The 115,343-nt window shown below is 62.3% G+C and carries 97 protein-coding genes (2 of these 97 only partly in view); 50 read left to right on the plus strand and 47 right to left on the minus strand.

Annotation, left to right across the window (positions count from 1 at the left end; genetic code table 11):
- The 6 genes from QM996_RS21010 to QM996_RS21035 form a co-directional block, all read right to left on the minus strand.
- Positions 1–793, minus strand: partial view of an ABC transporter ATP-binding protein gene (locus QM996_RS21010; protein WP_334197997.1) — the 5' portion only. The gene continues 293 nt to the left of window position 1, outside the view; only the first 793 of its 1,086 coding nucleotides appear in the window; its start codon is at positions 791–793; its stop codon lies off the left edge, out of view.
- Positions 790–1,725 carry a PfkB family carbohydrate kinase gene (locus QM996_RS21015; protein WP_334197998.1) on the minus strand — a complete coding sequence of 312 codons (936 nt, stop codon included), beginning with the start codon at positions 1,723–1,725 and terminating at the stop codon, positions 790–792. The genes QM996_RS21010 and QM996_RS21015 overlap by 4 nt, the downstream gene beginning before the upstream one ends.
- 3 nt (positions 1,726–1,728) lie before the next feature.
- A complete protein-coding gene (locus QM996_RS21020; RefSeq protein ID WP_334197999.1) occupies positions 1,729–2,754 on the minus strand; it encodes an SIS domain-containing protein in 1,026 nt (341 codons plus the stop codon).
- On the minus strand, positions 2,751–3,596 hold the full coding sequence (locus QM996_RS21025) for a carbohydrate ABC transporter permease (protein WP_334198000.1): 846 nt from the start codon (positions 3,594–3,596) through the stop codon (positions 2,751–2,753). The genes QM996_RS21020 and QM996_RS21025 overlap by 4 nt, the downstream gene beginning before the upstream one ends.
- The gene (locus QM996_RS21030; RefSeq protein ID WP_334198001.1) at positions 3,596–4,477 is read right to left on the minus strand and encodes a carbohydrate ABC transporter permease; all 882 of its coding nucleotides are present in this window, start codon (positions 4,475–4,477) and stop codon (positions 3,596–3,598) included. Before QM996_RS21030 ends, QM996_RS21025 begins: the two co-directional genes overlap by 1 nt.
- 188 nt (positions 4,478–4,665) lie before the next feature.
- Entirely contained in the window at positions 4,666–5,904 is a 1,239-nt protein-coding gene (locus QM996_RS21035) for an extracellular solute-binding protein (protein ID WP_334198002.1), read from the minus strand.
- A gap of 231 nt (positions 5,905–6,135) precedes the next feature.
- Here QM996_RS21035 and QM996_RS21040 point away from each other — a divergent pair, with 231 nt between their 5' ends.
- Complete coding sequence (locus QM996_RS21040; protein WP_334198003.1) at positions 6,136–7,365, plus strand: ROK family transcriptional regulator; 1,230 nt, start codon at positions 6,136–6,138, stop codon at positions 7,363–7,365.
- A gap of 17 nt (positions 7,366–7,382) precedes the next feature.
- On the opposite strand, the gene QM996_RS21045 is transcribed toward QM996_RS21040, so the two are convergent.
- The gene (locus tag QM996_RS21045) at positions 7,383–8,303 is read right to left on the minus strand and encodes a LysR substrate-binding domain-containing protein (RefSeq protein WP_334198004.1); all 921 of its coding nucleotides are present in this window, start codon (positions 8,301–8,303) and stop codon (positions 7,383–7,385) included.
- Positions 8,304–8,424: 121 nt separating this feature from the next.
- Here QM996_RS21045 and QM996_RS21050 point away from each other — a divergent pair, with 121 nt between their 5' ends.
- Both QM996_RS21050 and QM996_RS21055 read left to right on the plus strand, forming a co-directional pair.
- The gene (locus tag QM996_RS21050; RefSeq protein ID WP_334198005.1) at positions 8,425–9,294 is read left to right on the plus strand and encodes a pirin family protein; all 870 of its coding nucleotides are present in this window, start codon (positions 8,425–8,427) and stop codon (positions 9,292–9,294) included.
- Between the two features lie 153 nt (positions 9,295–9,447).
- Complete coding sequence (locus QM996_RS21055) at positions 9,448–10,125, plus strand: isochorismatase family protein (RefSeq protein WP_334198006.1); 678 nt, start codon at positions 9,448–9,450, stop codon at positions 10,123–10,125.
- Between the two features lie 74 nt (positions 10,126–10,199).
- Here the strand turns inward: QM996_RS21055 and QM996_RS21060 are convergent, their stop codons facing one another.
- The 10 genes from QM996_RS21060 to QM996_RS21105 form a co-directional block, all read right to left on the minus strand.
- Entirely contained in the window at positions 10,200–11,453 is a 1,254-nt protein-coding gene (locus QM996_RS21060) for a Zn-dependent hydrolase (protein WP_334198007.1), read from the minus strand.
- Complete coding sequence (locus tag QM996_RS21065) at positions 11,450–11,986, minus strand: L-2-amino-thiazoline-4-carboxylic acid hydrolase (protein WP_334198008.1); 537 nt, start codon at positions 11,984–11,986, stop codon at positions 11,450–11,452. The genes QM996_RS21060 and QM996_RS21065 overlap by 4 nt, the downstream gene beginning before the upstream one ends.
- Before the next feature lie 218 nt (positions 11,987–12,204).
- Positions 12,205–14,757: a fused MFS/spermidine synthase gene (locus QM996_RS21070; RefSeq protein ID WP_334198009.1), complete on the minus strand. Its 2,553-nt coding sequence runs from the start codon at positions 14,755–14,757 to the stop codon at positions 12,205–12,207.
- A gap of 69 nt (positions 14,758–14,826) precedes the next feature.
- Entirely contained in the window at positions 14,827–16,347 is a 1,521-nt protein-coding gene (locus tag QM996_RS21075; RefSeq protein WP_334198741.1) for an arylsulfatase, read from the minus strand.
- A gap of 277 nt (positions 16,348–16,624) precedes the next feature.
- Positions 16,625–17,995 (minus strand): hypothetical protein, encoded by a 1,371-nt coding sequence (locus QM996_RS21080; RefSeq protein ID WP_334198010.1) that lies wholly within the window; start codon positions 17,993–17,995, stop codon positions 16,625–16,627.
- Positions 17,992–19,563, minus strand: coding sequence for a vWA domain-containing protein (locus QM996_RS21085; protein WP_334198011.1), 1,572 nt, complete (start codon positions 19,561–19,563; stop codon positions 17,992–17,994). Before QM996_RS21085 ends, QM996_RS21080 begins: the two co-directional genes overlap by 4 nt.
- Entirely contained in the window at positions 19,560–20,564 is a 1,005-nt protein-coding gene (locus QM996_RS21090; protein ID WP_334198012.1) for a vWA domain-containing protein, read from the minus strand. Before QM996_RS21090 ends, QM996_RS21085 begins: the two co-directional genes overlap by 4 nt.
- Positions 20,551–21,078 (minus strand): DUF4381 domain-containing protein, encoded by a 528-nt coding sequence (locus QM996_RS21095; protein ID WP_334198013.1) that lies wholly within the window; start codon positions 21,076–21,078, stop codon positions 20,551–20,553. The genes QM996_RS21090 and QM996_RS21095 overlap by 14 nt, the downstream gene beginning before the upstream one ends.
- A 2-nt stretch (positions 21,079–21,080) precedes the next feature.
- Positions 21,081–22,076: a DUF58 domain-containing protein gene (locus tag QM996_RS21100; RefSeq protein ID WP_334198014.1), complete on the minus strand. Its 996-nt coding sequence runs from the start codon at positions 22,074–22,076 to the stop codon at positions 21,081–21,083.
- Between the two features lie 16 nt (positions 22,077–22,092).
- Entirely contained in the window at positions 22,093–23,064 is a 972-nt protein-coding gene (locus tag QM996_RS21105; protein WP_334198015.1) for an AAA family ATPase, read from the minus strand.
- Between the two features lie 259 nt (positions 23,065–23,323).
- Here QM996_RS21105 and QM996_RS21110 point away from each other — a divergent pair, with 259 nt between their 5' ends.
- The 4 genes from QM996_RS21110 to QM996_RS21125 all read left to right on the plus strand — a co-directional run bounded on the left by QM996_RS21110 (position 23,324) and on the right by QM996_RS21125 (position 28,103).
- Positions 23,324–24,295, plus strand: a complete 972-nt coding sequence (locus QM996_RS21110; RefSeq protein WP_334198016.1) for a formylglycine-generating enzyme family protein — start codon at positions 23,324–23,326, stop codon at positions 24,293–24,295.
- A 43-nt stretch (positions 24,296–24,338) separates the two neighbouring features.
- Entirely contained in the window at positions 24,339–25,385 is a 1,047-nt protein-coding gene (locus tag QM996_RS21115) for an HAD family hydrolase (RefSeq protein WP_334198017.1), read from the plus strand.
- A 456-nt stretch (positions 25,386–25,841) separates the two neighbouring features.
- Positions 25,842–26,117 carry a hypothetical protein gene (locus QM996_RS21120; RefSeq protein ID WP_334198018.1) on the plus strand — a complete coding sequence of 92 codons (276 nt, stop codon included), beginning with the start codon at positions 25,842–25,844 and terminating at the stop codon, positions 26,115–26,117.
- 219 nt (positions 26,118–26,336) lie between these two features.
- Entirely contained in the window at positions 26,337–28,103 is a 1,767-nt protein-coding gene (locus QM996_RS21125) for a tetratricopeptide repeat protein (protein WP_334198019.1), read from the plus strand.
- Positions 28,104–28,127: 24 nt separating this feature from the next.
- Here QM996_RS21125 and curA read toward each other — a convergent pair whose 3' ends face one another.
- The 9 genes from curA to QM996_RS21170 all read right to left on the minus strand — a co-directional run bounded on the left by curA (position 28,128) and on the right by QM996_RS21170 (position 37,359).
- Positions 28,128–29,153: an NADPH-dependent curcumin/dihydrocurcumin reductase gene (curA, locus tag QM996_RS21130; RefSeq protein ID WP_334198020.1), complete on the minus strand. Its 1,026-nt coding sequence runs from the start codon at positions 29,151–29,153 to the stop codon at positions 28,128–28,130.
- 222 nt (positions 29,154–29,375) lie between these two features.
- Positions 29,376–30,737: an O-acetylhomoserine aminocarboxypropyltransferase/cysteine synthase family protein gene (locus tag QM996_RS21135; RefSeq protein ID WP_334198021.1), complete on the minus strand. Its 1,362-nt coding sequence runs from the start codon at positions 30,735–30,737 to the stop codon at positions 29,376–29,378.
- 27 nt (positions 30,738–30,764) lie between these two features.
- Positions 30,765–31,811 carry an isopenicillin N synthase family dioxygenase gene (locus QM996_RS21140; RefSeq protein WP_500270468.1) on the minus strand — a complete coding sequence of 349 codons (1,047 nt, stop codon included), beginning with the start codon at positions 31,809–31,811 and terminating at the stop codon, positions 30,765–30,767.
- Positions 31,812–32,415: 604 nt separating this feature from the next.
- A complete protein-coding gene (locus QM996_RS21145; RefSeq protein WP_429820128.1) occupies positions 32,416–32,706 on the minus strand; it encodes a hypothetical protein in 291 nt (96 codons plus the stop codon).
- A 65-nt stretch (positions 32,707–32,771) separates the two neighbouring features.
- Positions 32,772–33,497, minus strand: coding sequence for a TfuA-like protein (locus QM996_RS21150; RefSeq protein ID WP_334198024.1), 726 nt, complete (start codon positions 33,495–33,497; stop codon positions 32,772–32,774).
- Positions 33,494–34,681 carry a YcaO-like family protein gene (locus tag QM996_RS21155; RefSeq protein ID WP_500270525.1) on the minus strand — a complete coding sequence of 396 codons (1,188 nt, stop codon included), beginning with the start codon at positions 34,679–34,681 and terminating at the stop codon, positions 33,494–33,496. The genes QM996_RS21150 and QM996_RS21155 overlap by 4 nt, the downstream gene beginning before the upstream one ends.
- Before the next feature lie 72 nt (positions 34,682–34,753).
- Positions 34,754–34,975 (minus strand): hypothetical protein, encoded by a 222-nt coding sequence (locus QM996_RS21160; RefSeq protein ID WP_334198026.1) that lies wholly within the window; start codon positions 34,973–34,975, stop codon positions 34,754–34,756.
- Between the two features lie 32 nt (positions 34,976–35,007).
- Positions 35,008–36,879 carry an AfsR/SARP family transcriptional regulator gene (locus QM996_RS21165; protein ID WP_334198027.1) on the minus strand — a complete coding sequence of 624 codons (1,872 nt, stop codon included), beginning with the start codon at positions 36,877–36,879 and terminating at the stop codon, positions 35,008–35,010.
- Positions 36,880–36,906: 27 nt separating this feature from the next.
- Entirely contained in the window at positions 36,907–37,359 is a 453-nt protein-coding gene (locus tag QM996_RS21170) for a helix-turn-helix domain-containing protein (protein WP_334198028.1), read from the minus strand.
- A gap of 454 nt (positions 37,360–37,813) precedes the next feature.
- Between QM996_RS21170 and QM996_RS21175 the strand changes: the two genes are divergently transcribed.
- The 6 genes from QM996_RS21175 to QM996_RS21200 all read left to right on the plus strand — a co-directional run bounded on the left by QM996_RS21175 (position 37,814) and on the right by QM996_RS21200 (position 46,350).
- Positions 37,814–40,372 (plus strand): SH3 domain-containing protein, encoded by a 2,559-nt coding sequence (locus tag QM996_RS21175; RefSeq protein WP_334198029.1) that lies wholly within the window; start codon positions 37,814–37,816, stop codon positions 40,370–40,372.
- Between the two features lie 107 nt (positions 40,373–40,479).
- The gene (locus tag QM996_RS21180) at positions 40,480–42,597 is read left to right on the plus strand and encodes a mechanosensitive ion channel domain-containing protein (protein ID WP_334198030.1); all 2,118 of its coding nucleotides are present in this window, start codon (positions 40,480–40,482) and stop codon (positions 42,595–42,597) included.
- 41 nt (positions 42,598–42,638) lie between these two features.
- Complete coding sequence (locus tag QM996_RS21185; RefSeq protein WP_334198031.1) at positions 42,639–44,093, plus strand: MltF family protein; 1,455 nt, start codon at positions 42,639–42,641, stop codon at positions 44,091–44,093.
- A 38-nt stretch (positions 44,094–44,131) separates the two neighbouring features.
- Entirely contained in the window at positions 44,132–44,416 is a 285-nt protein-coding gene (locus QM996_RS21190) for a hypothetical protein (protein WP_334198032.1), read from the plus strand.
- A gap of 69 nt (positions 44,417–44,485) precedes the next feature.
- Positions 44,486–45,583 (plus strand): glycosyltransferase family 4 protein, encoded by a 1,098-nt coding sequence (locus QM996_RS21195; RefSeq protein WP_334198033.1) that lies wholly within the window; start codon positions 44,486–44,488, stop codon positions 45,581–45,583.
- Complete coding sequence (locus QM996_RS21200) at positions 45,580–46,350, plus strand: polysaccharide deacetylase family protein (protein ID WP_334198034.1); 771 nt, start codon at positions 45,580–45,582, stop codon at positions 46,348–46,350. Before QM996_RS21195 ends, QM996_RS21200 begins: the two co-directional genes overlap by 4 nt.
- Here the strand turns inward: QM996_RS21200 and QM996_RS21205 are convergent.
- A complete protein-coding gene (locus QM996_RS21205) occupies positions 46,337–47,167 on the minus strand; it encodes an MBL fold metallo-hydrolase (RefSeq protein WP_334198035.1) in 831 nt (276 codons plus the stop codon). The two genes, QM996_RS21200 and QM996_RS21205, sit on opposite strands and share 14 nt — an antisense overlap.
- A 278-nt stretch (positions 47,168–47,445) precedes the next feature.
- Between QM996_RS21205 and QM996_RS21210 the strand changes: the two genes are divergently transcribed.
- The gene (locus tag QM996_RS21210; protein ID WP_334198036.1) at positions 47,446–48,615 is read left to right on the plus strand and encodes a DUF3095 domain-containing protein; all 1,170 of its coding nucleotides are present in this window, start codon (positions 47,446–47,448) and stop codon (positions 48,613–48,615) included.
- Positions 48,616–48,654: 39 nt separating this feature from the next.
- On the opposite strand, the gene QM996_RS21215 is transcribed toward QM996_RS21210, so the two are convergent.
- Complete coding sequence (locus tag QM996_RS21215; RefSeq protein WP_334198037.1) at positions 48,655–49,992, minus strand: nucleotide sugar dehydrogenase; 1,338 nt, start codon at positions 49,990–49,992, stop codon at positions 48,655–48,657.
- A 374-nt stretch (positions 49,993–50,366) separates the two neighbouring features.
- Between QM996_RS21215 and QM996_RS21220 the strand changes: the two genes are divergently transcribed.
- The 9 genes from QM996_RS21220 (at position 50,367) to QM996_RS21260 (ending at position 62,432) form a co-directional block, all read left to right on the plus strand.
- Complete coding sequence (locus tag QM996_RS21220) at positions 50,367–51,716, plus strand: adenylate/guanylate cyclase domain-containing protein (protein ID WP_334198038.1); 1,350 nt, start codon at positions 50,367–50,369, stop codon at positions 51,714–51,716.
- 9 nt (positions 51,717–51,725) lie between these two features.
- Positions 51,726–52,676: a polysaccharide lyase family 20 protein gene (locus tag QM996_RS21225; protein ID WP_334198039.1), complete on the plus strand. Its 951-nt coding sequence runs from the start codon at positions 51,726–51,728 to the stop codon at positions 52,674–52,676.
- A 120-nt stretch (positions 52,677–52,796) separates the two neighbouring features.
- On the plus strand, positions 52,797–54,689 hold the full coding sequence (locus QM996_RS21230) for an ABC transporter ATP-binding protein (protein ID WP_334198040.1): 1,893 nt from the start codon (positions 52,797–52,799) through the stop codon (positions 54,687–54,689).
- Positions 54,686–56,587, plus strand: coding sequence for an ABC transporter substrate-binding protein (locus tag QM996_RS21235; RefSeq protein ID WP_334198041.1), 1,902 nt, complete (start codon positions 54,686–54,688; stop codon positions 56,585–56,587). The genes QM996_RS21230 and QM996_RS21235 overlap by 4 nt, the downstream gene beginning before the upstream one ends.
- A 1-nt stretch (position 56,588) precedes the next feature.
- Positions 56,589–57,587 (plus strand): ABC transporter permease, encoded by a 999-nt coding sequence (locus QM996_RS21240; protein ID WP_334198042.1) that lies wholly within the window; start codon positions 56,589–56,591, stop codon positions 57,585–57,587.
- Complete coding sequence (locus tag QM996_RS21245; RefSeq protein ID WP_334198043.1) at positions 57,584–58,759, plus strand: ABC transporter permease; 1,176 nt, start codon at positions 57,584–57,586, stop codon at positions 58,757–58,759. Before QM996_RS21240 ends, QM996_RS21245 begins: the two co-directional genes overlap by 4 nt.
- Before the next feature lie 70 nt (positions 58,760–58,829).
- The gene (locus QM996_RS21250; protein ID WP_334198044.1) at positions 58,830–60,047 is read left to right on the plus strand and encodes a glycosyltransferase family protein; all 1,218 of its coding nucleotides are present in this window, start codon (positions 58,830–58,832) and stop codon (positions 60,045–60,047) included.
- Positions 60,048–60,051: 4 nt separating this feature from the next.
- A complete protein-coding gene (locus QM996_RS21255; RefSeq protein WP_334198045.1) occupies positions 60,052–61,296 on the plus strand; it encodes a glycosyltransferase in 1,245 nt (414 codons plus the stop codon).
- A complete protein-coding gene (locus tag QM996_RS21260; protein ID WP_334198046.1) occupies positions 61,296–62,432 on the plus strand; it encodes a glycosyltransferase family protein in 1,137 nt (378 codons plus the stop codon). The genes QM996_RS21255 and QM996_RS21260 overlap by 1 nt, the downstream gene beginning before the upstream one ends.
- Positions 62,433–62,535: 103 nt before the next feature.
- Here the strand turns inward: QM996_RS21260 and QM996_RS21265 are convergent, their stop codons facing one another.
- Positions 62,536–63,210: a class I SAM-dependent methyltransferase gene (locus QM996_RS21265; protein WP_334198742.1), complete on the minus strand. Its 675-nt coding sequence runs from the start codon at positions 63,208–63,210 to the stop codon at positions 62,536–62,538.
- Positions 63,211–63,513: 303 nt separating this feature from the next.
- Between QM996_RS21265 and QM996_RS21270 the strand changes: the two genes are divergently transcribed.
- The 8 genes from QM996_RS21270 (at position 63,514) to nadE (ending at position 73,184) form a co-directional block, all read left to right on the plus strand.
- Complete coding sequence (locus QM996_RS21270) at positions 63,514–66,216, plus strand: ABC transporter transmembrane domain-containing protein (protein ID WP_334198047.1); 2,703 nt, start codon at positions 63,514–63,516, stop codon at positions 66,214–66,216.
- 91 nt (positions 66,217–66,307) lie between these two features.
- Positions 66,308–66,772, plus strand: a complete 465-nt coding sequence (locus tag QM996_RS21275; RefSeq protein WP_334198743.1) for a cyclic nucleotide-binding domain-containing protein — start codon at positions 66,308–66,310, stop codon at positions 66,770–66,772.
- A 113-nt stretch (positions 66,773–66,885) separates the two neighbouring features.
- Positions 66,886–67,647, plus strand: coding sequence for an FkbM family methyltransferase (locus tag QM996_RS21280; protein ID WP_334198048.1), 762 nt, complete (start codon positions 66,886–66,888; stop codon positions 67,645–67,647).
- Between the two features lie 385 nt (positions 67,648–68,032).
- Positions 68,033–68,236: a hypothetical protein gene (locus QM996_RS21285; protein WP_334198049.1), complete on the plus strand. Its 204-nt coding sequence runs from the start codon at positions 68,033–68,035 to the stop codon at positions 68,234–68,236.
- Between the two features lie 148 nt (positions 68,237–68,384).
- The gene (gene asnB / locus QM996_RS21290; protein WP_334198050.1) at positions 68,385–70,322 is read left to right on the plus strand and encodes an asparagine synthase (glutamine-hydrolyzing); all 1,938 of its coding nucleotides are present in this window, start codon (positions 68,385–68,387) and stop codon (positions 70,320–70,322) included.
- Positions 70,323–70,344: 22 nt separating this feature from the next.
- Positions 70,345–70,611 carry an acyl carrier protein gene (locus QM996_RS21295; RefSeq protein WP_334198051.1) on the plus strand — a complete coding sequence of 89 codons (267 nt, stop codon included), beginning with the start codon at positions 70,345–70,347 and terminating at the stop codon, positions 70,609–70,611.
- A gap of 21 nt (positions 70,612–70,632) precedes the next feature.
- Entirely contained in the window at positions 70,633–72,180 is a 1,548-nt protein-coding gene (locus QM996_RS21300; RefSeq protein ID WP_334198052.1) for a class I adenylate-forming enzyme family protein, read from the plus strand.
- A complete protein-coding gene (nadE, locus tag QM996_RS21305; RefSeq protein WP_334198053.1) occupies positions 72,177–73,184 on the plus strand; it encodes an NAD(+) synthase in 1,008 nt (335 codons plus the stop codon). The genes QM996_RS21300 and nadE overlap by 4 nt, the downstream gene beginning before the upstream one ends.
- Positions 73,185–73,313: 129 nt before the next feature.
- On the opposite strand, the gene QM996_RS21310 is transcribed toward nadE, so the two are convergent.
- Together QM996_RS21310 and QM996_RS21315 are read right to left on the minus strand one after the other, a co-directional pair.
- Positions 73,314–74,429: a hypothetical protein gene (locus tag QM996_RS21310; RefSeq protein ID WP_334198054.1), complete on the minus strand. Its 1,116-nt coding sequence runs from the start codon at positions 74,427–74,429 to the stop codon at positions 73,314–73,316.
- Positions 74,426–75,079, minus strand: a complete 654-nt coding sequence (locus QM996_RS21315; protein ID WP_334198744.1) for a N5-glutamine methyltransferase family protein — start codon at positions 75,077–75,079, stop codon at positions 74,426–74,428. Before QM996_RS21315 ends, QM996_RS21310 begins: the two co-directional genes overlap by 4 nt.
- 270 nt (positions 75,080–75,349) lie before the next feature.
- Here QM996_RS21315 and QM996_RS21320 point away from each other — a divergent pair, with 270 nt between their 5' ends.
- The 11 genes from QM996_RS21320 (at position 75,350) to QM996_RS21370 (ending at position 88,581) form a co-directional block, all read left to right on the plus strand.
- The gene (locus QM996_RS21320; protein ID WP_334198055.1) at positions 75,350–76,669 is read left to right on the plus strand and encodes a lipopolysaccharide biosynthesis protein; all 1,320 of its coding nucleotides are present in this window, start codon (positions 75,350–75,352) and stop codon (positions 76,667–76,669) included.
- Entirely contained in the window at positions 76,659–77,807 is a 1,149-nt protein-coding gene (locus QM996_RS21325) for a GNAT family N-acetyltransferase (protein ID WP_500270469.1), read from the plus strand. Before QM996_RS21320 ends, QM996_RS21325 begins: the two co-directional genes overlap by 11 nt.
- Positions 77,808–77,933: 126 nt before the next feature.
- A complete protein-coding gene (locus QM996_RS21330) occupies positions 77,934–79,547 on the plus strand; it encodes a GumC family protein (protein WP_334198746.1) in 1,614 nt (537 codons plus the stop codon).
- Positions 79,548–79,560: 13 nt separating this feature from the next.
- Positions 79,561–80,889 carry an O-antigen ligase family protein gene (locus QM996_RS21335; RefSeq protein WP_334198056.1) on the plus strand — a complete coding sequence of 443 codons (1,329 nt, stop codon included), beginning with the start codon at positions 79,561–79,563 and terminating at the stop codon, positions 80,887–80,889.
- Entirely contained in the window at positions 80,882–81,643 is a 762-nt protein-coding gene (locus QM996_RS21340) for a polysaccharide deacetylase family protein (protein ID WP_334198057.1), read from the plus strand. The genes QM996_RS21335 and QM996_RS21340 overlap by 8 nt, the downstream gene beginning before the upstream one ends.
- Before the next feature lie 9 nt (positions 81,644–81,652).
- Positions 81,653–82,912 carry a glycosyltransferase family 4 protein gene (locus QM996_RS21345; RefSeq protein ID WP_334198058.1) on the plus strand — a complete coding sequence of 420 codons (1,260 nt, stop codon included), beginning with the start codon at positions 81,653–81,655 and terminating at the stop codon, positions 82,910–82,912.
- A gap of 262 nt (positions 82,913–83,174) precedes the next feature.
- On the plus strand, positions 83,175–84,338 hold the full coding sequence (locus tag QM996_RS21350) for a glycosyltransferase family 4 protein (RefSeq protein ID WP_334198747.1): 1,164 nt from the start codon (positions 83,175–83,177) through the stop codon (positions 84,336–84,338).
- 136 nt (positions 84,339–84,474) lie between these two features.
- A complete protein-coding gene (locus tag QM996_RS21355; RefSeq protein WP_334198059.1) occupies positions 84,475–84,864 on the plus strand; it encodes a VanZ family protein in 390 nt (129 codons plus the stop codon).
- 54 nt (positions 84,865–84,918) lie between these two features.
- Positions 84,919–85,917, plus strand: a complete 999-nt coding sequence (locus QM996_RS21360; RefSeq protein ID WP_334198060.1) for a glycosyltransferase family 2 protein — start codon at positions 84,919–84,921, stop codon at positions 85,915–85,917.
- Positions 85,914–88,082 carry a glycoside hydrolase gene (locus tag QM996_RS21365; RefSeq protein WP_500270470.1) on the plus strand — a complete coding sequence of 723 codons (2,169 nt, stop codon included), beginning with the start codon at positions 85,914–85,916 and terminating at the stop codon, positions 88,080–88,082. The genes QM996_RS21360 and QM996_RS21365 overlap by 4 nt, the downstream gene beginning before the upstream one ends.
- Before the next feature lie 79 nt (positions 88,083–88,161).
- On the plus strand, positions 88,162–88,581 hold the full coding sequence (locus QM996_RS21370; RefSeq protein ID WP_334198061.1) for a CBS domain-containing protein: 420 nt from the start codon (positions 88,162–88,164) through the stop codon (positions 88,579–88,581).
- A gap of 69 nt (positions 88,582–88,650) precedes the next feature.
- Here the strand turns inward: QM996_RS21370 and QM996_RS21375 are convergent, their stop codons facing one another.
- From QM996_RS21375 to QM996_RS21400, 6 genes are all read right to left on the minus strand, one after another.
- Positions 88,651–89,358: an OmpW/AlkL family protein gene (locus tag QM996_RS21375; RefSeq protein WP_334198062.1), complete on the minus strand. Its 708-nt coding sequence runs from the start codon at positions 89,356–89,358 to the stop codon at positions 88,651–88,653.
- A gap of 192 nt (positions 89,359–89,550) precedes the next feature.
- Entirely contained in the window at positions 89,551–90,297 is a 747-nt protein-coding gene (locus tag QM996_RS21380; protein WP_334198749.1) for an ABC transporter ATP-binding protein, read from the minus strand.
- Positions 90,291–91,103 carry an ATP-binding cassette domain-containing protein gene (locus QM996_RS21385; RefSeq protein WP_334198063.1) on the minus strand — a complete coding sequence of 271 codons (813 nt, stop codon included), beginning with the start codon at positions 91,101–91,103 and terminating at the stop codon, positions 90,291–90,293. Before QM996_RS21385 ends, QM996_RS21380 begins: the two co-directional genes overlap by 7 nt.
- Complete coding sequence (locus QM996_RS21390) at positions 91,100–91,951, minus strand: ABC transporter permease (protein WP_334198064.1); 852 nt, start codon at positions 91,949–91,951, stop codon at positions 91,100–91,102. The genes QM996_RS21385 and QM996_RS21390 overlap by 4 nt, the downstream gene beginning before the upstream one ends.
- Positions 91,948–92,862 carry an ABC transporter permease gene (locus QM996_RS21395; RefSeq protein ID WP_500270526.1) on the minus strand — a complete coding sequence of 305 codons (915 nt, stop codon included), beginning with the start codon at positions 92,860–92,862 and terminating at the stop codon, positions 91,948–91,950. Before QM996_RS21395 ends, QM996_RS21390 begins: the two co-directional genes overlap by 4 nt.
- Before the next feature lie 269 nt (positions 92,863–93,131).
- Positions 93,132–94,676 (minus strand): ABC transporter substrate-binding protein, encoded by a 1,545-nt coding sequence (locus QM996_RS21400; RefSeq protein WP_334198065.1) that lies wholly within the window; start codon positions 94,674–94,676, stop codon positions 93,132–93,134.
- A gap of 483 nt (positions 94,677–95,159) precedes the next feature.
- On the opposite strand from QM996_RS21400, the gene QM996_RS21405 reads away from it, so the two are divergent.
- From QM996_RS21405 to QM996_RS21435, 7 genes are all read left to right on the plus strand, one after another.
- Positions 95,160–96,233, plus strand: a complete 1,074-nt coding sequence (locus tag QM996_RS21405) for a LacI family DNA-binding transcriptional regulator (RefSeq protein ID WP_334198066.1) — start codon at positions 95,160–95,162, stop codon at positions 96,231–96,233.
- Positions 96,230–97,252: an ABC transporter substrate-binding protein gene (locus QM996_RS21410; RefSeq protein ID WP_334198067.1), complete on the plus strand. Its 1,023-nt coding sequence runs from the start codon at positions 96,230–96,232 to the stop codon at positions 97,250–97,252. Before QM996_RS21405 ends, QM996_RS21410 begins: the two co-directional genes overlap by 4 nt.
- A gap of 104 nt (positions 97,253–97,356) precedes the next feature.
- Complete coding sequence (locus tag QM996_RS21415) at positions 97,357–98,184, plus strand: ABC transporter permease (RefSeq protein WP_334198068.1); 828 nt, start codon at positions 97,357–97,359, stop codon at positions 98,182–98,184.
- Positions 98,181–98,960, plus strand: a complete 780-nt coding sequence (locus QM996_RS21420) for an ABC transporter permease (protein ID WP_334198069.1) — start codon at positions 98,181–98,183, stop codon at positions 98,958–98,960. Before QM996_RS21415 ends, QM996_RS21420 begins: the two co-directional genes overlap by 4 nt.
- The gene (locus tag QM996_RS21425) at positions 98,953–99,981 is read left to right on the plus strand and encodes an ABC transporter ATP-binding protein (RefSeq protein ID WP_334198070.1); all 1,029 of its coding nucleotides are present in this window, start codon (positions 98,953–98,955) and stop codon (positions 99,979–99,981) included. Before QM996_RS21420 ends, QM996_RS21425 begins: the two co-directional genes overlap by 8 nt.
- Positions 99,982–99,986: 5 nt before the next feature.
- Positions 99,987–100,907: a nucleoside hydrolase gene (locus tag QM996_RS21430; RefSeq protein WP_334198751.1), complete on the plus strand. Its 921-nt coding sequence runs from the start codon at positions 99,987–99,989 to the stop codon at positions 100,905–100,907.
- Positions 100,904–102,691: an adenine deaminase gene (locus QM996_RS21435; protein ID WP_334198071.1), complete on the plus strand. Its 1,788-nt coding sequence runs from the start codon at positions 100,904–100,906 to the stop codon at positions 102,689–102,691. The genes QM996_RS21430 and QM996_RS21435 overlap by 4 nt, the downstream gene beginning before the upstream one ends.
- A gap of 144 nt (positions 102,692–102,835) precedes the next feature.
- Here the strand turns inward: QM996_RS21435 and QM996_RS21440 are convergent, their stop codons facing one another.
- The gene (locus QM996_RS21440) at positions 102,836–104,011 is read right to left on the minus strand and encodes a M20 aminoacylase family protein (RefSeq protein WP_334198072.1); all 1,176 of its coding nucleotides are present in this window, start codon (positions 104,009–104,011) and stop codon (positions 102,836–102,838) included.
- 194 nt (positions 104,012–104,205) lie between these two features.
- On the opposite strand from QM996_RS21440, the gene QM996_RS21445 reads away from it, so the two are divergent.
- Positions 104,206–104,886, plus strand: a complete 681-nt coding sequence (locus tag QM996_RS21445; RefSeq protein ID WP_334198073.1) for a phosphoribosyltransferase — start codon at positions 104,206–104,208, stop codon at positions 104,884–104,886.
- A 1-nt stretch (position 104,887) separates the two neighbouring features.
- Here QM996_RS21445 and QM996_RS21450 read toward each other — a convergent pair whose 3' ends face one another.
- The 9 genes from QM996_RS21450 to QM996_RS21490 all read right to left on the minus strand — a co-directional run.
- Positions 104,888–106,132 carry a sensor histidine kinase gene (locus QM996_RS21450; protein ID WP_334198074.1) on the minus strand — a complete coding sequence of 415 codons (1,245 nt, stop codon included), beginning with the start codon at positions 106,130–106,132 and terminating at the stop codon, positions 104,888–104,890.
- A gap of 3 nt (positions 106,133–106,135) precedes the next feature.
- The gene (locus QM996_RS21455; protein ID WP_334198075.1) at positions 106,136–106,834 is read right to left on the minus strand and encodes a response regulator; all 699 of its coding nucleotides are present in this window, start codon (positions 106,832–106,834) and stop codon (positions 106,136–106,138) included.
- A 131-nt stretch (positions 106,835–106,965) separates the two neighbouring features.
- Complete coding sequence (locus tag QM996_RS21460) at positions 106,966–107,499, minus strand: Spy/CpxP family protein refolding chaperone (RefSeq protein ID WP_334198752.1); 534 nt, start codon at positions 107,497–107,499, stop codon at positions 106,966–106,968.
- A 432-nt stretch (positions 107,500–107,931) separates the two neighbouring features.
- Complete coding sequence (locus tag QM996_RS21465) at positions 107,932–109,599, minus strand: GH32 C-terminal domain-containing protein (RefSeq protein ID WP_334198076.1); 1,668 nt, start codon at positions 109,597–109,599, stop codon at positions 107,932–107,934.
- Positions 109,600–109,713: 114 nt separating this feature from the next.
- Positions 109,714–111,069 (minus strand): NosD domain-containing protein, encoded by a 1,356-nt coding sequence (locus QM996_RS21470; RefSeq protein ID WP_334198753.1) that lies wholly within the window; start codon positions 111,067–111,069, stop codon positions 109,714–109,716.
- Between the two features lie 120 nt (positions 111,070–111,189).
- On the minus strand, positions 111,190–112,332 hold the full coding sequence (locus tag QM996_RS21475) for an ABC transporter ATP-binding protein (RefSeq protein WP_334198077.1): 1,143 nt from the start codon (positions 112,330–112,332) through the stop codon (positions 111,190–111,192).
- A gap of 13 nt (positions 112,333–112,345) precedes the next feature.
- Positions 112,346–113,179: a carbohydrate ABC transporter permease gene (locus QM996_RS21480; protein WP_334198078.1), complete on the minus strand. Its 834-nt coding sequence runs from the start codon at positions 113,177–113,179 to the stop codon at positions 112,346–112,348.
- Complete coding sequence (locus QM996_RS21485) at positions 113,172–114,053, minus strand: carbohydrate ABC transporter permease (protein WP_334198079.1); 882 nt, start codon at positions 114,051–114,053, stop codon at positions 113,172–113,174. Before QM996_RS21485 ends, QM996_RS21480 begins: the two co-directional genes overlap by 8 nt.
- 68 nt (positions 114,054–114,121) lie before the next feature.
- On the minus strand, positions 114,122–115,343 hold the 3' portion of the coding sequence (locus tag QM996_RS21490; RefSeq protein ID WP_334198754.1) for an ABC transporter substrate-binding protein. The gene runs 38 nt beyond the window's last position; 1,222 of the gene's 1,260 nt are visible here — the last part of the coding sequence; its start codon lies off the right edge, out of view; the stop codon is at positions 114,122–114,124.

Below are 115,343 nucleotides of genomic sequence, written 5' to 3' on the forward strand. Positions count from 1 at the left end.
GAGCCGGCAGGATGATTGCTTGCCCGTCGCCGGCGATCTGCAACTGACCTTGCGCAACGGTCGCATCAAGGATGTTCATCGGCGGCGAGCCGACGAAGCCGGCGACATACAGCGTCGCCGGCCGGTCATAGATCTCTTCCGGCGTTCCGAGCTGCTCGATCCGGCCGTCGCGCATCACCGCGATGCGGGTCGCGAGCGTCATCGCCTCGATCTGGTCGTGAGTGACGTAGACGACCGTGGTCTTCAGCATCTGGTGCAGGCGTTTGAGCTCGGTGCGCATCTCCATGCGCAGCTTTGCGTCGAGGTTGGAAAGCGGTTCGTCGAAGAGGAAGACCTGCGGATTGCGGACAAGCGCGCGGCCGATGGCGACGCGCTGGCGCTGACCGCCGGAAAGCTGGCTCGGCTTGCGGTCGAGCAGGTTCTCGATCTGCAGGAGCTTCGCCGTTTCCGTCACCGCCTTCGCACGCTCGGCGGCCGGAACCTTGCGCATCTCCAGCCCGAAGCCGATGTTCCGCGCGACGCTCATGTTCGGGTAGAGCGCATAGGACTGGAACACCATGGCGATGTCGCGGTCCTTGGGGTGGGCGCCGAGAATGGAGCGATCCCCGATCCGGATGTCGCCGCCGCTCGGCTCCGCAAGTCCGGCAATGATGTTGAGCAGGGTCGACTTGCCGCAGCCGGACGAACCGAGCAGCACCAGGAACTCGCCGCTCTCCAAGTCGATGTCGATGCCCTTCAGCGTCTCGATATCGCCATAGCGCTTGTGAATGTTCTGAATGGCGAGAGCGCTCATGCGCCGGTCTCCTGAAGGTAGGACGAAAGCGGTTTGCCGTAGCTGCGCGGCAAGGTGGAAATCGCCTCGGAGGCGATGGCGACGCCGGCGCGAAGACAGGCCTCCAAAGGCATCTCCGCGGCAAGTGCCGCCAGGAACCCGGCATTGAAGACGTCGCCGGCGCCGATCGTATCGACCACGGAAACCGCGGGTGCGGCGGTCGACGAAAAACGGCCTTCCGCATCGATGGCGATCGCGCCATGGGGTCCACGCTTGACGACGACGATCGCGCCCTCGGGCATGTTTTTCCGGAGCTCATGTGCCGCCGCGGTCGGGTCGGCAAGGCCCGTCAGCGTCGTCGTCTCGACCTCGTTGAACAGCGCCAGCCGGCAACGATTCAGCCAGCCGACGGTTGCCGTGCAGTTTGTCTGCGTCCAGCCGTCGAGCGGCCAGCCGGTGTCGAGGGCAACGGCTATGTCGTGCGCGTCGGTCCAGTCGAAGAAACGGTCATAGTCCGCGGTTAGCGCATCGGTCAGGAAGGCACCCGTAAGCAGCGCGTAGCCGCCGCGCAGCTTCTCCGCGTCAAGCATCGCTCGAACCTCCTCGAAACTCAAAAGCGGGAGATGTCCGCGCGTCGTGAAGAAGGTGCGTTCGCCATCGGGATGGGTGATGCCGACGGAGAGTGTGGTCCCGACATTTTCGACCGGCCAGGACTTGGATCGCTCGGGAAAAGCCTCCTTCAGCCAGGTTCCGAACTGGTCGTTGCCGACATTGGCGGCGATCACATAGTCGACACCGAGCGAATCCCAGGCGAGCGCGCTGTTGCCGGCACAGCCGCCGACGCGCAGTTCGTCATGATCGACGATGATTTCGGTGCCAGCCTTCGGCCAGGGGGCCGCCGGCCCGAGGATGAGATCGACATTGGCGTTGCCGACCACGGCAAGAGGACGCATCGGTTATTCGCTCCGGGTGATCTTGGTCGAGCGCACGGGAGTGCCGGCATTCTCGACCCGGGCCGCCGCAAAGGCGATCATGAAGGACTGGGCGACCGGCAGCATCGCGAAAATTGCCGCCATGCCGGCGGCCGGTGCAAAGGAAATGGTGGTGACGCCTTCGATCGGCGCTTGGCCGGAGGCGTCGAAGACGATGACCGGCGAGCCGGCCCCGGCGGCGGAAATAGCCATGGCTTCGACGAGACCGGCGGTCGGATCTTCCGCCCGGAAGAGCACGACGCCAACCGACGGGCCGAGCATTTCCATCGGTCCGTGGCGAAGCTGGCCGCCTTCGAGCGAGAAGCAGGGCAGGCGCGAAAGCTCGGTCAGGCCGAGGCCGATCGCTTCCGCCAGTCCCTGCAACCGGCGGCCCGACGTGACGACGGACCGGACGCCGCTCAACCCAGCAAGCGCTGCCGCCGTATCGGGCGATTGCGGATGTTCCAGTGCCTGAAACGCTGCGGCCGGGTCGTCGCCAAGGGCAGCGAGAACGGCAAGATGCAGGGCGAAGCTGATCGTCAGGCTGCGGGTGGCGGCAAAGGCTTTTTCCGTGCCTCCGACGCCGATGAGCGATGGTGCGTTCTTCGCGAGGAAGGAGCCGCCTTCCAAGGTGAGGCCGAAGGTGTGCGGCGTTGCGCCATTGGTTTCGCTAAACCAGCGCAGCACTTCGGCGCTTTCGCCCGACTGCGAGGTCACAAGGATTGTCTTGTTCTCGATTGGAAGCGGCTGGCCGAGCTGTTCCGAGAGCGGCAGGGCAATGGCGTCGATGCCATGGGTGCGGTAGAGCGGCTCGACGGCGCGGCCAACGGCATGCGAACCGCCCATGCCGAGCAGCAGCAGCTTGCCCGTCGCCTTCAGCGAGATGGCAATCTTTGTTGCAAGGGTTGTTGCCTGGTGGAAGGAGCCGATCGCATCCGAAGCCTGACGCGCCATTTCACGATCGATTGCGACGAGCCCGGCCGGGCGTTGCGTGGTGGTCATAGCCGTCATCCTTTGACGCCGCCGCTGGTCAGCCCGGAAATCAGGGCTCGCTGCATGAGGAGGCCGATCAACACCGGGGGCAGGGCGGCGAGCACCCCGGCGGTTGCGATCAGTCCGTAGTCGGAGACACGGCCACCGGCGAGATCGGCAATGGCAACCGTGAGCGTCTTGGCGCGCAGATCGGAGGTGAAGAGCAGCGCATAGAAGAATTCGTCCCAGGCGAGCAGGAAGGCGAAAAGCGCCGAAGTCGCCATGACCGGTGCCGCGAGCGGCAGGGTGATGAGCCGCAGGATCTGGTCGAGGCGGGCGCCATCGATCATGGCCGCGCTCTCGATCTCCCTGGGAATGGAATCGAAGCCGGATTTCAAGAGCCAGGTGGTGAAGGGGGCGAGAATGGTGAGGTAGACAAGCGCCAGGCCGAACACGGAGTTCAAAAGGCCGAGATAGGCAAGCCCCATGTAGAGCGGCACGGCCAGCGCCACCGGCGGCAGCATGTAGGTGGCGATCACGCCATAGAGCGACCAGGAAACACTGGGTGTGCGGGACACGGCCCAGGCGGATGGAATGGCGACAGCGATCGCCGCCAGTGTCGCCATGCCGGCGACCTTGATGCTGTTGAACAGCGAAGCGGTAAAGGCGGCGCCGGCGCTGTTCTCCAGCGTCGACAACAGCAGGCGGTAGCGCGACAGGTCGATTGCGTCCGGCCACCAGTTGAGCGGCTTTGCCGAAAGGTCGGCGGCCGACGAGATACTCATGACGAAGAGCCAGAGAATGGGAGCTAGGATGACCGCTGCCAGCAGGAGCGCCGAGGCGTAGACGAAGGCGGTGAACAGGGGGTTCTGGCGTTCCATTACGATGCTCCTGCGGCCTTGCGCACCAGTGCCGCATAGGCGACGGCCAGCACCGTCACGAGCAGCGTGACGATCAGCGCCAGCGAGGCGCCCGATCCGGCGCGCTGGAAGGAGAAGGCCTCCTGATAGACGAGGATCGACAGCGTGCGCGTGCTGTTGGCGGGGCCGCCGCGCGTCATCACCCAGATGATGTCGAACACTTTGAAGGCCTCGATCGTGCGCAGCACGAGGGCGACGAGCAGAGGCCCCGCCAGATAGGGCAGGATGACATAGCGGAAGCGGTTGAAGGGGCCAGCGCCATCGACGAGCGAGGCGGCGGTGATATCGCGCGGCACGGCCTGGAGGGCCGCAAGTGCGATCAGTGCCACCAGCGGAAAATTCTTCCAGCAATCGGCGATGATCAGCGCCGTCAGTGCGGAGCCGGGCTCGCCGAGCCAGGAGCGGTAGCTGTCGATCAGGCCGATCTGCGTCAAGGCGGCGTTGAGCGCGCCATATTCGGGATTGTAGATCAGTCGCCATAGCGTGGCGTTGACCACCGTCGGCAGCGCCCAGGGCAGGATCATCAGCGCACGCAGCGCGGTTCGGCCACGAAACTGTTGATTGAGCAGAAGGGCCGCCAGCACGCCGAGCACCATCTCGGCGGTGACCGATACGACGGCGAACCAGGTCGTCGTCATGAAGGCGCGCAGGAAGTTCGAGCCGCCGAGCATCTTGGCATAGTTGTCGAAGCCGACGAACGCGCCTTCGGTGCCGACGAGTTTGGCGTCGGTGAAGGACAGCCTGACCGTATCGACCAATGGCCAGCCGATGACCGCAATCATGACCACCAGCAGTGGCAGCATGAGCAGCCATGCGCGCGTCGTAATCCAGGTGCCGGACATGGAATGGAAACCTTCTCGGGCCCAGGGAGCCCGTCATGCTATCGCACATTGCCTCGGATCGTAACCGACCCAAGCGAATGATGCGCCAAATCAAAGTGTTAAAGTCCTTGGACGCAAGCGTTAAACCGCTAAAGCGTCGTTTCCCGCGGTCCCCGGGCGGTTGCCCGCCCGGGGCTTGGGAGGACGGCTCAAAGGCCGCTGTTTTCGGCCGCCGTCTTCAAGGCGTCCTCAGGTGAAGCCTGGCCGAGCAGCGCTTCCTGGATCGCCTGCTGAAGGGCAGTCGAAAGTTCCTGGTACTTCGGTGTCGTCGGGCGCGGATACATGGCCGCCAGGCCGCGCTTGGCGGCGCCGATCAGTTCTTCCTGACCTTTGGTGACATTGGCATCCTCATAGGACGAGGCCCAGATCGGCAGGCTGAGCTTGGCATAGGCATTCTGCGTCTGCTGCGAGGTCATGTAGACGATGTACTTCCAGGCCTCGTCCGGATTCTTGCTGGTCGAAGTGATGCCAAGACCCATCGAACCGTTGACGGCCGAAACTTCGCTCTTGCCGGCAACACCCGGGGCCGGCACGACGCCGACCTTGCCGGCAACCTTGCTTTCCTTCGGATCGTTGGCAAGGTTGTACATGTAAGTCCAGTTCAGCGCGAAAGCGGCTTCGCCGTTCTGGAACACCTTGCGCACGTCCTCCTCCAGGAACTCTTTGGAGTTCGGATTGGTGAGGCCAGAAGAATAGCTCGCCACCATGTAGTTGAGCGCGTCGAGGCCGCCGCCCGAAGTAAACGCCGGCTTGCCGCCGTCGATGAACTTGCCGCCATAGGCGCTGACGAGGGTGGTGTAGTCGCAGATCGCGGCTTCGGCCTGCGACCAGCTCCAGGCGATCGGTGTTGCGAGCAGGCCCTTGTCCTTGATCACCTTCGCCTGTTCGGCAAGTTCGTCCCAGGTCTTCGGCGGCGCCTTGATGCCGGCCTTCTCCAGGATTTCCTTGTTGTAGAACAGGTATTTGGTGTCGAGGATCCACGGCATGCCGTAGCGCTTGCCGTCATATTCGACAGTCGTCCAGGCACCGGGCAGCACGCCAGATTTCATCTCGTCGGTGATGCGGTCGGTGACATCGACGAGCACCTTGTTGGTGGCGTATTCGGCCGGCCAGATCACATCGAAGAGCACGACGTCGTAGCCGCCGCCGGACCCCTGCGCCAGCACGGTTTTGTCGTGCAGCCCCTCATAGGGCACGAATTCGAGGTTCACCTTCACGTCCGGGTTGGCCTTGGTGAAGGCCTCGGTCATCGCGCGCACATCCGCCTCGCTATAGGCCGCCTGGGCCATGAAGAGTGCGTTCAGCGTCGTTTCCGCATGCGCGTGACCGGCGAAGGAAACGCTGGCGAGGGCCGCACAAAGCAGCGTGGTTCTAATCGATTTCAACATCATTTCCTCCAGTAACTTGAGCGGTTCAGCTTCCTTCGACGCGTCTCAACGGCGCGCCGCATGCGAGAAGTCCGTCCGTTTCCGAGCGGCCGTCGACATATCCGTCGGAGCGCTCGCAGCGGCCCTTGCCGCTGCCTTCGTTCCCCCGGAGCTCATTTCGGCTCCTATTAAGTCAATTGTCTTGACTTATTTTTTGTTCAATATTCTAACAGTGTCAAGAGGGCTTTTTGGATGAACGATATGCGCCTGATCCGGGCGAAGAGCGGCACCAATCAGGAGGGAACGAGCGCACACAACCGGCGTGTGATGATCGACGCTCTGCGCCTGAACGGTCAATTGTCCCGGGCTGAGCTTGCGCGCGCGACGGCGCTCACGAAGCAGACGGTCTCCAACATCATCGAGGATCTGGAACGCGATGGGCTGGTCGAATCGCTCGAGGCGGTGCGTAACGGCCGCGGGCAACCCTCGACGCCCTATCGCCTGGTGCCGGAGGGTGCCTTTGCGATCGGACTGCAGATCGACCGGCATGTGACGCGGACCATTGCGGTCGATCTGGTCGGCCGGGTGCTTGCTCGCGGCGAGGCCAACCTGCCCGCCGGCGGACCGGCGACCGGCGTCCGGACGATCCTGGAACTGATCGAGAAGACCCGCCGCGATCTCACGGCGATCGCCCCGCAATCGGAAGATCGGCTCGTCGGCCTCGGGGCGGCAATGCCCGGTCCCTTCGGTATCGAAGCCGATGACGACGACACTTGGATGATGGCGGCCTGGCAGAATTTTCCGTTGCTCGAAACGCTTGCGGCCGGCACGGGACTCGATGTCGGCTTGCAGAACGATGCCGCTGCGGCTGCGACTGCCGAACGCATGGTCGGAGCTGCGCACGGCGTGGACCATGCCATCTGCATCTATCTCGGCTATGGCCTTGGCGCCGGGCTGATCCTCAACGGCGAGCTCTATCGCGGCGCCAATGGCAATGCCGGCGAGATCGGCATGATCCTCAGCCTGCCGCGTGGCGCGTCGCTGGACGAGCGCACGCCGCTCGAACACCGCGCCTCGATCGCTTCACTCTGCAGGCTGCTCGACCTCGACCCCGCCGATCCCGAGCTATACGCCCATATCGATGCGGTTGCCGCCGGCCCGGACGAGCGGGTGCGGCGCTGGCTCGACGCGGCCGTCTTCGAACTGCGCGCCGCCGTCCAGGCGCTCGAAACGATCTTCGATCCGCAGACGGTGATCCTGTGCGGCGGGCTTCCACCGGGGCTCGCGCGCCTGCTCGTCGAGGCGATGATGCCGTTGCTGCCTTCGATCGCCGACCGGCGCGACCGCAGCCTCCCCCGTCTGCAGATCGGTTTCACCGATCCCTGGGCGGTGGCGATCGGTGCTGCGGCAGAGCCGATCAGCCGCACTTTCGATCCGCGCTTCTCAGCAATTCTCAAGACCCGGGTCAGCGCCGCCCTATGATCCCGGACTTTCGGCGATCAGGTTCGTGGTTCGTCCAGACGCGCCAGTTCCGCAAACTCGGCGGCGAGGAAGTCGAGCAGGGCACGAACGGAGGGCAATAGGCCCCGGCGCGACGGGAACGCGGCGTGGATGATGCCGGCCTTTGGCGCCCAGTCCGGCAGCACATCGACCAGTGTGCCGTCTTTCAGGTCCTGCCGGACCACCATTGTTGGGAGCTGGCAGATGCCGACGCCATTGAGGGCCGCCAGTCGCAAGGCCACCATGTCCTCGGTGACGAGCCTTGGCCGGTGCCTGACGATTGCGGTTGTGCCGCCGGGACCGTCCAGCCGCCAGTCGTGACTTTGGCGATCGGGGTTCCAGGCGAGGCTCGGGAGAGCGCCGAGATCCGCCGGTGCGGGCGGCGCGATCATGTCGGCAAGCAGCCTGGGACTGGCGACCAGCCGTTGCTTGCTCTCGGCAAAGCGCTTGACGACGAGATCGCTTTCTTCAAGCGGCGGAAAGCGGACGCGGATCGCGACGTCGATGCCCTCACGCAACACGTCGACGCGGCGATTGGTGCTTTCGAGTACCACCTCCACCTTCGGACATTCGGCCATGAACCGGGCGATCATTTCGCCGACCTGGAAATAGACGACCGAAGACGGGCAACTGACATGGACCACACCCTGCGGTTCGGAACGCGTGCGGTCGATCATCTCCTGCGCCGCTTCGGCCTCCACCAGCATGGCGACACAATGGCGATAATATTCCCGGCCGATCTCGGTGATGACGAAATGACGGGTCGAGCGCTCCACGAGCCGCACGCCCAGCCGCTCTTCCAGGACGCCGATGCGGCGGCTCAAACGTGAGCGTGGCATATTCAGTTTGCGGGCGGCGGCCGCGAAGCCATTCTGCTCGACCACGTCGACGAAGAGCCTGAGATCGTTCAAATCCTGCATGGGTATTTGTCCTGTTTTTAGGACACTATAGCTCAAAACGCCCGTCTACCGCCAGATTTGGTGCAGCCGTATCTTGCCTCCAACGCTCTCGCTGAAACGGCGGGGCCAAGGAGAAACAGCCATGAGAAAGATACTCGGCATCTTCGGGAACGCGCATCCGCATTGGGTTGGCGATGGCTTCCCGGTTCGCTCGCTGCTGGCGCGCGACCGCGTCGGCGATCATGCCAGCCCGTTCCTCTTGCTCGACTACGCAGGGCCGATGAACTTTGCGCCGGGCGTGACACCGCGCGGCGTCGGCGTCCATCCGCACCGCGGCTTCGAGACGGTGACGATCGTCTACCAGGGCGAGGTCGACCATCGCGACTCCGCCGGCAATGGCGGTCATATCGGCCCGGGCGACGCGCAATGGATGACGGCCGCCGGCGGCATCCTGCATGAGGAATTCCATTCGGAGCGCTTCACCAAAGAGGGTGGTACCCTCGAAATGGTCCAGCTCTGGGTCAACCTGCCGGCAGTCAACAAGAATGTCGAACCCGGCTACCAGACCTTGCTCGATCGAGACATTCCGACGGTGAGCCTGCCGGATGGCGCCGGCGCGTTGCGGGTGATCGCCGGGAATTATGCCGGAGCGCAAGGACCCGCCCGCACCTTCACGCCCGTCAATCTATGGGACCTGCGCCTGAAACAGCAAGCTTCGCTGGCTCTCGATCTGCCGGAGGGCCATTCGGCTGGCCTGGCGGTCCTGCGCGGCAATGTCCTCGTCAATGGCAGCGATCTCGTCGGGGAGGCACAGTTCGTTCTCCTCGGTCGTCACGGCGGCGGCGCTACTCTGGACGCCAGCTCGGATGTGACGGCGCTCGTCCTCAGCGGCGAACCGATCAACGAACCGGTCGCCATGTACGGCCCATTCGTCATGAACACCGAACAGGAAATCAGACAGGCGATGACGGACTTTCAGTCTGGCCGCTTTGGCAAGATCGCGAGCGCCTAGCGCCGGCTGGTCGCGCACGTCGGGCCGAAGCTCGGACGGCCCAAGGGCGGATACACTTCGCCAAAGATATCGAGCCTCACAAGAAGCAACGGCCGCAATCGACCGGGCGTTGTCTCGATCCCAACAGAAGCCCATCAAACAAGGAGCAATGCCATGACACCTGCAAACTTCAACGGACAGCGCCCGGTTATCGATCCCGATGACGCCGTAATGTTGCTGATCGATCACCAGAGCGGCCTGTTCCAGACCGTCAACGACATGCCGATGCCGAAGCTGCGCGCCCATGCGGCAGCGCTTGCCAGCATGGCGACGCTGACCAAGATGCCCGTGATCACCACCGCTTCCGTGCCGCAGGGCCCGAACGGCCCACTGATCCCGGAAATCCATGCGAACGCGCCGCATGCCAAGTACGTTGCCCGTCGCGGCGAGATCAACGCCTGGGACAATCCGGATTTCGTCACCGCGGTGAAGGAAACCGGCCGCAAGACCCTGATCATCGCCGGCACGATCACCAGCGTCTGCATGGCTTTTCCGGCGATCAGCGCTGTCCATGACGGCTACAAGGTCTTCGTCGTCGTCGATGCTTCGGGCACCTACTCGAAGATGGCCGAGGAGATCACTCTTGCCCGTGTCGTCCAGGCCGGCGTGGTGCCGATGGATACGGCGGCGGTCGCCTCCGAACTGCAGCGCACCTGGCACCGCGACGACGCCCAGCAGTGGGCAGAGATCTACACCAAGATCTTCCCGGAATATCAGTTGCTGATCGAAAGCTATCTCAAGGCACAGCAGGTCGAAAAGGACCACGAGCAGCTCGACTCGCAACGCGGCTGAGAACGCTGAGAAATCGCGAAAACGGACTGCAAGCACCCACGGCTGATATCGGCCGTGGGTACTTCGCTTGTCGATCAGCGCCGGTCGAGTTCCAGGATGGTCTGGAACAGAACCTCCGCGCCGCGGGCGCACTCTTCGGGCGCGGTATATTCCGCCTCGTTGTGCGAAAGACCTTCCTTTGAGGGCACGAAGATCATAGCGGTCGGCGTAATCGTCGCGATATGCGCCGCATCGTGTCCGGCGCCGGATACGGCGTCCGTGGCCGAATAGCCGAGTGCTTCTGCGCTGGCGCGTACGGCATGCACGATCGACGGATCGAAGACGACCGGCGCCTTCGACCAGACGCGCATCAGCCCGGCGCGGGCGCCGGCCTTGCGAACGGCATCCTGCAAAGCGGTTTCCATCCGGTCGAGGCCGGCCTCGGAGGGATGGCGCATGTCGATCTGGAGCCGAACGGAACCCGGCACGACGTTGCGCGAATTGGGGCCGACCTCGACGAAGCCCACGGTACCGACACCAGGGGTATTTTCTCGGGCGATGTCGCGCACCGCGAGCACGATCTCTGCTGCGGCAACGAGCGCATCGTCGCGCTGCGCCATCGGCGTGCTGCCCGCATGTGCCTCGGTTCCGGTGATGACGACATCGAACCAGCGCAGGCCCTGGATGCCAGTGACGACACCGATCTCGGTTGCGGACGCTTCGAGCAACGGTCCCTGCTCGATATGGAGCTCGACATAGGCGGCTAAGGCGGTCGGTTCGACCGCCGCACTTCCGCGATAGCCGATCGCATCGAGGGCTGCGCCCACCGGGACGCCTTCGCGGTCGCTGAGGGCATGGGCTGCATCAAGCGAAAGCGCGCCGGCAAAGACGCCGGACCCCAGCATCGCCGGCGAGAAGCGCGAGCCTTCCTCGTTCGTCCAGTTAACGACCGTCAGCGGATGGCGGAGCCGCGTGGAGGTTTCCTTGAGGGTACGTAGGATCTCGACTCCGGCCAGCACGCCAAGGATGCCGTCGAACCGGCCGCCTTGCGGCTGGGTATCGAGATGACTGCCGACGGCGATCGTCGGCAGTGCCATGTCCTCGCCCGGATAGGTCGCGAAGATGTTGCCGATGCCGTCGACTTCGACCGAGCAACCGAGGGCCCGGCACTCGCCGACGAACCAGTCGCGGACCTGGCGATCCTCCTCGGTCAGCGTCAGGCGGGTGACCCCGCCCTTGTCGGTCCCGCCGAACCGGGCGGTCGTGACGAGATCGTTCCACAACCGGTCGCCGTTTGTTGCCGGTGTGTTGATACGCTTGGGCTCAGTGCGCGAGGCTTCGGTGCTCATTTCGGCTGCTCCGGAGCATCCTTGTTGAACCGGTAGCGGAAGTCGCAATGGGTGGCGCCCTGCATCACGGTCTGGGTGCGTTCAAGCGTGATGCGCGGATCGTAGCCGGTGCAGAAGACGCCGTCGCGGTTGCAGGAAAGCAGGTGCCCGATATGGCCGAGCCCCATCTCGCGATAGGTCTCGGCGTAGCGACAGCGCTTTACATTGTAGTGGAACTCTTCATCCGTCGCTTTCGTGACCTCGATCGTCAGCGCATCATCCTGGGTCCAGAGGGCCTGCAACTCCTGGAACGTGCGCAGATTGGTGCCGCCAGGCGTTTTTGCCGCAAACGTCCGGCCAGCTTCGATCGCGGCCTTTGTGATCGCCTTGTCGAGGATTGCCTGCGCGCGCTCTTCGCCGATTTCCTCGCGCATCGCCTCGTAGATCGGCGCGATGATGCCGGCCTCGATGCGGCGGCGTGCGAGAATGCCGATTTCGCCGTCCATCGCCGCTCTGGACGCGGTTTCGGTGGTTTCTTTGTCCGTCTTTTCCATGGAATGCCTCCCTGTCTGCCATAGGGCAGAACAACAGGGGCAGGATACTACGGCAGCGATGCCTTTGTGTTGCAAATCTGTGCCGGAAGGATCCGATGCTATGCAAATATTTTGCGCAGATTTGAGCTTGTGCCGGAATCAATCTCGCCGCTGCTGGCGCCGAACGAGTAGGAGTCGCGTGAAGTCTGTTCGTGACCGGCGAACACAGACCTGCGCGATCAACGCTCGCTGCTCGAAACAAACCAGCGGTAATAGGGATTGTCCGACTCGACACGCATCAGCAATTCCATGTCGCGCGCCCATTCGTCGCGATAACCGGCATAGGCGTTGAGCGATGCCTGATAGAACAGCATCAGCCGGTTGTGCGCATCGGCCACGGATTTTTCGAGCGCCGCGTCCGCTCCGACAAGCGGTGCCTTGCTGCGCAAGGCGACGAGGTTTGGCAGGGTCCGCTGCAACTCGTCGGGCCGAACCCAGCTCGCATATTCGATCCGCGGCTGGTCGTCGGTCACCGGCAGGATTTCACCGGCATAGCGCTCGAGCCCGTCGCGATCGGTCATCCAGGTTGCCAGTAAATCCGCGGCGCTGCCGATGCCGACCTCGCCAAGCGCAGAGACGAGGGCCGGGTCGGCCATCCGTGAAGCAATGCGACCGACGTCAAGTTCCTGCGGGTTCACGGAGCCGACCAGCAGCATCTCGTGCAGTTCGGTCGACCAGAGCGAGGCGTGCGGGAAACTGTCGAGGAAGCTGCGCACGAGCGCACGTGTGTCCTCGTCATTCTGGGTGGCGATCGGTAGCCATTGCGCCACGAGACCGTTCGGCGCCAGGCGCTCGCGTGCCAGTTGATAGAAGCCGGACGAATAAAGATTGACGACGCCGGCCGCCGATGGTGGCGGCGGTTCCAGCGTGATGAGATCGTAGCGCTCCGCACTTCGCATCAGTTCGCGACGCCCGTCAGCAACACGCACTTCGAGGCGGCTGTCCTTTGCTGCATTGAAATTGCCGGTAAAGAATGCCGAGGCGCGGGCGACGGACGGCAGCAACTCGGCGGCAACGCGCTGGTCGAGCCCGGGATAGGCCAGCAGCGAGCCCGCGGTAATCCCGGTGCCGAGCCCGATCACCAGTGCCGATCTCGGCTCACCCTTGTGGATGAGGAGGGGCAAGAACGCCTGCAGTCGCATGTAGCGTAGCGACGGCATGGCATCGCCGGTGTTGGAAACGCCCTGGATGTAGAGGCGGCGGAAACGCCTGCCCGGCTGGCCCTGTTCGATGACGGCGACAGTGGCGCCCAGGCCTTCTTCGTAAGAGATGATCGTACCGTTGCCGCGCGCGAGGTTCAACAGGTTCGCCAGGCGGTCCGACGGCACCGCGACGGCGATCAGCACCGTGACGATGGCGAGCGCCGGCGTCGCCATGCGCCAGCCCGTCCAACCGTTCTTTCCGCGACTGAGCGCGATGAGGCCGATGATGGCTGCGGTGACGGCGAGAATGGCGAAGCTTCTGATGATGCCGAAGGACGGAATCAGCACGAAGCCGGTCAGAAGCGTGCCGGCGATGCCGCCGAGCGTGTTCAAGGCGAGAACCCGCCCGGTGTCGCGCCCAACATTTTCGGGGTCGACGGCGAGCCGCAGCGCGACCGGGAAGGCGGCGCCGAGGATCAGCGTCGGGACGAAGACGATGGTGAGGCCCGCGGCGAGGAAACGTGCGCACCTTCCGGCAAAGATGCTGCTGGTGATAGCGGTCACGGCAGCTTCGGCGCTGGTCTGCAACACCGTCAGCCAGGGGCCGAGCAAGGCGAGCTCGGCGAGCGCCACGAGACCCGCCAGCGTGATGAGCAGGCCGAAGGTGCCCCAGGCATCCGACAGCCTATCGGTCCGGCGGGCAAAGAGTGCCGCGCCGAGCGCCAGACCAGCAAGATAGGTCGCCAGCACCACTGAGAAAGCAAATGAGCGGGTGGAGATGAACTGGACGATCGCCTGCGACCAGGCGACTTCGTAGCCAAGCGCGATGCCGCCGGCGATCGCGTAGAGGATCAGCGCGAGACGCGAACCGGCACCTTGCGTTTCTGCCGGCTGCTCGCTTTGCAGGGTTTTGCGCGTCCTTGCCGTGTTCAGTGAGAGGGCGATGGCCGCGGCGGCGGCGCCAAAGGCGCCGGCGGCAAAACCGGTCGCGTGCACGCCGAGCGCTGGAACGATCACGAAGGAGACTGCCAGACAGCCGACGATCGCGCCGAGCGTATTGGCGGCATAAAGGCGACCGCCCTTCACTCCGACCCCACCCGGTGCCCCTTCGAGCGAATGCAGCAGCACGGGGAGGGTGCCGCCCATCAGGAAGGCAGGTGTCGCCACGATCAGGACCAGCAAGGCCCAGGCGGCGAAGGCGCTGGTGCCTTCGATCGCGACGAAGAGCGGGGCGATATGGGAAAGGACGACGGTGACGCCGGTGCCAAGCACGGCAACGCCGGTTTCCAGCAGGGCATAGAGGCGGAGCGGTTGCTCGGAACGGTTGCCGATGCTGCCGAGGGCAAAGCTGCCGAGCGCAAGGCCCAGGAAGAAGGCGCTGACACCCGTGCTGACCGCGTAGACGTCGATGCCGGTAACGAGCGAGAGCTGCTTGATCCAGAGGACCTGGAAGATGAGCGCGGCCGTGCCGGAGAGAAAGAGCATGAATGCGGCGATGGCCGGACCGAAGCGTGTCCGCCTTGCCGCCAAGGCGCCTTCATTCGACTCTTCGAAGGCGACTGTTCGAGCGGGCGGAATGTTCTTCGTCATCGATGTACGCCATCTGAGCAAACGCAAGAAAGAGAAGGCGGCGCGTATGGTGCGCCGCCTTCGATATTGTCATTGAGCCGGTTGCGTCTTGGCCAGGATCTCGTTGATCTTGGCATGCACGCCTTCTTCGATCTGGTCGACCGAAAAGCTCGCCGGCTTCTGGCTCGGCGGATACTCGATGAACGTTTCGAGGAAGGCGGCAGCCTTGATGACGCCCTGAGCGGTCAGATAGGCGTTCTTGGTGACCCAGTCGTTGTACTGGTCGGAAACGATGTCCGCGCGCTCATAGGGGTCCATGCGCAGGTTGAAGATCTTCGGGACGCGCAGGCAAGTGAACGGATCCTGCCAGACGTCGAAGCCGCCGGGCTTGCGCATTTCGCAGAAGGCCAGTTTCCAGTTGTCGAAGCGCATGCCGACGAGCTTGGCGTCGTCGTTGAAATAGTAGAACTCGTTGCGCGCGCTCTTCGGTTGCTCACCGGTGAGGTACGGCAACTGGTTGTAGCCGTCGAGATGCACCTTGAAGGTCTTGCCGTCGAGGTCGGTGCCCTTGAGCAGACGCTCCTTGATGTCCTTGTCGCCGGCTGCCGCCAAAAGCGTCGGGAACCAGTCGAGACCGGAGAACATCTCGTTGGAAACGCCTGGCTTGATCTTGCCCGGCCAGCGGATCATGGCCGGTACCCGGAAGGCGCCTTCCCAGTTGGAGTCTTTTTCGCTGCGGAACGGCGTGGTTGCCGCGTCCGGCCAGGAGAACTGGTTGGGGCCGTTGTCAGTGGTGTAGACGGCGATGGTGTTGTCGGCAATTTTCAGTTCGTCGAGCAGGTCGAGCAGCTTGCCGACGTCACCATCATGCTCGATCATGCCGTCGGCATAGTCATTGCCCGGCATGCCGCTCTGGCCTTTGTATTGATCGCGCACATGGGTGAAGAGATGCATGCGCGTCGGGTTCATCCAGGTGAAGAACGGCTTCTTGGCTTCCGTCTGCTTCTTGATGAATTCCATCGCCGCCGCGGTCGTCTCGTCGTCGATGGTCTCCATGCGCTTGGTGTTGAGCGCCCCGGTATCTTCCACCTTGCCGTCGGCGAAAGAGTGCAGCACGCCACGCGGCGCATAGGATTTGAGGAAGGCCGGATCGTCCTTCGGCCAATAGGGCCGCTCCGGTTCTTCCTCGGCGTTCAGGTGATAGAGGTTGCCGAAGAATTCGTCGAAACCGTGTGCGGTTGGCAGGAAGCGATCCTGGTCGCCGAGGTGGTTTTTGCCGAACTGGCCGGTAGCATAACCCTGCGCCTTCAGCGCCTGGGCGATCGTCACGTCACGGTCCTGGATGCCGACCGGAGCGCCGGGTACGCCGACCTTGGACATGCCGGTGCGCAGCACCGTCTGCCCGGTGATGAAGGTGGAGCGGCCGGCGGTGCAACTGTTCTCGGCGTAATAATCCGTGAATATCATGCCGTCGCGGGCGATCCGGTCAATGTTCGGCGTCTTGTAGCCGACGACGCCGAAGGAGTAGGCGCTGATATTGGTCTGACCGATGTCGTCGCCGAAGATCACGAGAATGTTCGGCTTGGCGGCATCCTGTGCGAAAGCAGGCAGCGCCTAGGCGGCAATCGTCGACATCAGCACGGTGCCGGCGAGCGCCAGCGCTTTGGGTTTCATGGACCGCTCGACGGCACATGCCGCGAACTGCCCAAGCCTGTTCTTCAAATCGATATTCATTTCAAATCTCCCTGAGGCCGCAAACAAATCGCTCTCGGAATGCAGGCAAGGTTCGAATTTACCGACGTAATCTCCGCGGGAAGGCGCCCGCGGGTAAGTACGTAACGGTTACGAAGGCGTGCGGGCGCGTGTAACGGAGGCGCCGCACGGGGCTTCAGCGGCTCTTCCGCAAGGTGCTGTCGAACACCGGGTTGAGCTCGGGCAATTCATCAGCCGCTTCGCCGCCGTCGTCGGAGAACTCTTCCAGCCAACGTCGCCGGGCCAACGTCAATCCACTTCGCAGACGGGCGAAATCGGAGCGCTCGTGTTTTAATTGCGCAATGCCGTAGCGGCTCTGCCGATGGCGAGCGAAGGCGCCTACCGCCTCCGGATCGGCAAACCGATCCACCCATTTCGCAAGCGGCACGTTGCCGGTCTTGCGCGACCATTTATCGAGCGCCGATTCCAGCCGTGTCCTGTCATGGTCGCGGCAGGCGTCAAGAACGTGGCGGAAGGCCGTCTCCTCTGATTGCGCTTTGCGCAAGAGCGCCGCGCCGATCCGGGTTTCCAGCCGGCCGGCCAGATTGGCGGCAAGCTGAACCAGTAAGGCAAATGCGAGGACGGCGGCCGCGGCAGTGGCCCACCACAGCCTGTCGATTGGTTCCTCGACGCGCGGCGGCGGGGGCGGGGCAAGAGCAATTTCCGTAGCCGGCGCCGCGCCGACCACCACCTTCGCCCCGTCGACCTCGGCCGTTTCGGTCTTTCCGGTCGCGGGGTTGAACCATTCCAATGTGATCGCCGCCAGTAAGAAGGTTCCCGGCGCGGCAAAGACATAGGTCACGGTGTCCTTGCGCAGTCCCGCGGCAATATCGCCGCGCGGCGTGCGCTCCTCCGAGAGCACCGGATCATGCCGATAAATCTTGACGCCCTCGGGCGCTTCGAAGGTCGGTTCGGGGATCATCATCGGTGCCACGCCGGTCGCGCGGGTGGTGACCGTGCGCACCAGCGCGTCGCCCGCATGCAGGCCGGCCGCGTCCCGGTCGAATGTCTGCGTGATCGTGATTTCCCCGGCGGTGACACCGGGCGTACCGGCGGCCCCTCCGGGAACCGCTTCGACGGTGAATTTGAGCCGTGGTACCGCCACCCTGCCTTGTGTCGTCTGGCCGGGCACGGCGGCATAGCCGAAGGGAATCACGATCGTCGGCAGGGCATAGTTACCTGCTGCCTGTGGCGTGATCACATAGGTCTTGCGGATGCCGGAAAAGGCCTCGCCATCAACAGTCTCATTGAGGTTCATGCCGCGGTCGTCGGGCATGGTGACCACCGCACCCGGAAGATCGAACAAGGGGAACTGCGGCGGCGCCAGGAAATAGTTCGGCACGAAGACGTCGACGTCGATCTCTATCTGCTGCCCGGCATAAATCGTCCCCTCGGTTGCGAGCGTGGCGCGCGCGAAGGGGTTCGCGGCGAATGCGTTGCCCACAAGCCAGAGCGACAGGCCGACGAGCCAGACGAGGAGCCGAGGCAAATTGGACGAGGCGCTCACGGTGTCGCCTCCTTCGCCTCGATCGCAAATTTGCGTGCGAGCAGCTCGGCGGGCGAGACCTGGATGTTGCGCATCCACATGTCCGCCGTCTGCGGTCCACCCTGGATCGTCGCGTCCGTGCCCTTCTTCCCCTTGTCGTCGAACTGCACCTGATCGGGGTCGATACCCGCCTGTTCCTGCTGCTCGTCCTGTTCCTGCTTGTCCTTGGCGGCCTTGAACTTTTCGGCAGCCGCCAGGTTCCTTTTCGCGTCGGGCCAGTCGGGGCGGCGTCTCAATGCCTGCTTATAGGCAGCGATCGCCTCTTCCGCCTTGCCGAGGTGCATGAGGGCGTTGCCCTGGTTATAGTAGCTTCCGGCCGTATCGGTCTCGGCGAAGGCATCGATCGCATCCTGGAAACGACCGGCACGATAGAGCGCCGCCCCGCGCCAGTCGGGATCGGCGAACTTTTCGGCCGCGCCCGGGAAGTCGCCCTGCTCGAAGGCGCGACGGCCCTGCTGGTCCGGCGTCAGCCAGAGATCGAGGAAGCGGTCATCGGCGGCCTCTGCCCGTTCGTTGCCCGGAAGCAGGGCGACGGCGATCAGATAGACCGCCCAGCGCACGGTCCAGCCGCGCCGGAACCAGAACAGGCCGAAGACGGCGATCGGGATCGTCAGCCACCAGCCGGCATCATGCCAGCGCGTCAGCCCCTCCGCGGTCTTTGCAGCGAAGTTGGTCTGGATGCGCCTGACGATCCAACGCACATCGGCATCGTCAGCCGTGACGGTCGCGACCTCGGCCTTGGACGCAGACTGCAGCGCCTTGAGGCCGTCGACATCGAGCTTGGAGCGAACATGAGCGCCAGTCGGGTCGGTCAGGAACCCGCCGTCGGCGGTCTTTACCGGGCCGCCTTCGGCCGTGCCGATGCCGAGCACCATCAGGGCATTGCGGCCCTTGTACCGGCTGAACGCCTGGAAGGCGGTGCGCTCGACCCCGTCGGTCATGAACAGGATCGTGCCGGGCACCGTTTCGTTGGCCAGAGCCTTTTCGACTTCCTGCAGGGCTTTTGCCGTATCCTTGCCGTCAACCGGCATGATCTGAGGCGAGAGAGCGGCGAGATAGGTTTTGACCAGCGCTGCATCGTCGCTGAGCGGCAACACCATATGGGCGGAGCCGGCATAGGCGAAGAGCGCGGTGCGCGAGCCCTTTCTGAGGCTGAGGACATCCTGGATCTTGAGTTTGGCGCGTTCGAGCCGCGTTGGGGAGATGTCGGTCGCATTCATGGTCGGGTTGAGGTCGATGGCGATTGCCAGCGGCGCGGTGTCCTCGACGAAGGGCGGGCGCTCGCGCTGCCAGGTCGGACCAGCGGCGGCGATGGCCGCAACGGCGATCAGCGCCGCCGTGATGTGGACGGGCTGGAGGCGCCGCTTGCCGCCTTTTTCGACCAGCAGGTGATCGAGCAGATGTGGCGCGATCATGCCCTGCCATTGCGAGCGGACGTCACTGCGCCGGCTGACGAGGTAGACGAGCATAGGGGCGGCGACCAGCGCCAGCAGCCAGAGCGGTCTCAGGAAGTGGAAATCCGAGATCATGGTGCTGCCTCCTGCCGCCGGCGGCGCTCGGCAAGCGAAGAGAGAAGCCACATGATGGCGTGATAGGCGAGGACGATCAGGAGGGCTGCGCCAAGCGGGTAGTGGAACAGTTCGATGCGTGGTCGCCAGGACAGCGTCTTCTGATTGGCCGGTGTCAACTGGTCGAGCAGTTCGTAGATGTTCTGCAGGCTCGCCTGGTCCTGGCCGAAGAAATAGCGCCCCTTCGTCGTCTCGGCGATGCCCTGGAGGGTTGTCGTATCGAGCTTCTGCTCGCCTTCCGCATTGGGGTCGCCGATACCGACGGTGTGGATCACCACCTGTCTGTCGGCGGCGATGCCGGCGGCCTTGTCGGGCGGCATCTTGCTGGCAGTGTCGTTGCCGTCGGTCAGGAGGATCATCACCTTGTCCGGCGCGGTGCTGGCGTCGAACATCTTGATCGCGAGGCCGATCGCGTCGCCGACGGCGGTGCGCGGGCCGGCCATGCCGGGTAGGCTGTCGGCCAGCATCAGCTTGACGGTCTCGTGGTCGAGTGTGAATGGCACCAGCGGATAGGGCGCGTCTCCGAAGGCGATCAGGCCGAGCCGATCATTCGGCCGCCGGTCGATGAAGTCGGCGACCACCTTGTGAACAGCCTCTGCCCGGGTCTGTAGTTCGCCGGAGGGCGCGCGAAAGTCCCGCGTGTCCATCGACTGCGAGAGATCGATCGCCAGCATCAGGTCGCGCTGCGGCTCGGTCTTTTCGATCGGCGGCTCGACATATTGCGGCCGTGCCAGCGCCAGGACGATCAATGTCCAGCAGATCGGCGCAATCACCTTCTGGCCGAGATTGGTTCTCGGAACGACCGAGCCTTCGGTCGGACCGAGATTTGCGGCGGCGGTAATGTCCTTGAAGAAAGGTATTCTGACGGCGGCCGACTGCTCGCGGTAGGGTGGAAGCATCCACCAGACGAGGAAGGGCAGCGGCAGGAGGATCAGCACCCAGGCATGGTCAAGCACGTACATGGTGCGCCTCGATCCAGTGACGTGCCGCAGCGGCATAGGCCCGCGCTTCCGGCTCCGGAACCGCGCAAAGCGCTGCGCTGCCGCGATACTCGGCCTCCTCGAAGAAGCGCGCCGAGGCGATCGGAAACACGGGGCCGCCGGAATGGGCATCGAGGAAACCCGTCCAGCCCGTGCCGTGGAGCCCGGCTATTGTTTCGCGCGGCCAGAGCACCAAGGCGGTGCGCTTCAGAAGGATGGGTAGGGCGACGAGCGCTTCGCCGCGGGTGGCGGGGGCGGTCAGCCGTCCTTCGATTTCCTTGAGGTCGGCGAGCGCTTCGCGACGGTAGCGATTGGCCTCCCAGCGCCGGTACCAGCGCCAGCAGGCGAAGGCGATCAGCAGGAGCACGGCGCAGCCGAGCACCGCCCAGGCCCACGTCTGCGGCATCAGCGAGACAGGCTGAGGCATGGCGATGTCCGCGAGCTCTCGAAGGGTTGCCTCGAGCAACGGATCTTTCGCAGGGGCGGCCGTCGCCATCGCTATCGCCTCCGCTGCCGGCTGACGAGCTGGCCGAGCATGGTGCGCAGTTGCGGAGCAACGTCCTCGGCTGCCGAAATCGGCAGCATCGGCAGGCCGAGTTCCTCCTGCCAGGCGCGCAGCGCCCGCCCGCGCTTTCTGGCGAAGCTGTCGATGGCCTCGCGAACATTGCCGTGGCCGAATTGCACTTCGGCCTGAAGCAGACCGCCGCTGAAGACGATGTCGCCCTTACGCGGCAGCTCGAGCAGGAACGGATCGTAGATGAGAACGGAGATCACATCGTTGTGGGCCGAGAGCTTCAAGAGCATGTCGCGGGTTTCGAGGCTATAGCCATCGAAATCACTGATGACGATAATCAGGTGATCGTGCCGCGCGATATTGGCGACGGTGGAGAGAACCACGTCGAGCTGTTCCTCGCCATGCGGCGCCTGCGAGCCCGCCTGCAGTGCCGTGTTGTAACGCACGATGCTGTCGGCCAGGCGGATCACCGCTTCCCGGCTGCGATAGGGGCGGACCTCGGTAACCTCTTCGTCGCCGAAGACGAAGCCGCCGACGCGATCGCCGAGCGCCAGCACGCGCCAGGCCGAGAGCGCCGCAACCTCCGCGGCCGCGACCGACTTCATCGCCCGGCGGCTGCCGAAGAACATGTTGATGCGCTGGTCGACGAGGATCAGCGCCGGCCGGTCCTTCTCCTCGTCATAGACGCGGACGACCGGCTTGCCGGTGCGCGCCGTCACCCGCCAGTCGATGGCACGGATGTCGTCGCCGGGGAGATAGTTGCGCAATTCTTCGAAGGAGAGCCCGCGACCACGCATGCGCGATTCATGACGTCCGGCAAGCAGGCGCCGCACCGGCGCCTTGCGCAGGAAGGTCAGGTCGCGGGCCATGGCTTCAAGACCGACGAGTGTGTCGACCGACGTATAGACGCCCGTCGCATCGACCTGGCGGGGCTTTACGATGCCGCGGGAACGGGCGAGAGCCGGCAGGGATATGGCCATCGGCAGACCTCCATCCTCAGGCGACCGCGACGAGTTCGACGATACGGTCGATCACCTGGTTGGCGGTGGTGCCGCCGGCATGCGCCTCGTAGGAGAGCACCAGCCGGTGGCGAAAGACGTCGTGCACGGTGGCCTGGACGTCGTCGGGGGTCACGAAGTCACGCCCGTTCAGCCAGGCGTGCGCCCGCGAAACCTTGTCGAGGCCGATGACGCCGCGCGGGCTGACGCCGACCTGCAGCCATTTGGCAAGGTCCTTGTCGACCTTGTCGGGGTAGCGGGTCGCCATGACGAGCGCGACGATATAGTTCTCGATTGCTTCTGAAACGGTGATCGCCGAGATCTCCTGGCGCGCGGTAAACACCGCGTCCTGGGCGAGTCTTTCCGATGCGTGATTGTTGGATTTCGCGTGGATTTCCTCGGACCGCACCAGTCGCATGATGTCGGCTTCCGACGCAGCGTCGGGATAATCCACCTGGATATGCATGAGGAAGCGGTCGAGCTGCGCCTCCGGCAAGGGATAGGTGCCTTCCTGCTCGATCGGGTTCTGCGTCGCCATCACCAGGAACAGGTCCGGCAACGTATGGCTCTTGCCGCCAATGGTGACCTGGCGCTCCTCCATCGCTTCGAGCAGGGCCGATTGCACCTTCGCCGGTGCACGATTCACTTCGTCGGCAAGGATGAGATTGGCGAAGATGGGACCTTCCTGAAAGCGAAACTCGCCTTTGCCGCCGTCGGAAAAATAGATCTCCGACCCGGTGATGTCGGCGGGCAGAAGGTCGGGCGTGAACTGGATGCGCGAAAGCTCCGCGTCGAGGTTTTTCGCCATGCTCTTGATGGCACGGGTCTTGGCGAGCCCCGGCAGGCCCTCGACGAGCAAGTGGCCGTTGCTGAGCAAGCCCAGCAGCAGCCGCTCGATCATGCCTTCCTGGCCGACGATCGCTTCGCCGATGCGCTTGCCGAGTTGCTCGATGTCGTCGCGTGCACCCATGAATTCCTGCTCCCTCTGCCTTTCGGGCAGCATCAGTCATCATGAAAATTTCGGCAGAGCTTATTGTTAAATCAGGCCAATTGGAAAGGACGTAACAGTAACGAAGACCAGGCAGGAAGCGCATTTGCCTGATTTCGACCGTGGCCCGCGAGTTTTTGCTTGCCGTCGTAACGGTTACGTACTTTGGGTCGAAGGGAAATGGCGTTAGCTTGCAGCGACTTGGTGGTCGAAACCGCCGCTCTGGGGAGATGGAAGCCGCATGCCCGTATCTCAGAAGATACCGCTTCTCAACGAAACGCCGGCGGCGATCAATGCGCGTGAGCCGATCTGGATCGAAGGCGGCATTTTCGTCATGGGGTCGGACAAGCACTATCCAGAGGAGGCGCCGGCGCATCCGGTTAAGGTGGACGGGTTCTGGATCGACGTGGCGCCGGTGACGAACCGGCAGTTTGCCGCTTTCGTCGAGGCGACGGGCTATGTCACCGAGGCGGAGAAGGCGCCGGATTCCAGGGATTATCCGGGCGCCCTGCCGGAGATGATGCGCGCCGGGTCGGTGATCTTCGATCCGCCGAAGAGGATTTCCGGCAGCAGTCCGTCGCAATGGTGGAACTTCAAGTTCGGCGCCGATTGGCGGCGGCCCTACGGGCGGCAGAGCAACATCCGCGGCAAGCTCGATCATCCGGTCGTCCAGGTCTCCTATCTCGATGCCAAGGCCTATGCGGAATGGGCGGACAAGGACTTGCCGACGGAGGCGGAATGGGAGTTCGCCGCAAAGGGCGGGCTCGAGGGTGCGGAATTTGCCTGGGGCGACGAACTGGTACCGGAGGGTCGCTTCATGGCGAACACCTGGCACGGCATGTTCCCGACGGAAAATCTGAGGCCCGATGGCTTCGAACGGACCTCGCCGGTCGCAAGCTTCCCGCCGAACGGCTACGGCCTCTATGACATGATCGGCAATGTCTGGGAATGGACGAGCGACTTCTGGTCGACCAACCACCCGGCGCCGGCGCAAAAGAGTTGCTGTATCCCTTCCAATCCGCGCGGCGGCGACAGGGACGCGAGTTTCGATCCGAGACAACCGACGATCCGCATCGCCCGCCGGGTGGTGAAAGGCGGCTCGCATCTCTGCGCACCCAATTATTGCCGCCGCTACCGGCCGGCGGCGCGCCATGCGCATGAGGAAAACGCGGCGACCACCCATATCGGTTTTCGCTGCATTCGGCGGCCCTAACCCTTTCAGAGGATTCAAATCGTTCCCGCAAGGAGGATGCGTGATGACGGCAATTGCGATGCGATCCAAGGCCACGCCAAGACGGCGCCGCTTGCGGTTCGCCGGTCTCCTGTTCCTGCTTTCGACCGCCTTGGCCGCGCCGGCTGCCGCCGTCGCGGCCGATGCGCCCGCCGACAATCTTCCGTCCTGGAACGATGGTGAGGCGAAGACGGCCATCGTCGATTTCGTCACGCGGGTGACCAGCGAGAACGGTGCCGACTTCGTGACGCCGGAGGAACGCATCGCCGTCTTCGACAATGACGGCACGCTGTGGACCGAAGAGCCGACCTACTTCCAGGGCCTGTTCGCCGCAGACCGCGTCAAGGCCATGGCGCCGGAGCATCCGGAATGGAAGGACAAAGAGCCGTTCGCATCGCTGCTGAAGGGCGACATGGCGGGTGTTGCCGCCGCCGGCGAGAAAGGCCTGGTCGAACTCGTGATGGCGACCCATGCCGGATTGACGACGGATGCGTTTACCGAGACGGTCAAGGATTGGTTCGCGACGGCAAGACACCCGCGTTTCAACCGTCCCTATAACGAGGTCACCTATCTGCCGATGCGCGAGCTGCTCGATTATCTCAGGGCCAATGGCTTCAAGACCTATATCGTCTCCGGCGGCGGCATCGAGTTCATGCGGCCAATGACCGAACAGATGTATGGCATCCCGCCCGAACAGGTCGTTGGCAGCAGCATCACGACGAAATATGAACTCGACGGCGAAACGCCGGTGCTGACGCGCGAACCCAAGATCGATTTCATCGACGATGGCCCCGGCAAGCCCGTCGGCATCAACACGTTCATCGGCCGACGGCCGATCTTTGCCGCCGGCAATTCCGATGGCGACTACGAAATGCTGCGCTGGGTGACGGCCGGCTCAGGCCCTCGCTTCGGCCTGATCGTGCACCATACGGATGGAGAGCGCGAATGGGCCTATGACCGGCAATCGCCCGTCGGCAAGCTGGACAAGGCGCTGACGGAAGCCGAACAGAGAAACTGGCTACTGGTCGACATGAAAAAGGACTGGCGCAAGATATATGCCTTCGAGAAGTAAGGGGCAGTCGGCTCCCCTTGGGCGGGCAGTGTCCGATGTCGATCGACCCGCCTGCGACAGTCGGCGGGGCCCAGCCCTCTCGGCCGCACTCCGGCAACGGTGACCTATGGTTCGAAAGGCGTCCAGACCGATCTGTCGTCGAGAGGGATAGCCTTGGCGATGCCGGGGGTCTGCTGACGTGTGGAACTCGCCGTATCGAGGGGCGAATTCGGACGCTCATCTCGTCGGCGTCAAGGCTATCGGGGCAAAGTTACTGTTACGTACTTCCGAAACGGAGCGGCTATCGTCACGCTAACCATCGAGGGAGAGGTCTGCTCCCGCCGTCAGCTTTGGTTGAGCGCGTCGGCAGGCCGATGTGTCGTCACGATCCCGGGAAAATGGTCCTTGAGAAATGACGCGCCGGCCTGTCGGGTTGGCGGCAAGGTCATCGATTGTCGATCAGGCGGGTAGCAAACAATGCCCAACGCGGCCATCCAGCGCGGACTTTTGAAGCTTATGCTGAAGCTCCCGGCGCTGCGTGGTCAATTGCAACTCCTGGGCGCCAAGAACCTTTCTCTTTCCAGCCTCTGCGAGGCCTATGAAGAGGCGAGCTCGATGCTCGATCGGCAACGTAGGCTTGATCCTCTGGATCATTCGATGATCTCGGAGTATGAATTGATCTGTCGCGAGATCGAAGAAGAGGTAATTTCTATCTGTATCATCGATTCAGGCCGCGAACCTAGTCCATTGTGATTAACAAATAGCCTTCTTGATTTCGTCGGTTTCATGAAAAGCCCGTGAAAATTCTGTGGGATCTTCGATAGGTTCTTGCTCCGTTTTGAAATGACTCATTCCCTTCGTAAAAATGTTTTGTGATGGCGCAATATTTTGCTTTTCGCCATTGCGGCTCTCGTCTAGAGTTCGTCTCGCGTTTGCACTCTCTTTGAGGTTGTGGGCAGTTGGGAGCGCATCATGGAAGCCAGAAATGCGGGTCTAGCAGCTCATTGTGCCATTGATGAATGTGACGCACGTGCTGCACTTGACCGTATTCTTGCCGATAGCCAGTTTCACGCGACTGAACGCCACCGGAAGCTCCTGCGCTACCTGGTCGACGAGTTCTTCGCTGGCCGCTCGGGGCAGGTCAAAGCCTACACGATCGCGATCGACGTTTTCGGCCGGCCGGCCTCCTTCGATCCGGCAACCGATCCAATCGTGCGCGTCGAAGCCTCGCGGCTGCGCGCGGCGCTGACACAATATTACGAGACCGTCGGCGAGAAGGAGAGGCTTCGCATTGAGCTTCCAAAGGGAAATTACGTTCCGCAATTCGTGACGAGCGGCCTGGCACAGGGGCCTTCGGAAATCGCAGCGGATCCCACGGAAGCGGGGAGCGAGCAGAAGCAACCGGTCGAGGTCGCTCCCGTCCTTGTTCGGCCGCCACGTCGTCCGCTCGGCGTGGTTGCGGCCGCTGCCGCGGGGATCGCGGCAATGGCTGGAGCCTTCTATCTCTCCGTCGTTGAACGCCTTCCATGGCAACCGGTGCTTTCCGCCAAGCCGACGATCGTCATCGACGTTCCAGCGGGCAGCGGAACCGGTGGCGAAGAGCAGAGGAAGGCAGGCGACTACCTGGTCCATGCGCTGTCCCAGTTCTCCGCGGTACGCATTTTGGCGCAAGCGCCGGGGGCAGGCATCGATGTCGCATCGGTTACCGGCTGGGTCGCGTCGGCGCCGCCGGTGAAGCTGCAGGGGAGCAAGGAGTACCGGCTTTCGGTCGCGTACAGTGCCGACGTCAAGGAACATCAGGTCTCGTGGCAGGTCGTCGATGCGCAAAGCAATGAGGCGCTGAGAGCGGGTACCGCGAAAGCCGCTATCGACAACGGTGACGCACCAGCGGTTCAGGAAAAACTGCTCGATCGGCTCGCCCGGTCGCTTGCCGGCGAGGAAGGAGTCATCGTCAGCCTGGAGGCGGCGCGGCAGCTCGTGACGCCGTCGATCGGCTACGGTTGCGTGCTGCTTGCCGATGTCGCGCTGGCCCGGGTCGACCCGGAAGGCTTGGCTTCGGCCCATGCCTGCCTGGAGCAATCGCTGACTTATCAGGCGGCGGATCCCGATGTGCTTGCGAGCCTCGCCATGGTGCTGGTGGCAACCGGCGAGGCGAGCGCCTCGCCGACGGTGGCGGCGCGAGCGGTGAAGCTCGCGGACAAGGCCGTCACTCTCGCACCGCAATCGAGCCAGAGCTACATCGCGCAGATGCAGGCGCGCTTCGTCACCGGCGACACGGAGGCCGCGTTCTTGTCCGGTCGCCGTGCCGCTGCGCTCAATCCGCTCGATGACGCCATTCCCGCCCGGCTCGGCCTGCTGCTCTTCGTCAGTGGGCAGTATTCGGAGGGCGTGAGCCTCGCGCGGGTGGCGGAAGTGGGCTGCGAGTATCTGCACCGCGACGCGGCGCTCACGCTGGCGCTCGAAGACTATCGGAACGGCAAATACCGCGAAGCGCTGAGACGTGCGCGCCAACTTGCCAATCCCGCCGACACCGCCGTCAACCTCCTGCGGATAGCAGCGGCAGGTCAACTCGGCCTAACGAGAGAAGCCACCAGCGCCCTTGACGGCTTACGCTGGAACAAGATTGGCTCGACGCGGTCGATTGAAGGCGAACTCGCCGCGCGCGGTTATGCGCCCGAACTGATCGCGCTTCTCGATGACGGTCTTGGCAAGGCCGGCGTCCGCCTCGCCGGCCTGTAGTGATCGCTTGCGGGGCGGGGCTTTTCAGTTCTCGGCGGCCACGCGCACAATCAGCTTGCCGAAATTGCGGCCGTCGAGCAGCCCGATGAAGGTATTCGGAGCGTTCTCGATGCCATCGACGATGTCCTCCTTGTAGCGAACCTCGCCGCGCGCGATCCAGCCTGCCATCTCCTGGTAGAAGGCTGGACGCTGATCGGCGAATTCACGCTGGATGAAGCCCCTGATCAGCAGGCTCCTGCTCAGAACCTCGCGCATGACGCCCGGCAGCCTGTCGCCGCCAGCTTGTGGACCGCCGGTCTGGTTGTAGTGCGCGATCAAGCCGCAGACGGGCACCCGGGCAAAGTCGTTCAGCAGTGGAAATACCGCGTCCCAGATATGGCCGCCGACGTTCTCGAAATAGACGTCGATGCCGTTGGGGCACGCGGCGGCAAGCTGTTCAGCGAAATCGGGAGCGCGGTGATCGATCACCGCATCGAAGCCGAGCGTGTCGCGAACGAAAGCGCACTTGTCCGCTCCACCTGCGATACCGACCGCGCGCGCGCCCTTGATGCGGGCGATCTGACCGACCGCCGAGCCAACAGCACCACTTGCCGCAGCCACGACGACCGTCTCGCCCGGCTTCGGCTGGCCGATCGTCAGCAGTCCCGCATAGGCGGTGAAGCCGGGCATGCCAAGAATGCCAAGCGCCGTCGACAGAGGTGCCGCGGACGGATCGAGCTTGCGCAGGTCCGCGCCGCGCGAGAGCGCATAGCTCTGCCAGCCGGAGTGGGAGAGCACGAAGTCGCCGTCGCTGAAGTCCGGGTGACGTGAGCGCACGACGCGGGCGACAGTGCCGCCTTCCATGACCGCGCCGATCTCCACGGGTTTGGCGTAGGATTTGCCGGCGTTCATGCGGCCACGCATATAGGGGTCGAGCGAGAGGTAGAGGATCTTCAGCAGGACCTCGCCTTCGGCCGGCTCGGGGATTGCCGTCTCGACGATGCGGAAATCGCTCGGCGTCGGTCGACCCGATGGCCGGGCTGCAAGCAGGACCTGGGTGTTCGTGCTCATGATCTCTCCTACTGCATGTCTCCTTAGATCGACCTCGATTTAAGGACGAAGACATGCAGAAAATCAAAGTTCTACAGGCAGCATTTCACGGACGCCGACCGGCGACCATTTGTGGCACGAAACCGATCGTCGGCCTATCGGGCATTTCTCGCCCGCCAAAAGAAACCTCCGCAGCCCGGCCGCGAAGGCCTGGGCTGCGGAGGCTGGCACGGAATTGCGCCGTCAGGCTGCGTCGATCGCCTGACCGATATCGGCGATGATGTCGTCGGCATGTTCGATGCCGATCGAGAGCCGGACGTAACCCGGCGTTACGCCGGTCTTCAGCTGGTCTTCCTCCGAAAGTTGCGAGTGCGTCGTCGTTGCCGGATGGATGGCAAGTGAACGCGCGTCGCCGATGTTGGCGACGTGGCAGAGCAGTTTCAGCCCGTCGATGAAGCGGCGTCCGGCTTCGCGTCCGTCCTTCAGCTCGAAGCCGACCAGCGCTCCATAGTGCCCGTTTTGGAAATATTTCTCGGCGCGGGCCTTCACTTCGCCTTCCTGGAATTTCGGGAAGATTACGCGCCCGACCTTCGGATGACTGCGGAGGAACTCGGCGACCTTGATTGCATTCTCGTTATGCTGGCGGATTCTGAGCGGCAGCGTCTCCAGCCCCTGGATGAACTGGAAGACGTTCAACGGACTGATGGCGGCGCCGAGGTCGCGCAACAGCACCGCGCGGGCGCGCAGGATATAGGGATGGAAGGCGATCGCGGCGGCCTTTTCGAGCCACGTCTTGCCTTGGTAGCTCGGGTCCGGCTCGTGCAGGTTCGGATGCCGCGCCTCATGCTCATGCCAGGGGAAGCGGCCGCTGTCGATGATCGCACCGCCGATCGAGGTGCCGTGACCGCCGATATATTTGGTCGTCGAATAGACGACGACGGCCGCGCCGTGGTCGAACGGGCGGATCGTCAGCGGCGCCGCGGTGTTGTCGACGATCAGCGGAATGCCGAAGCGCTGGCCGACTTCGGCCACTTCGCCGATCGGGAAGACTTCGAGCTTCGGGTTTGGCAGGGACTCGGCGTAGTAGGCGCGCGTCCTGTCGTCCGTTGCCCGGGCAAAGGCCTCGGGATCGGCGGCATCGACGAAGCGCACTTCTATGCCGAAGCTCTTCAGCGTTGCGGCAAAGAGCGCCCAGGTGCCGCCATAGAGCCCGGCGGCGCTGACGATGTTGTCGCCGGCGCGTGCAAGGTTCAGCAGTGCGAAAGCCGATGCCGCCTGGCCGGATCCGAGCGCCAGTGCTGCGGCGCCACCTTCGATTTCCGCCAGGCGCTGCTCGAAGGCGTCCTGGGTCGGGTTCGAGACACGGGTGTAGAGATGCCCCGGGGCCTCGAGCGCAAAGAGCTTGTCGGCACCATCCGTGCCGGGCAGTTGATAGGAGGTCGTCTGGTAGATCGGCACGGCGACGGCGCCGCTTGCCGGGTCGAAACGGTAGCTGCCTCCGTGGAGCGCCAGGGTTTCCGGATGCAGCCGCCCGCCGGTCTCCCGCAGCCCGGTCGGTGCCTTGATCTCGATTGCGGGTTCTTCCGGCTTTTGATGGATCGTCATGCCATTTCTCCTCGGTTCTCAGGTTGATCAGGCGGGCACGGCCGCCTTCTGCTCTAGCAGGTCGGCGTGGTGCGCGGCCGCGACATCCGGATGCGAGCGCAGCCGGGATTTCAGCACGTTGCGGCCGACCTCGTGGAAGAGCGGGTTCTGCGGATCCTGGGTCACGCCGCGGACTTGCGCCGCCAGCTCCGGCGGCAGGTCGAGCACCGGAATGGTGGAGGCGAGGTTGGCGCCGAGGAAAAAGGCGACGGAAAGCCGGTCGCCGCCCGCCGGCGGCGTGACCACCCGGTGGATGTTGGCGAGCAGGAAACCGTTCGACGCCAGTTCGAGCAGTTCGCCGACATTGATGACGAAGGTGCCGCGCTTCGGCGGCGCGTCGATCCAGCCGCCCTTGCCATCATCGACCTGCAGGCCGCCGACCACGTCCTGCAGCAGGATGGTGACGAAGCCACCGTCCTTGTGGGCGCCCACCCCCTGGTCGCTCTGCGTCTTGTCGCGGCCGGGGTAGCGGATGATCTTCAGAAGCTGGTTGGGGCCATCGCGATAGATCGGCCCGAAGACATCGGGTTTCTGGCCGAGCGCCTCGGAGAAGATCTCGATCAGGCGAATGCCGAGCCCGGTGACAGCTTCGATATAGCCGAGGATCGCCGGCTTCAACTCGGGCAATGCATCGGGGAACTGATTGGGGCCGACCAGCCGCTTCCACGGCGCATCCTTTGCCGTGACCTTAAGGCTTTGACGCTCGGGGCCGAAATCGACCTGCTCGCGCCAGTCCTGGGCGCCGCGGGTATACTCGACGCCGGCGCGGTTATAGCCGCGGAAGTGCGGCGACTTACGCATTTCGATCGCCAGCTTGTCATCCTCAGGCAGTGCGAAGAAGCGCCGCGAAAGCGAGAGGATGCCGTCGATCTCTTCCTGCGGAATGCCGTGCCCTTCGAGGTAGAAGAAGCCCACCGAGCGGGCAACGCTGCGCAATTCGGCGAGCGCCGTTGCCCGCTCGGGGTGGCCCGCCGCAAAGCGCGAAAGGTCGAGGACAGGCAGGGTTGGATTGGTCTGGCTCAAGATGGTCTCCATTGTTTCCTGGTGCGCGCCGCTGGTTGGCGACACCCGCGCTTATGCGGAGCGAGCGGCGAGCACACTGAGGGGTTCAAGTGCGAAGGGGGATGCGGCAGGCGCCTGGGGTGACCGCAAGAGAATGCGCTGCGGCAAGTCACCGGTCGTGGAATGGAATTGGCTCATGGCATCCCCGCTTGCGTCGAGTGGTCCAAGCCTACCCGGTGGCATCATTTATTCAATAATATCTATGGAAATTATGGACTAAATTGTCGGCGATGAGCGAAGCAAATGTTCGGGCGGGGCGACGTTGCGGGGAAATTCCGTCCAGCCCCTGCTTTTGGCGCTGGCGAGCGCGCTCTTGCGTCGAACTTTAGATGTCGGATGACCGATATCCCCGGCAGATCGGCGGAAGACGCAACTGCCGCGCCCCGCGGGCCGTACGACACCCATCGCCGGCGATGAATCGCTTGCAGGCGGCAAATGAAAAGCCCCGTCTTGCACGTCTGCAGACAGGGCTTTTTAGCGATTTGGTTGTTCAGATCATTCCATCGTTTCCGGCAACGGGGGATGATCCTTCATGACGCCGCAATTCTGGACGCTGAACGCCCAGAACTTGCCGGCCTCAGCAGCGACCGAGGCTTGGTCGCGTCATCAGCTCGTTGGTGAGGTGTGCCCTCTTGTCACCGTATTCCTCAGCCTCCTTGAGCAGCGATGCGAGCGCCAGCTCGAGGCAATATTGCACACCTTCGACATTGAGGGTCTTGGCGGAGTCTCGCGCATAGGTGACAAGGCGAGCCAATGCCAGCAGCTCCTTTTCCTTGTCTTCCGCTTCCACCGGTACAGCAAATGAAGATAGCATCATTTTCCCCAGCTCCCTGTGGATCGACAGATCCAGTTCAGCGTGGTCAATCATAGCGTGACTGCGCCGCAGTGCGCGTGACATGAGCGTGACACACGTTGTATGGGAAAACCGCGCGCTTAAGATGAAGCGTCAGGTTGACCGAACAACCTCTTCCACATGCTGGTAGAATTGAATTCCCAATCTCGCGCCGCAACCGTCCGTTGGTCGGACGCGTTGTGCAGTGCGTCGAGCAAATGCAGCGCATCGATGCGTTTCTGGTCGACGAATTCGGCGGCAAGCAGGCCCGCGAGGCGGGTGCGATTGGTACCGGCAGGAAGTGCCGCGCGCTCGACAATCGTCGTCCAGGTGCGTTCCTTGTAGAAGACGGCGGCTGCCGCAGCACCGATCGCCGCCACCTCATCCGCCGGAAGCAACTGGCGCTCCCGCAGGCGTCTGAGGGTCATGTCCACGTTGACGAGCGGCAAGGTCAGCGGCAGGTATCCGAGTTCGGCCGGGCCATGGATCAGGGCGACATCGGCATCGTCCACACGCTCGCCTTCAACATACTCTCGGCAGATCTCGCCGATGCCCACCATGCCGAAGGGAGCGCATTCGGCAGCGCGAAGCGCCCCCATGCTGGCGGCGCCGAATATTTGAACGCCTTGCGTCAGCGCATACAGGATTTCCTTGTGCCAGACCGGGGCGACGTGTTCGAAATGGCCATCGATCAGGCCGATGGCCGTCGCGCCACGCTCGGTCGCGCGGAGAATGTCGCCCTGGACGGCGGGCGGCAGGACCGTGATGGGGGCGGCTGCGAGGCGGTGCGCGTCCGGCAGGCTCGGCCCGACGAAGGCGATCTTCATCCGACCTCCAACGCGCGTGCCAGCGCCCGCTCGCCGAAACGGCGCTTGCGCGACCCGTCGGGGTTCTCGAGCTCCGGAACGAGAACCTTGACGACGGAGAACGGCATGTCTCCTTCTTCGACGAGGGGTACGACCACAACCGAGCGGATACGCGCCTCCTCGAGCCGTCGCATTGCGAAGCGCAGCAGTCCTTGCGGTCCACCTGCGGCGTTTGTCGCCGTCGGGGCTTTCCTTTGCGGGGCCGCCTCGAACAGCCGCTGCGTCTCGCGGGAGAGGGGGCGGGTAAAGGTGTCGGGAAAAACGTCGTCGCGGGCACCGCTGATATAGGTGAGCCGCGACTGGGCGGCCTCGGTCACGGCGCGGATGGCGGCTCTGCGCGCCACCGGGTGCGCTCCGTGTCCGATCGTCACGTCGTGGTACCGGGCTTGCCGTGCACTCAAGATGCCGGCTTCTGCAAGGGTTGCTGCGTAGCAGGGTATAGCGACGTCGCTGGTCATGTCGAAGAGGCGCAATTGCAGGCCGCAGGCATCGATTTGACGCACCATCGCGTCGAGGATCGGATCCTCGAACGAGACAGGATCGATGCAACTGCCGAGCTTGCCGCCCAGCGGCAACAGGCGCCAGAGCGTTTCGGCGTCGCGCTCGATCCGCTCGAGCAGTCCGTGCAGGATGGCTTCCGTCCGGCTGTTGCCAGAGGCAAGGCCATCCGAGGATTGCCAGTATCGGCAGCCTTCGATGGTCCGGTCGAGGGTCGTCGCCTGAAGCGGCACCCATGTGGTGGCTCTGTCTGAGAGATCGAAGCCGCGAAGCCAGGCGATCGTCTCGTCGTCGCCGAGATCCGGCTGGCCGGTGGCGATCAATCCCGGAAGCGTCAGCGCCCGATCACCGTTTTCACACAATGCCCGGCGGGTCGCCATCCTGGCCGGCACCGGTGGAGCGCAGGCGACGGCGCGTTCGATCGCCTCCATCGCGGCCGAAACCTTGGCGTCGTCGTCGGTAACACCCTTGCCTTGATTGATGACGATCGACCGCGCATTCGGTGAAATGGCGCTCCAGACGGGAATTCCGACCTTGTCGAGCCCAGTCAGGCGCGCAAGCCTGCTGATGCCGAATTTGGGCAACAATGGCTCGATGCGCCGAAGGGTCTCTTCCGGCGGACAGGCGCGATCGCCGTATGAAAGCACGCCGGGCGTCGAACGGCTGAAACAATCGTCCGAGGCCCGGTCAATTCCGCTGACTTGTGCCACCTGTCGGCGTCAGCCGTCCATGAACCCGCCGGATACCGAGTCGGACGACGCCGCCAGTACCGCAAGGTTGACGCCCTTGTGCACCGTTGCGCCACCGTTGACGCGCAGGTCGTTGGCCGCTGCCAGAGGCCCCTGTGTCGGCGTCGGAATTTGTGTCACCGTTCCCGCGTCCAGATCGGCCATCCAGAGCCGATCGTCACCCGCCACGCCGATTACCACCACTTTCGCCATTTGCCCCTCCTGGCTTTCGCTGAACGAAGATCTCAGAAGCCTGCCTTGCGCAGGCCTTCGCAATAGTGGACTCGTTGCCACTCTTCCCTGAAGGGAACGATGGCCATCCATTTGTCGAGATTAAAATCCGGGTGCACGTCGAATGTCTTGCGGACGAATTGGCGAGCCTTCTTCTTGTTGCCGAGCATGCCCCAACTTGCCGCCGACAGCCGGTCGGCGGGCGTCGGATCGCGCATGCGCTCGATGTAGGCGATGGCCTGTTCGTATTGGCCAAGCGAATAGCTGGCGCCGGCGGCAGTCCAGAAATACTCGTCCGGCGCGATCGGGTTAAGGTCGAGCGCGGCTTGGATCTTGCGAAGGCCGCCCTCCGGCCGCGACGCCTGTACCAGCGTGTCAGCGTAGCTCGCGATGACATTGGCATGCTGCGGACTCAGCGCCTCCGCCTTGTCATGGTATTCCATGCTTTCATCGAACTGTCTCAGATAGAGCTTGACGACGCCGAGCTCGCGGTAGCCCGTTGCCAGCGTGTCATCGGCCACCACTGCGTCGCGTGCGTGCCGTTCCGCAAGCGCCAGCAATTCGCTGTCGCCGCGCGCCGTCAACAACCATTCGAAGAAGTAGCTGCGCGCCAGCCCGCTCATCGCCGGCGCAAAGTCGGAATTCTCGTACAGCGATTCACGGAAACTCTTGCGTGCGCGCCGCAGCTCCGGAAGGTTGAGCTGCTTGAGGTAGCGCTGCCCCAGCAGGAAGCTGCGATAGGAGCCGACATTGGTCTCGTAGGTCTTCCGGTGCGCCTCGTTGCGTTCCACCTGGCTGGCGATGGCATAGGCGATCTGCCGGGCAATCTCCCGCCGCGAGGTCATCAGCCCGTCGTCGTCGAGATTGAAACGGTCGGCCCAGATCACTTCGTCATTGGCAAAGAAGATCAGCTGCGTGAACAGAGTGAGCCGACTGCCTTCGTCCGTCAGGCGGGTGTCGAGGATGTAGCTGATGGCGTGCTTCTGGTAGGTATTTGCCTTGTCGGCTTGGAGGCTGATCTGCGCCGCCGTGTAGGGGGCGATGACTGAGACCGAACGAAGGCCGCAAAGGCCGATGGTGACGTCCTCGATCAAGGCGCTCGCAAATAGCGTGCCGGGACTGTCGATCGCGCCGTTGCTCGGCGGCAGCAGCACGACGCGTGGCGGACGCAGGTCCGCGGCCGGCTCGGAGACCGGCGTGACGATCGGCGAAGCGAGTCGCCATTCCGCGACGGCTGGAATGGCCGGCGCATTGCTGTGTGTGATTGCCCTCGCTTCGAGGTGATTGCCTTCGAGCTGAAACACCTCAGTCAGGATCTTGCGCACATCCTCGTCGAGCGGATTGCGTTCGAGAAGCCGTGCTGCAGCCGCCTTGATCAGCTTGCGATGGGTTTTCGTCGCTTCCGGCGCGGCTGCGATCAGGCTTTCGCGCAGGAGCGTCATGTGTTCACCGCGCTGCCGTTCGATCCAGCCGTGCAGCGCTTGCCCCTGCGATTTCAGGTCCTTGAGGAAGTCCTCTTGGAACGTCGTTGCCGCGCGTTCGAAGCGGGTGAGAGCATCGCCCGGGTCTCGATTGATTTCGTCCAGGTCGCTCTGCAGCCGATCGACGTTAAGCGCGACCGACGATTGGGAGAAACTCAGGAAATGGCAGCCGAGTTCATCCTGTCGCGCGCTGATTCGCGAGATCGTCTTGCGCAGATTGACGAAGGCCTGGCTGGGGACGACTTCGTCCCATAGCAGCTTGGCGATGTCGTTTCTCGACTGTTCGCGATATCCGCCGACGATCAGATGACAAAGGATGAGCAGACCCTTCTCCGGAAAGGCCACTTCGCGCCCGTTCTTGTCGACGAGACGCAAGCGCCCGAGGGTCTGCAGTCTGAATGTCATCCGGTCATTCCTGTCGGGCGCGAACGCTTATCCGTGCAGATCCTGAGCGTGGCTCGGTCCTGCACGGCTGCTTTCCGTCTCGGGCGTCTGGGCCACTGCGGCGACGAGCGAGATGATCTTCTTGCGCAGCACCGGATCGGTGATCTTCAGGAAAGCGCGGTTGAGGGCGATGCCTTCCTTCGACGAAACGAAAGAGGAGATCTCGCTCGGTTCGCGGGTCGTGTCGCCGGCGCCGGTGCGAGCAGAGGCGTCGTCGCCTTCCTGGAAGAAGAAGCTCGGATGCACGCCGAGGATATCGGCGATCGCCTGAAGACGGCTGGCTCCGATGCGGTTGGTGCCTTTTTCGTATTTCTGAACCTGCTGGAATGTGATCCCGAGGCCGTCGGCCAGCTTTTCCTGGCTCAACCCGGCCATCAACCGACGCATCCTGACGCGGGAACCGACAAAGACATCAATCTGGCTGGGGGCTTTTGTGTTCACTTGCATTTCCTCCGGACGTAGGAATGGTCAAATCATACATATGAGTTTGCTTGAATAAATCTCCTGATGCAATCACTACGGGCTAAAACGCCGAGATTTGCGGCGCCGTCCCGGTTTTCCAAGGGATGAGCCGGTCGATGCTGCCGTGATCGGCGCGCAAGCGCGCCAATTGTGATGCTCCATATGCGGCAAATTGCCCTGATTGCGCCGAAATGCGAGACTCCCCGCGCGAATCGATCTCGTGTCGCGCGGCCCCCCGACGGGCTCATGGCCGAGGCTTACCGTCCCTTTCAGTGGCCCGTTACAGCCGCCGTTACTGTTACGTACTTGTGTTGCTCCCGCGCCTGAAGATGCTGCGATGATACCGGCCCCATGTCCGCTCCTCACCCGTCATCTTCACGAGGGGCGACAGCGCGGTGCCGGTTCGGATTGCTGCCAGACGCCGGAGAACGAAATGCGCAGATTGACCTTGGCCTTGACCCTGTTCGCGATTGCTTCCGTTCCGGCCGAGGCCGGTCCCGCAACGACGAGCGCTTCCGTCAATTTCCGGGAAGGGCCGGGGACCGGCTTCGACAGTCTCGGCACGATTGCGGAAGGCGCGCAAGTCGACGTCAAGGAATGCGACGATGGCGGCACATGGTGCGCGGTGAGCTTCGATGGCCAGAACGGCTTCGTCAGCGGCAAATATCTGAACGATGCCGATCCCAAGGGGCTCGGCTGGCCGCGCGCCTTTACGACCGACAGCGGCGCGACCATCACGCTCTATCAGCCGCAGATCAACGCGTGGAAGGACTTCACCGACCTCGATGCGCTGATTGCTGCCGAATACAAGCAGTCCGACGACGCCAAGCCGATTTACGGTGTCATCGGGGTGACCGGCAAGACCGACGCCGACAGCGCGTCCGGCCAGGTCGTCGTTTCGGATATCAAGATGACGGAGATCAATTTCTCCGTCCTCGATCGGAAGGAACTGGCGGATCTCGCCCTCGAGGTCGGCAAGCTTATGCCGGTCGGAACCATCACGGTTTCCGAGGACAAGTTGACGGCGAGCCTCGCCGACTACGAGCGGCTCGGCAATGTCGAGGGGCTCAAGGCCGATCCGCCGCCAATCTTCGTCAGCAAGGAGCCGGCGGTGCTGGTGCAGACCGACGGCAAGGCGGTGTTCGCGCCGGTCAAGGGCGTCGAGGGTCTGTCCTTCGCGGTCAATACCAATTGGGACCTGTTCAAGGTCGATGCGGACGGCAGCTATTATCTGCGCAACGACAAGGCGTGGCTGCAATCGAAGGATCTGGCCTCGGGATGGCAGCCTGCATCGTCGCTTCCGGACGTTCTCGGCAAGCTGCCGGACGATGACAATTGGAAGGATGCCAAGGCGGCGATCCCGCCGCAGGCCGAGACGGGCGCCGCAGCGAAGGTCATCTATTCGGACAAACCCTCCGAGTTGATCGTCTTCGACGGCGAGCCGAAGCTCGAGCAGGTGCCGGGCACCGGTCTCAAGGTTGCGACCAACAGCGAGAGCGACGTCTTCTACCGCGACGCAGATTCCAGCTGGTACATCCTCGTGTCCGGTCGCTGGTTTGCGAGTGCCTCCCTCGATGGCCCGTGGACTTTCGCCACGCCCAAGCTTCCCGAAGATTTCCAGAACATCCCACAGGACGCCGCCTATTACACGGTGCGCTCGTCCGTTGCCGGTACGTCCGAGAATGCCGAGGCGCGGCTGAAGGCAAGCATCCCCGAAAAGGCGCGTGTGGCGCTCGACGGGTCGGTCAAGGTGGACGTCACCTATAGTGGCGATCCGAAATTCGAGAAGATCGACGGCACGTCGCTCACCTACGCCGTGAACACGAACGAGACCGTCATCAAGGTCGGTGACCAATACTTCGTGGTGAAGGACGGTATCTGGTTCGTCGGCGATACGCCGACCGGACCGTTCAGCGTCGCCAAGGCGGTGCCCGACGAGATCTACAAGATCCCGCCGTCCTCGCCGGTCTACAACATCACCTATGTGCGGATCTATGAGACGGAACCGGACGCGGTCTGGTTCGGCTACACGATGGGCTATCTCGGGGCCTATCTCGCCTGGGATACTTTCGTCTACGGTACCGGCTGGTACTATGACGACTATTGGGACTATGGCTGGGCCGGCGGCGGCTATTGGCCCTATTATCCCCGTCCCGTGACCTATGGCATCGGTGCGTTCTACAACCCGGCCGTCGGGACCTTCGGCCGCTATGGCTATGCATACGGTCCCTATCGCGGCATCGCCGCCGGTGCGGCCTACAATCCGCGCACCGGTACCTATATGCGCGGTGCCGTCGGCTACGGGCCGAATGGTGACCGGGGCTTCGTCGCGGCCTACAACCCGCGCACCGGCAACGCTGCGATCGCCCGCGGCGGACACAATGTCTACGGGAGCTGGGGCACGGCGGCCGTCAAGCATGGTTCCGACTATGCGCGCATTTCCGGCGGCTCGACCGCGGGCGGCGCCGGTATGCATTGGCGCACATCGGACGGCAATCATGGCTTTGTCGCCGGCGGCAAGGGCGGCGACGTCTATGCCGGGCGCGATGGAAGCGTCTATCGCCGCGACGATGGGCAATGGCAGAAGCACACACCGGACGGCTGGCAGCCAGTCGACAAGCCTTCGATCCAGGACAGGGCCAAGGCGGGCGAACAGTTTTCCGCCAGGCACCCGGATGCGGCCCAGAACCTGAACCAGCAGATCGACTTCGGCCAGGGAGCAGGCGCGCGAACGCTGGACCGCGCGCCCGATCATCTGGCCATCGACAATATCGGGCGACAGCTCGGCAACCAGCGCTCCTTCGAGCGTCAGTCCTTCGATCAGCGGCCGCTGAACTTCCCGAGCAGCGGAGGCGGCGGCTTTGACCGCCCGGGTGGCTTCGGTGGCGGTGGTTTCGAGGGAGGCGGCTTCCACGGCGGTGGCGGTTTTCAGGGAGGCGGCGGATTCCACGGGGGCGGGGGCTTCCATGGTGGCGGCTTCCGCCGTCGTTGATCTGCGGCGAAAGGGCGTTGGCAGAACCGCCTATAGGTATGTTAGCATTTGAAAAAGTTGAGAATCGTGCCGGTCGGGGGACCGGCACGATCAGTGGGGTTGTAAGAATGGGCTGTGTCGGGTCGTCGCATCGTTTTCTAGGGCCGGTCATCGGCCTTTTCGTGTTTCTTTCGATTGTCTTCGGTCCCGTTTCCAAGGGATTTGCGCAGGAAGCGGCGCCCGCCGCGCCGCCCGTCAAGGTCCAGCAACTGATCCAGCTTCTCGACGACCCCGAAGTGAAGCAGTGGCTTTCGACGAAACAGGCGCCTGCCGCGACGGCGACCGAAGCGCCTGCGACGGGGATCGTTGCCCGGTGGACGGCTGAAATCAGGCGCCACCTGACAGGCATCACCAATGCCGTGCCGCGCGTTCTCCCGGAAATGCAAGCCGCACGGGATCGCCTGGCCGGCGACATGGAAAACCACGGTGCCGCTCCGATCCTCAAAGGCTTCTTCCTCATTCTGCTGATCGGTTACGGCGCCGAGTATCTGCTGCGTTGGGTGCTAAAGCGCAGCCTGCAGGGGGCGGTCCTGACCGGGCCGGCCCGGACGATACTGACACGGGTCCTGCCGCTCATCGTTTTCGCGGCCGCCAGCATGTCGGTGCTTGCGATCGCCGATTGGCCGCCGCGGCTGGAGAAGACGATCGCGCCGTTGCTCGGCGCCTGGATCGGCGCCCGCCTGCTGATGATCATCGCCTCGGCTGTGCTGACCGGTGGACCGGCAAGCGAGAGTGCAGATGGACGGGTCGGCTACATGTCGCTGGCGCCGGATGATGCCCGCTTCTGGCACCGGCACAGCCTGTGGCTGATCGGCGCTGCTGCGCTGGTCTGGGGTGTCGGCGATGCGATGCTGGCTCTTTCCATTCCCGCTGACGTGCACGATCTCATCGCCGCGGCTCTTGGCCTCGTGGTCCTGGCGCTCGGGATCTTGACGGTGGTGCGCCGGCCCACCGGTAACGTCGTCGGCTCGCGCCGCATCGTCGGAAATATCCTGCTGGTAGCGTTCTTGGTCGTGCTGTGGATGCTGTGGGTCGCAGGGATGGACGTGCTGTTCTGGATCGGCCTCTACGTGATCGGAATACCGCCGTTGCTGCGCTTCACCAGCGCCTTTACCAAGACGATGCTGGATGCGTCTGCCGAAGACGACGCGCGTGTGATGCGCAATATCTTCATCGAGCGCGGCGCGAGGCTGCTCGTCATCGCTTTGGCGGCCGGCTGGCTGGCGCTGGTCTTCAAGGTCAGTGCCACGGCGATGATGCATGACGACGCCTTCAATCGGGTGGTCCGCGGCGCGCTCGCCGGGATCGTCATTCTGCTGGCGGCAGACCTCATATGGCAGCTCGTGAAGGGTTTCATCAATCTGCGCGTCAAGCAGGCCAATCGCGCGACCGAGGACCCGGCCGAGCGCGCCCGCAATACCCGCCTGATGACATTGCTACCGATCCTGCGCAATTTTCTCGCGGCCTTCATCGCCATCGTGGCGGTGCTGATGGTGCTCTCCGGCCTCGGCGTGGAAATCGGCCCGCTGATTGCCGGTGCCGGTGTCTTCGGCGTGGCCATCGGCTTCGGCTCGCAAACGCTGGTCAAGGACGTCATCAGCGGCATCTTCTACATGATGGACGACGCCTTCCGCATTGGCGAATACATCCAGAGCGGCAGCTACAAGGGCACGGTCGAATCCTTCAGCATTCGTTCCGTCAAACTCCGGCATCATCGCGGCCCGGTCTTTACGGTGCCTTTCGGCTCGCTCGGCGCGGTGCAGAACATGAGCCGTGATTGGGTGATCGACAAGTTCCTGATCAACGTTTCGTTCGATGCCGATGTCGCCAAGGTGAAGAAGCTCGTGAAGGGCATCGGTGCCAAGTTGCTCGAAGATCCGGATATCGGGCCGCTGATCCTGGAAACGGTCAAGATGAAAGGCGTCGAGAATTTTGGCGACTACGGGATGACCTTGAGCTTCGCCATGAAGACGAAGCCGGGCAACCAGACCCAGGTCAGACGTCGGGCGCAGGTCATGATCAAGGAAGCCTTCAAGGAAAACGGCATCAACTTCGCCTCGCCGACGGTGCAGGTGGCGGGCGACGAGCAGCAGCAATCTGCTGCGGCCGCTGCCGCTACCCGCGACGCTATCGCCAAGAAGAATGCCGCTGCAGCCCTCGGGGAGGGTGGCCCGCCAGAGGAATAGGGTTTCGCCAACAGGTTTTCCAGGGGCCGGGGAGGCCGACCATGAAGCGCGTTCTATTGGGGATGTTGCTGTTCGTGTTCTTCGCGGGCGGCAGCGCCTTGGCGCAATCGAGCGAGCAATTCGTTCGGTCGATGTTCGTTCCACACAAGGACGATTTCGACGGGATGGAAAAGAGGCGGATAATCCGCATCATCGTGCCGTTCAGCAAGACGATCTACTTCATCGACCGCGGCCAGCAATTGGGCACGGCTGTTGAATTCGGGACGGCGCTCGAAAACGAACTCAACAAGGGCCGCAAGAAGCAGATCGACAAGATCCGCGTCGGCTTCATACCGATGCCGCGGGCGAAGCTTCTATCGACGCTGGAAGACGGGCTCGGCGATATCGTCATGGCGAACCTGACGATCACCGAAACGCGGCTTGCCAAGGTCGATTTCACGGCGTCGCTCTATGAAGAAGCAAAGGAAGTCCTCGTCACCGGCCCGTCCGCGCCCGCAATTGCGAGCCTTGATGACCTGAGTGGACGGGAAATCCATGTGCGCCGCTCGAGCAGCTATTACGAACACCTGGCGGCCCTCAGCGTGGATTTCGAAAAGTCCGGCCGTGCGCCAATTGCCTTGAAGGACATGGACGAGAACCTGGAGGACGAAGACGTCCTGGAGATGATCAATGCCGGCCTGCTGCCGTGGACGGTCGTCGACTTGTACAAGGCGAACATCTGGTCGACGGTCTTCACCGAGCTCAAGGTGCGGGAGGACATCGTTGTGTCCGATCACGGCGAAATCGCCTGGGCGATCCGCAAGGACAGCCCGAAGCTCAAGACCGTGCTCGACAATTTCGTCAAGACGCACCGCGTCGGAACGACGTTTGGCAATATCCTGAAAAACACCTACTACAAGGGCGACAAGATGCTGAAGCGCGCCTATGCGCCTGACGACGTCGAACGTTTCAAGCAGCTCGTCGAGATCTTCCGCACGCACGGCAGCACCTATTCCTTCGACCACCTGATGCTGATGGCGCAAGGCTACCAGGAATCGCAACTCGATCAGTCCAGGCGCAGCCATCGCGGTGCGGTCGGCATCATGCAGCTCTTGCCGTCGACCGCAGCGGACAAGGCGGTCAACATTCACGGCATCGACAAGGACGCGAACCTGAATGTCGAAGCCGGATCGAAGTATCTGCGCTTCCTCGTCGATACCTATATCAACGACCCGGCCGTGCCCCCGCGAGACCAGTTGCTGTTTGCCTTCGCAGCCTACAATGCCGGGCCCGGGAACCTGCGCAAGTTCCGGGCAAAAGCCAAGGATATGGGGCTCGATCCGAACCTGTGGTTCGGCAATGTCGAAAATGCCGCCGCCGCGATCGTTGGGCGCGAGACGGTTCAATATGTCAGCAATATCTACAAATACTTTGTCGCCTACAGCCTGCTCGAGGCCCATGACGCTGACGCGGCCACGGTGAAAGTCGAAAACAAGGCGGCCGGCACCGCGCCATAGATGCGGCGCACGCGTTCGCCGGAAGTGGAGGTTTCAAAATGGTCGCGGTGAAAAGCAATGCGCCCGTGAGGCGATCGGCAGCCCTTCTTTGCCTTTTCGCTCTGACGCTCGCCGGCTGTACGACGCCAGACATAGAGCCGATCCCGGGCAGCATCACCTATGGTGGCCAGCCGCGGACGAAACTGACGAAGGCGCCCGTGGGCAGCATCGTCCCGCACCGCTTCACGAGCGGCAACAGTTTCGTTCAGGAGACCTATGTCATTCAGCCGGATCGCACGCTGAAACTTATCCGGCGCGACTACTATGATTTGCCGATTGATTGATGAACCTGAGGTGCGTGCCGGACTCGGTTGGTTGACAGTCTCGCACGGAGGCACGATAGCTCGCTGCCGATGAAGATCGCCTTTTACGCACCGCTGAAATCCCCCGATCATCCGGTGCCGTCCGGCGACCGGCTGATGGCACGCATGCTGATCGCGGCCCTTCGGATCGGTGGGCACGAGGTTGCGATTGCATCGGACTTGCGCAGCTTCATGGCGACGCCATCCGATCAGGATTTTCGCGCGTTGGAGCTTGCGGCGGACGCGGAGGCCGCGCGCCTTCGGGCACTCTGGCGGAGCGAGGGCGTTCCCGATCTCTGGTTCTGCTACCATCCCTATTACAAGGCGCCGGACCTTCTCGGGCCAGGGCTCGCGGACGAATTTTCCATTCCCTATGTGACAGCGGAGGCGTCCTATTCGATGCGGCGGAACGAGGGTGTCCGGGCCATTGTGCAGCGCCATGTTCTTGCGGCTATCTCGCAGGCGGCCGTCAATATCTGCCTGACGCACCGCGACCGCGACGGCCTTCTTGAAGCCGCGCCTTCGTGCCGCCACGCGATGCTCGCGCCGTTCATCGATGCGGCGCCGTTTATTGAAAGCAAGCCACGGGTCGATGCCCCCTGCCGGATGGTCGTGGTCGCGATGATGCGCTGCGGCGACAAGATGGACAGTTACCGCATGCTGGCGCAGGCGCTGATGCGCGTTGCTGCCGCCGCCTGGACCTTGACGATCGTCGGCGACGGGCCTTGCCGGGAGGCGGTCAGAGAAGCCTTCGCTGACTTACCTCCGGACCGGTTGGTATGGCTTGGCGAAAAGGATGCAGCCGAGCTTCCGCAAATTCTTGCAGGCTGTGATCTCTACGTATGGCCCGGTTGCGGCGAGGCCTACGGGCTTGCCTATCTTGAAGCGCAGGCAGCCGGCCTGCCGGTCGTCGCCCAGCGAACGGCCGGCGTGCCCGAGGTCGTGAGGCACGGTGAGACCGGGTTGCTGACGCCCGACGGAGATATTGATGCCTATGCGGCGGCGATGCGCGACCTAATCGAGAACCCGGCAAGCCGCGGGCGATTGGGCTCAGCCGCCCGACGGTTCGTTCATGAGGAGCGCTCGTTTCCGGCAGCCGCTGAACGGCTTCGCTCGATTTTCGATGAATTCGTGGAGACGCCGGTATGACCGAAGAAATCCATTGGCAGCGCCTTGCTGCGGAACTCGATCGTGTTGCGGCGTCGGGGCAGAAGGTGGATTTCTGGCTGCGTGACGACGACGCAGCCGAGCCGGCGCCGGCACTCGATCGCCTGCTGGCGCTGGTCGACCGACACGCACTTCCGGTGGTTCTGGCCGTCCCGCCAGCCCAGGCCGGTGATGCGCTCGCGCGCCGTCTCGACGGGCTCGAAAGTGCCAGCATTGCGGTGCACGGTTGGGCGCATCGCAATCACGCGCCGCCCGAGGAAAAGAAGCAGGAGCTCGGCGCGCACCGACCGCCCGCCACGGTGCTCCACGAACTCGAGCTCGGCTACAGCCGCCTGCAGACGCTTTTCCCTGGCAGCTTCGTGCCGATGCTCGTTCCGCCATGGAACCGGATCGATCCGGCCCTTCTCGACGGCTTGCCCGATATCGGTTTCAAGGCGCTCTCGATCTTCGGTCCGGAAAAGCCGTCACCGTTCAAGCTCGTCAACACGCATGTCGACGTGATGGACTGGCGCGGGACACGCGGCTGCCGCGACCATGCACTGATCGTCGCCGACATCATCGCGAGGCTTCGGCAAGTGTCGGGCGATGTCGAGGAGAGAGCAGACCAGAAGGGCCGCACGATCGGCGTGCTGACGCATCACTTGGTTCACGACGAGGGGGTATGGGCGTTCCTTGAGAAGTTCTTCGCTGCGACCAGCAGACATCCTGCCTGTCGCTGGCTTGCCGGCGGCGACGTTACAGGTCGATGATCTGTCCGTCGCGGGCGGCAAAGGCGCCGGCGAAGGTGGCCCGAACGTCGCGCTCCATTGCGGCAAGCGCCTCGTCGGTGCGGGACGGATCATGATGGAACATGGCGAGCTGCTTGACCCCGGCGGCCGTCGCCAGCCGGGCGCCATGCATGCCGGTCGAGTGTCCATAGCCCTGAAAATGGTCCATCTCGCTCTCGAGATAGGTGCAGTCGTAGACCATCAGATCACAGCCGGCGATCAGTTCGAGAACACCAGGATCGAGAATGCCGGGCTCGTGCTCGGTGTCGTATACGAGAGCGACGGCGCGGCCGTTCCATTCGACGCGGTAGCCGACACAGCCGCCCGGATGATTGAGACTGGTCGTGCGGATCGTGATTCCTTCGCGCGGCGTCAGTGCGTCACCGGGCTTGAAATCCATGCCGTCGAGGCTTGCCTGACAGATATCCGGGTCCACCGGGAACCATGGCGGGCGCATGAAGTCGCGGATCATTTCCTTGGTGGACATGCTGCCGTGCAGGTGGCCGGACCAGAAGCGTACAGAGTTCTGACACTTGTAGATCGGCTTGAAATAGGGAAGGCCGATGATGTGGTCATAGTGGCTGTGGGTGAAGAAAAGGTCGAACCGGTCGACGCCCTCGGCGATCAGCGAGTAACCGGCTTCGCGCAGCCCAGACCCCGCATCGAAGAGCAAAACGTCCTTGCCGCATCGAATCTCGATGCAGGATGTATTTCCCCCATAGGCGACGTATTGTTGGCCGGATACCGGCAAACTTCCTCTTACGCCCCAGAACCGCACTCGAAAGTTGTCGTCACGCATTCAGTTTCGGCTTCACTACGCACGCTCGGGTCATTTTGATCCTTGTGTGACTGTTAAACAAGCACAGATGGCCATACCCCTGCAATGCCATGGGTTATTATTTGGAAAGTAACCTTAGCGTCGCCAAGAGCGCCCGATTGGAAATCGCCCGACGGAACCGCATTGCGGCGGGGGTCGCGGGACAGATTGCGAGGCCTTGGCAACTGCATATGAAACTTTTTGTTGCGCTATTACGTGGATTGTCTATCGAACGCAGTAACGTAGGGAACAGGTCACGCATGGTTGAGGCAGCAGACGGGCGGTTCTACGACAGCGTACCCCTTTTCGATGCGTTCGAAGGGGTCGCGGACGAGGCGAATTATCGCCCGCTGCCGGACAGTTGGATTCTGGCCGTTGCCGACATCGTCAACTCCACCGGCGCGATCGCCGAAGGCCGCTACAAAACTGTGAACATGGCAGGCGCCAGCGTCATTTCGGCGTTGATGAACGCGCTCGAAGAAAAGTCGATGCCCTTTGTTTTCGGGGGGGACGGCGCACTCGCCGCGCTGCCGGCGCCGATGCAGGATCGCGCCCGCGACGCACTCGCCGCCGTGAAGACCTGGGTGGCGGAGGAACTCGGACTCGACTTGCGCGCCGCCCTGGTGCCGGTCAGCGATATCCGCGCAAACGGTCTCGATATGCGTGTCGCCCGCTTCAAGGCGAGCGAAGAAGTTTCCTATGCGATGTTTGCGGGTGGCGGCGCCAGTTGGGCCGAGGCGGCGATGAAGGCGGGGCGCTATTCCGTCGGTGCCGCCGCCCCCGGCAGCCGGCCTGATTTGACCGGGCTTTCCTGTCGCTGGAATCCGATCGAGTCCCGCCATGGCACCATTGCATCGATCATCGCCGTGCCCGGACCGAATGGCAATGGAGCAGAGTTCCAGTCGCTGATCGCCGATATTGTCGCTTTGGCCGACGAGGAGGAGCGCAACGGCCATCCGGTTCCTGAACTCGGGCCGAAGCCGCGGTTCTCCTTCAAGGGGATCGACGCCGAGACGCGGGCCGTGGCACCGAAAGGACGGCGCTTCCTCGCCCGTTGCTTCATCACCGTGCAGACGCTCGTGCTGTTCGTCTGCCTCAGGATGGGCTGGAATCTTGGATCATTCGACACGGGCCGCTACCGCCGCGATCTCGCCGACAACACGGATTTCCGTAAATTCGATGATGGGCTGAAAATGACGATCGATATCAGTGCCGAACGGCTCGGACGGATCGAGACGCGGTTACGGCAGGCCGAGGCAGCGGGTGTCGGGCACTATGGCCTGCATCAACAGGATTCGGCGCTGATGACCTGCATCGTGCCGACGCCGATGACACGGGATCACATGCATTTCGTCGACGGCGCGTCGGGCGGCTATGCGGTGGCGGCAAGCAAGCTCAAGGCCGCGCTGGCGAGCGTAAACAACGCCTAGCAACGCCCGATTTGCAGCCCTTGCTGGGCCGAGGGCGCGCTAAGCCTTGACGATGTGGTCGCCGGTCAAGCCGTTGCGGTAAAAGATATTGCGCGTATCCACAATGAGCGAGGCGGAACCGGCAAGGGCGGCGTAGTCCACCTGGTCGTGGTCGGTGGCAATCAGCACCGCATCGAACGCTGCGACCGTTTGCGCGTCGAGCGGGACCGAACGCCGGCCCTTCAGGGCTCCATGTTCGCGTGTCGGCGGGATCTCTGCGACGTAGGGGTCATGATAGGCGGTGCGGCCCCCCCGCTCCTCGATCAGTTCGATCAGGCGCAGCGAAGGGCTTTCGCGAATATCCGGAACGTTCTTCTTGTAGGCGAGGCCGACGACGAGGACGTTGGAACGGCTGAGCGCCTTGCCGGCCTTGCGGTCGAGCGCCTCGGCAAGGCGGCTGACCACATGGCGGGGCATGGCCGAGTTGATCTCGCCGGCAAGCTCGATGAAGCGCGTCGGCAGTTCGTATTCCCGTGACTTCCAGGTGAGATAGAAGGGGTCGATCGGTATGCAGTGACCGCCAAGCCCCGGGCCGGGGTAGAAGGGCATGTAGCCGAACGGCTTGGTCTTCGCCGCCTCGATCACTTCCCATACGTCGATGCCCATCGCCTCGTAGACGATCTTCAATTCGTTGACGAGGGCGATGTTCACTGAGCGGAAAATGTTCTCGGTCAGTTTCACCGCCTCCGCCGTGGCGTTGGAGGAGACCGGCACCACGGTCTTCACCACGGCCGCGTAGAACCGCTCCATCAACGCCGAAGCCTGCGGTCCGTCGCCGGCGACGACCTTCGGAATGCTGACGGTTTCGTAGGTCGGGTTGCCGGGATCTTCACGCTCCGGCGAAAAGCCGACGAAGAAATCGCTGCCCGATTTGAGTCCGGTCTCTTCGAGGATCGTGCGCACGACGCCGTCGGTCGTCCCGGGATAGGTGGTCGATTCCAAGACGACGAGTTGTGCGGGCCTCAGGGTCGCGGCGATGGCCCGTGACGTCTTCTCGACGAAGGAAAGATCCGGGTCGCGGTGTTTGGTGAGCGGCGTCGGCACGCAGATGATGATGACGTCGCAGTCCACAAGCTTTTGAAAGTCCGTGGTCGAGCGGAAGCGGCCGGCACTGCTCTCCTTCGCAAGCGCTGCGTCCGATACGGCGGCGATGTAGGATTTGCCCGCGTCGAGCGCGACGATCTTGGTCGGGTCGATGTCGAGGCCGGTGACGACGAAGCCCGCGCGAGCAGCGGCGATGGCGAGCGGCAGGCCGACATAGCCGAGACCGATGACGCCAACCCTGGCGCTCAAGGCGGAGATGGACGAGAGCAGGCTTTCGTAATGAGGTGAGGTCAAGTTTGTTTTCCGGATCTCGTGGGCAGGCGGTGGCGCCCGCGCGAATATGTCGTGGTTTGTTGGAGAGAAACAAGCTGCAAGTCAAGCGAGGCACTGCGTCACGCCTGCGTTCAGGCCCTTGAGCCGGCTATCAATTCTTCGTGCGAGAAAAACTTTGTCGGGCCTCTGGAAATCGGCGGGTGGGATCAATATCTGCAACATATAAGTGCCGCAATCCGGGTGCCTGCACGTCATCGACGCCGGAATCGGCTGGAGCATTTTCTTAACGGGCACGGCTCATCATCATCCCCCGCGAACATGGACCGGCAATTTGCCGGCGCGTTCGTCGTCTCCGGATGCTGACGCGGGGCGGTCTGTCATGATGAGGACGCGAAATGGCCCCGACGAACGACAACGTATCCGAAATCCTCATCGACAAGGTTGCCGACTGGCTGATGCGGACATCGCTGAGCGACGCTCCGCTGGAGACGATCGTCAAAGGCTTCTGCGAGCGGCTCGCCGCCGCCGGCCTGCCGCTGATGCGCGTTCATCTGTCCTTTTCGATGCTGCATCCGCTCTACGATGCGCTTGGTTTTACCTGGATCCGCGGCAAGGGCGTCGAGGTCAGCGGCCTTCGGCACGAAGAGCTGGCGCTCAATCCGGAGCGATTCCTCCAGAGCCCCTATTACTATCTGCTCAACAACAATCTCGAGCATGTCCGGCGGCGCATCTATCAGGACACGCCGTCCGAGTTCCCGATCTTCGACGATCTCAAGGAGATGGGGGCCACGGACTATCTGGCCTTCATGCAGTCGCTCGGCGCCGACTCCGGTCACGGCATGGTCGGTTCCTGGACGACGGATCGTCATGGCGGTTTCACCGATGATGTGATCGGGGCATTGCTGAAGCTGCAGCATCACCTCGCCGTCGCTGCCAAGATGGCGGTGCTCGGAAAACTCGCCGACAACATGTTGACCACTTATCTCGGTTCCAGTGCCGGTCGGCGAGTGATGAGCGGTCAGGTCCGCCGTGGCGACGGCGAAACGGTGCGCGCGATCCTGGTCATGGCCGACATGCGCCGTTCGACGATGCTGGCGGAAAAGGAAGGGCGACAGTCCTATATCGAGACGCTGAACACCTATTTTGACGCGATCGCCGCGCCGTTCAACCGCAACGGCGGCCATATCCTGAGCTTCGTCGGCGATGGGTTCATCGCCGTCTACCCGTGCGGCCGCCACAAGGAGCCCTCCGAGTTTGCCGCCCGCGAAGCTTTTTCCGCCGTGCGCGCAGCAACGGCGCGCATGGAGATGTTGAACGGCGAAAGGCGCAAGCAAGCGCGCGATCCGATTGGCTACGGCATCGGGCTGCATGTCGGCAACGTGATGTTCGGCAATGTCGGCTTGCGCGACCGGCTGACTTTTTCCGCTTTCGGCTCGGCCGTCAATGAAGTGCAGCGGTTGCAGAACCTCACCAAGAAATATGCGCATAGCGTCGTCGCCAGTGAGGCCTTCGTCAACTACTGCGGCGGAGATTGGACGGCGCTCGGCCAGGAAAAACTGCGTGGAGTCCGGCAGAAATTCACGATTCTCTACCCCAACGATGCGGCGTTGCTTGCCAGGGCAGACGAGCGCTTTGACGATGTGTTGCAGGATGGACTTTCCGAGGCGGAACATGTCATGTTGCTTCATCGCAATACTCGTCCGCTACAGCCGCCGCGCGGCCTCATCGACAAGATGCTTCAATAAGGGGGAAGAATGTTCCGAGTTGTGTTTGTCGCCGCCAGTATCGCCATGGCCGGGGGCGCGATGGCTCAGCCGTGGGAAACCAAACTGTCAGACGGCTTCGAGGGACAGAACTTCGCGCCCGAAGGTGGGCTCTACTATCGCGAGAATTTCGAGCAGAGCGCCGGGACGGTCGAATTTCAAAACCAGGTCACGCATACCGGAAAGGGCGCGCTCAAACTGAGCGTCGTTCCGACCTGTCCCGATTCGCTCGACGGTTGTAGCGAGCGAGCCGAGATCTGGGAGAAGACGGCGCTTCGGGTGCCCTACGACCAGGGGGTCTGGTATGGCTTCGCGGTCAAATTCGCCGATCCGATCCCCAGCGAGGATCATCGCTATCTGATCGCTCAATGGAAGCGTGAGATCGATCCCGGCGCCGAAGGCGACTTCAGCCCGTTCCTTGCCTTGCGCCTCGAGGCGGGCAAGCTCTTCGTCACAGTGGAGACGAATTACATCGCGCCGCTCTCATCCGGCCCGGAAGGTACGCCAGCGAGCTGCAAGCCCGGCGAGATTCCCGTGTGGGGGCGGCCAGGCGTCAACCAGATGCGCATGCTGGTCGCCGCGGACAGCAACTGGAAACTGGAGGACGGCAGTCTGTTCAATGCCTGCACGGATGCCATCAAGGTGACGAACCACGGCAACCCGCTGCCCGACCCGAAATCCGGCTGGATCGATTTCGCGATTTACACGCTGCCGGGGGCCAATGGGACGGGGCGCATCGAGCTGTTCGCCAATGACAAGCCGATCATCACGGTGACGGGGCACGTCGGCCACGACGACAAGGGGCTCGGCAAGAACCAATACTTCAAGTTCGGCCCCTATCGTGCGGCCGACAGGACGGATTGGACGCTGTTTTATGACGACTTCCGTCGTTCGCCGAATTGCTCCGATGTGCTGAAGGGCGGGGCGTGCCCTGCGCTCTAACCAACTGAATGCACGGGGCAATGCTCCGGTTGTAGTCGGCCCTGCTGGACAGCCCTCTGAAGCTGCGCTAGTCTTTTTTAGAGGCGGCGGATAAAAAGTCGATGAGGGAAGCGTGCTGCGATGACATCTGGGGCGGACCTGCTTCGAGTTGAAGGTCTGCGGATCACATTCTCGGTGCTCGGCGGCGAAGTTCAAGCCGTCAATAACGCGAATTTCAGGATTTTGCCCGGGAAGGTTACGGCTCTCGTCGGTGAGTCGGGATCGGGAAAGTCGGCCATCAGCCAGGCGGTGATGGGCATTTTGCCCAACGTTGCGAGAGTTGGTGGCAAAATTTTGTTCAACGATCCCACCACGGCGGCAAAGCCGATCGACCTGCTCTCGCTGGAGCGGGAAGGCGAGGAAATACGCGGTCTACGCGGGACGCGCATCAGCAAGATCTTCCAGGAGCCGATGACGTCGCTGTCGCCGCTCCACACGATCGGAAACCAGATTTCCGAAGTGCTGAAAATCCATACGGATGCGGAAAAGGCCGAGCGCCGTGCGCGGACCGAGGAACTGCTCGGCTATGTCGGCTTCGCCAATCCGAAGCGCGCCTACGACATGTATCCGTTCGAGCTTTCCGGCGGGATGCGCCAGCGCGCGATGATCGCGATGGCACTGATCTGTCGGCCTGCCCTGTTGATCGCCGACGAGCCGACGACCGCGCTTGACGTGACGGTGCAGGCCCAGATCCTGAAACTTCTGCGCGAGCTTCAGGTGAAGCTCAATATGGCGATGCTGCTGATTACCCACGACCTCGGCGTCGTCGCCAACATGGCCGACGAGGTTGTGGTGATCTATCACGGGCAGATCGTCGAGGCAGGTCCCGTTGAGGCGATCTTCCGCAATCCGCAGCACCCTTATCTCAAGGGGCTGATGGCGGCCGTTCCCCATTTCGACATGAAGCCCGGCGAGCGGTTGAAGGCGCTGCGCGAAGTGCCGGTCAAGGCGGGCACGCTGCTTGGGAGCTCGGCTGCCAACCGACGGGCCGGCCCCGATGTGCTCTTGTCCGTCCGCAATGTTTCGAAGACCTACGGAACGCGAAAGTCTTCGTGGTTCGGCGGCGGGGAGAGCACGCTGCATCGCGCCGTCGACGACGTCAGCTTCGATATTCGCCGTGGCGAATGTCTTGGTCTCGTCGGAGAGAGCGGCTGCGGCAAGACGACCGTCAGCAAGATCCTCATGCGGGCGGTGACACCCGATGCCGGATCGGTGATTTTCGACAATGGCGAAGGTCCCGTCGATGTCTTGAAGGCGCAGGGCGACGATCTCCAGGCATTGCGCTCGAAAATCCAGATGGTTTTCCAGGATCCGGTTTCGTCGCTTTCCCCGCGCATGACGGTCAAGAACATCCTCAGCGAACCGCTGGAGATTCACGGGCGCGGGACGGCGAAATCGCGTGTCGAGACGGTGCGTTCCCTGTTGCAGGCGGTGGGTCTGGACCAGCGTTTCATCAACCGTTACCCGCATAGCTTCTCCGGCGGTCAGCGTCAGCGTATCGGCATTGCCCGGGCTCTCGCACTGGTACCGGAACTGTTGATCTGCGACGAACCGGTTTCGGCGCTCGACGTTTCGGTCCAGGCGCAAATTCTCAACCTTCTCAAGGATCTGCAGAAGGAACTGGGGCTGACCTGCCTGTTCATTTCGCACAACCTCGCAGTCGTGGACTATATGGCGGACCGCATCGCCGTCATGTGTGCCGGTCGCATCGTCGAGCTCGCCCCGCGCGAGGTGCTGATGCGCAATCCGGTTCATCCCTATACAAAGTCGCTGCTGGCGGCCGTTCCCTATCCGGATCTCGACCGGCCGCTCGATTTCGACAGGCTGAAGGACAGCGAAGGATCGGATATGCGGCGCTGGGGACCGCAGTTCCGCGACGACGACACTGGCGACACGCTTACCCCCGCAGATCTCGGTGGCGACCACTTCGTACTGGCGCGCCGGTCGGTGGATGCAAGGGAGTTACGGCCATGATCACCCGCCGAACTGTACTGGCATTGCTTGCAACCGTGGCGTTTCCCATGCGGCTCTTGGCTGCCGCCGGTGAGCCGGCGTTTCTGGAAAAGCTGATTGCCGAAGGCAAGCTCCCGCCGCTTAGCGAACGTTTGCCTAAGACACCGCGCGTCATCAATGTCGCGGCGTTGGGGCGCAAACCCGGCAAGCATGGTGGCGTCGTGACGATGATCATCGGCAGCGCCAAGGACATCCGGCTGATGACCGTCTACGGCTATGCCAGACTGGTCGGCTATGACGAAACGCTGAAACTCGAAGCGGACGTGCTCGAAAGCTACGAGACAGTCGAGGACCGCATCTTCACCTTCCATTTGAGGGAAGGGCACAAGTGGTCCGACGGAACACCGCTGACGGCCGAGGACTTCCGCTATTGCTGGGACGATGTCCTCAACAACGAGAAGCTGAGCCCCGCCGGATTACCGACTGCGCTCGTCATGGACGGCGAAGCAGGAAAGTTCGAAGTCATCGACGAGCGAACCGTTCGCTATACCTGGTCGACGCCGAACCCGGACTTCCTGCAGAAGCTCGCGGCGCCGCAGCCGCTGGTGGTGGCGATGCCGTCCGCCTATCTCAAGCAGTTCCATGAGAAGTATCAGGAAGAAGACAAGCTCAAGGCTTTGATGAAGGAGCAGCGCGTCAAGAAATGGAGCCAGCTCCATATGCGCATGGCTCGCTCCTATCGCCCTGAGAACCCCGAGCTTCCGACGCTCGATCCGTGGCGCAACACCACGCCGCTTCCGGCCGAACAGTTCGTCTTCGAGCGCAATCCCTATTTCCATCGCGTCGACGAGAACGGATTACAGCTTCCCTACATCGACAAGTTCGTGCTCAACGTCAGCTCGCCAGCGCTGATTCCCGCGAAGACCGGAACGGGCGAAAGCGATTTGCAGGCGACCGGTATCGATTTCGTCGACTATACCTTCCTCAAGGATTCCGAGAAGCGGTATCCGGTGAAGGTGCTGCTGTGGAAGAAGACGCAAGGCTCGCGCCTGGCGCTTTTGCCGAACCTCAACTGCTCCGACACAGTCTGGCGCTCGCTTCTGCAGGACGTGCGGGTTCGCCGCGCGCTCTCCCTTGCGATCGACCGCACCGAGATCAACAAGGCAGTCTTCTACGGCCTGACCAAGGAGAGTGCCGACACGGTCCTGCAGGATAGCCCGCTCTTTCGTCCGGAATTCGCCAGCGCCTGGATCGCCCACGATCCGGCTCAGGCCAATGCACTGCTGGACGAGGTGGGGCTTACGCAACGCGGTAGCGATGGCATTCGTATCCTGTCCGACGGCCGGGCCGCACAAATCGTCGTCGAAACGGCGGGTGAAAGCACGCTCGAAACGGATGTGCTACAGCTCATTACCGACTACTGGCAAAAGATCGGGATATCCCTTTTCATCCGTACCTCGCAGCGCGACACGTTCCGCAGCCGCGCCGTCGGCGGCGAGATCATCATGTCGATGTGGTTCGGGCTCGACAACGGTGTCCCCACCCCGGGCATGAACCCGGGGCAACTGGCGCCGACCGCCGACGACCAGCTGCAATGGCCGGTCTGGGGGCTCAACTACCTGTCCCATGGCGAAATGGGCCAGCCGCCGGATCTTCCGGCCGCCGTCGAACTGACGGAACTGCTGCAGCGCTGGCGGCATTCGGCTGAAGATGCCGAGCGTACGGAGATTTGGACCCGCATGCTGTCGATTTACACAGACCAGGTCTTCTCGATCGGTATCGTCAACGCCTCGCTACAGCCGATCCTCGTGGCGAACAAGCTGCGGAATGTGCCGGAAACGGCGCTCTACGGCTTCGATCCCACCTGCTATTTTGGTGTTTACAAGACCGATACCTTCTGGATCGAGCAGGAAGCCTGACATGCTGCGATATATTCTCTGGCGTATCGCGGCGATGGTTCCAACCCTCCTCATCATCTCCGCTCTCGTGTTCACCATCATCGAACTGCCGCCCGGCGACTATTTCGAGAGCTATGTCTCCGAGATCAAGGCGCAGGGTGAAGGCGTCGATATGGAACAGATCGAGGCGCTGAGGAAGGAGTACGGCTTCGACCAGCCGGCGGCCCTGCGCTACGTCTACTGGCTCGGTGGCATGCTAAAGGGCGATTTCGGCTATTCCTTTGAATACGAACTGCCGGTCAGCGCTGTGGTCGGCGACCGTCTGTGGCTGACGATCCTTGTCTCCTTCGTCACCATCATCTTCACCTGGCTGATCGCCTTTCCGATCGGCATCTATTCTGCGACGCATCAGTATAGCTGGGGCGATTACGGCCTGTCGCTCATGGGGTTGATCGGCATCGCCATCCCCAATTTCATGCTGGCGCTGATCCTGATGTATTTCGCCAATATCTGGTTCGGGATTTCGATCGGTCACCTGATGGACCAGAAGTATCTGGCCGAGCCGATGAGTTGGGAAAAGGCGAAGTCGATTCTCGAACATATCTGGATTCCCGTCATCATCGTCGGTGCGGCGGGCACGGCCGGCATGATCCGGCGCCTGCGCGCCAATCTGCTCGACGAGTTGCAGAAGCAGTATGTCGTGACGGCCCGGGCCAAGGGCCTTTCGCCGATGCGCACGCTGGTCAAATACCCCCTGCGCATGGCCTTGAACTTCTTCATTTCGGATATCGGCTCGATCCTGCCGGCGATCATTTCCGGTGCTGAAATCACCGCGATCGTGTTGTCACTGGAAACCACCGGGCCGATGTTGATCAAGGCTCTGCAAAGCCAGGACATGTATCTCGCCGGTTCGTTTCTGATGTTCCTCGCCTTCCTGACGGTGATCGGCGTGCTGATTTCCGACATCGCGCTCGCCATCCTCGATCCTCGAATTCGGCTGCAAGGCAGGAGCACCAAGTGACGTCATTTCTTCCGGCGCCCGGCGAGCCCTTGCCGCATTACGTATCGACGGCCCCTTTCGATCCCTATTCCGTCGAGGCGATGACCGACGAGCAGGTGCGTGTCAACCAGGCTTCCCAGCTTCGCCTGATGTGGTGGAAATTCCGCCGCCACAGGCTCGCGCTCGTCTCCGGCATTTTCCTCGCGGTGCTCTATCTGTCGATCCTCGTCTCCGAGTTCCTGGCGCCCTACAACCTGCATACCCGCAACATGGACTACATTTATGCGCCGCCGCAGGCGGTGCACCTGTTCCATGAGGGCGAGTTCGTCGGTCCCTTCGTCTATGGACGGACCATGACACTCGACATGGACACGCTGAAGCGCAACTACGCCGACGATACCAAGGACGTGCAGCGGCTCCGTTTCTTCTGCCGCGGCGACAGCTATCGTTTCTGGGGCCTGTTCGACAGCAACGTGCATCTCGTTTGCCCGGCCGAAGGCGGCCAGGCCTTCTTCCTGGGAACGGACCGTCTTGGCCGTGACGTGCTGTCGCGCATCATCTACGGCGCTCGAATTTCGCTCACGATCGGTCTTCTCGGCATCACCGTCAGCTTCGTGCTTGGCATCGTCATCGGCGGCCTTGCTGGTTATCACGGCGGCGTCTTCGATCTCATCGTCCAGCGCGTCATCGAAGTCCTGCAGTCGATCCCGAGCATCCCGCTCTGGCTGTCGCTCGCAGCGATCATGCCGGCCACCTGGAGCCCAATCCTGATCTATCTGGCGATCACGATCATCCTTGGACTCCTGGACTGGACGGGGCTTGCGCGCGCGGTGCGCTCGAAACTGCTGGCGCTTCGCGAGGAAGATTACGTCCTGGCGGCCCAATTGATGGGTGCGAAGAGCAGCCGCATCATCGGCCGGCATCTCGTGCCCGGCTTCATGTCGCATCTGATCGCCACCGCGACGATCTCGATCCCCGGCATGATCCTCGGCGAGACGGCTCTGAGCTTCCTCGGTCTCGGCCTCAGACCCCCTATCACCAGTTGGGGCATTCTCCTGACCGAGGCAAAAAGCGTCAGCGTCATCGCCTTCTATCCCTGGCTCCTATTTCCCACAATTCCGGTCATTCTTGTGATTTTGGCATTCAACTTCTTGGGAGATGGGTTGCGTGACGCGGCCGATCCCTACAAATGAGGCCCGATTTGATGCCGGCAACCGAACGGCGTGAAACGGTTCATTGCCCCCTGAGCGAAAGGTTTCTTGCATGATGCGGCGCTTTGAAGATGCCCGGATCCTCATGTATAGCCATGATACGTTCGGGCTCGGGCACCTTCGCCGGTGCCGTACGATCGCGCATTCGCTGGTGGAAGACTACCGCGGTTTGAACATTCTGATCATCTCCGGTGCGACGATCGCCGGCGCTTTCGACTATCGTGCGCGCGTCGATTTCGTGAAGATCCCGAGTGTCATCAAGCTGCACAATGGCGACTACACGTCGCTCGACCGCCACATTGAGCTCGACGAGACGCTGAAGATGCGCCAGGCGATCATTCGCCACACCGCCGAGACCTTCAAGCCCGACATCTTCATCGTCGACAAGGAGCCGATGGGCCTGCGCGGGGAGGTCGAAGAGACGCTCACCTATTTGAAAGCGCACGGCACGACGCTGGTCCTGGGCTTGCGCGAGGTCATGGATGCGCCGCACCTGCTGGAAGCGGAGTGGAAGCGGCGCGACACGATGCGAAAGATCGAGCAGTATTACGATACGATCTGGGTCTATGGCCCGCCGGATTTCTACGATCCGCTGACCGAACTCGAAGTGCCGCCGGCCGTACGCGACCGGATGAACTTCGTTGGCTTCTTGCAGCGCAGCGTTCCGCGCGAGGAATTGCCCGGACACAAGCCGCAGGGCGACTACATCCTGGTGACGACAGGTGGTGGCGGTGACGGTGCCGACCTGATCCACGATGTGATCCACGCCTATCAGCAGGACCCGGAACTCACGTACAATGCGTTGATCGTGCTCGGGCCCTATATGCCGGTCAAGAAGCGGGAAAAGTTGATCCGCAAGGGCAGCAAGATCCCCTACATCAAGATCATCGAGTTCGACAATCGCATGGAAGAGCTCATCGCAGGGGCAAAAGGCGTCGTCGCCATGGGCGGATACAACACCTATTGCGAAATCCTCTCTTTCGACAAGCCGGCGCTGATCGTGCCGCGTATTCAGCCGCGCGAAGAACAGTTGATCCGTGCACGCCGCGCCGCCGAGCTTGGGCTCGTCGAAATGCTGCTGCCGGACGAAGCGGAAGATCCGCTGCGGTTGGCGGCGGCGCTCAAGGCATTGCCGTCCCGGGCGCCGCCGTCGAAGAGCACCGCTAACGGCTTGCGGTTGGAAGGGCTCGCGCATATCTCGGAAATCGTCGGCGGGTGGCTCGAACGGCCTTCGAGCGACCACCTGAATATCGTGAAGAAATCGAGCTGAAGCATTGCCGACAAATCGCAAGATTGCAGTCGTTCTGAAGGGCTATCCGCGTCTTTCGGAAACCTTCATCGCGCAGGAACTGCTTGGCCTTGAGCGGGCCGGACTAGACCTCGTGCTGATCGCGCTTCGCCGTCCGACCGACGGCAAGCGACATCCGGTTCACGATGAAATTCGTGCCGATGTCCACTATCTGCCCGAATATCTGCATGAGGAGCCGCTGCGGGTGCTCCGCGGTCTCGTGCGTTGCTTGCCGAAGCCAGGTTTCTGGCCAGCATTCGGGCTCTTTCTGAAAGACCTGCGCCGCGATTTCAGCCGCAATCGTTTTCGTCGGTTCGGGCAGGCGCTGGTGCTTGCTTCGGAATGGCCGGGCAATCCGCGCTGGCTGCACGCGCATTTCATCCATACACCGGCGTCGGTGACGGCCTATGCCAGCGCGATCGCCGGCACACCCTGGTCTTGCTCGGCGCATGCCAAGGACATCTGGACATCGCCGGACTGGGAGCTTTCCGAAAAGCTTGGCCGGGCGCGCTGGACGGTCACCTGCACGCGCATGGGCTATGAGCATCTCAAGAGCCTGACGACCGAAAAGGCGAGGGTGCATCTGAGTTATCATGGCCTTGATCTTGATCGGTTTCCTCATTTCGAGGGTGCGCATTCTGGCCGCAATGGTTCCGACCCTTCGGATTCCGTCCGCATCGTCAGCGTCGGCCGCGCCGTCGGCAAGAAAGGCTACGACGTGCTGCTGAAGGCACTCTCGCTGCTGCCGACAGATCTCCATTGGCGCTTCGAACACATCGGCGCCGGTGAGCTGACCGCCACGCTCAAGACACTGGCCGCCGAGCTTGGCGTTTCCGACCGGATCGCCTGGAAGGGCGCGCTCGACCAGATGGACGTGCTTGCGCATTACCGGACGAGCGACATCTTCGCGCTTGCCTGCCGGATCACGGCCGACGGTGACCGCGACGGTTTGCCCAACGTGCTCGTCGAAGCCTCGAGCCAACGTCTGGCCTGCGTCTCAACGGCGATTTCCGGCGTACCGGAACTTCTTGTCGACGGTGAGAACGGTCGGGTCGTCCCGTCGGAAGACCCACAGGCGCTTGCTGCGGCGCTCGAGGCACTCATCCGCGATCCAGCGCTTCGTCACAGGCTGGGCGATGCGGCGGAACGGAAAGTCCGCGCGCAATTCGATCACCACACGAGTATCGATCAGCTTGCTGGGCTGTTTGCCAGCGAATGGAGAGCCGCGTGATGCGTGCGCGCCGTGTCTTTTTTTACGTGCAGCATCTGCTCGGCATCGGCCACCTGGCGCGGGCAAGCCGGATCGCGAGCGCCCTTGCCGCCAGGGGTTTCGAGGTGACCGTCGTGACCGGCGGCAGCCCGGTGCCGGGCTTCCCGGGAAATGATGTAAAGCACGTGGCCCTTCCGCCGGTGCTCGCCGGCGACAAGGGGTTTTCCGGCCTTGCCGACAGCGAGGGAAATCCGGTCAGCGATGCGTTCAAGGACGGACGCCGGGACCTGCTGATCGAGGCGTACCTTGCCTGCGATCCCGATATCGTCATCTTTGAAGCTTTCCCCTTCGGTCGCCGTCAGATGCGTTTCGAACTGATGCCCTTGCTTGAGGTCATCGAAAAGCAGAACTCCCGGCCCCTGGTTGCGGCTTCGCTTCGGGATATCCTGCAGGAGCGGACGAAGCCAGGGCGTGCCGAGGAAACCCTCGACGTCGTAATGGCGCATTTCGATCTCGTGCTCGTGCACGGAGATCCTGCCTTCGCGCGGCTCGAAGAGACCTACCCTTACGCGGCTGAGATCGCCGACAAGATCGCCTATACCGGTCTCGTGGCCGGGCCGGCACCCGTAGCTCCGTCGGAAACGTTCGACGTGCTCGTTTCGGCCGGTGGTGGTGCGGTCGGCAAGGAACTGATCGGTGCGGCACTGCAGGCCGCGAGCTTGCTGCCGCGCGCGCTGCAATGGTGCCTGGTCACGGGGCCGAACCTGCCGCAGCAGGACTACGACGCCTTCGCGGCCGCCGCGCCTGGCAACGTACGGCTCTTCCGCTTCCGCAAGGATTTCGCCAGTCTGCTTTCGGGCACGCGGCTTTCGGTTTCTCAGGCCGGCTACAACACAGTCTGCGACATCATCCGTGCCGGTTGCGGATCCTTGCTGATCCCCTTCGTCGCCGGCGGCGAAACGGAGCAGTCGACCCGGGCGGAGCGGCTCGAAAAGCTCGGCCTTGCCGGTGTGCTGCCAGAGGCCGAGGTGACGCCCGTAAGGTTGGCGCGCGATGTCGAAGCGATGCTGGCGAAACCGAAGCCGAACATACCGCCGCTGGACCTTGACGGCGCGATGAAGACCGCCGAAATCTTGGAGCGACGCGTCGCCCTTTGATCGGCCCTGGCGCGTCTCGTTGGCGTGCGTGCCCGGCGTGGCTGACTGTGAAACGAGCGGCGGCTGCAACGGCCCGAAGCGTCGAGCAACGCAGTCGCAGCGCTCAGACCGTTCCGATCAGCATGAAGCGGGTATATTTTTTCGTCGGCAGGGCGCCCGCAAATTCCACCGTCGTCAGCGCCGCCTGTTTGACGAATTCCTCGACGGAAGCAACGCAATTGATGTGGGTCGGCTCGCTGAAATAGTCGTTGGATTGTAGCAGAACGCGCGTACCGGCGGGAATGCGGTCGAGCCACGATTTCAGGTCAGCGATGTGTTCGCAACTCGTGTTGATGATGAGGTCGGCCCCTAGCGTCACATAGTCGATGGCATACATGTCGGCGGTCACGGCACGGAATTTTTCCGGGAAGGCGGCATTCAGGGTTCGCGCAACCGCTTCTACGTCCGGGTCGATGTCGAAGCTGTCGACCGCGGCCACGTTGAAGCGCGCGTCCTCCAGCAGCATGGCGCCCAGGATGCCGTACCACCCGCCGAGGATCGCAATCCTGGCGTAGGAAGAACCAGCCACGTTGAGGAGGGTATCACGCGCCCAGACCTTGCAGGCAACCTGCTTGTGATTGAAGGCGTTGGCGATATGGGCTTCGGGGTGTTTGGCGATTACCTTCGCGACGCCTTCAATGAGCGGACTTTGCGTATAGGCGGCGATACCGCGTGCCAAATCAAAGGCATGCTCATACCAATCGCTGGTTTGGGAAGGCGGGTGGCTGGTGTGTTTCATGTGCTCGTTGTAAGCTGGGTATCGGGCGAGTGCAATAACGGCGTGTGCTTCGGAGAATGATAGTCTCTGTGGTTGCCTTCGCGGCAGTGGAGACGAAGCCGCGTCCATTGCAGATTTCCCCCGCACCTGCATAATCGACAGAACCGGATTCGGCGCCGGGCGGAATATGCAGGCATCCACTTCGCGATCGAGCGCCGATAGGCACCCATCCGGAGGCCCCGCCGAGGAATGATGCGTGGTGGGCGATCGGCAGCCCGCCACGCCAGCAGCTATCGTGTTCAATAAGGTCCTATTGCCAGAGACATGGAACCACGCCTTTCCCGCTACATCTGGACCCACACGCGCAAGGATCAGCTTTGGATTCTGGTGGTCGTCGCGCTGTCGATGGTCCCCTATTTCCTGTCCTTCGACCTGCCGAAGCAGATCGTCAACGGACCGATCCAGGGTGACGGATTCGACAGTCCGGAGGCGACGCAGGCCTTCCTGCCGATTTCGTTCGACTTGCCGTATCTCGGAACGATCAATGTCTTTGACGGTTTCCAACTCGGCCGAGAAGGCATGCTGCTCGCGCTCAGCCTGGTGTTCCTGCTGCTGGTGGTCGTCAACGGCCTCTTCAAGTTCTACATCAACACCTTCAAGGGCCGGCTCGGCGAGCGCCTCCTGCGGCGCATTCGCTTCGAGCTCGTCGACCGCGTCCTCCGGTTCCCGCCTAGCCACTTCAAGAGGGTAAAGCCAGCCGAAATCGCGACGATGATCAAGGATGAAGTCGAGCCGCTCGGCGGATTTACCGGTGACGCCTTCGTCTCGCCGGCGCTGCTCGGCGGCCAGGCGCTGACGGCGCTGGTGTTCATCCTGCTGCAGAGCTTCTGGCTCGGTCTGATCGCGACGCTGATCGTGGCGGTTCAGGCGGTCATCATTCCGCGCATGCGCAAGCGGCTTCTGGTGCTTGGGCGTGAACGGCAGCTGACGGCGCGAGAACTCTCCGGCCGCGTCAGTGAAATCGTCGACGGTATCGGCGCCATCCGCGGCCACGATACCTCCAACTACGAGCGCGCGGACATCGCGTCGCGTCTCGGCAGGATCTTCAAGATCCGCTACGACCTTTACCAGTGGAAATTCCTCGTCAAGTTCATCAACAACTTCCTGGCGCAGGTCACACCTTTCCTGTTCTACGCGATCGGCGGCTATTTTGCCCTGCAGGGTCGCCTCGATATCGGTCAGCTCGTCGCCGTCATCGGCGCCTATAAGGACCTGCCAGGTCCGCTGAAGGAGCTCATCGATTGGGACCAGGCTCGCCAGGACGTTCAGGTCAAGTACGCGCAGGTCGTCGAGCAATTCAGCGTCGAGCCGTTGCTCGATCCGAAGGTTCAGGCCGTTGCGGCAGGGGCTACCGAGTCGTTGAGCGGTCCTCTGGCGGCCGTGAACGTGACGGTGATCGACGACGGCGGCTCCACCGTGCTCGAGCATGTGTCGCTTCAGGTGCAGCAGGGCGAGAAGGTCGCCCTGACTGGTGGCGGCGAGGTGCTGGCCGAGGCCTTCGGCCGGTTGGTCTGGCCGGCGAGCGGCAAGGTGGTCATCGGTGGACAGGATATTCTGGAGATACCGGAATCGGTTACCGGGCGTCGCATCGCTTATGCGTCGTCCGACGTCTACGTGTTCCAGGGCAGCCTCGGCGACAATATCCTCTACGGGTTGAAGCACGCCCCGCTGACGGACGTAACTTATGAGGGAGAGCGGGCCTCGCACCGGAAGTGGGAAGTGACCGAGGCGCGCCTGGCCGGCAATCCGCACCTTGATATCAACAGTGATTGGATCGACTACGGCTCGGCCGGGGCCAGCGGTCCGGATGATCTGCTCGTGCAGATCCGCCCGGTTCTCGATGCCGTCCTGTTGACCAATGACGTGATGGCGCTTGCCGTCCGCTCGACGATCGACCCGAACCGTCACGCGGCCTTTGCGGCCGGTATCGTCGAAATGCGCAGTGCTCTGAGGCAGCGTCTCGAAAAGGAAAAGCTCAGCGATCTCGTCGTCTTCTTCGAACCGGGGACCTACAATGTCGAGGCCACCATCGGTGAAAACATGCTGTTCGGTACCATCACCGATCAGGTGATGTGGGCGAATGCGCTTGAGAACCATCCGTTCTTCAAGACGATCCTGCAGCGCGTCGGTTTGCGCGACACTTTCTACGAGATGGGCATCGAGATTGCCGAGAACGTGGTCGAACTGTTCCGCGATTTGCCGCCGGACCATCCGTTCTTCCAGCAGCTGACCTTCATGACCGCCGAGGAAATACCTGTCTACGAGGCCATCCTGCAGAAGGTGCGCAGCCGCGGTAAGGGTGAGGTTTCGGAAGACGATCAGATCAAGATCATCCGGCTGTGCTTCGATTACATCGAGCCGCGGCACCGCTTCGGTTTGCTGACGGAAGAGGTCATGGCGAAGGTCGTTGCGGCACGCCGTGAATTCGATGAGGGCCTGCCGGCCGACCTCGCCGGGATGATCGAGCACTATCGCCCGAACCGCTACATCGCCTCGGGCAGCATCATCGACAACGTGCTCTTCGGCCGCATCGGCCACAAGCATGCCGACGGGTCGGAAAAAATCCGGGCGATCGTTCGCGATCTCTTCGAGGCCGGCGGCCTCTATAACGAAGTGCTGGCCTTCGGCTTCGACTATAATGTGGGCGCCGGCGGCAAGCGTCTGACGGCGGCGCAGCGACAGAAGCTCGATCTTGCGCGCGCGCTTATCCGCGCCTGCGATTTCTATATCTTCAATCAGCCGCTGCTTGCGCTTGATCAACGCGTCCAGGAGCAGGTCGTGCGCAATGTCTTCTCGCTGCTTGACCGGGCGGGGCGTGATCCGGCGATCGTCTGGGTCCTTGCCAATCCCTCGTTGCTGGACCTCTTCGACCGCGTCGCGCAGTTCGAGAACGGACGCCTGATTCATGACACCGGTGTCGACGCAGCGGTGGATGACGGACGCGACTACAAGGAAATGGCATCTTGATGTAATATTAATGTCAGGGCACGAGCCTATGGTCCCGCCGCGATGCGGGAGGCAGACTGCTCCCGACGGGAAATCGGAGACACGGATTGTGATGTTGCTCAAGGATGAAGTTGAAATGCTGCGCCGGATTACCCTGTTTTCGGGGCTGCCGCCGGCGAAGTTGAAGCTTCTTGCCTTCACGTCCGATAGGGTCATGTACGGCGCCGGCGAGGCGCTGTTCTATCAGGGCGACATCGGCGATGCAGCCTATGTCATCCTCTCCGGTAAGGCAGAGGTTCTCATCAATACCGCCGGCGGGCCCTTCAAAATTGCCGAGTTCGAACAAAATTCGATCGTCGGCGAAATCGCCATCCTGTGTAATACCCCACGCACGGCGACCGTACGGACCACCACGCCGCTCGAAGCCTTGCGCATTCGCAAGGATGATTTCCTCAAGCTGCTGGCCGATTTTCCGGAGATGGCGGTGGAGATCATGCGTGTGCTGGCCGACCGCCTGACCCAGACCACGGCTGAGCTTAGCGAAGCCCGTAGCCAGATCGAGCGGGTCGAGGCCTGACGCTTAACGCACCCGCGTACCCGAACTGTTTCATGTGGAGACATTCCCTTCGGGCATGTGAGCCTTTCGCAAAAGCGATTCCGCTTTGCGGAGATATCGGCTAGACAGGCGACATGCGTTCGATCACCTATTTCCGCAAAACCGTCCAGTTTCCCGACAAGCCGGAGAAGAAGCGTTTCTTCGCACGGTTGCAGAACGGTGACTGGGAGCCTTGTACATTCCAGAACATCGAGCGCCTCGTCGATCACAAGACGACCTTCATAGACATCGGCGGATGGATCGGGGTGACGCCCTATTGGGCGGCGCAGATCGCCGACAACGTCATCACCGTCGAACCTGATCCCGTCTGTTTCGGCATCCTCAAGGAGATGCAGCCGGAAAACAGCGGCGAGGTGCGTGTGATCAACGCGGCCCTGTCCGAAGACGAGGTGCTGGTGCTGCATTCCGTCGGCGGCGGCTTCGGCAGTTCAGAAACGTCCGCACTGATTGCCGACGATAACGGTGAAGCGATCCGCGCGCAGACGGTTACGATCGGCGAGCTTCAGACGATGGCCCGGACCGAACGGCTCTGTTTCAAGATCGACATCGAGGGATACGAGTATCGTGCCATGGATCAGTTCCGGGCTATCGATCCGCAGCGTACCGCCGGCGTCCTGCTTGCCGTGCACCCGCAAATCCTCTTTGCCTCGCTGACCGGACCTTCGCTGCTGCGTGCCGTTCGCACGATCGCAGCCACGATCCGCCTGATCCGCAGCTTAAGCGGCTTTCGTCTCGACAATCCCCAGGCGGTCTGGGCGGCGCTGCGCAAATCGATTGCCTGCCGAGAGTTTCGAGGCTTCGACCTCTTGTTCGTTTCGAGGCAGAGCGATCGCTAAGCCCTCTCTCCGGGCGCCGAGAGTATTCTCCGTTCCCGTGATACAACGGCGGTTCCATTGCGCCGCACACGCAGGGCTTCATGCAGACGCGCTGCCCGATAGGGCGCACAAACGCCGTCATGCCCGATCATTTTCGAGCAAGGCACACACCCGAGGCAAGCCGCCGTCATTAACCACTCTTTAGACAAAATTAATTCTTCGTTTAAAGACGTAATTTTCGATGCTATGAATTTCTCGGTCGCATTGCCCAAAGCGCGTCGCGATCTTTCAGATCCGTTCCTTGCGCTTTAAATTTTTTATACTTCGCTTGTCGTTGTCGTAAAACCGCCGCGCACTTTCGCGCGACATGCTTTTTGGCTTGATATTGTGTCGTGAGGGCGACCGCATGTCATTGATGTATTTTGCGATTGCCGCCTATTGCCTGACCGCCTTGTTCCTCGTGGCGATGACCTATCTCGAAGGTTTACAGGCGCGTGCGCCTTGGAACATGTATCGTTTTGCCGGACTGCTGGTCTGTATTCTTTGGCCGGTCCTGTTTCTCTATCTGATGTTTAAAATGATATCGAAAACAAGAATTTCGGAGCGCTAAGGTTAGAATTTTCCTGCCCCAACGTCGGGTTTTGACGCCTTAACCATGGCATTTACCATACAACCAGAAAATGCCGGAGATTTAACCCTTGAGTCTCTCACGCGAACTATGCTTCGGCGGTGATCGACCGGTGTGAAAGTATTTGAACATGTGCGGTTTTGGTGGCTATTTCGGCGCACTTCCAGAGGCAAAGATCCTCCTCGAGAGAATGGTTGCCGCGATTGCGCATCGCGGCCCTGACGAGAACGGCGTTTTCGTCGACGAAGGGGCCGGTCTTGCCCATGCCCGCCTGGCGATCGTCGGTCTTGGCGACGGACAGCAGCCGATGTCCGATGAGACCGGTGAACTGACGATCGCCTTCAACGGCGAGATCTTCAACTATGTCGAATTGCGCGAGGAACTGCGCGCCAAGGGCCGGCGCTTCCGCACCTCGAGCGACACCGAAGTGATCCTGCATCTTTACGATGTCATGGGGGAGGAGTGTCTGTCCCGCCTGAATGGCGACTTTTCCTTCGCCATCTGGGATCGCCGCCGCCAGCGGATGATGCTGGCGCGCGATCGGATGGGCGTACGCCCGTTGTTCTACATGACCCATGGCGGCACGCTCTACTTTGCTTCCGAGATCAAGGCCCTGCTTCAGGTGCCGGGCGTCTCTGCCGAACTCGATCCGATCGCGCTCGACCAGATCTTCACGCTCTGGGCGCCGATCGCGCCACGCACCGGCTTTCGCGACATCCATGAGCTACAGCCGGCGCATCTCATGGTTGCAGAAAGGGGCAAGGTCGCGATCCGCCCCTATTGGCAACTGGACTATCCCGACCGCGAGGCATCGCCGCTGTTGACGGACGAGCGCGCTGCCGCCGAAGAACTGCGTGCGCTGCTCACGGATGCTACCCGGATCCGGATGCGCGCCGACGTTCCTGTCGGCTCCTACCTTTCGGGTGGGCTCGACTCCTCCATCGTCGCGGCGATGGCCTCTGGCATGGCGCCGCAGGGGCTCAGGACCTTCTCCGTCACTTTCGACAGCGTGGAACACGACGAGAGCGCCTTCCAAATGGAAATGGCGACGGCGCTCGGCACGCATCACAGCGCCGTTGCCTGCCGGGCGGGTGACATTGCCAGGTCCTTTCCGGAAGTCGTCCGCTTTGCGGAGCGACCGATCATCCGAACTGCGCCGGCGCCCCTCTACCAGCTTTCACGGCTCGTGCGCGATGAGGGATTGAAGGTCGTGCTGACCGGCGAAGGGGCCGACGAGGTCTTTGCCGGCTACGACATCTTCAAGGAGGCACGGGTCCGTCGGTTCTGTGGCCGCCAGCCTGGATCGCGCATACGCCCGCACCTGTTCCGCAAGCTCTATCCCTATATCCCGGGCCTGCAGCAGCAATCGGCGGAATATCTCGCCGCGTTCTTCGGCGCCGGCGACGTGGCGCTCGACGATCCGCTGTTCTCGCACCGGCCACGCTTCAAGAGTACGGCGGCAACCAAGATTTTCTTCTCGGGCGACCTGCGTGCGCGGCTGAGCAACTACGATGCGGCGGAGGACCTGGCGAGCCGGCTTCCGGCCGCCTTCGGACGCTGGCACCCCTTACACCAGGCGCAATATCTCGAAAGCCGTTTCCTGTTGCCCGGCTATATTCTCTCCAGCCAGGGCGATCGCATGGCCATGGCCCATGGGATCGAGGGGCGCTTCCCGTTCCTCGACCATCGTCTCGTCGAATTCGCGACCCGCCTGCCGCCCGGGATGAAGCTGAAGGGACTGGTGGAGAAGCATATCCTGCGCGAAGCGACGAAGGATCTGCTGCCGCCCTCCATCGGCCAGCGGACCAAGCAGCCCTATCGCGCGCCCGACAGCCATTCCTTCACCGGGGTGGGCGAGCTCGACTACGTTCGCGACGCCATGAGCGAGACGCGCATCAGCGACAGCGGGCTTTTCAATGCCAAAGCCGTGACGAAGCTCTACGAAAAATGCCAGTCGCAGCCGGTGACCGGCTTCCGCGACAATGCGGCTTTCGTCGGAGTCCTTTCGACACAGCTCTGGCTGCAAACCTTCACCGGCACCAGCGTCCGCGCGGCGGAAGCAGCCTGAAATATTTAGGAAAGGAAACCACATGACGGAAACGATCAAGGACAAGGTTAAAGCCTTCGTCATCGAAAACTTCCTGTTCGGCGATACATCCTACGATCTCGCCGATACGGCGTCGCTCATCGAGAATGACATCATCGATTCAACTGGTGTTCTCGAACTCGTGGCCTTTATCGAGGACCAGTTCGGCATTGCCATGGGCGACGCCGATATCGTGCCCGCGAACCTCGATTCTCTTGCGCGCATTTCGGCCTTCATCGAAGCCCGGGTCGGGGCGCCGGCAACGGCATAATCAAGGCGCGAGGGGGCGTCCATGCGGTTCGAGCACTTCCTTATTGGCAACGCCGCCAGGCACGCGGCGAAAACGGCGCTGGTCACTGAACGCCGTCGCCTCAACTACGGCGAATTCGACGATCTATCGGGCAGGCTGGCTGCCGCGCTCGCGCGGGCCGGCGTCAAACGCAACAACCGCGTGCTCGTCTTCATGGACAATTGCTGGGAAGCGGCTGTCTCGATCTTCGCGATCCTGAAGGCCGGCGCGACCTTCAGCCCGATCAACGCCTCGACCAAGGCGGACAAGCTCGCCTATATCATCACCGACTGTGAGGCGGCCGCGATCCTGACGCAGGCAAAGTTGATGCCGATCGTCGCGGAGGCGCAGGCGCTGAGCGGCAAATCGGACATCTTCGTTGCGTCGACGACTGCGGCCAACGGCCAGACGCCGCTTGACGCGATCTCCTTCGAAAGCTGCCTTGCGGAAGCGCCAACACCTGTCCCGCATCGCGGTATCGATGTGGACCTCGCAATGTTGATCTACACCTCGGGCTCGACCGGTCGTCCGAAGGGCGTGATGATGACCCATCGAAACATCGATGCGGCATCTGAATCAATCACCACCTACCTGCGCAACGAGCCCGACGATATTATCCTCAACGTATTGCCGCTTGCCTTCGACTACGGCCTCTACCAATTGCTGATGGCGATCCGCATCGGTGCGACATTGGTGCTCGAAAAATCCTTTGCGTTCCCGCACGCAATCTTCGAGCGGATCCGCGAGGAGGGCGTGACCGGCTTCCCGCTGGTTCCGACGATGGCGGCGATGATCCTGCAGATGCGCGATCTGGATCCAGGCTTCCTGCCAAGCCTGCGCTATCTCTCCAACACCGCCGCCGCCTTGCCGCCGCCGCATATCGCGCGGCTGCGCGAACTCTTCCCGAGCGCCCGGCTCTATTCGATGTACGGGCTGACGGAGTGCAAGCGCTGCACCTACCTGCCGCCGGAGGAACTCGACCGCCGGCCGGGCTCGGTCGGCATCGCCATACCGAATACCGAAGCCTTCGTGGTCGATGATGAGGGCAAGCTCGTTCCCCCGGGCGTTCCCGGTGAACTCGTCATTCGCGGTCCCCACGTCATGCAGGGCTACTGGCGCAACGATGCGGCGACCGAGCGCATGCTGCGGCCGGGGCCGAACCCATGGGAAAAGGTGCTCTACACCGGCGACCTCTTCCAGACCGATGAGGAGGGCTTCCTCTATTTCGTCGGCCGCAAGGACGACATCATCAAGACGCGCGGCGAGAAGGTCGCGCCCAAGGAAGTCGAGACCGTGCTGCACGCGCATCCCGGTATTGCCGAGGCCGTGGTGGTCGGTGTCGCCGACCCGGTGCTCGGCCACGCGATTGCGGCACTGGTGGTGCTCTCCGATCCCGGCCTGACGGACAAGGACATTATTCGCCATTGCGCCCGTCATCTCGAAGACTTCATGGTGCCGAAGTTTGTCGAATTCCGCACCGAACTTCCGAAGACAGATACTGGTAAGGTCAGCCGCCGCCTTGCGGCCGAGACGATGGAGCCCGCCCAATGAACATTCTGATGCCTGAGAGCACGCGCCCGTTTTCGGCGGAGACGCTGACAATCGACCATGCGGCCGAAACCGACCGGATCGTCGCCGGACTGCGCGAGCAGCTGCGGACGATGAAGAAGCGCGGTCTGGTGCTCGGGCTCTCCGGTGGCATCGACTCGAGCGTTTCGGTGGCGCTCGCCGTGCGCGCCGTCGGCGCCAAGAATGTCTTCTGTCTGTTCATGCCGGAAAACGATTCCGATCCCGAGAGCCTGCGCTTTGGTCGCCTCGTGGCCGAGACCTTCGGCGTCGAAGCGATCATCGAGGATATCGGTCCGACCCTGAAGGCGATGGGCTGCTACGAACGTCGCGATGCCTTTATTCGCGAACTGGTCCCGGACTATGGCGACGGATGGGCCTCGAAGATCGTCATCGCCAATGCGCTCGAAGGCGAAGGCTACAACATCTCCTCCCTCGTGGTCCAAAGCCCCGACGGCACGCGCTCGAAGCACCGCATGCCGCCCTCGGTCTACCTGGGCATCGTCGCCGCCACCAACATGAAGCAGCGCACGCGCAAGCAGGTGGAGTATTATCACGCCGACCGGCTGAATTTCGCCGTGCTCGGCACGCCGAACCGACTGGAATACGACCAGGGTTTCTTCGTCAAGAACGGTGACGGGGCGGCCGACGTCAAGCCGATCGCCCATCTCTACAAGTCGCAGGTCTACGCGCTTGCGGCCTATCTCGGCATTCCCGAGGAGATCCGACGCAGGCCGCCGACGACCGATACCTACTCTTTGGAGCAGACGCAGGAGGAATTCTATTTCTCGCTGCCATACGACCGCATGGACCTCTGCCTCTATGGGCTCAACAACGGCATCGAGATCGACGCGGTCGCCGATGCAGCAGGCCTGACGGCCACGCAGGTGGAACGGGTCTGGGCGGATATCGCCGCGAAGCGCAAGGCGACGCGCTACCTGCATCTGGAGCCACAGCTGGTGCAGCCGGTGGAGGAGATCAAAGGCTGATTGAAAGTCTCATTGCGCGGGCGGGTTATTGCGATGGCTTCACGGAAGATCGCAATAACCGAAGGCCTACAGCGCCGTGCGTCTTTTCAGACGCGCAAAGGTTGCTGTAGAACTTTGATCTTCTGCATGTCAGTCGAACTGACCCGCGATCAGCCGGCACCAGTGTTCTCCGGCAATGCCGTTGAAGAAGCCTTGGCCATCCCGGCAGGCCTGGACGATTGCCGGGTCACGGGAGTGAAGCACCGTCGAGGCGACGTGGACGAAGGCAATCCGACGTCCGAGCATCGCTTCCATGAGCGCCGGCTGCGTCCGTCCTCTGAGGCCCGGAAGACCGCGTTTGGAGGCGTGGTCGACGAGACAGTCGATAACCGGACCGGCCTGGCCCGGCAGCGCCAGCACCTGTAGTACCCGCCCGATTTCGCCCGCCCTGGCGTAATAGGCGAAAGCGCCGATGAGTGTGCCGGTGCGCGCGGCGACCAACGCATAGATGAGCTTGCCCTGTTCGGGCTTTTGTTCCGCGTCGCCGAGAATATAGTCGAGCTGCCCTTCGGCCCATTCTGGGCGAAGCGGAAACTGGGCGATGAAGCGATCGACCACGGCGGCAAAGCCGTTGCGATCTGTTTCCTGGGTCGTGAAGCCGGCCTGGCTGGTGCCGGCGGCAGACACGGCGGACCAGCGTTGCTCGCCGGGCGCCATGCGCTTGCGATAGGCGCCGTCAACAGCCCGCGCGAAGGGGGCCGCAAGCCGTGCCGGCTTGATGCGGTTCGACGCAACACTCAGGCTGAAAGAAGCGGGTTGAATGACGCGCACCCAATCGAGACTGTATTGCGGCAGGACGACGCCGCGGAGGCGTGTCCACATCTGTGTCGAGACGTCGCTTGCGGTCTCACTGAAGGAGAGATCCTGTGGGCCGGCGAGAAAGGCCTTGAGAATGCGCGCTCCGGCAAGGGGATCGTTCTCGCGATCCTCGACCATCAGCGAGCCGCAGATTGCCGCGCGCAGCCGGCGGCCATTCAGCACCATCGGCAGCACATTGACGCCGACAAATCCGGAAATGACGCCCTTGTCGTTCACATGGACGAGCGGGCGTATCTCCGGATCGCAACCCGGCGCATCGAGGTAGAGCTGCCGCATATAATCGGCAAGCGCTGGCGGCGGCGTGCTCTGGTCGTTGCGGAACACCCGCTGGAACATGCCCGCAATCGCTGGGATGTCCGCGCGTTGGAGCGAACGAATGTCGCTCATTTGGGTGAACTTCCGGTCCGGTCGTCGATTTTCCTGACGATGGCGACACGCGGCTTGCCGTCGCGATCGGTCGCAAATGTCACCGGTTCATAGGTTTTGATGCGCGACAGAAGTGCTGCGGCCTGACGATCCTGGCCCTCGCCAAACTCGAACAGCAGCCAGCCGCCCGGCTTCAGAAAGGTAACGGCGTCACGGACCAACCGCTGGTGAATGGATATGCCGTAGGGACCGCCGTCAAAGGCCTCGCGCGGCTCGTTTTCGAGCAGATGCGCCCGGTCTCCCTCAAGGCGTCCGGTCGAGATGTAGGGCGGGTTGCAGACGATCATGTCGACCGTGCCTTCGAGATTGTCGCCTTCGAAGGCGGCGAAGAGATCGCCCTGCCGGATGGAGACGCGTGCGCCTGTCGCGAGCCGGTCGACGTTGCGGCGCGCCAGCGCGACGGTGCTGTCCGTGAGGTCAGCGCCCCAAATGCGGGCAGAGGGGACGTCGTTGGCGATGCCAAGCGCGAGATTACCGGAGCCGCAGCACATGTCGATCACGGTCGGTGCCGCCGGGCCATCGGCGAGGATAGACACTGCTTTTCGCCCGAGAAGTTCCGTTTCTTCGCGCGGAACGAGAACGTCGGGTGCAAGTTCGAGGTCCACGCCCATGAAGCGATGCAGACGAATATGATTGTCGTTGTGCGGCACGGCCACCCCCTCGCGTCCTCGGTCGAATTGTTCCTGGATAAATCTATGGACGCGCAGTGCTGCAGACTATGGTAATCGGGTAAACGAAGCTCAAATGCGATTGCGGCGCGTGCGTTAACCGCGCAATCATCTCTGTCTGCTACCTTGCGCAGCGACCAGAGGGGATTGCTCGCTGTCATTGAGTGCGCTTTTGCGCAATGATCGGCGGGTTGGTGTCAAGGGCAGATCGGAATGGCTTCGGAAGGTGTGAAGGAACGCGCGCACAAACCGCTCCTCTCGATGATCATGTCCTATGCTGCATCCGGCGGCAGTCTCGTCATCGGATCCGCCGCCCAGCTCTTGACGTTTGCAATTCTGGCGCGCTGGCTCGGCGTACATGAGTTCAGCGTTTTCGTCGCAATTACCGCTGTCGCCAACATTGCGGTACATCTGTGCGGTCTTGGCGCAATGGAGTGCCTGGTGCGCCGTGTGGCGCGCGATCGCCATATGTACCCGCGCATGCTCGGGCACAACATTCTGCTGACGGCTGTAAGCGGTGTGATCCTGGTTCTGCTCGGCGCGGCCGTGCTGCCATTCTTCTTCACCTTGTCATCGGATCCCGCGACCAATGTTACCGTCATCACACTGATGCTCACCACCAACATCGTCTTCGTCCGCGTCATCGTGCTGGCGGAGCAGATCTTTCTCGCCCATTCCAATTTTGCCTCGGCAAACAAGATCGTCGTCGGCTTTGCCGTTGCGCGCACCATTGCCGCGGCGCTCGCCTGTATCGCCTTCGGGGTTGCGACGGTCGCCTCCTGGGCGGTGTGGCAGTTCATCTGCCATGTGCTGGTGGCTGCCGGATGCTGGCGCGCCGTCAAGGGGCTGGGGCGTCCGTCCTATGGCATCGTGCGCGAAGAACTGCCGCTAGGGCTCTATTTCAGCATCCCCTTCATCCTGCGCGCCGTTAGGCAGAATGCCGACCTTCTGGTGCTGAGCCTCGTGGCGAGCGCCGAGGTGATGTCGAGCTACAGCGTCGCGCGGCGCATGCTGGAGAGCAGCTATCTTTCGGTCGAGGCGCTGAACCGGTTGATCTATCCGGGTTCCGCAAAGGCGACCGCAGCCGGGCTGCATCATGCGTTCGAGCGCGTGCGCAAGGTATTTCTCGCCGCCACCTCGATCAGCATAGCCGCCGCCATCGCGGTCTTCGTGCTCGCGCCGGTTCTGCCCTACCTCTTCGGCAAGGATTACGTCTCTCTCGTTTCCTTCGTCCGTATCCTCTGCTGGGTCGTTGTGCCGCTCGCCATGTGGTCGGTGGCGATGGAGGCGCTCGGCGCGTCTGGCCACCATCCGGCGCGCGCCTCGGTCATGGGGCTCGGCAGCGTATTTGGCGCGGCGCTCACGGCCTGGGCTACCTGGTACGCACCGCCGGCCGGAACGTTCATCTCCTTCTACGTCATCGAAATCGCGATGGTCATCGTTTCCTGGGCCGTTTTCCTGCGCTTCGTACGACGCGATAGGGAACAGGCCGGCGGCGCGCCCCTGGCGGCGAGGATGGCCCATGAAGCTTGAAGCCGGGAACATCCAGGCCGCAAGGCCGCTCGCACGGGAAATGGTCCGCCTGGGCAACGTACGGGCGATGGAGCCCCGGGATATCCCCGTCGTCAGCAGCATGTTCACCCGGATCTTTCGCAAGCGCGAAGGAGCAGCAAGCGAAGAGCTTCGGCAGTATATCGAGACCATCTTCTTCGGCAGCCCGCTCTATACCCCGGAAAACGGCAGCATCGTCTATGACGATGGGACCGGCGGTATCGGCAGCGCCATCCTGGCGCTTCCCATGGAGTTCACGGTCAACGGTCGCCGGACAGTAGCGAAACTGTTGTGCGCCTTCATGTCCGAAGGCAAGGCCGGCGCAGTCGGCGCGGCCTGCCTTGCCCGCGCCATGCGCGCCGCCAAACAGGATATGTGCTTTTCGGACAATTCGTCGCCGGTCAGTGCGGATCACTGGGTGGCTGGCGGCGGTGTCGTACTGCCGATACAGAGCCTCGATTGGCGTCGCTCCTTCCGGCCACTCAAAGCCTGGGCTCTGACGGTCGGCCGACAGGTACCGCTTCTCCGATCGAGCGTCGTCTTGGGGCCGCTCGCGGTTGCCGATCGAATTCTGCGCCGCCGCCGACCCAGGACGAAGCCGGATGCCGCCGCCGGTTGCGCAACGCGCGCCATCGATCCCGCGGCCTTTGTCGAGTGCGCCGAGCCGATGCTCCAGCGCTTTGCCGTCAGACCCGTCTGGTCGAGGAGCGAATTCAACTGGCTGACGGCAGTCGCCGGTTTGAACACTACCTTGGGCGAACTCTTCTGCCGGGAGGTCCTGAACGAGAGCGGGCGCGTGATCGGCGCCTATCTCTATTTCGGCAAGGTCGGTGAGACGGCGACGGTTCTCAATATCGTCTGCGAGGCGGGCCGTGAGTTCGACGTCACCGCACAAATGTTTCATTCGCTTGATGCGGAGGGCTACGCCTTTGCCGTCGGCAGTGCGCAGCCATTTCTGATGAATGCGATCTCGCGCCAGAGATGGCTCTCCTTCCATCATCGCGGATATTTCTGCATGGTGACACGGCACGCAGATCTCAAGGATGCCGCCCAGCGGAACGATATCTATGTCGGCGGACTGGCGTCGGAAAGTTGGAGCCGATTGCTGACCGACTTCTGACCCCGGCGTTAAGCGGCGATCCCGCCGTTTAACGGAATATTCACCCTACAACTCTAATTCTGCGATGGAAGGCGGCTCGCGGGGTCACGATCTTCGCGTCTTGATGGGCGTGCGTGAGGGATGCTTATGTATAGGCCGGACGAGGCCGAAAAACGGAGGCCCAGCCGTCCGGTGCACGATCAGGGTGTGCCGGTCGCGAGAGGCTCGTTGCTCGATCTGCTGTCTCCTGACTTACCGGAAGCAGGGCTGGGGGACGAGAAGCCCGCAGTCGCCCGACCGCGAGATGGCGGCCCTTCGGAAGCATCGCGGCGCCAGGTCAGTGCCGTGGTGCCAACGCCACCGCGTCGCGACAGTTATTTCCCCGGATTGAACGAACTCGGCAACATCGGCATCGACGATATCGTCGGCTGGCTGCGGGAAGGGCTCCGCTGGATCGTCATCGCCGTGATGCTCTGCGTGGCCGCCGCGCTCGCCTATGCGATGACGGCGACGCCGCGCTACAGCGTCTATACCGACATCGTTGTCGATCCCTCCAATCTGAATGTCGTCAGCGACGACGTTTTTACTTCCAATCCGCAGCGCGACGCGCAGTTGCTGGAGGTGGAAAGCAAGCTTCGCATTCTGACATCGCGCAACGTGCTGTCACGCGTGATCGACCAACTGCGCCTCTCCGAGGATCCGGAGTTCGTGAAACCCTCGGTCTTCGGTTCGCTGAAGAGCCTCTTCTCGACGAAGGCAGAACAGCAGGCAGGCAAAGAGCTTGCCGCGATGCGGGCGCTATCGGAGCGGGTCGAAGCGCGGCGCGAAGAGCGCTCCTTCGTCGTGGTGATGAAGGTCTGGAGCGAAGAGGCGGCGAAGGCGGTAACGCTGTCCAATGCGATCGTCGCGGCCTTTGAGCGGGAGCTGTTTCAGTCTGCCGCCGAAAGCGCCGGTCGCGTTGCTCAGAACCTCAATGCGCGGCTTGATGAATTGCGCCACAACGTGACCGCGGCCGAGAGGGCCGTCGAGGATTTCCGCCGCAAGAATGGTCTCCAGTCCACCAATGACGGCCAGCTTGTCAGCAATCAGCTTTCGAACGAACTGAACACGCAGGTTCTCGATGCTCAACAGCGCTTCATCCAGGCGGAGACGCGCTATCGGCAGATGAGCGATGCGATTGCGCAGGGTCGCACCGCGAGCGCTTCGGAGTTCGAATCCGTCAACATGACGAACCTGCGCGAGCAGTATAACCTGCTGCAACAGCAGATCGCCTCGATGCAGCGCACTTATGGCGAGCGGCACCCGCGCCTCGTCAATGCCCGCTCCGAGCGCACGACCCTGGAAGGGGCCATGGCCGACGAGGCGCGGCGCATCCTCGATCGCGCCAAGGCGGACATGGATCGCGAGCAGCAGGCTTTCGCCGCCTTGCGTGCCAAGGCAAGCGACGAGAAATCGAACGTTTTCTCCGACAACGAGGCCCAGGTGCAGCTTCGGGATCTCGAGAGAGATGCTCGAGCCAAGGCTGCGATCTACGAGACCCATCTGGCGCGCGCTCAGCAGATTACCGAGCGCCAGCAGATCGACACGACCAATGTCCGCGTGATCTCGCGCGCCTTGCCGCCGAACGCGCGGAGCTGGCCGCCGCGTACGTTGATCCTGCTCGCGGGCGGCGTGATCTTCGGCCTCGCACTTGGCATCGGCCTGGCCCTGACGCTGGGGCTCTGGCGCTTCCTGCGCGCACGCCGGCCCGTAGCGGCCTGAGAGAGGGGACGGCATGACGAGCGCCGTCTACCGCGACGAGAGCCCGGCGGACCTGCTCCGCGCCCGCATAGGGACCGTGCTCTTCATGGCGACGTTCCTGTTTTTCTGGATAACGACCACGCCCTTCATCGACCTGACCGGAGCGGCGGTGCTGGATCCTTCTGCTGGCAATTCCAATCGCTTGAACCAGATCGTATCGCTTGCACTCTTTGCGGGCATGCTCGCCTATGGGCTCGCGCACCCGCTGCGCGGTATCATTCTGCAGCCGCGGCTGTTGCTGGCCGTGCTCTACATCTGGTTCCTGTTCGTCTCCGCGATTTCGGCCTATCCGATGTTCGGAATCAAGGGAACCGTGCTCGCGGTGATGGTGACCATCAACGCCAGCGTCTATCTGCTGCTGCCAGCTTCAGAGCGGCATTTCGCCAAGATGCTCGGCATCGGCACCCTGTTCATGCTGGCGGTCGCCTATTACGGCATTCTCTTCAAGCCGTCGCTTGCAATCCACCAGGCCTCCGAACTGCGTGAACCAATGAACGCCGGCCTTTGGCGCGGCCATTTCCCCCACAAGAACAGTGCCGCCGCGGCCATGGTGATTGCTGCTTTTTTCGGCCTCTTCGTCATGAACGTCTGGTCGCGACTGGCCGGTCTCGCCATCGTTGCCCTGTCGTTCAACTTCCTGCTCCATACGGGCGGCAAGACCTCGACCGCCATGCTGCCGGCGATCGTGTTGCTTGCCTGGATTTTCGAGCGATTCCGCTTCCTGCGCATCCCGATCGTTATCGGGGGGGTCGGTCTGTTCAATCTCTTCGCCGTTGGCTCCGCGGTGTTCAAGCCACTCAGCGATTTCGTCACCGAGCTTGGCATCGATGCAACCTTCACCAATCGTGCCGACATCTGGCGCTTCGCCTTTACGGCGCTCGCCGAGCAACCGATCACCGGCTACGGTTTCAAGGCTTTCTGGCAGACGTCGGAACTCGTCAATAGCGGTGGCTCGATCGAAACCTGGGCGGTGGCGGCCGCAAACGGTCACAACTCCTATCTCGACATCGCTCTGACGACGGGTTTTCCCGGATTGTTGCTGACGGTGATCTGGCTGCTGGTCCTGCCTCTACGCAACATTGCGCGTCTGGCACCGGCCGAGGAACATTCCCATCTCACCCGGCTCTATATCCGCGTCTGGCTCTACACGATCTTCAACGCCGGTCTCGAGAGCCTGTTCTTCGAGGGCGGCAACCTCCTGTGGTTCACTTTCCTCTTTTCCCTCTACGGCCTGCACCTACAGTCGCGCGCGGTTCTTTCGGTGGCCCCGCAGCAGGTAAAATCCGGAGCCGTCTATGTCTGATCTCCTGCAAACCGTCGGCGGCCTTGTCGATCGCCTCGCCAACCGGTTGATCTGGCGCTTCGCGGCCAAGCCGCGCGATGTCGTGACCGATGTGCCGCTGATTTCCTTCACCTTCGATGACGTGCCGGACAGTGCACTTCATAACGGGGCGACGATCCTCGAACGACACGGCGTGCGAGGCACGTTCTACATCGCTGGCGGGCTGGCCGGGCGTGTCGAAGTTGATCGCACGCTGATCTCGTCGGACGGATGCGCCGATCTCGCCGATCGAGGCCACGAAGTCGGCTGCCATACCTATTCCCACACCAAGATCAGGCGCATGAGCGGTGGCGGCCTTGCCCGCGACCTCGACCGCAATGCCGATTATCTGAAGCGCAGCGGTGTCAATGCGGCTGCGACGAACTTCGCGTTTCCCTACAATGCCGCCTGGCCGATGGCGCGCCGCGAACTGGGGCGGCGCTACCGCACCTGCCGCGCGGCCGGCGAAAGCGTCAATCGCACGGCCGTCGACCCGCTGATGCTGAAGGCCGTGGAGATCCGCCAGCCGGAGGCGGATGCACGAGCGCTCACCGGATGGATCGACGATGTGGCCGCTCGGCCCGGCTGGCTCGTGTTCTTTACCCACGACATTACCGCCCGCCCGACGCCCTATGGCTGCACGCCGGAGACCTTCGAGCACCTCGTTCAGCACGCGGTCTGCAAGGGCTGCGTGGTCCTGCCGGTCGAGCAGGCGCTCGACAGGCTCGGCTGGTAGGAGAGCGCCATGTCTGATCATCGGAGCGGCAACGGCAGGCTGCTCGCAATCAACAACTACTTCTATCGCCGCGGCGGCGCCGAAGCGGTGTTTTTCGACCATATGAAGATGTTTGGCGAGATTGGCTGGGACGTGGTGCCCTTCGCCATGCAGCATGAGGACAACGAGCCTTCGCCGTGGTCCGACCACTTCGTCTCCGAGATCGAATACGGCCGGCGCACCAATCTGTTGCGCAAGGTCGTGCAGGCGGCAAGCGTCATCTATTCGCGCGAGGCCCAGCGCAACATCGACCGGCTGATACACAGTGTCCGGCCCTCGATCGCCCATGCCCATAACGTCTACCATCACCTGTCGCCGGCGATCTTCTCGACGCTGAAGCAGGCCGGCATTCCCGTTGTCATGACAGCGCACGACCTGAAGCTTGCCTGCCCCTCCTACAAGATGCTGCGCGACGGCGCCGTCTGCGAGGACTGTCGCGGCGGACACGTCTACAACGTCTTGCGCCATCGCTGCATCAAGGGCGAGCTGACGCTGAGTGCCGTGGTACTTGCGGAAACGCTGGTCCACCGCGCGCTCGGCCTCTACCGCAACCAGGTGGATCGCATCGTCGTGCCAAGCAAGTTCTACGTCGAGAAGTTGGTCGAGTGGGGATGGCCGCGCGAGCGCATGGTCCACATCCCGAACTTCGTCGATGTCGACGACTACTCCGACCAATGGGCTGAAAGCGACTACTTCGTCTTTGCCGGACGCCTGGCGCCGGAGAAGGGCTTGGCGACCTTGATAAGAGCTGCCGCATCATCACGCCAGCGGGTGGTGATCGCCGGAACCGGCCCTGAGGAAGCGATGCTTCGCCGGCTCGTCGAACAGACCGGAGCCAATGTCACCTTTGCCGGCTATCTCTCCGGCCAGGCGCTGCATCGGCTGATTGGGGAATCGTGTGCCCTGGTTCTGCCGTCCGAATGGTACGAGAACGCGCCGATCAGCGTGCTTGAGGCCTATGCGTTGGGAAGACCCGTTATTGGTGCCTCGATCGGCGGCATCCCCGAAATGATCCGAGAAGGAGAGACCGGGATGACTGCCCTATCCGGTGACGCTGACGATCTGGCGCGGGTCCTGACGCGCATGGCGGCGCTCACGGTCTCCGACCGTACGGCCATGGGGGCCGCGGGTCGGCGTTGGATCGCCAGTGAATTCTCGGCCGCCGCCTATCGCGACAAAACCCTTGACCTCTATGCATCGCTCGGGGCGGGAGAGGGGCGGCGCCGTTAACCGTCGCGCGCAATTTGTAGTAATGTGGGCTCGCCGTATGGATTTCGGTCAGTTATATGAGTGGTGAATGAAATATTTACTTGGTTGATAAGTATTTCGCCGTGAAATCGAGTACGGACAACCTTCGAGGCGACGCATGAGCAGTAACTCTGATGTCTCGCGATGTCACCACCAGCAGCCGGTGATTGCACAGGAGATCGCGCAATCCGGGTTGCCCGAAGGGCGCGGGCAGAAGCCGCGGCGCGGCGCAGCTCACTCTGGAATGCGACGGGGCCTGACTGCCCAGAATGGAGCCGTTGCAGCCAGAGGCGAGCGCAAGCGGGTGATGATGTTGGGATTGCGCGGTATTCCGAACGTACAGGGGGGTGTCGAAAAGCATGTCGAAATGCTCGCCGACAAACTTCTGGGCCACGGCTGGGATGTCGAGGTCGTCGGGCGCCGGCGCTATCTTAATGATGGCGACTGCCACGCCTGGAACGGAGTGGAGGTGATCCCCCTTTGGTCGCCACGCCGCATGGCTCTGGAGGCGCTCGTTCACACGTTTCTCGGCGTATGTCTTGCCGCCTGGCGTCGGCCGGACGTATTGCATATCCACGCCATCGGCCCGGCTTTGATGACGCCGCTTGCGCGTATTTTCGGGCTGAAGGTCGTCGTCACCCATCATGGCTACGACTATGACCGGCAGAAATGGGGCGCCTTCGCCAAACGGACGCTGAAGCTCGGCGAGTTCCTCGGCATGCGGTTCTCGAATGGGCGCGTGGCGATATCGCAGGATATCGTTCAGACGATGCGTGTGCGTCATCGTGTGTCGATGGCGCTGGTGCCGAATGGGGTGGCGATTACGCCGCCGTCCGGTAATGCCGGCATCCTCCACGAATTTGGCCTGACGCCTCGGCGTTACATCCTGCTTGCCGCGCGATTGGTCCCGGAGAAGCGGCAGCTCGATCTCATCAGAGCTTTCGCGAAATGTGGATTGACGGATGTCCGGCTCGTTATCGCCGGCGGCGCGGAGTTTGAGACACCCTATGTCCTGGAGATGAGGACCCTCGCCGACGAGGTGCCGGGGGTTGTGCTTACGGGCTTCCAGTCCGGCGACCGGCTGGCGGAGCTCTTCGCCAATGCCGCCCTGTTCGTGCTGCCTTCAAGCCATGAGGGCATGCCGATCGCGCTGCTGGAGGCCATGGCCTACGGTCTGCCCTTGCTGGCAAGCGACATCGTTCCCAACCGGGAACTGGATCTTGCGCCCGACGAGTATTTTCCACTGGGCGACATCGATGCGCTTGCGGCCGGGATCGCCGCAAAGCTTGCCGCACCGCTCAGCGACGACGACGTGCGCGAGCGCGCGGCTCATGCGGAAGCTACCTACAGTTGGACAAACGTGGCGCAAAAGACCGCGGCAGTGTATAGCGCATTGCTGGCAAAGTAGGCCGACCTTCGCGTTCGCCGGATCCCTGCCAATTTAAGTGCGACAGCACCCGGCCTTTCGAACGAGCAGGTGGGCGCCGTCGTGGACCGTTCGACGATTGCCGTGCTTTGCACGCCGCCTGGAAGACAAGCTGACAATGAACATCAAACGCGCTGCCGGCCTTTTCGCATGGCTCCTCCTTGCCGTGATCGCCTATTCGACGATATCGCCCCTCGAATTGCGGCCGCGCATCGGACATCTCGTCCATCTCGAGCGGTTTGGCGCTTTCGGCCTGCTGGGACTGTTGTTCGCGATCGCCTATCCGAGACAGATCGGGCGCGTCCTGGTTCTCGTGCTCGCCACCGCGATCGGCTTCGAACTCCTGCAGATGATTTCGGCGGATCGCCATGCGCGCGTGACGGATGTCGCCGTCAAGCTTCTCGGCGGTGCCTGCGGCGTCTTTTCCGGGTGGCTCGTCGTCCGCTATCGGCCCCAACTGCTCGCTTTGCTGGGGCGGATAAACCAAAACGCAAAATATCGCAGCTAGTATCGACGACAACCTGAACGCGTTGCGAACGCACTGCTGATATTGGGGGATCGATTGGCAGTATCCGTCATCATCAAGACGCTGAACGAAGAGAAGCGCATCGGTGCCACCATCGAGAGCGCGCTCAAGGCGCTCGAAACCGTTGGCGGTGAGGTCATCGTCGCCGACAGCGGCTCCTCGGACAGGACCATCGAGATCGCCTCGCGCTACCCGGTGGTGATCGCCCAGATCAGTCCGCCGGCGCGGCCAAGCTGCGGAATCGGTCCACAGCTCGGCTTCCAGTATTCCCGTCACGAGCACATCTGTCTGCTCGATGGCGACATGCTGCTGGACGACGATTTTCTCGAGGTGGCGGAGGCGTTCCTGGCCGATGATCCGGAGGTCGCAGGCGTCACCGGTCACGTGCAGGAGATGCTGACGTCCAACCTCGAATTTGCCCGGCGGGTCACGCGCAATGCGCCGGAGAACCGTATCGGCGCGATCGACCGCATGAATGGTGGCGGCCTCTATCGGCGCGCGGCGATCGAGGCCGTCGGCTATCTCTCCGACCGCAATCTCCACGGCTATGAAGAGTTCGACCTCGGCATTCGGTTGCGCAGTGCCGCCTGGAAGCTGCATCGCCTCGACCGGCGCTTCGTTCAGCATTTCGGCCATACGGAGAATTCCTACCGGCTTCTCGTTCGGCGCTGGAAGAGCAAGTATCTGTTCGGCATCGGCGAGTTGCTGCGCGCCTCGATCGGCCAGCCTTATTTCTTCCAGCTCATCAGGGAATTGCCGGAACTCAAGCTCTGGGCGCTGGTCTATCTCTGGTGGGCAGCATCGCTTGGCCTGCTGCTGTTCATGCCCAGCAAGACCGTCGCCCTCGGCGCAGTCCTTGCAATCCTTGCCGGCGTCGTCGGGCTCATGAGCCTGCGCAAGGGGGGACTTGGCATGGGACTTTATACGGTCGTCGCCTGGTTCTTCCATGCGGCGGCGCTGCCCGTCGGCTTCTTCAGGGCGCGCCGCAAGCCCGATGCGCCGATCGAGAGCAAGTTGCTTGGAGCCCCGGCGTGAACGCGCGAGCGCTGTTTGCCGCGGCAGCGGTGCTTCTGGCATTCGGCCCTTGCGTACACGCATCCGATCAGTGGCTTCCGGTGCGCGAAGTTTCGCTCGAGCTTCGGAAAGGCAGTCCGCTTGATTTCTCCTCTTTCCTGCCGAATACCACGATCGACGCCGACCATCGTCTCGTCGCCGGCGCCAATGGCCGGCTCGCATTCGCGCGCTCGCTCGAAAAAGCTGAAAGGATGCTTTGCGCTTCGCTCGCCTGGAGCCCGGCCTCCGGCGGATTTCCCGATCACGACACGGCCGACCGCTACGCCCGGCAACTGGCGATGCACGGCTACAATCTTGCCCGCCTGCATTTCGTCGATGCCAGCCTGATGTTCGGCCGCGACAAGGATTTCGACTACGACCCCGAAACGCTCGACCGCATCCACTATCTGCTGGCGGCGCTGAAGAAGAACGGCATCTACTGGATGATCGATGGCCTCTCGTCGCTGCGCGGCGCCTATGGCGGCTTCGACGATCGTTGGGACGATGGAGGAAACCTCAAGCTCGAGCTGTTTGTCGATGACCGGGCGTTCGATCACTGGAAGCGCATGCAGGAGACGATCCTTGGGCGCGTGAACCCCTATACGGGCGTCGCGCCCATCCGCGACGATGCCCTGGCGGTCGTCATCCTCGCCAACGAGAACGGGATGGAGTTCGACACCGTCGTTCACGATCGGCCAGGAAAGGCGCCCTACGATCCGCTGCTCGCGAAGCCGTTCAATAACTGGCTGGCGAAACGCTACGGCTCCACCGACGCCTTGGCCAAGGCGTGGCCCGACCTTCGCCCTGACGAGACGATCGAGGCGAGATCCGTTGAGCTCCCGGCCGATCGCTATGTCCACAGCCCGCGGCTGCGCGATCTGCAGGCCTTCTTCATCGAGACGGAACGGGCAGGGACCGTGCGCATGAGCGAGGTCCTGCGCGGGCTTGGCTACCGCGGTCTGATCAGCAATTACAACAATTGGCCGACGATCCAGGCGTCTCTCAGCCGGCGCGGCCTCGAAGCCGTGACCATGAACAGCTATCACGACTGGGTCAGCGGCTACGCGCCGGGAAGCAAAACCACGCAGGCAAGCTCCATTGCCGACGGGGTGAACTATATCCGGATGATCGCGGCGGCGCGCTGGCTCGGCAGGCCTTTCGTGATCAGCGAGTATGATCACCTCTTCTGGAACCGCTACCGCTACGAGGCGGGGCTGGCGATGCCGGCCTACGCGGCACTGCAAGGTTGGGACGCGCTCTGCCGTCATGGTCACGGCCCGATCGTTCTCGCCTATGGCGAACCTTTCGCCCACAAGAAGGCGATGCTTCCCTACGCCATCGCGCTCGATCCGGTCGCGCGCGCCGGCGAGACGCTGGCGGCGCTGCTTTACCGCCGCGGTGACGTTGCGACATCGGACCTGACTGTCCCGTTTGCCATGCGTGGCGAAGAGGATCTTTCCGACGATATGCAGGCGCGCGAACCGGAATATCTGACGGACATCGCGCTGATCGGCCGGATCGGTCTGGAAGACCTGGAGGGCCTCGGCGAAGCGCCTGCTGTGTTGCAACCACGACAGCAAAGCAGCGAAGGGGTTCTCGACAAGCTGCGCCAAACCGGCGCGCTCGCGAGCGACAACAGCACGAACATCGATGCCGGCATCTACCAGAGCAGCACCAGCGAGATCCTCTTGAACCGTTTTGCCGGACAATTGCGGGTGGCAACGGCGGCAACCGAAGCCGCAGCCTATTCGTCACTGCGGGAGCCGATCGATCTCGGCGTGTTGCGCATCGAAAGGGCGGATGGCAACGGGCTCGTCGCGCTCTCGGCGCTCGGCGCGGACGCGTCGCTGGCGACGGGCCGTCGTTTCCTCGTGATTCTGGCGACCGATGCGCAGAACACCGATATGACCTTTCGTGACGCCGAGGAGAAGGTGATCGAGGACTTCGGACGATTGCCGGTCCGGATCCGCGCAGGCTATGCCGACCTTTCGCTGGAGCGGAGCGCCGAGAGCTGGAGCGTTTCGCCGATCGGTCTCGATGGCACCGTGCATCCGCCGGTCGTGGAAGGGAAGGGTGCCGTCACCTTCCGTCTCTCAAACGATGTTCCCTCCGGCCCGACGACCTATTTCCTTCTGGAGCTGCAATAGAGAGCTACCGTCGTCCCGGATCAATGAATGGCCACGATGTCGGCCTACGCTCCGCCGCTTTCATGCAATGGAGGTTACAATGAGAATATCGGAAGCCATGCATCCCGGGGCTCGCTGGATCTCTCCCGACACCGATCTCAAGACGATCGCGCGCATCATGCGGGATGAGGATATCGGCGCCTTGCCCGTCGGCGAAAACGACCGCCTGATCGGCATGGTCACGGACCGCGATATCGCCTTGCGCGCCTTCGCCAACGGGCGCGATCCTGCTTCGATGACGGCGCGCGACGTCATGACCAGGGATATCGTCTATTGTCGTACGAGCGAAACGATCGAGCACGCCGTCCATCTGATGGAGGCGAAACAGGTCCGGCGCCTTCCCGTGATCGATCAGGACAAGCGCATGGTCGGCATGCTGTCTCTCGGCGACATATCGCATGCGAGCAGCAGGCGACTGACGGGCGAACTCGCCCGGGCAATTTCGGCCCATCACCTTTGAGATCCGGCATAATGACTGCGGCGCCGTCCTCGGCGCCGCAAACGGTCTGTTTGATCGGTCCGGAGAGGATCAGAAGCGGTAACTAATGCCCGTGCCGATCAGCCAGGGGTCGAGCTTGACCTTGCCGCTCACCGCGCCAGCGCCGGGTAGTGTTGCGTTGACTTCGGGCTCCAGGAACAGTTTCTTGACGTCGAAGTTCAGCCCCCAATGTTCGTCGAGCTTGATGTCGACGCCGGCCTGCAGCGCCACGCCGAAGGTGTTCTTCATGTTGAAGCTCGAGAAGTCGCCGCGGCGCTTTTCGTTGTAGAACATCGTGTAGTTCACGCCGGCGCCGATGTAGGGCTTGATCGTTTCCGTCGCGTTGAAATGGTATTGCAGCGTCAGGGTCGGCGGCAGCAGCCACGTCTTGCCGATTTCGCCGAGACCGGCGATCGAGCCGCTGCCGCGCGCCGTGTGCGGCGTCGTGCCGAGGATCAGTTCGGCCGCGATGTTGTCGGTGAAGAAATAGGTGATGTCGAGTTCGGGCACCACGGAATTACTGACCCCGACCTTTTCGCCGTTAAGTGCCGCGCCGTTCAGCGAGAGCGAAGCTTTGTCGTCGGGCAGGACGGCCAGTGCGCGGGCGCGGATCATCCATGGGCCCGGTTCGCTGGCGAGAGGCATTTCCGGCGCCGCGACCACACTCGGCTCGGCGAGATCCGCCGCCGTGGCGATTGCGAGCGGCGCCGCAAGCGCGGCGAAGAAGACGGCAGATGGCAAGATGGCGCGAATAGGCATGATTTCCGGACCCCCAGAAGAGTTTGAACATCGCCGGTCAGGGCGTTCGGCGGCAGGGCATCTGCGGCCGGCGGCACTATGCTCAACATGGGGGTCCCAGGGGTTGTCCTGGATCAATGCGGTCGCGAATCGACAAGCCCTTGGGGAGAAAGGGAATTCGCCTTGGCGGATGATGACTATCCCAAGCCCTTGTCAGGCGGGCATGCGCGGGATGCTGGCAAGCAGCCGCTGCGTATAGGGGTGCTTGGGGTTGGTCAGAATGTCGCGGGTCTTGCCGCTCTCGACCACCCGGCCGCGCTCGAGAATGACCATTTCCTCGCAGAGGGCTGCGACGACGCCGAGATCGTGGGAGACGAAAACTAGCGTCAGTTTTTCGGCGAGCGTCTTGAAGAGTTCAACGATGCGGATGCGGGTTGAAAGGTCCAGCGCGCTCACCGCTTCGTCCGCCAGCACGATCTGTGGACCGGCGACGATCGCGCGGGCAATGGCGATGCGCTGGCGCTGTCCGCCGGAGAATTCGTGCGGATAGCGCTGCATGGCGTCGAGTGGCAGGCCGACCGCTTCGAGCGCTTCGGCGACCGCTTGTGCCCGATCCCCCGGAATACGCAGCGAGCGCAGCGGTTCGGCGATGATGTCGACGACACGTTGGCGTGGATCAAGCGACGAATAGGGGTCCTGGAACACCGGCTGCACGGCGCGCCGATAGCGACGCATGAAGGTGCCGTCGCCGGGGTCGAGCCGTTCGTCGCCGAAACGGATGGTGCCGCTCGTCGGCCGAACGAGCCCGAGCATGAGGCGTAGAAGCGTCGTCTTTCCAGATCCGGACTCGCCGACGAGACCGACGCTCACGCCGGGGCGGACGGAGAGCGAAACGTCGTTGAGCGTGGTCTGCTGGCGCGAATAGCCGAAGCTGACGTTTTGAAGATCGAGCATCATGATCCGGTTGTCCCCAGCGCTTCGTCGAACAGGCGGGCGGCTTCGACCAGCGTCTTGGTGTAGTCGTGTCGAGGCTTGCCGAAAACCGCGCCGACCGCGCCTTCCTCGACTGCGAGACCATTGCGTAGCACGATGACACGCTCCACCACCTGCGCAACGACGGGCAGGTCATGGCTGATGAACAGAAGTGCCATGCCCGTTTCGCGAACCAGGCGGTCGAGAAGTGCGAGGATTTCTGCTTGCGTGGTGACGTCGAGCGCCGTCGTCGGTTCGTCGGCGATCAGCAGCTTTGGGCGGCAGGCGAGCGCCATGGCAATGGCGACCCGCTGACGCTGACCGCCGGACACTTCATGCGGATAGGAATTCGCGATGCGTTCGGGTTGCGGCAATGCCACCTTGTCGATGAGGTCCCGGACTTCGCGGTTTATGACTTCCGTCGTTACCTTGCCGCCCTCGCGCTCCAGGCGCCGACGGACCGGCTCGGCGATCTGCCGGCCGATTTTCATCAGCGGGTCCAGAGCGGTCAGCGGCTCCTGAAAGACGACGGCAGCGGCAACACCGCGCAAGCGGTTCATGACCCTATCGGTGGCGCCGACGACCTGTTGCCCGTCGAGTTCGATCGAACCGGCTACGCGGATCGAGGGCGGCAGCAGACCGGTCGCAGCCATAGCGGTCATCGACTTGCCGGAACCGGACTCACCGATCAGTCCGATGCGCTCGCCGGGGCGAATCGTGAAGGAGAGATCGGACACGAGCGGCTTGTCGTTGGCGCGAATAGTGAGAGCCCGGATATCGAGAAGCGCCTTCATCGCGATCTCCCGCGTGTCGGATCGGCGATATCGCGCAGCCCGTCGGCGAGAAGGTTCATGCCGATGACGAGCGCGACCAGCGCGATACCGGGAGCGATCGCGCCGATCGGTGCCGTATAGACCGTGCCCTGGGCTTCCTGAAGCAGCCGCCCCCAGGAGGCGTTCGGTGGCGGCGCGCCGAGGCCGAGATAGGAAAGTGATGCCTCGGCGATAACGGCGAGGCCAAATTGCAGGGCAAAGTTGACCGAGAGCGTCGGCCAGATGTTCGGAAGCACATGGCGGAAAACCACACCCACCCAGGATGTCCCCGACGTGCGCGAGGCGATGATGTAGTCCTGCCGGAGCACGCGCTTGGCGAGGATGCGGGTCAGCCGCGCGACGATGGCAGAGATGGCAAGACCAAGGGCCAGGATCGCAGTCCAGAGGCCGGCGCTGTCGCTTGCCGCCACCACCAACATTGCCAAAAGCAGGGTCGGGAAGGCGATCAGGATGTCGAGCGTTGCGGCCATCACGTCGTCGGCAAGGCGCGTGGCGAAGGCGGCGAGCACGCCGAGACTGACGCCAATCGTGGCACCGATCGCCACCGCGCCGGTGCCGACAAGGAGCGCGGTGCGCGCGCCGATCATCAACTGCGTGAGCAGATCGCGCCCCAGTCGGTCGGTTCCGAGCCAGTGGAGGAGCGACGGCGCTTCCAGCCGTCCGCCCGAGGCGTTCAACGGATCATAGGGTGTCCACAACAGCGTCAGCACTGCCACGGCGAGGTTGATGCCGACGAGCACGAGCCCGACGGTGAGTGCCAGCGAATGCCGGCGCTGTCGCGTGGAAACGGATGTCTCGACCGGGCTCATGCGCGGCCTCCGACGGCGCGTTCGCGCAGGCGCGGATCGATCAGGCGCTGGGTAAGATCGGCGGCGAAACCGATCAGAAGCACAAGAAGGGTGGAGATGAACAGCACGCCTTGAACGTTGGGATAGTCACGCTGTTCGATTGCGAGCAGCAGCATCGAGCCGAGGCCCGGCAGCGCGAAGACGCGCTCGACGACGACGGCGCCGAGCAGTGTCGTCGCGAGTTCGATGCCGAGAATGGAGACGATCGGCACCGCGCCGTTGCGGATGCCGTGGCGGATCAGGGCTTCCGGGAAGCTGGCGCCAAGGGCGCGCGCGGTGCGCAGATAGTCGCTGCCGAGGACGTCCTGCGTTGCCGAGCGCACGTAGCGCAGCAACGACGCGCCCATGACGAGCCCGATCGTGATGACCGGCAGCGCGAGTGCATAGAGCACCTGCCCCTCGTTCTGCCAGCCGCGCCGGGGAAAACCGCCCGAGGGGAACAAACGGAAGGTGACGGCAAAGACGGTGACGAGCAGGATGCCGACCCAGAAAACGGGAATGGCGATGCCGAGCTGCGACACCGTCGAAATCAGCCCGCCATACCAGCGGTTGGCCTTGACTGCCGAGAGGATGCCGAGTGGCACGGCGATCAGAATGGCAAGAAGGAAGCCCATCAACGCCAGCGGCACGGTGACGGTCAAACGCGCGGCGATCTCCTCGATCACGGGCTTGCCGCTGACGAAGGACGTACCGAGGTCGAAACGGGCGAGGCTGCCGGCAAAGCGCAGGAACTGCTGCCAGAGCGGCAGGTTCGAGCCGACCTGCTCGCGGGCTTTCTCGATCTGCGCGGCATCGGCGCCAACGGAGAGAAGCGCATTGGCGGGATCGCCGGGCAGCAGACGCAACAATACGAACAGCACCACCGCCGCGATCAGCAGCGACAGGAGCAGAATGGCAAAGCGGCGGACGAGATAGGTTAGAATGGCTGCATTCCTTTCTTCTCACGGGGGGGCCGTGATCAGAGATGTTGGCTTTTGCATCAAAACGGCGAGAGAGGCTAGAGCGAGGGCATTACTTTAGCAGAGCCTGTGCGTGGCGGGCCGAAACGTCTCGGATGAAGCCGAGCCATGCTCGCGGAACGCAAAAGCCCCTGGATCCGATCCAGGGGCCCTTGTCGCTATGAAAAGCGGAGATCGGTGGCTTATTGTTCGCTCTTCTTGATGCCGTAGGCGAAGAATTGCGAGTTCAGGCCGTTCACCGGATAACCCGACACGGCCGAGCTCGAAACGACGATCTGCGGGTAGAGGTAGAGCCAATCGCTGGCGGCATCCTCGGCGATGATCGTGTTGGCTTCCCGAAGCTTGGCGGTCTGCTCGTCGGTGGTGGCGGCCGCTTCCGAGGCCTTGATCAGGTCGACGACCTTGGGGTTGTTGTAACCCCAGTAGAAGTCCGGGTTGCCGTAGAAGACGATGTCGCGGTGGTTGACGTGTTCCTGCAGCGTCGCCTGGAAATCATGCGCCTTGTAGACCTTGGTGTACCACTCGTTGGCGGTGATCACGTTGATCTCGACCTTGATGTTGACCTTGGCGAGTTCGCTCTGAATGAACTGCGCGACGATCGGATGCGGATCGTAGTTCGGCGTGTCGAGCTTGAAGGTAAAGCCGTCGGCGAAGCCCGCTTCCTTCAGCAGCGCCTTGGCGCTTTCGACGTCATAGGCGTCGACGGCTGTCAGATCCACGTACCAGGGATCGGTCGGCGGAACGAAGGAGCCGATCAGCGTGCCGTATTCACCCCAGATCGACGTCAACAGCTTCTTGTCGTCGATAGCGCGCGCAATCGCCTTCCTGACCTTGACGTTGTCAAAGGGGGCGACGCGATCGTTGAAGGCGAGCAGTTCCTTGGTGGTCGACTGGCCGGCGGTGACGGTGAAATCGGGATTGTCCTTGAACTGGGCGATCGAGTCCGGGCTCTGGACGCTGGTGATGATGTCGACGGCGCCGGTCAGGAGCGCATTGTTGAGCGCGGTCGCGTCGGTGAAGTACTGGAAGACGACTTCGCCATTGGTGGGAGCTGTGCCCCAGTATTTATCGTTGCGGGTCAAGGCCAGCGACGAGCCGCGGCGCCATTCCTCGAGGCGATAGGGGCCGGTGCCGTCCTCGCTCGCATTCAGATCTTTCGCCGCATCGTTGACGATCCAGACGTAGCTCAGATTGTAGGGCAGCGAGATCGAGCGCTCCGAGAGCTTGACGACGACCGTCTGGTCGTCCGGTGTTTCGATCGCGCTGATCGTCGCGAGGCTCTTCTTGCGCGAGCTCTTCGATTGCTCGGCCGTCACGCGTTCGATGCTGTATTTGACGTCTGCAGCCGTCAGCGGATCGCCGGAGTGGAAGGTGACGCCGGGGCGAAGCTTGAAGGTATAGGAGAGGCCGTCATCGCTGACGTTTTGCTCGGCAACAAGGCCAGGCTGGACTTCGCCGGCGTCCGTCAGCGTGAACAGCGCTTCATAGACATTGCCGTTGAAGGCCTCGTTGATGCCCTGTCCGGCGCCGGCAGTATTGTCGAGGTTCTGCGGCTCATAGAGCGAGCCGATCGTGATCGAGGCGTTCGGGTCGAACTTCGCGTCCTCGGCCGAGACGGCCGTGCTCGACGAGAGAGCGAGCGCCAGCGTGGCGGCGGCGAGCCTTGAGCCCGGCGCCCGGAGGCCGTGTCCGGTGGTCTTGCCAAAGCCGATGTTATTGCCAGTCATGTCCCAAACTCCTGCATTATGCCTGTCGCGTGTTTCGCGTCGCCACCCAAGTGTACGCATCGGATGATTGCGATGCATCATACCTATTCCCTAGTAATTTAGTGGGAAAATTGGTTTCATTTGCCTGCCGAAGTTGAAAATTGTACCCGCGGCAGTGCCTTCCTGGCGAAGGCCTTTCCGATGGCGGTGAGAAGCGACCACTTGCCAGATATATCAGTAGGCGATGATAAGCCTCTTTGAATTCTAATGGGTTAGCACGTTCCGCTTGGCCCAAATCACCACCTTCTGCTCATCTGTCGCCGTGAAAGTCGCTGTCCGCAAGAGCGGTCAGCCGACCAGCTGACACCGGCTGATTGTCGTCCACAACGCGTTTCCCTCGAGAATTGCAAAATGCAACGAGTCGACAAAAGGATTCGACAGTCCCCGGATTCTGATATATCGCGTGATTAATCGTTTAATCACGCGATAGCGGAAACCACTGACTTGGCGCGTTCCGGACCAAAACTGACGAGGATTGCCAGAACGCTCGGCGTGTCCGCGGCCACGGTTTCGAACGCGCTCTCGGGCAAGGGACGCGTCTCCGCGGAGATGGTGGAAAAGATCCGCGCGACGGCTGCCGAACTCGGTTATGTGCCGAGCCAGGCGGGCAGGGCGCTGCGCACCGGCCGCACCGGTGTTATCGGCCTCGTACTTCCCGATATCGCCAATCCGCTCTTCCCGCAGATTGCCCAGGCGATCGAACTCGCCGCTTCCTCCTCCGGCTACGGCGTGCTGATCGCGGACTCGCGCGGCGACGTCTCGACCCAGACCAAGGCGATCGAGCGGTTGATCGATCGCGACGTCGATGGCCTGGTTATCGTGCCCCGGCGGGGCACCCGCATCGCCGATGTCGGCTGTCCGGTTGCCGTCATCGATACGCCATCAACGCCGGGCAACACGGTGGCCGCCGACCATTGGGGCGGCGGCCAGCAAATTGCCGAGCACCTGAAGGCGCTTGGGCATCGCCGCGTACTGATCATCGGCAACAATCCCGCCTCGAACGTGCAGAACGACCGCGCCGGCGGTATCCGATCGGTCTTCGGCGAGGGGTTCCACACCGATACGCTCTGGATCGAGCCGCTGGAGAAATTGGCTGGCAAGGGCTGTCCGCTCGGGCTCGCCGAAAAGGTGGCGGAAGGCTACACCGCCTTTGCCTGCATCTCCGATCTCCATGCGCTTCGGGCGCTGACCGAACTGCAGCGTGCGGGCATCAACGTGCCGGAGATGGCGAGCGTTACCGGCTTCGACGATCTCATCTGGTCGCCGGTCATCACGCCGGCACTGACGACCGCGCGCATGGACATGACCGAGATCGCCGCCATCGCCGTCGCCGCGCTCGTCAAGGCGATCCGCGAGCGCGACCCGTCCGATCCTGAAATCGGCGCACCGGTCACTGCCGAAAAGGCCAAGGTGCCGATGCACCTGGTCGTCCGGCAATCGGCCGCCGCACCACCTCAACTAATCCAAGCCACTGCCACCGCAGCCACATCCGTCACCGAAGGAGGACACCAGCCATGAAAAAGTTTCTGCTTGCCTCGAGCGCGCTCTTGCTCGCCGCCGCCCCAGCCGCGTCTGCTCAGGAAAAGACGCTGACCATTTCCGTCTATGGTTTTGCCCAGGATGCCTTCAAGGAACTCGTCTATACGCCGTTCGAACAGAAATGCGGCTGCAAGCTCGTCGTCGAGACCGGCAACAGCGTCGAGCGCTTGGCGAAGATGGAAGCCAACAAGGCAAGCCCGGTCGTCGACATGGCGGTGGTCTCGATGGCCGATGCGCTTTCAGCTTCCCGCGCCGGCCTGATCGAAAAGATCGACACCTCGAAGCTCCAGAACTTCAACAAGCTCTATGATCTCGCCAAGGACCCGAACAGCGACGGCATGAGCGTCGGCTACACCTTCTATGCGACCTCGATCGTCTATCGCTCGGACAAGATGGAGGTGAACTCCTGGGCCGATCTTCTCGACGAGAAGAATGCCAGCCACGTTGCCTTCCCGAACGTCACCACCAACCAGGGCCCGCCGGCGCTCTACATGGTCGGCGAAGCCCTCGGCAAGAACACGCCTGATCTCAAGGACGCGATCGCCGCCGTCGGCGCCAAGAAGGACGAAATCGTCACGTTCTACGTCAAGTCCTCGCAGCTCGTGCAGCTTATGCAGCAGGAGGAGATCTGGGCGGCACCGATCGGCCGCTTCTCCTGGGAAGGCTTCACTAAGCTCGATCTGCCGATCAAGTGGGCGACGCCGAAGGAAGGACAGACCGGCGGCATGAACGTGATGGTTTTGACCAAGGGCGGCAAGAACCAGGAGCTCGCGCTGCAGTTCATGGACTTCTGGCTCTCGACCGAAATCCAGACCGCGCTTGCCGAGAAGCTGGTCGACAGCCCGGCCAACAAGGACGTGAAGGTTTCGCCCGAGATCGCTGAAAATCTCACTTACGGCGAAGAGACCGTGAAGAACCTGAAGCTCATCCCGTCCGCCGTCGCCCTCGACAACCGCGAGGCGTGGCTCTCGGAGTGGAACGCGCAGGTCGGCCAGTAAGCCCAGACAAATGCTACCTCCGCCGGCGGGTACTGACCGCCGGTGGAGACCTCATGCGACGGGCGCAAGGACACACGCCCAGGAATGCCTTGAAAGGAAGAAGGATGTTCCAGAACCGCGCCGAAGCCCTGGCGCTCGCTCTGCCGGCGGCGGTCTTCGCGGCGATCGTCTTCCTCGCGCCGGTGGTGATCCTGCTGGCGGAGGGATTTCGCAACGCCGATAGCTGGTCGTTTGTCGCCTATACGAACTTCTTCTCCGACCCGCTGAACCGTACCGTCTTCCTGCGCACTTTCCGGCTCGGCCTGATGGTCACCGCCGTTTCGGCCGTCATCGGCTATGCTGCGGCCTTTGCGATCGTCAATCTGACGCCGCGCAGCAAGGGACAGATGATCGGCCTCGTCGTGCTGCCGCTGATGATCTCGTCGGTCGCCCGTACCTATGCCTGGATCGTCATTCTCGGCCGCACCGGCATCGTCAACCAGGCGCTCCAGCTTGTCGGTCTTTCGGACGAGCCGATCCGTTTCCTCTTCACCGAAACGGCCGTGTTCATTGGTCTCTTGCAGCTCTTCCTGCCGCTGATGATCCTGTCGCTGATCAGCGCGCTCGAAAACATGCCGAAGGATGCGATCCCGGCGGCCCGTGTTCTCGGCGCCAACTGGTTCCAGGTGTTCTTCAAGGTGATCCTGCCGCTGACCAAGGAAGGCCTCGTGATCGGTGGCACGCTGGTCTTCACCGGCTCGCTCACCGCCTACATCACGCCGGCGATCCTCGGCGGCTCCAAGGTGCTGATGCTCGAAACGCTGCTCTACCAGCGCGTCACCGTCGCCAATGACTTCGTCTCGGCAAGCGTCATCGCCTTCATCCTGATCGTCATGAGCTTTGCCGCCAATCTTCTCCTGAAAAGGCTTGCCACCGCGAGGAACAAGCGATGACACCGCGCGTCTTTACGCCTCTCGTTCTCTTCCTGGTGATCGGCTTCCTGATCGGGCCGTTCTTCATCATCGTTGCCGCCTCGCTTTCCGGCGGCGAGACGCTCGCTTTCCCGCCGCAGGGCTTCTCGCTGCAATGGGTCGCGAAGGTCTTCACGGTCGAGAGCTTCCGCGAGAGCTTCGCGATCTCGATGCTTTTGGCGATCGGCGGTACCGCCGCAGCGCTCGTCCTCGGGGTACCCGCATCCTACGCGCTTTCGCGCTACAAGCTGCCTTTTGGCGAAACGGTCAGAACCATCGTCTCACTGCCAATCATCGTGCCCGGCATCATCGTCGGCCTGGCGCTCTTGCGCTATATCGTCGTGCCCTTCGGCGTCAACATCACGCTGGTGCTGTTCCTGGCGCACACGGCGCTGGTTTTGCCCTATGCGGTGCGCGTCGTCTCCGCCAGCCTCAACAACCTGCGCTCCGATATCGAGGAGGCGGCGGTGCTGCTCGGCTCTTCTCGCGCCGGTGCCTTTTTCCGGGTGGTGATGCCGAATATCCGCAGCGGCATTCTCGCCGCCTTCATCCTCGGTTTCGTCACGAGCTTCAACCAGGTGCCGGTGTCGCTCTTCCTCTCCGGCCCGGGCGTGCGCACGCTGCCGATCGACATGCTCTCCTATATGGAGATCACCTACGATCCGTCCGTCGCAGCCCTCTCCGCACTGCTCGCCTTCATGTCCATCGGCATCGTCTTCCTTGCCGAACGCTTCCTGGGGTTCTCTCGCTATGTCTGACACCGCCTTCCTCAGCCTTGAAAAACTGACGCTCGCCTACGGCGACACCGTTGCGGTGAAGGATCTCGACCTTTCGATCCGCAAGGGCGAGCTCGTGGCGTTCCTGGGCCCCTCGGGCTGCGGCAAGACCACGACGATGCGCTCGATCGCGGGCCTTCTCTCGCCGGCCTCCGGCGCGATCAAGCTCGACGGCGCCGATATTACCCGCGTTTCCGCGAACAAGCGCTCAGTGGGCCTCGTCTTCCAGTCCTATGCGCTGTTCCCGCACCTGACCGTGTTCGAGAACGTCGCCTTCGGCCTGCGGCTGAAGAAGCTGCCGGCGAACGAGATCGAGAGCAAGGTGACCGCCGGGCTGAAATCGGTCGGCCTTTCGAAATTCTCCGCCCGCAAACCGGGCGAACTTTCCGGCGGCCAGCAGCAGCGCGTCGCGCTGGCGCGCTCGATGGTAATGGAGCCGAAGGTGCTCTTGCTCGACGAGCCGCTATCGAACCTCGATGCGCGCCTTCGCCTCGAAATGCGTACGGAACTGCAGCGTGTGCAGAAGGAAACCGGCGTCACGATGATCTTCGTCACCCATGACCAGGGCGAGGCCCTGTCGCTTGCGGACCGCATCGTCGTCATGCTGAACGGCGCGATCGAGCAGATTGGCACGCCCGAGGACATCTACAACCGCCCCGTCTCGCGTTTCGTCGCCGACTTCGTCGGTTTCGAAAACATCTTTGCCGTCGAGGGCGGCAAGCTCAAGGCCGGCAACGGCCCGATCGAACTCTCCGGATCCCTGCCGCCTGACACGGCAGGGCTTGCGTGGCGTCCGCGCATGGTGACCCTGGGCTCAGGTCCTTTCCAGGGCACCGTGCGCGGAGCCTCTTTCTCCGGCAGCACGCGCGAATATCTGCTCGATACGCCGCTCGGCGCGATCAAGGCGGAAGAGGATGCCGCGCTCGCAGCGCGTGAAACCGGCTCTGCCATTGCCTTCGACCTGCCGGCCGAGAAGGCCGCGCGCCTCAAGAAGTTCGGTTGACGTCAATGGGTGTCTGGATCGATACGGACATGGGCTTCGACGACATTGCCGCGGTGCTTGTCGTTCTCCATGCCGGTGAAGAAATCGACGGCGTCTCCCTCGTCTTCGGCAATACGCCGCTGGATCAGGTGAAGCGCAATGCCGCCGGCGCCGCACGCGCTTTCGGCTGGGCCTTTCCCATCCATGAAGGGCGCGCCCTGCCGGTGCTCGGCAAGCTCGAAACCGCCGAGCGCATCCTCGGCGTAGCCGGCATGCCGACCGCCGGGCTGACGCTGCCGCAAGTCGATGCGTTGCCATCGAGCGACGCCTTTGCCGCGCTTTGCGCTTGGCTGGAACAAGAAGGGACGAGGCGTGTGCTTGCGCTCGGGCCGCTCACCAATCTCGCAGCCCTTTGCGTTGCCCGCCCGGACCTTGCCGCGCGGATCACCGATCTCACCTGGATGGGCGGCGGCGTCACCAGCGGCAACCATACGGCTTCCGCCGAATTCAACGCCTTCGCCGATCCGGAGGCACTGGCCATCGTACTCGCGCGCGGCTTGCCGCTGCGCATGGTCGATCTTGACCTTTGCCGCAAGGTCTTCGCCTACCCGGACGACGTGGCACCGATCCGTTCGGCCGGCGGTGCCAAAGCGGCGCTGATCGCCGATCTGCTTGCGGGATACATCTCGATCGGCACCAGACGAGGCCGGCCGGGCATGGCGATCTATGACCCTTGCGCCGCCGTCGCCTTCGTCAATCCGGGGGCTGTCTCCTTCCGAAGTGCGCGTATCGATGTCGAGCTCGGCGGTTCGCTCACGCGCGGGCGCACCGTCGTCGAAACGCGCGAAAGCCATGCGATCTTCAATGCTGAATACGCGGTCGATGCTCATGTGGAAACGACCCGAGCACAGATTCTCGGCGCCCTGATGAAGGAGGCGCAGCAATGAGCGCCGTGCAGCAGCCTCACGACCTGATGGATGCGACGCTCCGCACTCGAGCCGTGGCAGCAGCACGCGGCGACGAACCGTTTGAGGTCCTGATTAGGGGCGGGACGCTGGTGGACGTGGTGACGGGCGAGCTTCGCCCGGCCGATATCGGCATTGTCGGAGCGTTGATTGCGAGCGTCCATGAGCCCGCCGCGCGCAGCGATGCGGCGACCCTCATCGATGCGAGCGGCGCCTTGGTTTCCCCGGGTCTGATCGATACGCATATGCATGTCGAAAGCTCGATGGTGACGCCGGCGAATTACGCCAACGCAGTGCTGCCGCGTGGCGTCACGACCGTCGTCTGGGATCCGCACGAATTCGGCAATGTCAACGGCGTCGCCGGCGTGCGCTGGGCCGCGGATGCCATTGCCGGGCTGCCGTTGCGCACGGTCTTGCTGGCGCCTTCCAGTGTGCCGTCTGCACCCGGGCTGGAACGGGCCGGCGCCGATTTCGACGCCGGCGTTGTCGCCGACATCCTGAGCTGGCCGGAAATCGGCGGCATCGCCGAGATGATGAATATGCGCGGCGTCATCGACAGCGAGGCTCGGATCGGCGCGATCGTCCAGGCGGGGCTCGCAGCCGGTAAGCCGGTTAACGGTCATGCGCGCGGCCTTGAAGGCGCCGATCTGCAGGCTTTCGTCACCGCCGGCGTCAGCTCCGACCATGAGCTCGTCTCGGGCGATGATCTGATGGAAAAGCTCAGGGCAGGTCTGTCGATCGAATTACGCGGCTCGCACGATCACTTGCTGCCGGAATTCGTCAAGACACTCAACGGCTTGGGCCATCTTCCACAGACGGTGACGCTCTGCACGGACGACGTATTCCCCGACGATCTCGCCCAGGCCGGCGGTCTCGATGACGTCGTTCGCCGGCTGGTCCGCTATGGTTTGCCCGCTGAATGGGCGCTTCGGGCGGCGACACTGAATGGTGCGGTTCGGCTGGGCCGACACGATCTTGGTGTGATCGCGCCAGGGCGTCGGGGGGATATCGTGCTCTTCGACGATCTCGTCGAATTTCGCGCACGCACGGTCGTCGCAAGCGGCAAAACGATTGCCAGTGCCGGCCGGATGATCGAGCCGTTGACCGGTCTCGCTGCCGATAGGCTGCACGGCACAATGAAGATCGCCCCGCTTTCGGAGAACGATTTCCGCATTGGCGCGGATGGCGTGAAAGTGCGCGTCGCGACCATCGATCGCCCGCGCTTTACCCAGTGGGCCGAAGCCATTGCCGAAGTCGAAGACGGCTTCGTCGTTCCGCCCGAAGGTACGACGATGATTGCGGTGGCGCATCGCCACGGGCGCGCCGACAGCCTGCCGCGCGTCGGTCTCCTGTCAGGTTGGGGCCACTGGCGCGGCGCCTTTGCGACTACGGTCTCGCATGACAGCCATAACCTCACCGTCTTCGGCGGCAATGCGGCCGATATGGCGGTCGCCGCCAACGCAGTGATTGCTGCCGGCGGCGGCATGGCCGCGGCGTCTGGCGGCAAGGTCGACGCGCTCCTGCCGTTGCCGCTCGCCGGACTGGTCTCGGAGGAGCCGCTGGAAGAGGTCGCCGCAAGCTTTGCCGAACTCCGGGAGGCCGTCGGCCGCATCGTCGACTGGCAACCGCCTTATCTGGTCTTCAAGGCCTGCTTCGGTGCGACGCTCGCTTGCAATGCGGGACCGCACCAGACCGACCGCGGCATCGCCGATGTCGTCACCGGCAAGCTGATGGAAAGCCCTGTTCTGGAGGTGCTTGAAGCGTGAGCTGCATGAGCTGCCCACCAAGGCGGCTCGTGAAAGCGAGGGGCAAATCCGTAGCAGCAGATCGCTTCACGCTTCAGGAAAACGATCTAAGCGTCTGTGATCGGCCGCTTTCGAACGGTCTTCCGCCTCTTCGCTTGGTACGCGCTATCCGGCGCGTGCGAGTTCCTGCTCGACCAGCGTCGACCAGAAGGCAACGCCCGGGCCGATCGCCGCATCGTTGAAATCATAGGCAGTGTTGTGGTGGAGCGCGCCATCGACGGCGGGCCCGTTACCGAGCCAGACGTAGCAGCCGGGCGCTTCGAGCCCGAAGAAGGCGAAGTCGTCGCCTGCCGTCGAGGGCGGAAATGCCGTGCGGGTCTTCGCGCCGAAGACGGTCTGGGCCGCCTTCAACGCCCGCGCGCTGGCATCGGTGTCGTTGACGACAGGCGGAATGCGGCGCTCGAATTCATAGTCGACGGAAATCCCGTACATCTCCGCAGTACCGCGTGCGAGCCGGCCGATCTCGCTTTCGAGCTGGTCGCGGACTTCGGGCGTATATGCGCGCGCCGTGCCGCCGATCTCGACGATATCCGGAATGACGTTCAGCGCCTTCGGGTCGCCGGCGCGCACGGAACAGGCGCTGACGACGGCCGGCTGCAGCGGATCGACGACACGGCCGACAATCGATTGCAGCGAGGCGAGGAAGGTGCCGGCAGCCGTCACCGGATCGCGACCGAGATGCGGCTTGGCGCCGTGGGTGCCGACGCCGCGGAAGGTGAGCCGCCAGCTATCCGATGAGGCAAGCTGGGGGCCTGCGACGACGGCCATTTCGTCCGGATCGAGGCCGGGCATATTGTGCAGGCCGTAAACGGCATCGCAGGGGAAGAGCTCGAAGAGCCCATCCTCGACCATGCGCTTCGCGCCGCCTCGCCCCTCCTCGGCCGGCTGGAAGATGAAGTGCACGGTGCCGGAGAAATTGCGCGTCTTCGCCAGATGGCGGGCAGCGCCGAGCAGCATCGCGGTGTGGCCGTCATGGCCGCAGGCGTGCATCTTGCCGGGCTCCCGGGATTTGTAGGGGCGGTCGGCGATCTCCGGCATGGCAAGCGCGTCCATGTCGGCGCGAAGGCCGATCGACCGCGTTCCATTGCCGACCTGCAAGGTGCCGATGATGCCGGTTTTTCCCAAGCCCCGATGAACCTTTAAGCCTGCCTCTTCAAGCCATTTGGCAACGAGCTCACTGGTTCGTACCTCCTCGAAGCCCAATTCCGGATGGGCATGCAGATCGCGACGGAAGTCGGTGAGGAAGGTGAGGTCGTCGGCTATTCCGTCTGGCAGGCGCATCGGCAGGCATTCCCATGTTTCATCCGGTGAAGGGGCTTGTGAATTCCGCGCGCTTTGCTCTGCCCGCGGTGCCCTTTCGGTTTGATCGAAGTCGCAAACGGTATAGACGAAAACCGCCGGGACCAGAACAGCAAGCCGGCCTTTTTGGTCGCCTTTCATTCCAGGGCGAAAGCGTGCAGACGAGGATGAAACCGATGCAGCCCCACGACTTCTGGCAGGATATCTATCCGCCGAAAAGCTTCGACATCCAGGCGGGTTATCGGGATTTCTTCCCGGCGACACTCGGTGATAACAGCCAGATCCTGTTACCGATTCGGCCGCTCGCCGACGGCAAGCACGCGCTCGCTTCTTTGATCGTCAATCAGGCCAGTTTTGCCGTCGAGGACGGACTGGCAACCGAACTTGCAGCAAAGCTCGCGCCCTTCGAACCGGATGTCGTCGCAGGCCTACCGACCCTGGGTTTGACGCTTGCCTCCGCCGTTGCGCGCAAGCTCGGCCATAGCCGCTACGTGCCGCTCGGGACGTCCCGGAAATTCTGGTACGTGGATGACCTGTCGGTGCCGCTTTCCTCGATCACCACGCCCGACCAGAAGAAGCGGCTCTATGTTGATCCGCGCATGCTGCCGCTGCTGAGGGGGAAACGCGTGGCGCTGATCGACGATGTGATCTCCAGCGGCGCGTCGATCGTTGCAGGACTCACGCTGATGGACGCCTGTGGCATCGCGCCAGTCGCGATCGGCGCGGCCATGCTGCAGACCGAGCGCTGGCGCCAGCCGCTTGCCGAGCTTGCACCCCATTGGCCTGAGCGTGTCGTCGGGGTGTTCCAAACGCCGATGCTTCAGCGCGACGAGAATGGCATCTGGCGTGCCGTTTAGGTTATTGATGCGCCGGAAGCGATACGACGAAGCAGGCGCCCCCGTCCGACGGAGCCTGATAGCGGACCGCGCCGCCGTGGCGCTCAGCGATCTGACGCACCAAGGCCAGCCCCAATCCCCAGCCGCCTGAGGCCTCGCCGCGTCCCGAAGGGCGATAGAAGGGCTCGAAAACGCGAGTGCGCTCGTTCTCCGGTATGCCCGGGCCGTTATCGCGAACCCTGAGTTCAACCGTGCCGCCTGCCCGCGAAACGGTGGCCGTGACAGGAGGACGACCGTGGCGTAGCGCGTTCTGCATGAGATTGCGCACGAGCCTGCCGAGTAAGCGCACATCGCCTCTGACGATCGCCGCGACGCCGGTGACGTCGACGCCGTTGCGCGCGCCTTCTTCCGAGACCAAAGCCAGAAGATCGATGGGCTCGAGCGCATCGAGCCTCTCTATGTGGTCAAGCCGGCTTGCCAGCAGGATCTCCTCGACCAGCGTGTCGAGTTCGGCAAGGTTGCGGACGATCTCCTCCTTGCGGTTGTCGTCCGGGGCCTGTTCATAGAGGTCGATCGCCATCCGCAGGCGCGCGAGCGGTGAGCGCAGTTCGTGGCTGGCATTGGCGAGAAGTGCGCGATGTGACTTGATCAGCCGCTCGACATGATCGGCGGCCTTGTTGAAGCTCTTTGCCACCGCCGCAACCTCATCGCTGCCATCGTCGGGCACACGCGCCACGAAATCGCCGATGCCCCAGGCATCCACGCCAGCGCGCAGCCGCTCCAGCCGACGGGTCAGGTGGCGCACAACCGGATAGGCTGCAAGCCCGATGACGCCGGCAATCAAGGCCAGGTAGGCGAGCGGATTGCGGTTGGACGGACGGAAAGGCGGCGCCATGCGCACGGCCACCGTGCGTCCGTCGGGCAACGCGGTCACCATGGTGTGGAACCGGCCTCTGCCTTGAGGCCACGATCCGTCTACCGCGTCAGGTGGAAGCGGCCGGCCGGCATTGGCGATCAGCTTGCCTTGCGGATCATAGACGGCGATGTCGGCGCCTAAGCCCTTTGAAAAACGCTCCAGCGTCTCCTCGACCGACCGCCGGTCCATGTCGGGCGGGATAAGCGTCGCGACGAAACGGGCGCGCTGGCTCTGCCAACTGGAGTCATCCTCGTCCTGCCCCAGCCACACGAACGCGGCACTGGCGATAGCGACCGCCGCAAGGCTCGCCAGCAGTGTCAGGTAGATCTTCAGGAACAGCCGGCTGCGCATCGCCTATCTCTCATCGTCCTGAAAGCGGGCGAACACATAACCGGCGCCGCGCACCGTGATGATGCGCCTTGGATGCTTGGGATCGGTCTCGATGGCCGCCCTGATGCGCGACACATGGACGTCGATGGAGCGGTCGAATGCATCCAGCTCCTCGCCTTTGACCATGTCCATCAATTGCTCACGCGACAGAATGCGGCCGGCATTTTCGGCAAGCGCCACGAGTAAGTCGAACTGGTAGCTGGTCAACGCACATTCACGGCCGTCGACCCTGACCGAGCGGGAGCCAGGATCGATCTCCAGCCGTCCAAAGCGAAAGGCCCGCGAAGTGGCTGTACGACCGTGTCGGCGACGCAGGATCGCCTTCAGCCGCGCCAGCAATTCGCGCGGGTTGAAGGGCTTGGGCAGATAATCGTCGGCGCCGAGCTCCAGCCCAACGATACGGTCTGTCTCTTCGCCTTTGGCGGTGAGCATCAGGATAGGCACGTCAGAGACCGAACGTATGCGCCGACAGGCTTCGAAGCCGTCAAGATCTGGCAGCATGATATCGAGAATGACAACGTCCGGCGCGCGGCGGCCGAGGTCGGCAAGGCCCGCCATGGCCGTCGCCACCGTGTGTACGGTGTAACCGTTTCCGGAAAGATAGTCGGCGAGCATGGCAGAAAGGCGCGTATCGTCGTCAACGATCAGGACCCGTTCCGCCATCTCTTCTCGCTCCGTTTCGTAGCCTTCAGGCGCGCCTTATGAGAGGCGCGGAGACGCCGTAGCACTTCAAATCGCTGCATGTTCTTGTCCTCAAATCGGCTCCAAGGAAAGATGCAGCAGCCGAGCCAGTCTTACCACCGACCGTGGCCTCCGCGCTCCTTCAAATGCTCGGCGAGCTTGGCGCGCTGTTCTGGTGTCAGCACCTCGGCGGCGTCGATGAGCGCGCTCGTCATCTTGCGCGAGGCCGCGTCGATGGCTGCGATGCGCTCACTGCGCAGTTTTTCAGCCGCGGCGCGATCGATCGTCGGCGAGCCGAGGAGTTCGATAACCTGGTCACGCGTCTCGCGGAAGTCCCGGAAAGTTGGCCTGATTTCAGCGCGGGCCGTGTCGATGATGTCCCAAAGCTTGTCTTCCTGCTCGGACGTCGCATCAAGTTCATCGAGCACGGAACCGATCCGGTGTTCCATAAAGCCGCCACCTCCCATGTACGCGTGCATCATGTGGCCGCCCATTCCGAAGCCGAAGTCACTGCGTGCGGCTGCAAAACCGATCCCGCCGATAACCGCGACGGCTGCGAGGCCGCCGATCAGGAGGCGTCGCCCCCATCGCTTCGGGGCGGGTCCACCCGTGGCCGGGCTCGCCAGCGTCTTTTCCTCGTTTTCCATTGCCAGTCTCCTTTCAGTGCGCAGCAATTGCTGCGGTGGAGGAAATCTAGCGGGCCAACGTTTCGAGCGTTCCACGCGAATGTAAAGAAATGTAAAGCCAGCCGCATGCGCGCCCAACCCTCGCACGTCGCCCCGCGCCGACCTCGATTATTTCCAGCGCTGCCAGAGCGCGAAACGCCTCTCTCGCGATCGTCCTGGATACGTCGAGTTGCGCAGCGATGGCCGTTCGCTGGGCATGGGATTCCCCGGCTGCAACTGGTTTTGCTCAAACGAGCCGCAGCTGCCTGTTGCTGCTACGAGCCGGTGGCGGCCCGATTTCCTCGGGCTGGATTGAGCTCAAATATTTCTGCGCCTCGGATTGGCTTTGATCAGAATCACGTCCCCCGAGTGGGCATTACCGCCAGCGTTGCTTCAAAGCGTTTCGGACCAGCACTAGGTTGAGGCTAGGCGGCATACACTAGCGGATGATCCTGACTGGATAGCCAGCCTATCAGGTTGTGAATCCAAATAGCTACGCCGCGTGCCACAGATCGCTCCGTGGTCCGCGAAAATCTCCACAATCCCTCTGTCGTAGATGACGCGCAAATTCGATGCCTGAGGCAACGTGCTCTGGTATCGGATCGAACCATCATCCTGGGGCAGGCTCACAGATATAGTTCCATCTTTCACGCAAATTGAGAAAGAAGGCCGACCTTGCTGAGTAGCCGAAATTGAGGTGCCCTCCAGACGGCCGTCAAGGCGAACCTCGATCGGTGCATCGGGCAAGGGGAAAAGCAACGACTCAATGGGCTGTATAGCGATGCGGTTAACTTTGCCATCAAACTCAGAGGCGGGCCTCATACAGATGCGGTCAAGTTCATCTAAGTACAGCTCCCGAGGGACGGACATCTCCCCCGAATAGGGTGACCCGTCTGGTTTTCGGAACTCCCAGTTGAACAGCCACGCGAGTGCTATCTGCCTACCCGATGTCGAGAAGCTTTGCATTGCATAGAAGTCGGTCCCGAAGTCGAGGAGTTGAAGCGTGTCCGAGTGAGGAACAAAGCGATCGTCGAGGAAATCTCCAACTAGCCCGTAAAGGAGGTTGTGCCGGCCGCTTTCAGGATCGCGGTGACCCACAAAACCCATAATCAGCACCCATTTGCCACCGACGGTAAAGAAGTCCGGACATTCGACTGCCCTTGCTCCCTCGAGACGGAAAGATGGGGGTGCGCGGAAAAGCGGTCCCAAGTAGCTCCAGTCGACCAAGTTATCGGATCCATAAAGTAGAACGGCCGGGTCGCCGTGTATGGAAGCGCCGAGTACCATACGATAGGCGCCGCTGACTTCATCCCACCAAACTTTGGGATCGCGAAAATCGTGCTCCACTCCCTTTGGACGCTGCTCCAGGACGGTCACGATGCTTTCTGCTTTGATGATCCGACGATCTGGGCGAGCGATTTTCTGAACTTCCCGATAGCCTTTGAAGAGGTCATAGGCGGGAAGGCGCTCTGTGTAGAAGAACATCAAACTTCCGTCTCGATCGCGAAATGCGTTGCCGGAGAATGCGCCCCCGGTGGCTCCGAGGCGCCATAAGTTCTGCTCTGGATGCAGGAAGACCGGCATGTGGAGCCAATTGATTAGATCGTGGCTGGTCGCATGTCCCCAATGCATCGGTCCCCAGTCGCTGCCGATGGGATGGAATTGATAAAACAGGTGCCATAGCTCGCCGACTTTACAGAGACCAACGGGGTCATTCATCCAATGTCGGCAGGGAGAAAAATGGATTTGCGGGCGATCGGGATCGCTCTCCAGCCACGTGTCGATTTCTTTGCCAACGCGGAGCGATATTTTGTCAGCGCTGAACTCCCAGAGCCTTATGCCTTCCTCAGCGACCTTCGCCGGGTCGTAGGAATAGGCCCAGAGGAACGACTCTGGTCTGTCCCATTCGACGATGACCGTTCCAGCTTCCCGATGGTGATAAGAGTAATAGGCTGGGTGAGATTCAAGAGCTGATGCTTGCCACAGAATCTGGTCATCCTGCGAGATTGTAACGGCACCGGGTCCGCAGGCCCAGAATTCCAGACGTTCGCCTGAGGCGAAGAAAACAGTCTCTTTAGCCATATATCGACACGCAATTTAGAGGAAAGGGGGTCGGCCTGAAACCGACCTCGGTTACTTCCGGGAGGAGGTTTAGCTGTTCGAAGGCCCGCGTTCGGGCCAGTGCCGCGTAGGCCACTATTGACCAGGAACTGGGGTGCCCCTGAATGCATTCAGCGTTCTGTCCATCTCAACCTGTTCGTCATTGCCTGAATCTAGGACTGTATTCCGTACCGCCTCTTTTTGCACCCGTACTGCCGTTACTTCGAGCGCCTTCAAGTTATCAGTTGAAAGCAACGCGCCCACTTGTGTTGAAAAACAGGCGCTGTTTGGTGCATCGTTGATTTGTGATATTTCGGTTGTGGCCACAATGTGATTATTGGCTATGTAATTGCCGCTGCCGGAAACTACATTAATTATCACAGGCTTTGCTGAGGGTGGCCTGATATATTGGGTATCTATTGTTTGCGAAATGTGGTTGGCGATGATTGAATTGTTGCTGCCGTCGAGCCGCAAAAGCCCGAACAGATCATCCAATCCGTTATCGTACTTCTGCATGGGCGCCCATGGCTCGCGGTCTCGCAAGAAGTGATTTGAGGAGACCAAGTTCTCGCAACAATTGGCGGCAAAAACCAACATGCCGGGATAAAAGGAATGAAATCTGTTTCCTGTGATCGAGGAACGCACCACGCCGGAAAAATGGACACTGCTAGCTCCTCGGGGGAATACATTGTTTGAGGATACTAGAATGCCCCCATAGTTTTCAGCGTATATGGAATGTCCCTTATATCCGGCTCCGACAAAGTTATTCGCTATCCTTGAGGCCTGTCCCATGCCCTTTAATTCGATGCAGTTGCCACACTCTGCGATGAAATTGTTATCTATCGCGAGCGCGTCTGCATCATGAACAGTAACTCCATGCTCCAGATAGATAAGACCCATCCCCGTTATTCGGAATGAGTCATTCGGGCTGCCTACATAGATTCCCGTTTTGCCATTCTTGTATGTATTTTCTGCATCATTTTTCCCCGAGCCATCGTCAACGAAGTGCAGGCCATCGATGCAAAAATCAGCGAACTCCACAGAGCTTATACGAGGATTTCCTGTGCGCTTAACATAAAACGCGGCTCCAGCAGCCTCGCCGTCGGCGGCTTCTGGAGAAGTGTCCACGAGTATGCGACTTCCGCCCGGCCACACTTCGTGCCAGTGCGCCAGTTCGTTTGCGGGTATGTTGAAGCGGATGCTCGAAGACGTAAAACCATGTCCAGAGCCCACAATTTTCAGATAGCTCACGTCTATAACGACTTGAGTGACAAGACGATAATCGCCTGGCGGTATATAGATCACTGCCCCAGGTTTTCCGCCATCATTTAGATCGGAAACCGGTTGCCTGCGTCTAATATCCTCAATGATACTATTGATGACCACACCGATATCCTCAAGGGGATTACCGACGGGATACTTCGTTACGTCGTAACAGTTTTCGCTAACCATTGTTAATGTCTCCGCGGACATCTCTTACTCCACAGCGCGTTTTCGATTGGCTTGTTGCTCGCAATCGTTGCAGGCGATTGGTGTCGACAGCCGGGCTAGTCACTCTTGGTTTTCTCCGCATCACCAGATGCTGGTGCGGGTGTTCGGTTCAAAGAAGTGAAGTTCTTCGGCATCGACGGCGATGCGCGCGATGTCACCTGCGCGTACCGTGCTCTTCGGAGAAAAACGGGCCACAGCAGCTCTTTCGTCGCCGATGTCGGCGACGGCATCCGGGTCGCCAGCATCCACCCACGCTGCGTCGATATTCAGATGCACCAGGGATTCAGAACCTAGCGCCTCAACAAGAGTGACCGGGGCCGAGATCTCGGCCGAAGAAGGCCGGATCGCGGCGTCGTTCATGTGCTCGGGCCGGAAACCGACAATCACCTGACGGTTAGACGCACCGTTGAGGGAGGGGCGGTATTCGAAGACCCGGTCTGGGATTTCGAAACTGTTGCTGCCCAGGGTTAGCGTCCTTCCATTCAGGACGGCCTCGTACAAGTTCATCGAGGGCGATCCGATGAAGGCGGCGACAAAGACATTTTCTGGGCGATTGTAAAGGTTTTGCGGTGTGTCGACTTGCTGGAGCACGCCACCTTTCATGACAGCTACGCGGTCGCCCATTGTCATTGCCTCGACCTGATCGTGGGTCACATAAATCGTAGTGACATTCAGTTTTCGTTGCAGACTGGCGATCTCGCCGCGCATCTGCACGCGCAGCTTGGCATCGAGATTGGAAAGCGGTTCGTCCATCAGAAATGCTGCCGGCTTGCGAACGATCGCCCGTCCCATGGCGACCCGCTGGCGCTGGCCGCCCGAAAGGAGTGCCGGTCTGCGGTCCAGCAGGGCAGTCAGCTCGAGAATACGTGCAGCCTCGTTAACGCGACTGTCGATCTCGGTCGTTGGCAGTTTCGCCATCTGCAGAGGAAAGGCTATGTTTTCGCGGACCGTCTTATGGGGATAAAGCGCGTAGGACTGAAACACCATTGCGATGTCGCGATCCTTGGGATCGACATGGTTGACAACCCTGTCGCCGATCCTGAGTTCGCCGCTGGAAATACTCTCCAGGCCGGCGATCATACGGAGCGCGGTCGACTTCCCACACCCCGACGGGCCCACAAACACCATGAACTCGCCGTCCCTGATATCGAAGTTGAGGTCGTGAAGGGCGTGAAAGCGGTTGCCGTAGACCTTGTTGATATTGCGTAGCTCTATGCCGGCCATGCTTCTGTCTCCTTCATCCCTTTACAGCGCCGAATGTCAGGCCGCCGACGATCTGTTTTTGAAGTGCAAGCGTTACGACGATGACCGGAAGCGAGTAGAGCACCGCGGCCGCGGTCATCGCGCCCCAGGCAAGCCCGTAGACCGAGTTGTATTCGGCGATGACGATCGGTGCTGTTTTCGTAGTCTCCGATGTCAGCAGCAACGCGTAGAGAAACTCGTTCCAGCTCGTGATGAAGGTGAAGAGCGCGGTGACTGCGATCCCACCCGTCATGACCGGAAGGACGATCTTTCGAAAGGCCTGGAAACGCGTGCAGCCATCCATGCGCGCTGCTTCTTCGAGCTCCCTCGGCATGCCTTCGAAGAAGGCGGACATGAGCAATAGAGCCAGCGGCACGGCGGCCGAGGTGTGGGCGAGAACAAGGCCCGGGACCGTATCGAGTAAGCCCAGAGACTTTAAAAGCTGGAACAGTGGCACACCCAAGGACACCGACGGCACCATGCGCGTGACCAGTGCAAAGAGCAGGAAGAGGGTCGTGATCCTGCGCCGGTACTGTGTGGCGACATAGGCGGCGGGAACGGCCACTGCCAGCGAAAGCGCAGTTGTCAGCACCGCCACGGTGAGGGAGTTGAAGAAGGCTTTCGGTAGCGTCGACGATCGCAGGACTTCGCGAAAATTTTCGAACGATAGAACGGCCGGAAAGAAGCTCGGGGGGATCTGCTGGACATCGGCAGCCGGCTTGATGGAGGTCATGAGCAGATAAATGTAGGGCAGCGCGTACGACAGCACGAGCACGAGAGCAGCCGCGTTTATTAGTACACTGACATTGAGGCGGCGAGCCTTATGCATGGACCGGCCTCCAGATTTTCCAATAGGCGAGGGCAGCCAAAAGCATCATGACGATAAGGAAGAGGGCGCCGGATGCGGAGGCTTCCCCGAGGTCGCCGAAGCGAACCATGCGTTGGTAGATGTTCATCGAGAACACTTCCGAGGCATGGCGGGGACCACCTTGGGTCTGTATCCAGATCAGGTCGAAAGTCTTAGCGGCATCCACGCCGCGTACGATGACGACGACTGCGATCACCGGCCGCATGAGTGGCAGGGTTACGTGCCAGAAGCGTTTGAGCGCATTCGCCCCGTCGATCCGGGCTGCTTCCAGCAGGTCTTTTGGGATATTCGTCAACCCGGCATAGGACACAAGAGCGACAAAGGAGGTCGTCAACCAGATGTCGGCAAAGGAGACAGAATAAATGACGATGTCCTCGCTGGAGAGCCAGGCAATTTCATTGGGATCGTCGATCAGCCCCAAGTGAACGAGCCCGTAGTTCAGGATGCCGATATTGCCAACGAGGAGAAACCGCCACAGCAGGCCCGCGACGATGGGTGGGACCATCAACGGCAGAGCGAAGATCGTACGGTGCCAACGCGACTCCCCAGCCATCGCCGAAAACAATAACGCAGCACAGAAACCGAAAGTGAATTCAAAGAACAGCGCGAAGACCGAATACTGAACGGTCCTCAGAGCGCTCTCCGCAACTCGTTTCGACGTCAACGCGTCGACATAGTTCTGCAGCCCGACCCACTCGCGTATGTGGGGCGTAATCGTATCGACCTTGAAAAAGGAATCGAAGATCAGGAGCCCGACCGGGTAGGCGACCAGCAATCCGAGGATCGCTACCGCAGGCGCAAGCATGCAGAGCACAAATCGGTCTTCACCCGACATGTCCGTCTCCAAGAGATGATATTGCGGGCGGCATCTCATCCGCCCGCGGCATTGAGATAAACGTCGGATTAGTTGAGGATATCCTCAATCGTCTCCTTGGCTTCCTTCAGCACTTCTCCGATATCCGCTTTGCAAGTCAGGGCCTCCTGAACAGCGGGCAAGACAGCTTCGTCGACGATTTCCTGATATTTCTCGTTGATCGGCCGGCCTTGTGTCGCGGGCGCGCTCAGCGTCTCGAGAAGTGGGGCGAAGTGTTCATACCCCGATTTTCCCGAATAGCTACGATAGGCGGAATTCGTTGCGGCAAGGCCGAGCGGCGCCTCAATGCCCAAGGCATTGTTAGCGATCGCGAAAGCGATGAATTTCTTCGCCGCGTCCTTGTGCTGGGAAGTCGAGGGGACAACGTTGTACCATGGGCCAGGAATAGCAGCGATTCCGGCGTCGCCGGCCAACATCGGCACGACGCCGACCTTGCCGCTGACCTTTGAATCTGCAGGCGTCATCTTATAGGCGTGTGCCCAGAACTTCGTCATGGCCGTCTTGCCCTGGTAGAACAGGTTCTGCGCCTCACCCCAGCCGATTTCGTTGACGTTTTCTGGAACCGAATGATCCACGCAGTGCGACGCAATATAGAATTCGAGCGCTTTCCGGTGCGCGTCATTGTCAATGATGACCTGCCCGTCCTTATCGAGGATCACACCCGGTGAACCCGCCTGCAACACATGAGCCATCCACTCCTCAGAGAAGGTGCCGATGGTGTCGGTGCCCCAGAAGTCAATCTTGCCATCGCCATCGGTGTCGCGCGTGAAGAATTTCGCGATCTCACGCCACTGCTGCCATGTCTTGGGAGGGGCGAGTGGGTAGCCATACTTCGCCTGAAACGCTTCCTTCTCCTCCGGCTTATCGAAGAGATCTTTGCGATAGAAGACGATCTCGGCATTTGCCCAAGCAGGCATGCCAATCACTTTGTCACCGACCTTCGCGTCTGCCAGCAAGGCTGGCGGCAAGTCCGCCCGAATTGCATCGGTAAAAAGAGATGAAATATCTTCGACGTGGCCGGCGAACTTCGCATTCCAAACGACATCGATAGTAACGACATCGAACGCCGAAGAGCCGGAGGCGATTTCGGCTGAGAACTTATCAAAGACGCCCTGGTAGGGAACGACGGTGAAGTTCACCTTTATTCCGGTCTCGGCGGTGAACTTTTCGGCGACAGCCTTCTGCAGCATCTCGCCGCCGCCTTCCACCAAGATATTGATGGTCTCGGCCTTGGCAGAGGCCGCCATGAGA

It is taken from the genome of Sinorhizobium chiapasense, assembly GCF_045277575.1.
Classification (GTDB): Bacteria; Pseudomonadota; Alphaproteobacteria; order Rhizobiales; family Rhizobiaceae; genus Ensifer; species Ensifer chiapasense_A.

Excerpts from the sequence above, each read along its gene's own strand:
- QM996_RS21015 (WP_334197998.1), bottom strand. The coding sequence starts at position 1,725 with ATGCGTCCTCTTGCCGTGGTCGGCAACGCCAATGTCGATCTCATCCTC.
- QM996_RS21020 (WP_334197999.1), bottom strand. The coding sequence starts at position 2,754 with ATGACGGCTATGACCACCACGCAACGCCCGGCCGGGCTCGTCGCAATC.
- QM996_RS21025 (WP_334198000.1), bottom strand. The coding sequence starts at position 3,596 with ATGGAACGCCAGAACCCCCTGTTCACCGCCTTCGTCTACGCCTCGGCG.
- QM996_RS21030 (WP_334198001.1), bottom strand. The coding sequence starts at position 4,477 with ATGTCCGGCACCTGGATTACGACGCGCGCATGGCTGCTCATGCTGCCA.
- QM996_RS21035 (WP_334198002.1), bottom strand. The coding sequence starts at position 5,904 with ATGTTGAAATCGATTAGAACCACGCTGCTTTGTGCGGCCCTCGCCAGC.
- QM996_RS21040 (WP_334198003.1), top strand. The coding sequence starts at position 6,136 with ATGAACGATATGCGCCTGATCCGGGCGAAGAGCGGCACCAATCAGGAG.
- QM996_RS21045 (WP_334198004.1), bottom strand. The coding sequence starts at position 8,303 with ATGCAGGATTTGAACGATCTCAGGCTCTTCGTCGACGTGGTCGAGCAG.
- QM996_RS21050 (WP_334198005.1), top strand. The coding sequence starts at position 8,425 with ATGAGAAAGATACTCGGCATCTTCGGGAACGCGCATCCGCATTGGGTT.
- QM996_RS21055 (WP_334198006.1), top strand. The coding sequence starts at position 9,448 with ATGACACCTGCAAACTTCAACGGACAGCGCCCGGTTATCGATCCCGAT.
- QM996_RS21060 (WP_334198007.1), bottom strand. The coding sequence starts at position 11,453 with ATGAGCACCGAAGCCTCGCGCACTGAGCCCAAGCGTATCAACACACCG.
- QM996_RS21065 (WP_334198008.1), bottom strand. The coding sequence starts at position 11,986 with ATGGAAAAGACGGACAAAGAAACCACCGAAACCGCGTCCAGAGCGGCG.
- QM996_RS21070 (WP_334198009.1), bottom strand. The coding sequence starts at position 14,757 with ATGACGAAGAACATTCCGCCCGCTCGAACAGTCGCCTTCGAAGAGTCG.
- QM996_RS21085 (WP_334198011.1), bottom strand. The coding sequence starts at position 19,563 with ATGATCTCGGATTTCCACTTCCTGAGACCGCTCTGGCTGCTGGCGCTG.
- QM996_RS21090 (WP_334198012.1), bottom strand. The coding sequence starts at position 20,564 with ATGTACGTGCTTGACCATGCCTGGGTGCTGATCCTCCTGCCGCTGCCC.
- QM996_RS21095 (WP_334198013.1), bottom strand. The coding sequence starts at position 21,078 with ATGGCGACGGCCGCCCCTGCGAAAGATCCGTTGCTCGAGGCAACCCTT.
- QM996_RS21100 (WP_334198014.1), bottom strand. The coding sequence starts at position 22,076 with ATGGCCATATCCCTGCCGGCTCTCGCCCGTTCCCGCGGCATCGTAAAG.
- QM996_RS21105 (WP_334198015.1), bottom strand. The coding sequence starts at position 23,064 with ATGGGTGCACGCGACGACATCGAGCAACTCGGCAAGCGCATCGGCGAA.
- QM996_RS21110 (WP_334198016.1), top strand. The coding sequence starts at position 23,324 with ATGCCCGTATCTCAGAAGATACCGCTTCTCAACGAAACGCCGGCGGCG.
- QM996_RS21115 (WP_334198017.1), top strand. The coding sequence starts at position 24,339 with ATGACGGCAATTGCGATGCGATCCAAGGCCACGCCAAGACGGCGCCGC.
- QM996_RS21120 (WP_334198018.1), top strand. The coding sequence starts at position 25,842 with ATGCCCAACGCGGCCATCCAGCGCGGACTTTTGAAGCTTATGCTGAAG.
- QM996_RS21125 (WP_334198019.1), top strand. The coding sequence starts at position 26,337 with ATGGAAGCCAGAAATGCGGGTCTAGCAGCTCATTGTGCCATTGATGAA.
- curA (WP_334198020.1), bottom strand. The coding sequence starts at position 29,153 with ATGAGCACGAACACCCAGGTCCTGCTTGCAGCCCGGCCATCGGGTCGA.
- QM996_RS21135 (WP_334198021.1), bottom strand. The coding sequence starts at position 30,737 with ATGACGATCCATCAAAAGCCGGAAGAACCCGCAATCGAGATCAAGGCA.
- QM996_RS21140 (WP_500270468.1), bottom strand. The coding sequence starts at position 31,811 with ATGGAGACCATCTTGAGCCAGACCAATCCAACCCTGCCTGTCCTCGAC.
- QM996_RS21145 (WP_429820128.1), bottom strand. The coding sequence starts at position 32,706 with ATGATTGACCACGCTGAACTGGATCTGTCGATCCACAGGGAGCTGGGG.
- QM996_RS21150 (WP_334198024.1), bottom strand. The coding sequence starts at position 33,497 with ATGAAGATCGCCTTCGTCGGGCCGAGCCTGCCGGACGCGCACCGCCTC.
- QM996_RS21160 (WP_334198026.1), bottom strand. The coding sequence starts at position 34,975 with ATGGCGAAAGTGGTGGTAATCGGCGTGGCGGGTGACGATCGGCTCTGG.
- QM996_RS21165 (WP_334198027.1), bottom strand. The coding sequence starts at position 36,879 with ATGACATTCAGACTGCAGACCCTCGGGCGCTTGCGTCTCGTCGACAAG.
- QM996_RS21175 (WP_334198029.1), top strand. The coding sequence starts at position 37,814 with ATGCGCAGATTGACCTTGGCCTTGACCCTGTTCGCGATTGCTTCCGTT.
- QM996_RS21180 (WP_334198030.1), top strand. The coding sequence starts at position 40,480 with ATGGGCTGTGTCGGGTCGTCGCATCGTTTTCTAGGGCCGGTCATCGGC.
- QM996_RS21185 (WP_334198031.1), top strand. The coding sequence starts at position 42,639 with ATGAAGCGCGTTCTATTGGGGATGTTGCTGTTCGTGTTCTTCGCGGGC.
- QM996_RS21190 (WP_334198032.1), top strand. The coding sequence starts at position 44,132 with ATGGTCGCGGTGAAAAGCAATGCGCCCGTGAGGCGATCGGCAGCCCTT.
- QM996_RS21195 (WP_334198033.1), top strand. The coding sequence starts at position 44,486 with ATGAAGATCGCCTTTTACGCACCGCTGAAATCCCCCGATCATCCGGTG.
- QM996_RS21200 (WP_334198034.1), top strand. The coding sequence starts at position 45,580 with ATGACCGAAGAAATCCATTGGCAGCGCCTTGCTGCGGAACTCGATCGT.
- QM996_RS21205 (WP_334198035.1), bottom strand. The coding sequence starts at position 47,167 with ATGCGTGACGACAACTTTCGAGTGCGGTTCTGGGGCGTAAGAGGAAGT.
- QM996_RS21210 (WP_334198036.1), top strand. The coding sequence starts at position 47,446 with ATGGTTGAGGCAGCAGACGGGCGGTTCTACGACAGCGTACCCCTTTTC.
- QM996_RS21220 (WP_334198038.1), top strand. The coding sequence starts at position 50,367 with ATGGCCCCGACGAACGACAACGTATCCGAAATCCTCATCGACAAGGTT.
- QM996_RS21225 (WP_334198039.1), top strand. The coding sequence starts at position 51,726 with ATGTTCCGAGTTGTGTTTGTCGCCGCCAGTATCGCCATGGCCGGGGGC.
- QM996_RS21230 (WP_334198040.1), top strand. The coding sequence starts at position 52,797 with ATGACATCTGGGGCGGACCTGCTTCGAGTTGAAGGTCTGCGGATCACA.
- QM996_RS21235 (WP_334198041.1), top strand. The coding sequence starts at position 54,686 with ATGATCACCCGCCGAACTGTACTGGCATTGCTTGCAACCGTGGCGTTT.
- QM996_RS21240 (WP_334198042.1), top strand. The coding sequence starts at position 56,589 with ATGCTGCGATATATTCTCTGGCGTATCGCGGCGATGGTTCCAACCCTC.
- QM996_RS21250 (WP_334198044.1), top strand. The coding sequence starts at position 58,830 with ATGATGCGGCGCTTTGAAGATGCCCGGATCCTCATGTATAGCCATGAT.
- QM996_RS21260 (WP_334198046.1), top strand. The coding sequence starts at position 61,296 with ATGCGTGCGCGCCGTGTCTTTTTTTACGTGCAGCATCTGCTCGGCATC.
- QM996_RS21265 (WP_334198742.1), bottom strand. The coding sequence starts at position 63,210 with ATGAAACACACCAGCCACCCGCCTTCCCAAACCAGCGATTGGTATGAG.
- QM996_RS21270 (WP_334198047.1), top strand. The coding sequence starts at position 63,514 with ATGGAACCACGCCTTTCCCGCTACATCTGGACCCACACGCGCAAGGAT.
- QM996_RS21275 (WP_334198743.1), top strand. The coding sequence starts at position 66,308 with ATGTTGCTCAAGGATGAAGTTGAAATGCTGCGCCGGATTACCCTGTTT.
- QM996_RS21280 (WP_334198048.1), top strand. The coding sequence starts at position 66,886 with ATGCGTTCGATCACCTATTTCCGCAAAACCGTCCAGTTTCCCGACAAG.
- QM996_RS21285 (WP_334198049.1), top strand. The coding sequence starts at position 68,033 with ATGTCATTGATGTATTTTGCGATTGCCGCCTATTGCCTGACCGCCTTG.
- asnB (WP_334198050.1), top strand. The coding sequence starts at position 68,385 with ATGTGCGGTTTTGGTGGCTATTTCGGCGCACTTCCAGAGGCAAAGATC.
- QM996_RS21295 (WP_334198051.1), top strand. The coding sequence starts at position 70,345 with ATGACGGAAACGATCAAGGACAAGGTTAAAGCCTTCGTCATCGAAAAC.
- QM996_RS21300 (WP_334198052.1), top strand. The coding sequence starts at position 70,633 with ATGCGGTTCGAGCACTTCCTTATTGGCAACGCCGCCAGGCACGCGGCG.
- nadE (WP_334198053.1), top strand. The coding sequence starts at position 72,177 with ATGAACATTCTGATGCCTGAGAGCACGCGCCCGTTTTCGGCGGAGACG.
- QM996_RS21310 (WP_334198054.1), bottom strand. The coding sequence starts at position 74,429 with ATGAGCGACATTCGTTCGCTCCAACGCGCGGACATCCCAGCGATTGCG.
- QM996_RS21315 (WP_334198744.1), bottom strand. The coding sequence starts at position 75,079 with ATGGGCGTGGACCTCGAACTTGCACCCGACGTTCTCGTTCCGCGCGAA.
- QM996_RS21320 (WP_334198055.1), top strand. The coding sequence starts at position 75,350 with ATGGCTTCGGAAGGTGTGAAGGAACGCGCGCACAAACCGCTCCTCTCG.
- QM996_RS21325 (WP_500270469.1), top strand. The coding sequence starts at position 76,659 with ATGAAGCTTGAAGCCGGGAACATCCAGGCCGCAAGGCCGCTCGCACGG.
- QM996_RS21330 (WP_334198746.1), top strand. The coding sequence starts at position 77,934 with ATGTATAGGCCGGACGAGGCCGAAAAACGGAGGCCCAGCCGTCCGGTG.
- QM996_RS21335 (WP_334198056.1), top strand. The coding sequence starts at position 79,561 with ATGACGAGCGCCGTCTACCGCGACGAGAGCCCGGCGGACCTGCTCCGC.
- QM996_RS21340 (WP_334198057.1), top strand. The coding sequence starts at position 80,882 with ATGTCTGATCTCCTGCAAACCGTCGGCGGCCTTGTCGATCGCCTCGCC.
- QM996_RS21345 (WP_334198058.1), top strand. The coding sequence starts at position 81,653 with ATGTCTGATCATCGGAGCGGCAACGGCAGGCTGCTCGCAATCAACAAC.
- QM996_RS21350 (WP_334198747.1), top strand. The coding sequence starts at position 83,175 with ATGCGACGGGGCCTGACTGCCCAGAATGGAGCCGTTGCAGCCAGAGGC.
- QM996_RS21355 (WP_334198059.1), top strand. The coding sequence starts at position 84,475 with ATGAACATCAAACGCGCTGCCGGCCTTTTCGCATGGCTCCTCCTTGCC.
- QM996_RS21370 (WP_334198061.1), top strand. The coding sequence starts at position 88,162 with ATGAGAATATCGGAAGCCATGCATCCCGGGGCTCGCTGGATCTCTCCC.
- QM996_RS21375 (WP_334198062.1), bottom strand. The coding sequence starts at position 89,358 with ATGCCTATTCGCGCCATCTTGCCATCTGCCGTCTTCTTCGCCGCGCTT.
- QM996_RS21385 (WP_334198063.1), bottom strand. The coding sequence starts at position 91,103 with ATGAAGGCGCTTCTCGATATCCGGGCTCTCACTATTCGCGCCAACGAC.
- QM996_RS21390 (WP_334198064.1), bottom strand. The coding sequence starts at position 91,951 with ATGAGCCCGGTCGAGACATCCGTTTCCACGCGACAGCGCCGGCATTCG.
- QM996_RS21400 (WP_334198065.1), bottom strand. The coding sequence starts at position 94,676 with ATGACTGGCAATAACATCGGCTTTGGCAAGACCACCGGACACGGCCTC.
- QM996_RS21410 (WP_334198067.1), top strand. The coding sequence starts at position 96,230 with ATGAAAAAGTTTCTGCTTGCCTCGAGCGCGCTCTTGCTCGCCGCCGCC.
- QM996_RS21415 (WP_334198068.1), top strand. The coding sequence starts at position 97,357 with ATGTTCCAGAACCGCGCCGAAGCCCTGGCGCTCGCTCTGCCGGCGGCG.
- QM996_RS21420 (WP_334198069.1), top strand. The coding sequence starts at position 98,181 with ATGACACCGCGCGTCTTTACGCCTCTCGTTCTCTTCCTGGTGATCGGC.
- QM996_RS21425 (WP_334198070.1), top strand. The coding sequence starts at position 98,953 with ATGTCTGACACCGCCTTCCTCAGCCTTGAAAAACTGACGCTCGCCTAC.
- QM996_RS21430 (WP_334198751.1), top strand. The coding sequence starts at position 99,987 with ATGGGTGTCTGGATCGATACGGACATGGGCTTCGACGACATTGCCGCG.
- QM996_RS21435 (WP_334198071.1), top strand. The coding sequence starts at position 100,904 with ATGAGCGCCGTGCAGCAGCCTCACGACCTGATGGATGCGACGCTCCGC.
- QM996_RS21440 (WP_334198072.1), bottom strand. The coding sequence starts at position 104,011 with ATGCGCCTGCCAGACGGAATAGCCGACGACCTCACCTTCCTCACCGAC.
- QM996_RS21445 (WP_334198073.1), top strand. The coding sequence starts at position 104,206 with ATGCAGCCCCACGACTTCTGGCAGGATATCTATCCGCCGAAAAGCTTC.
- QM996_RS21450 (WP_334198074.1), bottom strand. The coding sequence starts at position 106,132 with ATGCGCAGCCGGCTGTTCCTGAAGATCTACCTGACACTGCTGGCGAGC.
- QM996_RS21455 (WP_334198075.1), bottom strand. The coding sequence starts at position 106,834 with ATGGCGGAACGGGTCCTGATCGTTGACGACGATACGCGCCTTTCTGCC.
- QM996_RS21460 (WP_334198752.1), bottom strand. The coding sequence starts at position 107,499 with ATGGAAAACGAGGAAAAGACGCTGGCGAGCCCGGCCACGGGTGGACCC.
- QM996_RS21465 (WP_334198076.1), bottom strand. The coding sequence starts at position 109,599 with ATGGCTAAAGAGACTGTTTTCTTCGCCTCAGGCGAACGTCTGGAATTC.
- QM996_RS21470 (WP_334198753.1), bottom strand. The coding sequence starts at position 111,069 with ATGGTTAGCGAAAACTGTTACGACGTAACGAAGTATCCCGTCGGTAAT.
- QM996_RS21475 (WP_334198077.1), bottom strand. The coding sequence starts at position 112,332 with ATGGCCGGCATAGAGCTACGCAATATCAACAAGGTCTACGGCAACCGC.
- QM996_RS21480 (WP_334198078.1), bottom strand. The coding sequence starts at position 113,179 with ATGCATAAGGCTCGCCGCCTCAATGTCAGTGTACTAATAAACGCGGCT.
- QM996_RS21485 (WP_334198079.1), bottom strand. The coding sequence starts at position 114,053 with ATGTCGGGTGAAGACCGATTTGTGCTCTGCATGCTTGCGCCTGCGGTA.